Source organism: Prochlorococcus marinus CUG1433, assembly GCA_017644425.1.
Taxonomy (GTDB): domain Bacteria; phylum Cyanobacteriota; class Cyanobacteriia; order PCC-6307; family Cyanobiaceae; genus Prochlorococcus_A; species Prochlorococcus_A marinus_U.
Genome location: JAEPLN010000001.1, coordinates 972,251 through 1,087,593 on the forward strand (window position 1 = coordinate 972,251; position 115,343 = coordinate 1,087,593).

General features: G+C 32.3%; 113 protein-coding genes, 4 tRNA genes, 1 other RNA gene and 1 riboswitch (1 of these 119 cut by a window edge). Of the genes, 73 read left to right on the top strand and 45 right to left on the bottom strand.

Translation table 11 applies throughout. The features are described from left to right. The 3 genes from JJ842_05545 to JJ842_05555 all read left to right on the top strand — a co-directional run. Positions 1–107, top strand: the end of a protein-coding gene (locus JJ842_05545) for an AIR synthase (GenBank protein ID MBO6971375.1). Its footprint begins 280 nt before the window's first position; 107 of the gene's 387 nt are visible here — the last part of the coding sequence; its start codon lies beyond the left edge, outside the window; its stop codon occupies positions 105–107. Between the two features lie 96 nt (positions 108–203). Beyond that, positions 204–2,957 (top strand): valine--tRNA ligase, encoded by a 2,754-nt coding sequence (locus JJ842_05550; GenBank protein ID MBO6971376.1) that lies wholly within the window; start codon positions 204–206, stop codon positions 2,955–2,957. Between the two features lie 2 nt (positions 2,958–2,959). After that, positions 2,960–3,556 carry a TVP38/TMEM64 family protein gene (locus JJ842_05555; GenBank protein ID MBO6971377.1) on the top strand — a complete coding sequence of 199 codons (597 nt, stop codon included), beginning with the start codon at positions 2,960–2,962 and terminating at the stop codon, positions 3,554–3,556. 4 nt (positions 3,557–3,560) lie between these two features. Here JJ842_05555 and JJ842_05560 read toward each other — a convergent pair whose 3' ends face one another. The 3 genes from JJ842_05560 to JJ842_05570 form a co-directional block, all read right to left on the bottom strand. Beyond that, positions 3,561–3,713 carry a hypothetical protein gene (locus JJ842_05560; GenBank protein MBO6971378.1) on the bottom strand — a complete coding sequence of 51 codons (153 nt, stop codon included), beginning with the start codon at positions 3,711–3,713 and terminating at the stop codon, positions 3,561–3,563. Between the two features lie 116 nt (positions 3,714–3,829). Beyond that, positions 3,830–5,143, bottom strand: a complete 1,314-nt coding sequence (locus JJ842_05565) for an ATP-dependent DNA ligase (GenBank protein MBO6971379.1) — start codon at positions 5,141–5,143, stop codon at positions 3,830–3,832. Between the two features lie 24 nt (positions 5,144–5,167). Continuing rightward, a complete protein-coding gene (locus tag JJ842_05570) occupies positions 5,168–5,587 on the bottom strand; it encodes a hypothetical protein (protein ID MBO6971380.1) in 420 nt (139 codons plus the stop codon). A gap of 85 nt (positions 5,588–5,672) precedes the next feature. Here JJ842_05570 and JJ842_05575 point away from each other — a divergent pair, with 85 nt between their 5' ends. Together JJ842_05575 and JJ842_05580 are read left to right on the top strand one after the other, a co-directional pair. Further along, positions 5,673–6,200 carry a SprT family zinc-dependent metalloprotease gene (locus JJ842_05575; protein ID MBO6971381.1) on the top strand — a complete coding sequence of 176 codons (528 nt, stop codon included), beginning with the start codon at positions 5,673–5,675 and terminating at the stop codon, positions 6,198–6,200. Between the two features lie 84 nt (positions 6,201–6,284). Beyond that, on the top strand, positions 6,285–6,848 hold the full coding sequence (locus JJ842_05580) for an RNA helicase (protein MBO6971382.1): 564 nt from the start codon (positions 6,285–6,287) through the stop codon (positions 6,846–6,848). Here JJ842_05580 and JJ842_05585 read toward each other — a convergent pair. Genes JJ842_05585 through JJ842_05605 form a run of 5 tightly spaced genes read right to left on the bottom strand, consistent with a single transcriptional unit; the run spans position 6,828 to position 12,287 of the window. Next, positions 6,828–7,403 (bottom strand): chorismate lyase, encoded by a 576-nt coding sequence (locus tag JJ842_05585; protein MBO6971383.1) that lies wholly within the window; start codon positions 7,401–7,403, stop codon positions 6,828–6,830. The genes JJ842_05580 and JJ842_05585 overlap by 21 nt on opposite strands. Positions 7,404–7,451: 48 nt before the next feature. Further along, positions 7,452–9,419 (bottom strand): tRNA uridine-5-carboxymethylaminomethyl(34) synthesis enzyme MnmG, encoded by a 1,968-nt coding sequence (mnmG, locus tag JJ842_05590; GenBank protein MBO6971384.1) that lies wholly within the window; start codon positions 9,417–9,419, stop codon positions 7,452–7,454. Positions 9,420–9,431: 12 nt separating this feature from the next. Further along, a complete protein-coding gene (dnaB, locus tag JJ842_05595; protein ID MBO6971385.1) occupies positions 9,432–10,814 on the bottom strand; it encodes a replicative DNA helicase in 1,383 nt (460 codons plus the stop codon). A 58-nt stretch (positions 10,815–10,872) separates the two neighbouring features. After that, positions 10,873–11,328, bottom strand: a complete 456-nt coding sequence (gene rplI, locus JJ842_05600) for a 50S ribosomal protein L9 (GenBank protein ID MBO6971386.1) — start codon at positions 11,326–11,328, stop codon at positions 10,873–10,875. Positions 11,329–11,348: 20 nt separating this feature from the next. Further along, a complete protein-coding gene (locus JJ842_05605; GenBank protein MBO6971387.1) occupies positions 11,349–12,287 on the bottom strand; it encodes a fatty acid desaturase in 939 nt (312 codons plus the stop codon). A gap of 75 nt (positions 12,288–12,362) precedes the next feature. On the opposite strand from JJ842_05605, the gene JJ842_05610 reads away from it, so the two are divergent. The 5 genes from JJ842_05610 (at position 12,363) to JJ842_05630 (ending at position 18,097) form a co-directional block, all read left to right on the top strand. Continuing rightward, entirely contained in the window at positions 12,363–13,061 is a 699-nt protein-coding gene (locus tag JJ842_05610; protein ID MBO6971388.1) for a hypothetical protein, read from the top strand. 18 nt (positions 13,062–13,079) lie between these two features. Next, positions 13,080–14,372, top strand: coding sequence for an aminotransferase class I/II-fold pyridoxal phosphate-dependent enzyme (locus JJ842_05615; GenBank protein ID MBO6971389.1), 1,293 nt, complete (start codon positions 13,080–13,082; stop codon positions 14,370–14,372). Between the two features lie 2 nt (positions 14,373–14,374). Further along, positions 14,375–14,764, top strand: a complete 390-nt coding sequence (gene gcvH / locus JJ842_05620; GenBank protein ID MBO6971390.1) for a glycine cleavage system protein GcvH — start codon at positions 14,375–14,377, stop codon at positions 14,762–14,764. Positions 14,765–14,809: 45 nt separating this feature from the next. Next, positions 14,810–17,719, top strand: coding sequence for an aminomethyl-transferring glycine dehydrogenase (gcvP, locus tag JJ842_05625; GenBank protein MBO6971391.1), 2,910 nt, complete (start codon positions 14,810–14,812; stop codon positions 17,717–17,719). Between the two features lie 129 nt (positions 17,720–17,848). Then, complete coding sequence (locus JJ842_05630) at positions 17,849–18,097, top strand: hypothetical protein (GenBank protein MBO6971392.1); 249 nt, start codon at positions 17,849–17,851, stop codon at positions 18,095–18,097. Positions 18,098–18,102: 5 nt separating this feature from the next. Here JJ842_05630 and JJ842_05635 read toward each other — a convergent pair whose 3' ends face one another. From JJ842_05635 to rpmI, 6 genes are all read right to left on the bottom strand, one after another. Continuing rightward, on the bottom strand, positions 18,103–19,242 hold the full coding sequence (locus JJ842_05635; GenBank protein MBO6971393.1) for a glycosyltransferase family 1 protein: 1,140 nt from the start codon (positions 19,240–19,242) through the stop codon (positions 18,103–18,105). Positions 19,243–19,269: 27 nt separating this feature from the next. Next, on the bottom strand, positions 19,270–20,463 hold the full coding sequence (locus JJ842_05640; protein MBO6971394.1) for an NAD-dependent epimerase/dehydratase family protein: 1,194 nt from the start codon (positions 20,461–20,463) through the stop codon (positions 19,270–19,272). 171 nt (positions 20,464–20,634) lie between these two features. Next, on the bottom strand, positions 20,635–21,429 hold the full coding sequence (locus JJ842_05645; GenBank protein MBO6971395.1) for a thiazole synthase: 795 nt from the start codon (positions 21,427–21,429) through the stop codon (positions 20,635–20,637). Between the two features lie 2 nt (positions 21,430–21,431). After that, positions 21,432–21,989, bottom strand: a complete 558-nt coding sequence (locus JJ842_05650; GenBank protein ID MBO6971396.1) for a tetratricopeptide repeat protein — start codon at positions 21,987–21,989, stop codon at positions 21,432–21,434. Positions 21,990–22,025: 36 nt separating this feature from the next. Then, the gene (gene rplT / locus JJ842_05655; GenBank protein MBO6971397.1) at positions 22,026–22,373 is read right to left on the bottom strand and encodes a 50S ribosomal protein L20; all 348 of its coding nucleotides are present in this window, start codon (positions 22,371–22,373) and stop codon (positions 22,026–22,028) included. Between the two features lie 28 nt (positions 22,374–22,401). Further along, positions 22,402–22,599, bottom strand: coding sequence for a 50S ribosomal protein L35 (gene rpmI / locus JJ842_05660; GenBank protein MBO6971398.1), 198 nt, complete (start codon positions 22,597–22,599; stop codon positions 22,402–22,404). Between the two features lie 91 nt (positions 22,600–22,690). Here rpmI and JJ842_05665 point away from each other — a divergent pair, with 91 nt between their 5' ends. Together JJ842_05665 and JJ842_05670 are read left to right on the top strand one after the other, a co-directional pair. Continuing rightward, the gene (locus JJ842_05665) at positions 22,691–24,229 is read left to right on the top strand and encodes a SpoIID/LytB domain-containing protein (GenBank protein ID MBO6971399.1); all 1,539 of its coding nucleotides are present in this window, start codon (positions 22,691–22,693) and stop codon (positions 24,227–24,229) included. A gap of 27 nt (positions 24,230–24,256) precedes the next feature. Continuing rightward, positions 24,257–25,558 carry a glycosyltransferase family 2 protein gene (locus JJ842_05670; GenBank protein MBO6971400.1) on the top strand — a complete coding sequence of 434 codons (1,302 nt, stop codon included), beginning with the start codon at positions 24,257–24,259 and terminating at the stop codon, positions 25,556–25,558. A 1-nt stretch (position 25,559) separates the two neighbouring features. Here JJ842_05670 and JJ842_05675 read toward each other — a convergent pair whose 3' ends face one another. The 4 genes from JJ842_05675 to JJ842_05690 all read right to left on the bottom strand — a co-directional run bounded on the left by JJ842_05675 (position 25,560) and on the right by JJ842_05690 (position 30,996). Further along, positions 25,560–27,323 carry a DNA polymerase III subunit gamma/tau gene (locus tag JJ842_05675; GenBank protein MBO6971401.1) on the bottom strand — a complete coding sequence of 588 codons (1,764 nt, stop codon included), beginning with the start codon at positions 27,321–27,323 and terminating at the stop codon, positions 25,560–25,562. A gap of 57 nt (positions 27,324–27,380) precedes the next feature. After that, complete coding sequence (gene clpX / locus JJ842_05680; GenBank protein ID MBO6971402.1) at positions 27,381–28,748, bottom strand: ATP-dependent protease ATP-binding subunit ClpX; 1,368 nt, start codon at positions 28,746–28,748, stop codon at positions 27,381–27,383. A 104-nt stretch (positions 28,749–28,852) separates the two neighbouring features. Then, the gene (clpP, locus tag JJ842_05685; protein MBO6971403.1) at positions 28,853–29,500 is read right to left on the bottom strand and encodes an ATP-dependent Clp endopeptidase proteolytic subunit ClpP; all 648 of its coding nucleotides are present in this window, start codon (positions 29,498–29,500) and stop codon (positions 28,853–28,855) included. 62 nt (positions 29,501–29,562) lie between these two features. Further along, a complete protein-coding gene (locus tag JJ842_05690) occupies positions 29,563–30,996 on the bottom strand; it encodes a trigger factor (GenBank protein ID MBO6971404.1) in 1,434 nt (477 codons plus the stop codon). Between the two features lie 121 nt (positions 30,997–31,117). On the opposite strand from JJ842_05690, the gene JJ842_05695 reads away from it, so the two are divergent. The 3 genes from JJ842_05695 (at position 31,118) to JJ842_05705 (ending at position 35,114) form a co-directional block, all read left to right on the top strand. Continuing rightward, positions 31,118–32,149, top strand: a complete 1,032-nt coding sequence (locus tag JJ842_05695; GenBank protein ID MBO6971405.1) for an aspartate-semialdehyde dehydrogenase — start codon at positions 31,118–31,120, stop codon at positions 32,147–32,149. Further along, positions 32,146–33,051, top strand: a complete 906-nt coding sequence (dapA, locus tag JJ842_05700) for a 4-hydroxy-tetrahydrodipicolinate synthase (protein MBO6971406.1) — start codon at positions 32,146–32,148, stop codon at positions 33,049–33,051. Before JJ842_05695 ends, dapA begins: the two co-directional genes overlap by 4 nt. Positions 33,052–33,128: 77 nt before the next feature. Continuing rightward, entirely contained in the window at positions 33,129–35,114 is a 1,986-nt protein-coding gene (locus tag JJ842_05705) for a ribonuclease J (protein MBO6971407.1), read from the top strand. On the opposite strand, the gene tilS is transcribed toward JJ842_05705, so the two are convergent. Further along, on the bottom strand, positions 35,104–36,120 hold the full coding sequence (gene tilS, locus JJ842_05710) for a tRNA lysidine(34) synthetase TilS (GenBank protein ID MBO6971408.1): 1,017 nt from the start codon (positions 36,118–36,120) through the stop codon (positions 35,104–35,106). The genes JJ842_05705 and tilS overlap by 11 nt on opposite strands. Before the next feature lie 85 nt (positions 36,121–36,205). On the opposite strand from tilS, the gene JJ842_05715 reads away from it, so the two are divergent. Together JJ842_05715 and uvrB are read left to right on the top strand one after the other, a co-directional pair. Next, positions 36,206–36,982, top strand: coding sequence for a DUF561 domain-containing protein (locus JJ842_05715; protein ID MBO6971409.1), 777 nt, complete (start codon positions 36,206–36,208; stop codon positions 36,980–36,982). A 29-nt stretch (positions 36,983–37,011) separates the two neighbouring features. Next, entirely contained in the window at positions 37,012–39,051 is a 2,040-nt protein-coding gene (gene uvrB / locus JJ842_05720) for an excinuclease ABC subunit UvrB (GenBank protein ID MBO6971410.1), read from the top strand. 7 nt (positions 39,052–39,058) lie between these two features. Here the strand turns inward: uvrB and JJ842_05725 are convergent, their stop codons facing one another. Together JJ842_05725 and holA are read right to left on the bottom strand one after the other, a co-directional pair. Continuing rightward, a complete protein-coding gene (locus JJ842_05725; protein MBO6971411.1) occupies positions 39,059–40,819 on the bottom strand; it encodes an aspartate kinase in 1,761 nt (586 codons plus the stop codon). 39 nt (positions 40,820–40,858) lie between these two features. Continuing rightward, on the bottom strand, positions 40,859–41,860 hold the full coding sequence (gene holA / locus JJ842_05730) for a DNA polymerase III subunit delta (protein MBO6971412.1): 1,002 nt from the start codon (positions 41,858–41,860) through the stop codon (positions 40,859–40,861). Between the two features lie 58 nt (positions 41,861–41,918). On the opposite strand from holA, the gene JJ842_05735 reads away from it, so the two are divergent. Next, complete coding sequence (locus JJ842_05735; GenBank protein ID MBO6971413.1) at positions 41,919–42,542, top strand: precorrin-8X methylmutase; 624 nt, start codon at positions 41,919–41,921, stop codon at positions 42,540–42,542. Positions 42,543–42,573: 31 nt separating this feature from the next. On the opposite strand, the gene mutS is transcribed toward JJ842_05735, so the two are convergent. Continuing rightward, positions 42,574–45,315, bottom strand: a complete 2,742-nt coding sequence (gene mutS / locus JJ842_05740; GenBank protein ID MBO6971414.1) for a DNA mismatch repair protein MutS — start codon at positions 45,313–45,315, stop codon at positions 42,574–42,576. Positions 45,316–45,455: 140 nt separating this feature from the next. On the opposite strand from mutS, the gene psbZ reads away from it, so the two are divergent. From psbZ to JJ842_05760, 4 genes are all read left to right on the top strand, one after another. Further along, entirely contained in the window at positions 45,456–45,653 is a 198-nt protein-coding gene (gene psbZ / locus JJ842_05745; protein ID MBO6971415.1) for a photosystem II core protein PsbZ, read from the top strand. A gap of 49 nt (positions 45,654–45,702) precedes the next feature. Beyond that, entirely contained in the window at positions 45,703–46,179 is a 477-nt protein-coding gene (locus tag JJ842_05750) for a 6,7-dimethyl-8-ribityllumazine synthase (GenBank protein MBO6971416.1), read from the top strand. Positions 46,180–46,238: 59 nt separating this feature from the next. Next, a tRNA-Gly gene (locus tag JJ842_05755) sits at positions 46,239–46,310 on the top strand. A 45-nt stretch (positions 46,311–46,355) separates the two neighbouring features. After that, positions 46,356–46,787: a nuclear transport factor 2 family protein gene (locus JJ842_05760; GenBank protein ID MBO6971417.1), complete on the top strand. Its 432-nt coding sequence runs from the start codon at positions 46,356–46,358 to the stop codon at positions 46,785–46,787. Positions 46,788–46,814: 27 nt separating this feature from the next. On the opposite strand, the gene JJ842_05765 is transcribed toward JJ842_05760, so the two are convergent. Then, entirely contained in the window at positions 46,815–47,270 is a 456-nt protein-coding gene (locus tag JJ842_05765) for a GNAT family N-acetyltransferase (GenBank protein ID MBO6971418.1), read from the bottom strand. Positions 47,271–47,444: 174 nt separating this feature from the next. Here JJ842_05765 and secA point away from each other — a divergent pair, with 174 nt between their 5' ends. Continuing rightward, positions 47,445–50,276, top strand: a complete 2,832-nt coding sequence (secA, locus tag JJ842_05770) for a preprotein translocase subunit SecA (GenBank protein ID MBO6971419.1) — start codon at positions 47,445–47,447, stop codon at positions 50,274–50,276. 8 nt (positions 50,277–50,284) lie between these two features. On the opposite strand, the gene cysE is transcribed toward secA, so the two are convergent. The 4 genes from cysE to miaA all read right to left on the bottom strand — a co-directional run bounded on the left by cysE (position 50,285) and on the right by miaA (position 53,615). Continuing rightward, positions 50,285–51,019, bottom strand: a complete 735-nt coding sequence (gene cysE / locus JJ842_05775; GenBank protein MBO6971420.1) for a serine O-acetyltransferase — start codon at positions 51,017–51,019, stop codon at positions 50,285–50,287. After that, positions 51,019–52,011: a GntR family transcriptional regulator gene (locus JJ842_05780; protein MBO6971421.1), complete on the bottom strand. Its 993-nt coding sequence runs from the start codon at positions 52,009–52,011 to the stop codon at positions 51,019–51,021. The genes cysE and JJ842_05780 overlap by 1 nt, the downstream gene beginning before the upstream one ends. A 78-nt stretch (positions 52,012–52,089) precedes the next feature. Beyond that, positions 52,090–52,662 carry a translation initiation factor IF-3 gene (locus JJ842_05785; GenBank protein ID MBO6971422.1) on the bottom strand — a complete coding sequence of 191 codons (573 nt, stop codon included), beginning with the start codon at positions 52,660–52,662 and terminating at the stop codon, positions 52,090–52,092. A gap of 53 nt (positions 52,663–52,715) precedes the next feature. Further along, positions 52,716–53,615, bottom strand: a complete 900-nt coding sequence (gene miaA, locus JJ842_05790; protein ID MBO6971423.1) for a tRNA (adenosine(37)-N6)-dimethylallyltransferase MiaA — start codon at positions 53,613–53,615, stop codon at positions 52,716–52,718. A 152-nt stretch (positions 53,616–53,767) separates the two neighbouring features. Between miaA and gyrB the strand changes: the two genes are divergently transcribed. The 6 genes from gyrB (at position 53,768) to JJ842_05820 (ending at position 59,314) form a co-directional block, all read left to right on the top strand. Continuing rightward, positions 53,768–55,735 carry a DNA topoisomerase (ATP-hydrolyzing) subunit B gene (gyrB, locus tag JJ842_05795; protein MBO6971424.1) on the top strand — a complete coding sequence of 656 codons (1,968 nt, stop codon included), beginning with the start codon at positions 53,768–53,770 and terminating at the stop codon, positions 55,733–55,735. Continuing rightward, positions 55,732–56,061, top strand: a complete 330-nt coding sequence (locus JJ842_05800) for a hypothetical protein (protein ID MBO6971425.1) — start codon at positions 55,732–55,734, stop codon at positions 56,059–56,061. The genes gyrB and JJ842_05800 overlap by 4 nt, the downstream gene beginning before the upstream one ends. Before the next feature lie 3 nt (positions 56,062–56,064). Continuing rightward, on the top strand, positions 56,065–56,436 hold the full coding sequence (locus tag JJ842_05805; GenBank protein ID MBO6971426.1) for a CrcB family protein: 372 nt from the start codon (positions 56,065–56,067) through the stop codon (positions 56,434–56,436). Then, the gene (locus tag JJ842_05810) at positions 56,433–56,762 is read left to right on the top strand and encodes a CrcB family protein (GenBank protein MBO6971427.1); all 330 of its coding nucleotides are present in this window, start codon (positions 56,433–56,435) and stop codon (positions 56,760–56,762) included. The genes JJ842_05805 and JJ842_05810 overlap by 4 nt, the downstream gene beginning before the upstream one ends. Positions 56,763–56,805: 43 nt before the next feature. After that, complete coding sequence (mgtE, locus tag JJ842_05815; protein ID MBO6971428.1) at positions 56,806–58,212, top strand: magnesium transporter; 1,407 nt, start codon at positions 56,806–56,808, stop codon at positions 58,210–58,212. A gap of 100 nt (positions 58,213–58,312) precedes the next feature. After that, positions 58,313–59,314: an RpoD/SigA family RNA polymerase sigma factor gene (locus JJ842_05820; GenBank protein MBO6971429.1), complete on the top strand. Its 1,002-nt coding sequence runs from the start codon at positions 58,313–58,315 to the stop codon at positions 59,312–59,314. Here JJ842_05820 and JJ842_05825 read toward each other — a convergent pair. Next, a complete protein-coding gene (locus tag JJ842_05825) occupies positions 59,299–60,213 on the bottom strand; it encodes an alpha/beta fold hydrolase (protein MBO6971430.1) in 915 nt (304 codons plus the stop codon). The two genes, JJ842_05820 and JJ842_05825, sit on opposite strands and share 16 nt — an antisense overlap. Before the next feature lie 89 nt (positions 60,214–60,302). On the opposite strand from JJ842_05825, the gene JJ842_05830 reads away from it, so the two are divergent. Beyond that, on the top strand, positions 60,303–61,301 hold the full coding sequence (locus tag JJ842_05830) for a carbohydrate kinase (protein ID MBO6971431.1): 999 nt from the start codon (positions 60,303–60,305) through the stop codon (positions 61,299–61,301). Here the strand turns inward: JJ842_05830 and tsaE are convergent. Beyond that, positions 61,259–61,696: a tRNA (adenosine(37)-N6)-threonylcarbamoyltransferase complex ATPase subunit type 1 TsaE gene (gene tsaE, locus JJ842_05835; GenBank protein MBO6971432.1), complete on the bottom strand. Its 438-nt coding sequence runs from the start codon at positions 61,694–61,696 to the stop codon at positions 61,259–61,261. The two genes, JJ842_05830 and tsaE, sit on opposite strands and share 43 nt — an antisense overlap. A gap of 51 nt (positions 61,697–61,747) precedes the next feature. Between tsaE and JJ842_05840 the strand changes: the two genes are divergently transcribed. Together JJ842_05840 and JJ842_05845 are read left to right on the top strand one after the other, a co-directional pair. Continuing rightward, entirely contained in the window at positions 61,748–63,166 is a 1,419-nt protein-coding gene (locus JJ842_05840) for an adenosylhomocysteinase (protein MBO6971433.1), read from the top strand. A gap of 2 nt (positions 63,167–63,168) precedes the next feature. After that, positions 63,169–63,828: a DedA family protein gene (locus JJ842_05845; GenBank protein MBO6971434.1), complete on the top strand. Its 660-nt coding sequence runs from the start codon at positions 63,169–63,171 to the stop codon at positions 63,826–63,828. Here JJ842_05845 and JJ842_05850 read toward each other — a convergent pair. After that, complete coding sequence (locus tag JJ842_05850; protein MBO6971435.1) at positions 63,825–64,196, bottom strand: single-stranded DNA-binding protein; 372 nt, start codon at positions 64,194–64,196, stop codon at positions 63,825–63,827. The two genes, JJ842_05845 and JJ842_05850, sit on opposite strands and share 4 nt — an antisense overlap. A gap of 134 nt (positions 64,197–64,330) precedes the next feature. On the opposite strand from JJ842_05850, the gene JJ842_05855 reads away from it, so the two are divergent. The 6 genes from JJ842_05855 (at position 64,331) to JJ842_05880 (ending at position 69,442) form a co-directional block, all read left to right on the top strand. Beyond that, complete coding sequence (locus tag JJ842_05855; protein MBO6971436.1) at positions 64,331–65,380, top strand: rod shape-determining protein; 1,050 nt, start codon at positions 64,331–64,333, stop codon at positions 65,378–65,380. Positions 65,381–65,384: 4 nt separating this feature from the next. After that, the gene (gene mreC, locus JJ842_05860) at positions 65,385–66,134 is read left to right on the top strand and encodes a rod shape-determining protein MreC (protein ID MBO6971437.1); all 750 of its coding nucleotides are present in this window, start codon (positions 65,385–65,387) and stop codon (positions 66,132–66,134) included. Continuing rightward, positions 66,134–66,673, top strand: a complete 540-nt coding sequence (locus JJ842_05865; protein ID MBO6971438.1) for a hypothetical protein — start codon at positions 66,134–66,136, stop codon at positions 66,671–66,673. Before mreC ends, JJ842_05865 begins: the two co-directional genes overlap by 1 nt. Before the next feature lie 157 nt (positions 66,674–66,830). Next, positions 66,831–67,577, top strand: a complete 747-nt coding sequence (locus JJ842_05870; GenBank protein MBO6971439.1) for a response regulator — start codon at positions 66,831–66,833, stop codon at positions 67,575–67,577. A 49-nt stretch (positions 67,578–67,626) separates the two neighbouring features. After that, positions 67,627–69,138, top strand: coding sequence for a lysine--tRNA ligase (gene lysS / locus JJ842_05875; protein ID MBO6971440.1), 1,512 nt, complete (start codon positions 67,627–67,629; stop codon positions 69,136–69,138). 55 nt (positions 69,139–69,193) lie between these two features. Next, the gene (locus JJ842_05880) at positions 69,194–69,442 is read left to right on the top strand and encodes a hypothetical protein (GenBank protein MBO6971441.1); all 249 of its coding nucleotides are present in this window, start codon (positions 69,194–69,196) and stop codon (positions 69,440–69,442) included. Between the two features lie 23 nt (positions 69,443–69,465). Here JJ842_05880 and smpB read toward each other — a convergent pair whose 3' ends face one another. After that, positions 69,466–69,960, bottom strand: a complete 495-nt coding sequence (smpB, locus tag JJ842_05885) for an SsrA-binding protein SmpB (GenBank protein MBO6971442.1) — start codon at positions 69,958–69,960, stop codon at positions 69,466–69,468. Positions 69,961–70,012: 52 nt separating this feature from the next. On the opposite strand from smpB, the gene ruvB reads away from it, so the two are divergent. The 5 genes from ruvB (at position 70,013) to thiC (ending at position 74,809) form a co-directional block, all read left to right on the top strand. Further along, a complete protein-coding gene (gene ruvB / locus JJ842_05890; protein MBO6971443.1) occupies positions 70,013–71,071 on the top strand; it encodes a Holliday junction branch migration DNA helicase RuvB in 1,059 nt (352 codons plus the stop codon). Continuing rightward, complete coding sequence (locus JJ842_05895) at positions 71,058–71,846, top strand: tetratricopeptide repeat protein (GenBank protein MBO6971444.1); 789 nt, start codon at positions 71,058–71,060, stop codon at positions 71,844–71,846. Before ruvB ends, JJ842_05895 begins: the two co-directional genes overlap by 14 nt. A 3-nt stretch (positions 71,847–71,849) precedes the next feature. Further along, the gene (locus JJ842_05900) at positions 71,850–73,034 is read left to right on the top strand and encodes an amidohydrolase (protein MBO6971445.1); all 1,185 of its coding nucleotides are present in this window, start codon (positions 71,850–71,852) and stop codon (positions 73,032–73,034) included. Further along, entirely contained in the window at positions 73,031–73,246 is a 216-nt protein-coding gene (locus JJ842_05905) for a DUF3188 domain-containing protein (GenBank protein MBO6971446.1), read from the top strand. The genes JJ842_05900 and JJ842_05905 overlap by 4 nt, the downstream gene beginning before the upstream one ends. A 58-nt stretch (positions 73,247–73,304) precedes the next feature. Further along, a riboswitch (TPP riboswitch) is annotated at positions 73,305–73,403 on the top strand. A gap of 35 nt (positions 73,404–73,438) precedes the next feature. Continuing rightward, positions 73,439–74,809, top strand: coding sequence for a phosphomethylpyrimidine synthase ThiC (gene thiC / locus JJ842_05910; protein ID MBO6971447.1), 1,371 nt, complete (start codon positions 73,439–73,441; stop codon positions 74,807–74,809). Positions 74,810–74,823: 14 nt separating this feature from the next. Here thiC and tkt read toward each other — a convergent pair whose 3' ends face one another. From tkt to acpP, 3 genes are read right to left on the bottom strand one after another with little or no spacing between them, the layout of a single operon-like run. Beyond that, entirely contained in the window at positions 74,824–76,830 is a 2,007-nt protein-coding gene (gene tkt / locus JJ842_05915; GenBank protein ID MBO6971448.1) for a transketolase, read from the bottom strand. 43 nt (positions 76,831–76,873) lie between these two features. Beyond that, positions 76,874–78,118 carry a beta-ketoacyl-ACP synthase II gene (gene fabF / locus JJ842_05920; protein MBO6971449.1) on the bottom strand — a complete coding sequence of 415 codons (1,245 nt, stop codon included), beginning with the start codon at positions 78,116–78,118 and terminating at the stop codon, positions 76,874–76,876. Positions 78,119–78,124: 6 nt separating this feature from the next. Continuing rightward, on the bottom strand, positions 78,125–78,364 hold the full coding sequence (gene acpP, locus JJ842_05925) for an acyl carrier protein (protein MBO6971450.1): 240 nt from the start codon (positions 78,362–78,364) through the stop codon (positions 78,125–78,127). A 133-nt stretch (positions 78,365–78,497) separates the two neighbouring features. Here acpP and psaC point away from each other — a divergent pair, with 133 nt between their 5' ends. Next, positions 78,498–78,743: a photosystem I iron-sulfur center protein PsaC gene (psaC, locus tag JJ842_05930; GenBank protein MBO6971451.1), complete on the top strand. Its 246-nt coding sequence runs from the start codon at positions 78,498–78,500 to the stop codon at positions 78,741–78,743. 80 nt (positions 78,744–78,823) lie between these two features. Further along, on the top strand, positions 78,824–80,719 hold the full coding sequence (gene glmS, locus JJ842_05935; protein MBO6971452.1) for a glutamine--fructose-6-phosphate transaminase (isomerizing): 1,896 nt from the start codon (positions 78,824–78,826) through the stop codon (positions 80,717–80,719). Positions 80,720–80,743: 24 nt separating this feature from the next. Here the strand turns inward: glmS and rimM are convergent, their stop codons facing one another. Continuing rightward, positions 80,744–81,283, bottom strand: a complete 540-nt coding sequence (gene rimM, locus JJ842_05940; protein MBO6971453.1) for a ribosome maturation factor RimM — start codon at positions 81,281–81,283, stop codon at positions 80,744–80,746. A 24-nt stretch (positions 81,284–81,307) separates the two neighbouring features. Here rimM and JJ842_05945 point away from each other — a divergent pair, with 24 nt between their 5' ends. After that, on the top strand, positions 81,308–81,493 hold the full coding sequence (locus JJ842_05945) for a DUF3252 domain-containing protein (protein MBO6971454.1): 186 nt from the start codon (positions 81,308–81,310) through the stop codon (positions 81,491–81,493). A gap of 3 nt (positions 81,494–81,496) precedes the next feature. On the opposite strand, the gene rnc is transcribed toward JJ842_05945, so the two are convergent. Continuing rightward, positions 81,497–82,246, bottom strand: a complete 750-nt coding sequence (gene rnc / locus JJ842_05950) for a ribonuclease III (GenBank protein MBO6971455.1) — start codon at positions 82,244–82,246, stop codon at positions 81,497–81,499. A 20-nt stretch (positions 82,247–82,266) separates the two neighbouring features. Continuing rightward, positions 82,267–82,644: RNase P RNA component class A (gene rnpB, locus JJ842_05955), an RNA gene on the bottom strand. A 39-nt stretch (positions 82,645–82,683) separates the two neighbouring features. Between rnpB and JJ842_05960 the strand changes: the two genes are divergently transcribed. The 3 genes from JJ842_05960 (at position 82,684) to JJ842_05970 (ending at position 83,655) form a co-directional block, all read left to right on the top strand. Beyond that, positions 82,684–82,757: transfer RNA gene (locus tag JJ842_05960), tRNA-Arg, on the top strand. A 78-nt stretch (positions 82,758–82,835) separates the two neighbouring features. Beyond that, positions 82,836–83,168, top strand: a complete 333-nt coding sequence (locus JJ842_05965) for a hypothetical protein (GenBank protein ID MBO6971456.1) — start codon at positions 82,836–82,838, stop codon at positions 83,166–83,168. A gap of 31 nt (positions 83,169–83,199) precedes the next feature. Beyond that, positions 83,200–83,655 (top strand): hypothetical protein, encoded by a 456-nt coding sequence (locus JJ842_05970; protein ID MBO6971457.1) that lies wholly within the window; start codon positions 83,200–83,202, stop codon positions 83,653–83,655. On the opposite strand, the gene JJ842_05975 is transcribed toward JJ842_05970, so the two are convergent. Beyond that, positions 83,648–86,194, bottom strand: coding sequence for a glycogen/starch/alpha-glucan phosphorylase (locus JJ842_05975; GenBank protein ID MBO6971458.1), 2,547 nt, complete (start codon positions 86,192–86,194; stop codon positions 83,648–83,650). The two genes, JJ842_05970 and JJ842_05975, sit on opposite strands and share 8 nt — an antisense overlap. 154 nt (positions 86,195–86,348) lie before the next feature. Between JJ842_05975 and JJ842_05980 the strand changes: the two genes are divergently transcribed. The 4 genes from JJ842_05980 to JJ842_05995 are packed head-to-tail and all read left to right on the top strand — an operon-like array spanning position 86,349 to position 90,885. After that, complete coding sequence (locus JJ842_05980; protein ID MBO6971459.1) at positions 86,349–87,716, top strand: cation:proton antiporter; 1,368 nt, start codon at positions 86,349–86,351, stop codon at positions 87,714–87,716. Positions 87,717–87,758: 42 nt separating this feature from the next. Then, positions 87,759–88,658: an alpha/beta fold hydrolase gene (locus JJ842_05985; protein MBO6971460.1), complete on the top strand. Its 900-nt coding sequence runs from the start codon at positions 87,759–87,761 to the stop codon at positions 88,656–88,658. A 9-nt stretch (positions 88,659–88,667) separates the two neighbouring features. Next, positions 88,668–89,522 (top strand): galactose mutarotase, encoded by an 855-nt coding sequence (locus JJ842_05990; GenBank protein ID MBO6971461.1) that lies wholly within the window; start codon positions 88,668–88,670, stop codon positions 89,520–89,522. Between the two features lie 13 nt (positions 89,523–89,535). Further along, on the top strand, positions 89,536–90,885 hold the full coding sequence (locus tag JJ842_05995; protein ID MBO6971462.1) for a hypothetical protein: 1,350 nt from the start codon (positions 89,536–89,538) through the stop codon (positions 90,883–90,885). A 2-nt stretch (positions 90,886–90,887) separates the two neighbouring features. Here the strand turns inward: JJ842_05995 and JJ842_06000 are convergent, their stop codons facing one another. Further along, positions 90,888–92,312, bottom strand: a complete 1,425-nt coding sequence (locus JJ842_06000) for an NADP-dependent isocitrate dehydrogenase (GenBank protein ID MBO6971463.1) — start codon at positions 92,310–92,312, stop codon at positions 90,888–90,890. Positions 92,313–92,522: 210 nt separating this feature from the next. Between JJ842_06000 and JJ842_06005 the strand changes: the two genes are divergently transcribed. The 5 genes from JJ842_06005 to JJ842_06025 are packed head-to-tail and all read left to right on the top strand — an operon-like array spanning position 92,523 to position 95,706. Beyond that, positions 92,523–92,954, top strand: coding sequence for a hypothetical protein (locus JJ842_06005; GenBank protein ID MBO6971464.1), 432 nt, complete (start codon positions 92,523–92,525; stop codon positions 92,952–92,954). Between the two features lie 57 nt (positions 92,955–93,011). After that, complete coding sequence (locus JJ842_06010; GenBank protein MBO6971465.1) at positions 93,012–93,722, top strand: heme oxygenase (biliverdin-producing); 711 nt, start codon at positions 93,012–93,014, stop codon at positions 93,720–93,722. 5 nt (positions 93,723–93,727) lie between these two features. Beyond that, positions 93,728–94,438 carry a 15,16-dihydrobiliverdin:ferredoxin oxidoreductase gene (locus JJ842_06015; protein ID MBO6971466.1) on the top strand — a complete coding sequence of 237 codons (711 nt, stop codon included), beginning with the start codon at positions 93,728–93,730 and terminating at the stop codon, positions 94,436–94,438. Further along, positions 94,439–95,200 (top strand): phycoerythrobilin:ferredoxin oxidoreductase, encoded by a 762-nt coding sequence (locus JJ842_06020; protein ID MBO6971467.1) that lies wholly within the window; start codon positions 94,439–94,441, stop codon positions 95,198–95,200. 32 nt (positions 95,201–95,232) lie between these two features. After that, on the top strand, positions 95,233–95,706 hold the full coding sequence (locus JJ842_06025; protein ID MBO6971468.1) for a low molecular weight phosphotyrosine protein phosphatase: 474 nt from the start codon (positions 95,233–95,235) through the stop codon (positions 95,704–95,706). 2 nt (positions 95,707–95,708) lie between these two features. Here the strand turns inward: JJ842_06025 and JJ842_06030 are convergent, their stop codons facing one another. Further along, positions 95,709–97,241 (bottom strand): bifunctional pantoate--beta-alanine ligase/(d)CMP kinase, encoded by a 1,533-nt coding sequence (locus tag JJ842_06030; GenBank protein MBO6971469.1) that lies wholly within the window; start codon positions 97,239–97,241, stop codon positions 95,709–95,711. 98 nt (positions 97,242–97,339) lie between these two features. On the opposite strand from JJ842_06030, the gene JJ842_06035 reads away from it, so the two are divergent. The 4 genes from JJ842_06035 (at position 97,340) to JJ842_06050 (ending at position 99,880) form a co-directional block, all read left to right on the top strand. Continuing rightward, positions 97,340–98,383, top strand: coding sequence for a phosphoribosylformylglycinamidine cyclo-ligase (locus JJ842_06035; GenBank protein ID MBO6971470.1), 1,044 nt, complete (start codon positions 97,340–97,342; stop codon positions 98,381–98,383). 134 nt (positions 98,384–98,517) lie between these two features. Further along, positions 98,518–99,162: a histidine phosphotransferase gene (locus JJ842_06040; protein MBO6971471.1), complete on the top strand. Its 645-nt coding sequence runs from the start codon at positions 98,518–98,520 to the stop codon at positions 99,160–99,162. Further along, positions 99,149–99,316 (top strand): hypothetical protein, encoded by a 168-nt coding sequence (locus JJ842_06045; GenBank protein ID MBO6971472.1) that lies wholly within the window; start codon positions 99,149–99,151, stop codon positions 99,314–99,316. The genes JJ842_06040 and JJ842_06045 overlap by 14 nt, the downstream gene beginning before the upstream one ends. Positions 99,317–99,487: 171 nt before the next feature. Then, positions 99,488–99,880 (top strand): tetratricopeptide repeat protein, encoded by a 393-nt coding sequence (locus tag JJ842_06050; protein ID MBO6971473.1) that lies wholly within the window; start codon positions 99,488–99,490, stop codon positions 99,878–99,880. Between the two features lie 113 nt (positions 99,881–99,993). On the opposite strand, the gene JJ842_06055 is transcribed toward JJ842_06050, so the two are convergent. Both JJ842_06055 and JJ842_06060 read right to left on the bottom strand, forming a co-directional pair. Continuing rightward, positions 99,994–100,281, bottom strand: a complete 288-nt coding sequence (locus JJ842_06055) for a hypothetical protein (GenBank protein ID MBO6971474.1) — start codon at positions 100,279–100,281, stop codon at positions 99,994–99,996. Between the two features lie 298 nt (positions 100,282–100,579). After that, positions 100,580–100,650 (bottom strand) — tRNA-Cys (locus tag JJ842_06060). On the opposite strand from JJ842_06060, the gene JJ842_06065 reads away from it, so the two are divergent. Next, a complete protein-coding gene (locus JJ842_06065) occupies positions 100,615–101,922 on the top strand; it encodes a hypothetical protein (protein ID MBO6971475.1) in 1,308 nt (435 codons plus the stop codon). The two genes, JJ842_06060 and JJ842_06065, sit on opposite strands and share 36 nt — an antisense overlap. 35 nt (positions 101,923–101,957) lie before the next feature. Then, positions 101,958–102,224: a hypothetical protein gene (locus tag JJ842_06070; GenBank protein MBO6971476.1), complete on the top strand. Its 267-nt coding sequence runs from the start codon at positions 101,958–101,960 to the stop codon at positions 102,222–102,224. A 3-nt stretch (positions 102,225–102,227) separates the two neighbouring features. Here the strand turns inward: JJ842_06070 and JJ842_06075 are convergent, their stop codons facing one another. After that, positions 102,228–102,863, bottom strand: a complete 636-nt coding sequence (locus JJ842_06075) for a ribonuclease D (GenBank protein ID MBO6971477.1) — start codon at positions 102,861–102,863, stop codon at positions 102,228–102,230. A gap of 164 nt (positions 102,864–103,027) precedes the next feature. On the opposite strand from JJ842_06075, the gene JJ842_06080 reads away from it, so the two are divergent. Continuing rightward, complete coding sequence (locus JJ842_06080) at positions 103,028–103,585, top strand: cofactor assembly of complex C subunit B (GenBank protein ID MBO6971478.1); 558 nt, start codon at positions 103,028–103,030, stop codon at positions 103,583–103,585. A 28-nt stretch (positions 103,586–103,613) separates the two neighbouring features. Here JJ842_06080 and hemF read toward each other — a convergent pair whose 3' ends face one another. Next, the gene (gene hemF / locus JJ842_06085; GenBank protein ID MBO6971479.1) at positions 103,614–104,642 is read right to left on the bottom strand and encodes an oxygen-dependent coproporphyrinogen oxidase; all 1,029 of its coding nucleotides are present in this window, start codon (positions 104,640–104,642) and stop codon (positions 103,614–103,616) included. Between the two features lie 159 nt (positions 104,643–104,801). On the opposite strand from hemF, the gene JJ842_06090 reads away from it, so the two are divergent. The 8 genes from JJ842_06090 to JJ842_06125 all read left to right on the top strand — a co-directional run bounded on the left by JJ842_06090 (position 104,802) and on the right by JJ842_06125 (position 115,212). Beyond that, positions 104,802–105,872, top strand: a complete 1,071-nt coding sequence (locus JJ842_06090; protein MBO6971480.1) for an Mrp/NBP35 family ATP-binding protein — start codon at positions 104,802–104,804, stop codon at positions 105,870–105,872. Positions 105,873–105,875: 3 nt separating this feature from the next. Next, positions 105,876–107,144, top strand: a complete 1,269-nt coding sequence (rodA, locus tag JJ842_06095) for a rod shape-determining protein RodA (GenBank protein MBO6971481.1) — start codon at positions 105,876–105,878, stop codon at positions 107,142–107,144. Next, the gene (locus JJ842_06100) at positions 107,144–108,508 is read left to right on the top strand and encodes a HAMP domain-containing histidine kinase (GenBank protein ID MBO6971482.1); all 1,365 of its coding nucleotides are present in this window, start codon (positions 107,144–107,146) and stop codon (positions 108,506–108,508) included. Before rodA ends, JJ842_06100 begins: the two co-directional genes overlap by 1 nt. A gap of 109 nt (positions 108,509–108,617) precedes the next feature. Then, positions 108,618–109,040 (top strand): photosystem I reaction center subunit II, encoded by a 423-nt coding sequence (locus JJ842_06105; protein MBO6971483.1) that lies wholly within the window; start codon positions 108,618–108,620, stop codon positions 109,038–109,040. Between the two features lie 59 nt (positions 109,041–109,099). Next, positions 109,100–110,620: an anthranilate synthase component I family protein gene (locus tag JJ842_06110; protein MBO6971484.1), complete on the top strand. Its 1,521-nt coding sequence runs from the start codon at positions 109,100–109,102 to the stop codon at positions 110,618–110,620. Next, complete coding sequence (gene gshA / locus JJ842_06115) at positions 110,621–111,739, top strand: glutamate--cysteine ligase (protein MBO6971485.1); 1,119 nt, start codon at positions 110,621–110,623, stop codon at positions 111,737–111,739. It begins immediately after the preceding gene. A gap of 53 nt (positions 111,740–111,792) precedes the next feature. Continuing rightward, complete coding sequence (gene ppc, locus JJ842_06120) at positions 111,793–114,762, top strand: phosphoenolpyruvate carboxylase (protein MBO6971486.1); 2,970 nt, start codon at positions 111,793–111,795, stop codon at positions 114,760–114,762. 3 nt (positions 114,763–114,765) lie between these two features. Continuing rightward, positions 114,766–115,212, top strand: coding sequence for an N-acetyltransferase (locus JJ842_06125; protein MBO6971487.1), 447 nt, complete (start codon positions 114,766–114,768; stop codon positions 115,210–115,212). Positions 115,213–115,223: 11 nt separating this feature from the next. Here the strand turns inward: JJ842_06125 and JJ842_06130 are convergent. After that, a tRNA-Arg gene (locus JJ842_06130) sits at positions 115,224–115,297 on the bottom strand. Positions 115,298–115,343: the final 46 nt, after the last annotated feature.

The window sequence follows — 115,343 nt, forward strand, 5'->3', positions numbered from 1 at the left end:
ATTTAAAATTAGATTATTACGGTGATTTGAGTGGTGGTGGATTTCTTATTTCAACACCAAAAAATGCAAAACGTTGTTCTTGTGGTTCTGGTTTCAAACTTTTGTAGAATGGATGTGTCTTTTTTGCAAACTAATATTATTTTCAATAATTAGCTGCTCTCAAGATAAAATAAATAAAAAGTTTATTGAAATAAAATTTGCACATGACAGAGATGAATGATCAATTATCTTTAGAGAATTATTCACCTTTTGAAGTAGAGAAAAAGTGGCAAGAAAAATGGGAAAGTTTAAAGGCGTTTAGTCCTAACCCTGAGGATGATGGAGAGCCTTTTTGTGTTGTTATTCCGCCACCAAATGTAACTGGATCTTTGCACATGGGGCATGCATTTAATACGGCTTTGATAGATGTTGTAGTACGTTTTCAAAGACTTTTAGGTAAGAATGTTTTGTGTTTACCTGGAACTGATCATGCTTCAATAGCTGTTCAAACTATTCTCGAGAAACAATTAAAAAGTGAAGGCAAAACAAGCGAGGATATTGGAAGAGATGAATTTCTTAAAAGAGCATGGAACTGGAAAGAACAAAGTGGTGGAAGAATAGTTTCTCAATTAAAAAGGATAGGATATTCAGTTGACTGGACTAGAGAAAGATTTACTCTTGATCAAAAATTAAATGAAGCAGTTATTGAGGCTTTTAATATTCTCTATAAAAAGAATTTAATTTATAGAGGCGAATATTTGGTTAATTGGTGCCCTGAATCTCAATCTGCCGTAAGTGATCTTGAAGTTGAAATGCAAGAAGTAAATGGTCATTTATGGCATTTTAAATATCCTATACTTTCTGAAAGAGGTGAACAGTTAGATAAGTACTTAGAAGTTGCAACAACGAGACCTGAAACTCTTTTGGGTGATACTGCTGTGGCAGTAAATCCTGATGATGATAGATATAAAGAATTTATTGGTGTCAAAGTAAAAGTTCCTTTCGTTGATAGAGAAATACCTATTATCGCTGATTCACATGTTGATAAAGATTTTGGTACGGGTTGTGTGAAGGTTACTCCAGCCCATGATCCAAATGATTTTGCAATAGGAAAAAGGCATAATTTAAAACAGATTAATGTAATGAACAAAGATGGAACTTTAAATATTAATGCAGGTATTTTTCAAAATTTAGATAGATATGAGGCTAGAAAGAAAATTATCAAAGAATTGGATAACTTAGGCCTTTTGACAAAGATAGAGGATTATAAACATACTGTTCCTTTTTCTGATAGAGGTAAGGTGCCAATTGAACCTTTATTGTCAACACAATGGTTTTTGAAAATGGATGATATATCACAAGGATGTCTTAATGAAATTGATTCTAAAAAACCATCGTTTATTCCTCCACGCTGGGAGAAAGTTTATAAGGATTGGTTAGAGAATATTAATGATTGGTGTATCAGTCGGCAATTGTGGTGGGGGCACCAAATACCAGCCTGGTATGTTTTAGATGAATCTCAAGACTCAATAGAACAAAATACTCCATATATCGTTGCAAGAAATGAAGAGGATGCCTTAATCGAAGCCAATAAAAAATTTGGATTAAATATTAAATTGGTTCGTGATAAAGATGTTTTGGATACATGGTTTTCAAGTGGTTTATGGCCTTTCTCAACCCTTGGTTGGCCAAATACAAATAATCCGGATTTTAAAAAATGGTATCCAAATAGTGTTCTTGTTACTGGTTTCGATATTATTTTCTTTTGGGTGGCAAGAATGACAATGATGGGGAATACTTTTACAAATAATATTCCTTTTAAGGATGTTTATATTCATGGTCTAGTTCGAGATGAAAACAATAAAAAAATGAGTAAAAGTTCAGGTAATGGTATTGATCCAATATTATTAATTGATAAATATGGTTCTGATGCTCTACGATTTGCTTTAATTCGAGAAGTGGCAGGCGCTGGACAAGATATCCGGCTTGATTTTGATAGGAAAAAAGATACGTCTTCAACTGTTGAAGCATCAAGAAATTTTGCGAATAAATTATGGAATGCAACTAAATTTGTTTTAATTAATAAAACTTCTAATAATTATTCGCTTAATGAGAGTGACGAAACTTCTTTAGAGTTATGTGATAAGTGGATTTTATCTAAATTGAATCAGGTAAATATAAAAGTCGCTGAGTTGTTGAAAGAATATAAATTGGGAGAATCTGCGAAACTTCTATATGAATTTACGTGGAATGATTTTTGTGACTGGTATGTAGAATTTGCTAAACAAAGGTTTAATAATAAAGAGACTAAAAATAGACAAATATCTGAAAAAGTTTTAATAAAAGTGCTCAATGATATTTTGGTAATGATTCATCCTTTTATGCCGCACATTACCGAGGAACTTTGGCATGTGCTGCAACTAAAACCAGATAATTCATTATTATCTCTTCAAAAATGGCCAATTTACGAAAATAAATTTGTTGATAATAAGCTTGATAATTCCTTTCAGCAACTCTTTGAAATTATTAGGCTGATTAGAAATTTGAGAGCTGAATTAGGTCTTAAGCCATCAGAAAAAGGTCCCGTATATTTAATTTCAGATAATGATGAATTGATTGATTTTTTAAAAACTTTAGTTGATGATATTCAAACCTTAACTAAATCTTCTGAAGTATTTATTTTTAAAACTAATGCTGTTGATAAAAAAGAGTTTGCTAAATCTTTTTCCGGGATAATTAGTGATTTAGAGGTTTACTTGCCTTTCCAGGATTTTGTAAATATAGATGCATTAAAGGAAAGGTTAACCAAGGATTTAAAAAAGGTGAATATTGAATTAGAAAATTTAAATAAGAGATTATCTAATAAAAATTTCGTTGATAAGGCTCCAAAAGATATTGTTGATGAATGCAGATTTAAATTAAATGAGGGTTCGGGACAAAAGGAAAGAATTACTAAAAAACTCGAACTTTTGAATTGAGAATGAATATATTTTTTGAAAATATTTATAATTTGTCTTTTTTTTTTAATACTGGTTTTGGGATTCTTTCGTTTGTTTGTATTTATATTTTAATTGTTTTATTAATACTTCCAGCCTCTTGGTTATCTTTATTATCAGGTTTTTTATATGGCTCATATTTAGGATCAATTATCGTGTTCATTTCAGCTTCCATAGGAGCATCAGTTGCTTTTTTTGTATCAAAAAGTTTTTTTGCAAAAAAGCTAAAAAATCTTATTAGCCGTTATCCAAAATTAAGTGTCATGGAAAAAGTAGTAGAAAAAGGCGGACTTAAATTAATTTTTTTAGCGAGATTATCGCCGATATTTCCCTTCAGTATTCTTAATTATTTTTATGGTTTGAATAATGTTAAATTTAGAGATTTCGCTCTTGGTCTTCTTGGAATAATCCCAGGAACTTTTCTTTATTGCTCAATAGGTAGTTTGGCAAAAAGTATTCAGGAGTTAAAAAATGTGCAATCACCAAATAATTTATATATTACTTGCGTTGGAATTATTTCAACTTTTTTAATTGTATATTTCTCAGCTAAATACTCCAGAGAATATTTTGAAAAATCTTAAGAATTTACTCTTTAATATTCCAATCTCTAATTGATGCAATTAAGATAAACCACAAAAGCCTTAATTTACCTAGTAAAGTTTTGTTGGCTTCTAATTCGATATATTTTGCCTGTCCACAAGTTGTTTTTATGAAGCTGAAAACTGTTTTCTTCGTCATAAGTCTCTCAAAAAGTCCTGATAATTATTCTTATATTTTATAGCCATAATTTTTATTTTTTTTATTTTAAAACCACATTTTTCTTTGACTACTTTGTTGAATATTATTTTTAAAATTTAAACTTTTTCTCCATCTTTAAATCCTCTAAAGCATTTAAATCTAGGAAACCTAAGACTAAAAGCCACTGCATCCTTTGACTTAGTTTTTGCATCAGCTCTGATTTCTACAAGTTGACCAACGAGATGATTACGTTTAGACCAATATTCTTCACGTTGGATATCACTAAATCCGCTTCCGCAACTAAGACTGTATTCGTATCCATCATCTTCTCCTTCTACCAGGATTGCTCCCAGTCTCCCTTTGTTGCGACCTGTGCCTTCCTCAACCGATACAACTTTTAAAGTGACTTCAATGAAAGGTTTTGCTTTTAACCAACTGTGTGTTCTTTTGCATTCATAGAAAGCATCAGGATCTTTAATCATTACGCCTTCATACCCACCTTCAACAGCAGATTTATTCAGCTCTACAAATCTTTTTTGTCCTTCAATAGTGTCGAGATCAACATTTTCCCATTCAAGAGTTTGTATATGTTTTAAAAGCATAGAATGTTTTGCTACCCATTCTTTTACTAAAAAACTTCTTTTTGTTTGACTAGTGTTCCATCTCCCTTTTTGAAAGTTTTCAAGGGGACATAAGTCAAATAGGTGTAGAACTGCGTCTTTGGTTTGTTTGCCATCTTTTCTATGTACCTGTTTCATTAAATCTTGAAAGTTAGCGCTCATCACTTCACCATCGAGTACTAAGTCATAAGGTGCTGGGTCTTCTTTTAAGGCGTTTTCTATTTCTGAGATAATATGACCAAAATTATGGAATTGTTTCCCATTGCGAGAAAACATTTCTACTTTATTTTGTCTAATAATAGTTAAGACGCGTACACCATCTAATTTGATTTCAATTTGCTTTTTTCCTATCATTTTTTTTTCATGATTTGCACTGTCATGAGCTAAAGGACAAGAAAAAATAGGAATAGCATATTTGGGAAATTTCTTTGCTATCTTGTTGATTGTTTTTTCGGATACACCACATCTAAGATCTTTAATTAAAACTCGTCTATAAAATCCATTCCACTCTTCTTTTGTTGCAGATTCCATAGCCGTAAGAATTGCATCGCGAGCAGCGTGACCAGTAAGTTCTCTTTGAATAAGCTTATTGGCTAATTTTCTAAAATCTTCCCATAAAAATTTTTGACTTTTTTCAGTCTCTTTCTCAGGGACAATTTTTACACCAAAAGTTACCAATGGATCAAGTGCCATACGTATACCTTCAAAAAAATCATCTAGACCTTCTTCCATTGCTTCTGAGATGATTTTTTCTTTGTCTAATCTGCTTGGGTGAAATTCTAATTGATGTATTATTTCTTCTTTAAACAATTCTTTTTGCCTCACAAGAAATTATTAATTCACTTTAGCTATTCTGTCTATTTTCCAATCATTGTCAGTTTTTGCAAAAGTAAAATCTAATGGGAGCTCATCTTGTTTGTCTTCTGATTTTAAATTCAAAGTTATTATGATTTGATCTTCTTGGACTCTAGGTCTTCCTGATTTTAAATTTCTGTATTTATTAAGGTTTAAACTAGCTAAAAATTTTAGAAAGTCTTGTCGTTTTACATGAGTTTTATAAGTTTTTGTAGTCAAACCATAAGCTGCATCGATTCTGCCAGCAGCTATTTGATCGAAAAATTTTCTTACTAATGGATTAATTCCTCTAGCGCTTATAACTAATTTGACTGCATTAAAAGTCCAAAAAGAAACTAGTACAGCTCCGCCAACTAATAATGCTTTAATTCCGATATCTTTAACTAGTGTTGCGTCCATGTTAATTTGAGTTTTTTATTACTTTAAGAAAAGAAATCGTTTTTGATGGCTTTTTTTGTCAAAATAATACTAATTTTAATCCATAATGCCTGTAATTCCTCTTTTACCTTTATTTCATAGATTTAATAGCCAATATTTTGAAAATTCTTTAACGGTTAATAATCACCCTTTAGTAAAAGTTAGATGGAGTGATAATAGATTAAAAACTACTGCTGGTTTTTATAAAAGAAAACGTATTAATGGTTTTATAGATTCTGAAATTATCTTATCGAAACCTATCTTGAGTAAATTATCCACTAGTGAAATAAACAGTACTTTATGTCATGAAATGATTCATGCATGGGTAGATAGGATATTAAAGAAAAATGAGATACATGGTCCAAATTTCTTAGAAAAGATGCATGAAATTAATTCAAAAGAGAAGAATTTTCAAATTGCTGTAAGGCACTCATTTCCTATAGAAAGGAGAGAATTAAAATATATAGGAACTTGTCAACATTGTGGTGAGAAATTTTCTTATAGAAAAAGAATAAAGAATATAGCCTGTAAAAAATGTTGTGTAAATTTCTTTAATGGATCATGGCATAAAAAGTGTTTGATTTTGTTTGATTAAAAATAATTAGATGTGTTTTTGTTTCTATCTTTGGAATTATTTATTTTTTTAATGTAATTTATATTTTAAAAAGAAGAATAATTTATGGATTCAAGGAGAATTAGAAATCTTAGAAATAGTTTTGATAGAAATATTTTTGATAAACAAGTTGATAAAGTTTTTGAAACTGGAAGACAATTCGTTGATGGAGTATCTGGTGCTAGGCCAGGTAAAAGAAGGAACTCAGATTTTCAAGGAATAACAAGTAAGAGTGTTAAAAAAGTAGGAAAATGGGTATCTGAAAAAGTGGATTTATTTTTTGATGAAGAAAATGATGACTGGAATGATGAGAATTTTTACGATGATCAAAGCGATATCAAGACATTTTCCAGAGCATCAAATTCTTATGAATCTACTACACAGCATTCGAAAAGACCTTTAGAAGCAATATCTTTAAGGCAACCAAAAAATTTACAGACAACTGAGCAAAAAAAATTACCTTATGTGAAAGATAGTAAGGACGAAGATTGGCCAGATGAGATGGATTTCAAAGTTGAAAGATGGCAAAGAGCTTCAGAAAATGTGAATAATACTTCTAGAGATCAATCAATCCCACAAGTTCAATCAAAATCAAGAAATATTCCCCGATCAAGAAGAAGAAGAGTATAGTTTGGTAAATTCTTTAATTCCTGAATAACCCAGCAAAGTTTCTAAATTTGGATTGAAAACCTCCCTTATAATCGTTAAGGGTTTTTTTTCTCGAAAAAATCTGTAGTTTCTTGACCAGAATGGACCTTTAAAGCAAAATTGATCTTCTAACCATTTTGCATTGACAAGTGAAATACGATCAACCTCTCTAAATAATTCTGATCTGTCTTGTGTCAAATTCTTCCAAATTGGCTCTTCTTTGGCTTTTAAATTTTCACTCACTTGATCTGCATTCCACCAACTTTCTGCCCATGCTAGGTTTTTATTATTGCTTTTGATCCATACTTGTCTTCTAATTAACGGGCCATTTAACTGCTTCAATTCTGTAGGACCTTCTTGAGTGAATAGAGGATCTAATTGCATTGAAATTAATTTAATTTTTGTCTCTTGATTTGTTAAAAGCTGCAGATGTCTAGTTGGACTTCCATCCCCAAGCAGCATTAATTTCCATGGACCAGATATTTTTGGTAGTGAATTCTTCACTAAAAAATTAGAGGCTTTTTCTTCCCATAAAATTTTTGGAGAGTTAAAAAGTTTATTATTCAGTGCTCTGATGGAGTGCTTTTAAGATGATAACTTTTTTTCAGCAAAAATATTTGTCTTATCTTTTTTTATCTCTCTTATTTTTAGCCAAACAAGTAAAGCAGTTAAATCAGCTTTGCTAACCCCAGGAATTTTTGAAGCATCACCAAAATTTTTTGGCTTTATTTTATTCAAATTTTCTCTAGCTTCTAAAGATAATGTATCTATCTTTTCATAATTAATTTCTTGAGGCAGAGATTTACAGCTTTGACGATTTATTTGTTCAATGTTGTTTTGTTGTCTTTTTAGATAACCCTCGTATTTAATATCTATTTCAACACCTTCTTGTATTGAAGAAGCTATATTTTTTTCAGTTAAATTATATTTAATTAAATCTGAATAATGAAAGTTTGGTCTTTTTAAGAGTTCTTTTAAAGTTGTTGAGCCTTTGATTCTTGATCCTGTGGCTAATTCTAGTTTTTTTGATATTTCATCCGTGTTTTTTAAACGCGTGTTTTTTAATCTTAATTTCTCTTCTTCAAGGAGTTTCATTTTTTCTTGATAGACCGACCATCTTTTCTCATCAATTAGCCCTATTTCATAACCTAACGGGGTTAATCGCCTATCTGCATTATCTCCTCTCAAGGTCAACCTGTATTCACTCCTACTAGTAAGAACTCTGTATGGTTCTTTGAGATCTTTGGTAATTAAATCATTGATCATTGTTCCTATATAGCTGCTTTCTCTAGTGAAGATTATTGGATCTTTTTTGTTTAGTTTTCTTGTCGCATTGACTCCGGCCACTAATCCTTGTGCTGCTGCTTCTTCATAACCAGTAGTTCCATTAATTTGTCCAGCGCTAAATAAATATTCAATTTCTTTCGTTTCGAGTGATGTTTGAAGTTGTGTTGCAGGTATATAGTCATACTCGACAGCATAAGCTGGTCGCAACATTTTACATTCATTTAATCCAGGTAAGGTTCTTAGAAGTTCTAATTGAATATTTTCAGGTAAACCTGTAGAGAATCCTTGAACATATATTTCAGGGGTATTAATTCCTTCTGGTTCTAAGAAAATTTGATGCGATTCTTTATCAGCAAATTTAACGATTTTATCTTCAATTGATGGACAATATCTTGGCCCCTTACTATCAATAAAACCGCCGTAAATGGGAGTTAAATGTAAATTGTCTCGAATTAGTTGATGTGTTTTGGCAGTTGTTCTTGTGATGTGACAACTAACTTGGGGCATATTATTTTTGATATCTGGATCAAAAGAAAAATATTTATCCGCTGCAGTACTTGGTTGAATATCTAATTCATCAAAAATGATACTTCTTTTATCAACTCTTGCTGGAGTTCCTGTTTTTAAACGTTCTGTTTTGATACCAATTTCGTGTAAATTTTGAGTAAGACCTTTTGCTGCTTGTTCGCCCGATCTACCAGCTGACATTGATTTATTTCCTATCCATATTCTTCCTTCCAAGAACGTACCAGCTGTGATGATAACTGATCTTGCTGAAAAATAACTACCAAAGAAAGTTCTTACACCCTTTATTCTTTTTTTTACGATTTTTTTTGAGTTCAATCCAATTTCTTCAGTTTTTCCGATATCTAGTTCAGTAATCATTGCTTCTTTTAATGATAAATTATCTGTATTTTGTAGTATTTCAATCATCTTTTTTGAGTATTCTCTTTTATCTGTCTGAGCTCTTAATGCCCATACAGCTGGACCTCTACTTGCATTTAATATTCTTTTTTGTATAGCTGTCTCATCAGCTAATTTACCAATAATTCCACCTAATGCATCAACTTCATGTACCAACTGACTTTTTGCTGGGCCGCCAACAGCAGGGTTGCAAGGTTGCCAGGCAATCCTATCTAAATTGATTGTAAATAAGGCTGTAGAAAATCCTAATTTTGCTGTTGTTATAGCGGCTTCGCATCCTGCATGTCCTCCACCAATAACGATGACATCAAAAGATTCATTTGTTGATTGATGATCTTGCATTTTAGGATTGATTTAATTAGCTAAATTCCTAAATCTCGTAAATTGAGGTTCAAATAATAATTTAACAGTTCCTACGGGTCCATTTCTATGTTTAGTGACAATGATTTCTGTAATTCCCCTATCTTCAGTCTCTGGATTATAGTATTCGTCTCTATAAATCATTAATACTAAATCTGCGTCTTGTTCAATAGATCCTGATTCTCTTAAATCGCTTAACATTGGTCTTTTATTTGTTCTAGATTCTACCCCTCTACTAAGCTGAGATAAAGCAACTACTGGTACTTTTAATTCTCTGGCCATGCTTTTAAGACCTCTTGTTATTCGTGAAAGTTCTTGCACTCTATTATCAGGGGTTGATCCTTCCATCAACTGTAGGTAATCAATCACAATTAATCCAAGTTCTTTTTTTTGTTCAGCTATTAATCTTCTGCACAGAGATCTCATCTCTAAAACACTTAAGTTAGGCTTGTCATCTATAAATATTGGTAATTGACCTAATGAATTGATACCTTCTCCGAGTAATGGCCATTCATCTTGCTGTAATCTACCTGTTCTTAACCTGCCACTCTCGATTCCAACTTCCATAGAGAGCAATCTATATGTCAATTGTTCTTTACTCATTTCAAGACTAAATACACACACAGGTAAATCTTGCGATTGTGCAACATTTTTTGCCAGATTAAGAACTATTGAAGTTTTCCCCATTGAAGGTCTTCCAGCAACAATTATTAAATCACTTCTTTGAAAACCTTGAGTCATCGCATCAAGGTCGTAGAAATTTACTGGAATACCAGCTACTGAAGTACCTAATGATCTTGACTCTATTTCATTGAAAGTACTTGTAAGGATTTCAGCTGCTTGAGTCAGGCCTTTTGAAGGTTTTTCTTGGCTGATTTCAAATATTTTTTGCTCCGCTTTATCTAGAACTTCATTAGTATCTTGAGTTTGATCAAAACCTAGTTGAACCACTTCATTCCCAGATCTGATAAGTTGCCTTCTCATGAATTTGTCGTTAATTAAATTAGCAACTTGTTCTATGGAAGCTGTAGAGGAAACATTTTCAACTAGTTCTACCAGTTTGCTGTTTCCTCCAATTTTTTCTAGTGATCCATTATCTGCTAACCAAGCACTCATTGACGTTAAATCAGTTGGTTTACCCTGGGTATGCAACATTAATGCTGTTTTATAAATCTCTTGATGGGCATTTATATAAAAAGCTTCAGGTTTAATTAAGTCTGCAATTCTTCCGATCGCGTCTGGATCAAGAAGTATGCCCCCAAGAACAGCTTCCTCTGCTTGAACGTTTTGAGGAGGTACTAATCCAGAGTTTTCACTATTAAAATCCTTTTTAAAATTTTTATTTTGCCCATTATTTGGAAAAGGTACTGAAACCATATCTTTAATTGCTTAGATATATACTCTGGCTACTTTTCAAAATAATGCAACAAATTGATTAACTTGTTACTTCAATATTTACTTCTGCATTTACTTCTGGATGTAATTTTATTTTTGCAGTAAAAGAACCTAAATTATGAATATCAGGAACAGTAATGTTTCTTCTATCAATTTCTTTTTTAGTTGCTGCTTCTATCGCTTCGGCAACATCCCCATTGGTAACCGTTCCAAAAAGGACACCATCTTCCCCAACCTGTTTTTTGATAGCGAACCTACCTATTGTAGATAATGCAGTTTGGAAATCTAAAGCTTCTTGTTTTAATTTATCAGCAGCGATTTTTTCTTTTTCTTTCTTCCTCTCAATTTGTTTAAGGACTGCTGGTGTAACATTCATTGCCTTGCCATAAGGTAATAGAAAATTTCTTGCGTATCCTGGTGCTACTTCAACTAGATCTCCTTCTTGACCTAGAGATGCGATTGATTCAGTTAATGCGACTTGTACTCTTTTAGCCATGAAAATATTGAACAATATAATTAATAATAAGACCTAGAGGGTAACTTTACTTTTTTTGCAAGACCAAATTTTGCAAGAATCTTAATATGTTCCCATGTTATATCTATCTGACCCCTAAATAATCCTTGTTTTGCCGAATTAGGGAATGCATGATGATTATTATGCCAACCTTCTCCAAATGTTAATGCAGCAACCCACGCATTATTTTTAGATGAATCACCACTTTCAAATGGTGCTTTACCCCAACAATGCGTCGCGGAGTTTACTAGCCAAGTTACGTGATAAACAACTACAAGCCTCAATGGAATTCCCCAAAGGACTAAAGCCCATCCTCCAACTCCTAATTTTTGACCTATTGCGAACAAAGAAAGTCCAATAGGAATTTGTAAGAATAAAAAATATTTATTTAGAAATCTATAATATGGATCCTTGATTAAATCTGCACTTAGTTTTGGAACAGCTTTTAGTGCTTCAACGTCTTTAAACATCCAACCCATATGACTCCACCAAAACCCTTTTTTACTATTGTGATGGTCTACTTCAGTATCTGAAAAAGAGTGGTGATGCCTATGTAAACCTACCCAATCTATTGGTCCATGCTGGCAACTTATAGCTCCACAGGTAGCAAAAAATCTTTCTAACCACCTTGGAACAATGAACGATCTGTGAGATAACAATCTGTGATATCCAAGAGTGACTCCTAAACAAGCAGTTACCCAGTAAAGAAATAATAATGAAGTGACTGCAGGAAGACTCCAAAATTTTGGTTGTATAGCTAAAAGAGAAAGGATATGAATTGCAATCATGAAAACTATTGTTCCCCAAGTTTTATGTAATCTTGGAGGATATCTTTTTGAATGGCTGGAAGGTTCCAGTAATTTTTCTGAGAGTTCTATAACTTTTTCAGCTGGGACAGGTTTTTTTAATTTTGCTGTTTCTTGGAAAATTACTGAGTTCATGATATTGAAATACTATTTTCAAAATTACCGATATGTAATATTATCATACTATATTATTGATAAGTTTAATTATCTGTGAGTCTCGGATATCGCGATAAATTATCTAGAGGTCGAAGGGCTATGGCTCATTTGATACACCTCTGGCATGAGAGAAATGGATGGTCTCACAGAGTTTTGCCATTACTTTCTGAAGTTCTTGATTTAGGTAAAGTTCATAATTCGCAAATTTCTAATCTCAGGAATGGGAAATTATCTTCACCAGGTCCTGAAGTTTTTCTTGCTTTAGCCCAAGTTAATATGATTCTTGATCAAGGTATAGAAAAAATCAGGGATCGTTTTGAAAGTGATTACCCAGAGTTATGGAAATCTTTGGAAGAGTCTGCATTACCCCTAAAAAATGATTCTGGTAATCCATTATCGGCCGGGGAGTTATTCGAGATATTTTCAGGATTAAAATCTCTACCTTCATCTTTTGACTGGTACATAGAAGATGAAGAAGCTTCTGCTTTAAGTGATGCTCTTTCAGTGCATTTTTGTCAGAATAAGGCTTGGAGATCATGTAAAATTCAGGTAATGGAAGCCTATGCTGTCAATAAATCTGCCCGTAGAGAACGTTTTGCTGAGGTAATTGCAGGAATTAGAGATTATACGGCAGAAGAATTAGACGGAGAACTACTTGATTTATATGAGGCTTCAAAAAAACTTACTTATTTTCAGGGTAGGGGACCTAATGCTTTCCTAGCAGAATTAAGAAATTTAGCTTCTGAAAAATAACATGAATTTTCATAATAAATGACTCTTGACAATAACCTAAAACTGGCTGAAAACGCTATTCTTTCTGTCGAAGAGAGTTTAAGTAAAGTTTTCCAAGAAAGGTCCAATCAGGTTTTCAGGAAATTAGAAAATATTTTGACAATTTTTAAGGAAGAAAAAGTTTCTACTAGTCATTTCAACCAATCTTCTGGTAGTGGTCATGATGATATATCCAGGGAAAAAATTGATGCGGTTTTTGCAAGATTGTTTCTTGCTGAAAAGGCAGCTGTGAGGATGCAATTTGTAAGTGGAACCCATGCAATAAGTTCTGTCTTATTCGGAATTCTTAGGCCTGGAGATGTAATGTTATCTCTTACAGGACAACCATACGATACGTTAGAAGAAGTGATAGGAATAAGGGGAGGAGGTAAAGGCTCACTTAAAGATTTTGAGATTGAGTATAAGCAAATAAATATCTGTGAAAATTTTGATTCTTTTGAAGAAAAAATTTTTCATTCTTTTCAAGAAAATTCATACAAATTAGTATTTATCCAAAAAAGTTGTGGATACAGTTGGAGAAAATCTCTTACGAATCATCAGATAGAGAAAATTTGTAGTCTGATTCACTCTCTTGATCCTAATTGTATATGTTTTGTTGATAACTGTTATGGGGAGCTTGTTGAAGATAGTGAACCAATTTCTAAAGGGGCAAATATAATTGCTGGATCATTGATTAAAAATTTGGGAGGGACAATCGTTCCTACTGGTGGGTATGTTGCAGGAGATGCAGAGTTGGTTGAGATGGCATGTTCTAGATTAACCTCACCAGGTATTGGCTCATCTGCAGGAATAAATTTTGGACTAGGAAGATTAATTTTGCAGGGTTTGTTTTTAGCACCACAAATTGTTAGCGAATCACTTAAAGGTGCTGATTTGGTTGCAGCAGTTTTTAAAAATTTGGGATTTAAGGTTTTGCCAGAGCCAGCAACTTATAGATCTGATCTTATTCAGTCGGTAAGGTTGAATAATCCAGATTTGGTACAAAAAGTTTGTCAATCTTTTCAAAATTCTTCACCAGTAGATTCTTTTCTTAATGTTGTTCCTTCATCAATGGATGGATATGATTCAAAATTATTAATGGCAGGAGGTACCTTTATTGAAGGTAGTACAAGTGAATTTTCCGCCGATGCTCCTCTAAGAGATCCTTATAATATTTTTGTTCAAGGTGGTTCCCACATAGCTCACATCAAAATTGCACTAATTCAATTATTATCTGAACTATTAGAGGAAAAATTAATTTCAAAGGATTCTCTACTTTCTTTATCAACTTAATCATGTCTTACCAGTTTCCAGACAACTTAAACTATGCTGATACTCATGAGTATGTCTTGGAAGAAAATGGATTGTTAAAAATAGGAGTTAGTGAATTTGCTATAGATCAATTAGGTGATATCGTTTTTGTTGAGTTAGCTGATCAAGGGAAGACTTTAGAGAAAGGTGAGACTTTTGGAACAATAGAATCTGTTAAGGCCGTTGAGGAAGTCTACTTGCCTTTTTCAGGGGAAATAGTATCAGTAAATGAAAGTGTTATTGATAACCCTGAGCTTTTACAGAATGATCCGATTGGAGAAGGTTGGTTAGTTATTCTGAAACCAGAATCAGAAGTGTCAATCGCTGATTTGATGACTTCTGAGGAATATCAATCAAAGGTTGTACCAAAATAAGACAAACCTTTTAAAAAGAGCTATTTTAAAGAAAAATATTTTAATATGACATCCAAATTTGGGTCTGATTTTTTTATAGATAGGCATCTGGGGTTAGGAGATAATGATGAGAAAAGTATGCTTAATAAGCTTGGTTTTAGTAATATTGATCAATTTATAAACCAAGTTATTCCTAAAGATATTCAACTTAAAGATAAATCTTCAGCAATATTGCCCCAAGGTTGCTCAGAAATAGAGGCTTTAAATGAATTAGAAGAGATTGCGAAGAAAAATACTAAAATGAGATCACTAATAGGCCTTGGTTATTATGACAATCACATGCCTAAAGTAATCCAAAGACATGTTCTCGAAAATCCGAGGTGGTACACGTCTTATACTCCATATCAAGCAGAAATTGCACAAGGAAGATTAGAAGCTCTATTTAATTTTCAGACTATTGTTTGTGAACTAACAGGATTTCCTGTCGCTAATGCATCTTTATTAGATGAAGGCACTGCTGCTGCAGAAGCAATGGCAATGAGTTTTGCTGCAAGAAAAAATAAATCTTCAAAAGTGTACTTAGTGGAATCAAATGTTTTTGATCATACTTTTAATGTTCTACAAACCAGAGCAAAACCTTTGGGAATATCTTTGAGACGCTTTACTCAAAGCAATCTTCCTAATCATGATGATGTTTTTGGAATTTTGTTGCAATTACCCGGTAAAAATGGGCAATTATTTGATCCCACATTCTTAATATCCCAAGCACATAGATCAGAAATTATTGTAACTGCAGCTATTGATCCACTGGCTCAAGTTTTAATTAAACCAATTTCTGAATTTGGTGTTGATGTAGCAGTGGGTAGTATGCAAAGATTTGGCATTCCAATGGGTTTTGGTGGCCCCCATGCAGCATATTTTGCCTGTAGCGAAAAATATAAAAGGCTGATACCTGGAAGAATTGTTGGGCAAACTCTCTCTAAAAATGGTGAAAAGTCACTAAGACTAGCACTGCAAACAAGAGAGCAACATATTAGAAGGGAAAAGGCCACTAGTAATATTTGTACTGCTCAATCGTTGTTAGCCATAATTTCTTCTTTTTATGCTATATATCATGGACCCTCTGGTTTAATGCAAATTGCTAAGAGATTAGTGGGGTTGAGACTAAATTTAGAATCATGTTTAGCTGATTTAGGTTTTGATATTCCTAATGGTACTAGATTTGATAGTGTTGATGTTTATTCTGAGTACTCCCAGAGGATCCATCATGAAGCTTTAAAAAATGGGTATAACTTAAGAATTTTGCCTTTGGGATCAACTATTGAAAATTCAACTGGATTTGGGATCTCTTTAGATGAGCTCAGTAATGAAAAAGAAATCAAAGATATTTTGACTTTCATAGCAAACCTTATAGAAAAAAAGGAAGATTTAGAGCATATAAAATTTGATAAAAGTTTTCAGCTTGAAAGTATAGCTTTGAGATCCAGTGAATGGATGCAGCAAGATATATTCACAAATTACCAAAGTGAAACCGAATTAATGAGATATATATTCCGGCTTGCTGAAAAAGATTTTTCTCTAGTCGATGGAATGATGCCATTAGGAAGCTGTACTATGAAGTTGAATTCTGCAGCAGAGCTCAATCCAGTCTCTTGGGCTAATTTATCTTCTATTCATCCTTTTTCTCCACCAGATCAAACTAAGGGCTATTCAAAAATAATATCTGACCTAGAAAAATGGATAAGCGATATAGTTGGTTTAAAGTCAGTTTCTTTTCAACCAAATGCAGGTTCTCAGGGAGAGTTTGCAGGATTATTAGCAATAAATTCTTATTTTGAATCAAAAGGTGAATTTTCAAGAAAAAAATGTTTAATTCCTAAAAGTGCTCATGGAACAAATCCTGCTAGTGCAGTCATGGCAGGATTTGATGTTTTAACGGTTGAATGTGATGACGAAGGAAATATTGATTTTCAAGATTTATCGTTTAAGGTCAAGAAATTTGATAATCAAATAGGAGCCCTCATGTTGACGTACCCTTCTACTCATGGAGTTTTTGAATTGCAAATCAGAAAGATATGCGACTTAATTCACTCTGTTGGTGGATTTGTTTATTTAGACGGAGCAAATTTGAACGCTCAGGTTGGATTATGCAAACCCGGTCACTATGGTGTTGATGTTTGTCATTTGAATTTACATAAAACATTCTGCATTCCACATGGAGGAGGTGGCCCTGGAGTAGGGCCAGTTGCTGCATCAGAAACTTTAAGTCCATTTCTCCCTACTCATTCTTTAAAGGATAATAATTTATCTAATAGTTTCAATTATGTATCTTCTGCCAAGCATGGGAGTGCAAGTATTCTCCCAATAAGTTGGATGTATATAAAAATGGCTGGTCTTAGTGGTTTGAGGAAAGCAACTGCGCATGCAATTTTATCTGCAAATTATATTGCTCATTCTTTAAAGCATAAATTCAAGATTCTTTATAAAGGGAAAAATAATTTTGTCGCACATGAATGTATTTTAGATTTTAGAGATTTAAAATCCAAAACTGGTTTGAGTGTTAATGATTTAGCTAAACGATTAATAGATTATAGTTTTCACGCCCCAACTATAAGTTGGCCTGTTCAAGAGACAATAATGATAGAGCCTACTGAAAGTGAAAGTTTGGCTGAATTGAATAGATTTTGTGAGGCTATGCTTTTGATTGGGGAAGAAATCAGCGAAATAGAAAATAATATTGAATTAAATAATAATAATGTAATAAGTAATGCTCCCCATACGCTGAAAGAGTTAATTGCTGAAAATTGGAATTATCCTTATTCAAAAGAAAAAGCCTCTTTTCCTTATAAAACTCCAACAACTATTAAGTTTTGGTCTTCAGTTTCTAGAATTAATAATGCTTATGGCGATCGCAATTTAATTTGTTCTTGCAATGTAAATCAAGGAGAGACTCTAGAAGAAAAAAAATGTGCTTAAAGGACTAGCGTCCTTGTGTTTACTTGGTTATTATCAATGTGAATAAAAATTTAATATTTTCTTATAGAATTTATTTAAATTTTTTTATTAAAATATTCGAGCATCAAATTTTTTGGGGTATTTGAAGCTATGACCAAAGATTTTAAATCTGGTAATGTTACTCACCTGCCAGTTAAAAATGTAAATTTACCAAGTTTTGTCCATAATTCTTCAGGAGATAACTCAAACATTTGTTCCATTGAGGGAACTAATGTTATAAGAGTACCTTTTGGTAAAAAATTCTCAAAGAAAAAAAGGCCTGAAAAGAGTCAAAATATTGCTACTCTAATACTTCCTTTAACCTCGTGTAGTAATCCTACGCCTCCACACGTAGCATAACTAGATTATGTTTTATCTATTTCTTTGAGAGTATCTGAATAATATTTTTGTAGTTGTAAAGTTGCTTGATTCCAATCCCATTTTTCCGCTTCGTTTCGTGCCTCTTTCCTCATAATTTCCCTTTTATTTTCATTCTCTAGAATTTTTTTTGTTGCTTCAATCAAACTTTGTTTTCCATTATCTTTTTCATCAGGATCATATAAGCAACCATTTATCCCATCGCTTATTATGTCTGGAATTCCTCCCTTATTGGCTCCGATAACTGGACATCCAGCTGCCATTGCCTCTAGTAAAACTAACCCAAGTGTTTCTGTACTAGAGGGAAACAAAAATATATCTCCAGAGGCATAGGCGCTTGCGAGTTCATCGCCGGATAAATATCCTATGAAATTTGTTTTCGTATTTTCGAAGATTTTTTCAAGCTGGTTTCTATATGGTCCGTCACCTACAAGTGCTAGGCAAGCATTAGGAATACTTTCTAAGACTGGTTTAATTCTCTCAATTTGTTTTTCTGCTGATAATCTTCCTACATAAATCAATAGGTAATTAGCGTCGTTATATTCCCCAAATAATTTTTTTCTCATTTTCTCACTTCTCAAATCTGGTCTGAAACTGTAAGTATCAACTCCTCTTTGCCATAGGGCAGTCCTTAGAATACCTTTATCTTTTAACTCATTTACCATGGCGGTGGAAGTACATAAATTTAACAAGGCTTGATTATGTGCTGCTTTAAGTAATTCCCACAAAAGTGGCTCTAACATACCCATACCGTAATGTTCCAGATATTTCGGAAGGTGAGTATGGTAGCTGGCAATTAAAGGAATGTTATTAGTTTTCGCTAACCATATGCCCCCTAAGCCAAGTACAGCTGGATTAACAACATGTATCAAATCTGGGTTAAATTTTTCTAACTTATCTGAGACTGCAGGACCTGGTAAACCGAGCTTTAACTCTGGGTATAAGGGCAATGGCATTGCAGCAACGCCAACTACAGTTGCTCCCATATATGATTCTGGACACCCCTCTGGACAAAAAATTATAACTTCATCACCATTTTTTATTAAAAATTCAATCGTTTTAGTCAGTCTTGTGACTATGCCATCAACTTTAGGTAAAAAAGTTTCAGTAAACAATGCAATTTTCACTTTTTTAAGGTAGATATTTCAGAAATTTTAATTAGTCTTTATAGCCTCAGCTTGTTTTTTAGTCCAAGATGAAACACAAGGTATGCGCTTAAGATCGCATCTGTTGGAGTATTTTTTAGCAACTTCAACAACTTCTTCTAATAAGCCATTATCAAGAGTCGTTGGGTTTAAACCTAATTCTATAAAGCATTTATTATCAACAATTAGATCATTTTCTACTGCTTCATTCCTTGGATTTGGTAAATAATTGATATTAGCTCCCGTTAAAGAAGCAACTTTTTTAGCTAGTTCTCCAACTTGATGACTCTCAGTCATTTGATTAAAGATTTTGACTCTCTCTCCAGGTTTTGGAGGATTTTCAAGAGCAAGTTGTACACATTTTACAGAGTCTTTTATATGTATAAATGCTCTTGTTTGCCCTCCTGTCCCGTGAACACTTAATGGATACCCAATTGCAGCTTGCATAAGGAATCTGTTTAGAACAGTTCCATAGTCCCCGTCATAGTCAAATCGGTTTGTCAATCTCGGATCTTTTAAAGTTGCTTCTGTATTTGTTCCCCAAACAATGCCTTGATGAAGATCAGTAATCCTTACAAGATCATTTTTGTTGTAGTAAAGAAATAATAATTGATCTAAAGTTTTAGTCATATGGTAAACACTACCTGGACTTGCAGGGTGTAATATTTCTTCTTCAAAGCGGCTTCCATCTGGTTGTGGAACTTCAACTTTTAGATAACCTTCTGGAATTGTTGCACCTCTATGTGATCCATATCCGTAAACTCCCATTGTTCCTAAATGAACAACATGAATATCTAAATTACTCTCTACTATTGCAGCAAGAAGGTTGTGGGTGCCATTAACATTATTATCTACTGTATATCTTTTAGTAAAACTCGATTTCATTGAGTAAGGCGCTGCTCTTTGTTCTGCAAAATGGATCACGGAATCTGGTTTTTCATCAATGAGCAAATTGAGTAATTTTTGATATTGTTTAGATATATCCATATTAATAAATCTCATAGGCTTACCCCCAATCTCTTCCCATGCAGAAAGTCGTTCGGTTATAGAAGCAATTGGAGTTAAAGACTCTACCTCTAGATCAATATCAATTTTTCTACGACTTAAATTGTCGACAATAATTACATCATGATTTTGTTCTGCTAAATTCACCGCACAAGGCCAACCGCAAAAACCATCTCCACCTAAAACAATAACTTTCACTCAGAACTCCAGAATTAATAGATTCGTAATATATTTATTAAATTACTACAGTGTGCTTCCAATTTGCGAAAAAACATTGTAAATAGTTTCAAATCTTCTTTCTTAAATCAGATAAATCAAATCAAATAATAAATTTTCACTGAATTTTAAAACTTTGCTTAATTAAAATAACTATAAAGATATATTTTTTTCCGGTGAACTTGCTACCGCAAAGTCTTGTTTTTTAATTCTTCCTGCAAGAAAAGCTTGCCTGCCAGCTTTAACTCCATAATTTATCGCTTGAGCCATTAGAGGAGGATTTTCAGCTTGTGCTATTGCACTATTGATTAAGACACCATCAGCTCCAAGTTCCATAGCTTGAGAAGCTTCACTTGGAACCCCAATTCCTGCGTCAATTATTACTGGTACTTTTGCATTCTCAATAATTATACCTATATTTGATGAATTTAATAAACCTTGCCCAGAGCCAATTGGTGATCCTAAAGGCATTACAGTTGAACAACCTATTTCTTCTAGTCTTTTTGCAAGAATAGGATCTGCATTGATATAAGGAAGTACAGCAAAACCTTTTTTTATTAAAATTTCGGCTGCTTTAAGGGTTTCTATTGGATCTGGTAGCAAGTACTTTTTGTCAGGAATAACTTCTAACTTCACAAAATTATTTTCCTCTTGACCAGACAATTTTGCAAGTTCTCTGCCCAAAATTGCTATTCTGACTGCCTCATCGGAATTAACGCAACCAGCTGTGTTAGGAAGCATCCAGTATTTTTTCCAGTTTATCTTCTCGAGTAAATTTTCTCCGGTTTGATCATTTTGAATTCTTCTAACAGCGACGGTTATAATTTCAGTTTCAGAATTTGACAAACTTTCTACCATATCTTGAGTAGATTTGTATTTACCTGTACCCACCATTAATCTACTGGAAAATTGTTTTCCTCCAATTAGTAAAGATGAATAATTTTTCATATTTAGAATCCCTTATCTTTGATACCTTTATAAGGTTTGTAATTAATTCTTTTTTCTAACTCTTTACTTTTTTTTATTGCCGTTTTGTTTTTTGGATCTATCACTAAAACCTTCTGATATGTTGCATATGCTAAGTCATACTCAAGTAAACGCTGTTGTGCTGATGCGAGGTTATTTAGGGCTATAGGATATTCTGGAAGTGATTTGATTGCAGATTTATAGTATTTAATTGCTATTTTAAATTCATTTTGAGCAGCATAAGAAAATCCTAAAGCGTTATTTATTATCGCTTTAGCTTCATCAGGTTCATTTTCATAATGTTCAATTGCTTTTAAAAAAGTTTTAATTGCTTCAGGATATAATCTTTTTTTTATCTGAATAGACCCAAATTCATATAATTCTGTAGCTTTAGTGAGAGAATCTAAACCTATTTGCTCGAACTTTACTAAATTTAATTCTTCACTTCTTGTTTTTAGAAATTGCCTGAATACAAAAATGGAAATTATTATTAGTACAACAAAAAGAATTATTAAATAGGATTGAAAGGAAGAAATTTCCATTATTTATAATTACTTTTTAAATTATATTCTTTTTTTTTAATTACTAACTGAAGAAACAATTTTTTCAAAACACTTAGGGTCGTTCAATGCTAATTGAGCAAGCATTTTTCTGTTAATAATAATTTCTGAGTTTTTCATCCCATTTATTAACTTGCTGTAGTTTGTTCCATTTATTCTGGCAGATGCGTTAATTCTAGAAATCCAAAGTCTCCTAAAATCTCTTTTTCTTCTTCTTCTGTCTCTGTAAGCATTACAAAGAGCTTTCATCACTCTTTGATTTGCGGTTCTGAAAAGATTTTTGTTACCACCTCTGAAACCTTTTGCAAGATTTAAGATTTTGTTTCTTCTTTTTCTGGCTATGTTGCCTCTTTTTACGCGTGCCATGAATATCTAATAAAAATTGGTTAAAGATTTATGCGTATGGAATCATTAATCTTACATTATCAGCATCTCTTTCATCAACTACAGCTTTTGTTGATAGATGTCTTTTTAATTTTGAACTTTTATGATCAAGTAAATGATTATGGAAAGCTCTTCTTCTCATAAATTTACCCGTCGCAGTAGCTTTAAATCTTTTGGCAGCTGATTTACGAGTTTTTAGTTTAGACATTTAAGTCAAATATGTTTAATTAGGATAATCTAAACCTTAATACGCATTGGTGCAAATTAAAGTTTTTAATTGATAAGGAAATTTCTAACTTATGAAACTTAAATTTGCACTTTTAAACCTATTTTTAGCTTGTATTTCTCTTTGTATAACTAATATTAAATTTACTTCTAATTTAAAAGCAGAAGAATTACTAAAGGTTGAACTCAATAGAGAAATTAAAAAAGGAAAATTTTTAATTGGTTTAAAGCAATATTTAGGCGGGGAAAATGATAGTTTTTCAAAAAAAAGGAATATAACCTTTATAACGGATAAAGGTTTTTTAAATCTGATATCGTCTAACGGCATTAAACATAAATCAAAACAGATTAATATTTCCTGGGTGGATATACCCATCAAAAATCCAAAAAAAATTGAAAGAGTTGTTTTTGGTCCTTTTGCTAGCTATGAATCAGCAAAAAAACAGGCAAAAAAACTTCAAGATAAAGGATATGAGACGACTATTGCTTACCCTAAAAATTGGGAAGTATGGATTCCACTTGAAGATGATCTACCAGAGTTTGAATTAAAAAATAAGATTTTCAGAAAAATAAAAAACTTTCAAATTACTCCTGTTCTTAGAAGTGAACATAATGTTATTAAACTCGAAGGACCTGTATATATTTATGCTGAAGAAGAAATAAAAATAAATGGTGTCAATTTTGGCAAAAATTTTTATTTTTTAAAAGATTCTTATGGAACTTGGACATTAGTTCAAAAAATTGAGTTTGACGATTATTTGGCAGGTGTTTTGCCATACGAAATTGGACCGAATTCTCCTTTGGAAGCACTCAAGGCTCAAGCAGTTATAGCAAGAACTTGGGGAATTTTTAATTCTGATAGATTTAATATGGATAAATATCATTTATGTATAAGTACTCAGTGTCAAGTTTATAAACCTTCTAAAATTAAAAATAAAAAAGTACAAAAAGCAATAGAAGCAACTTCAAATTTAATTCTCACGTATAGAAATCAACCAGTAAATGCTTTTTACCATGGTTCTAATGGTGGCGTATCTGCTAGTGCAGGAGAGTCTTGGCAAATCCAAGATTATTCTTATTTCGAATCAATCATTGATGGTTCTAAATCAATCAATAAAAATTTTAAACTTCCAATTACAAATGAATCTGATTTAAATAATTTTTTAGATTTTGACATAGAACAGTTTTATGGGAGTAATCATTCTCTTTTTCGATGGAATAAGAAAATTTCTAGTCTTGAAATTAAAGAAAAGTTAATTAAAAACAAACTTATAAATATTAATGAAGATGTTTTGGATTTAAATTCTATTGAACGTGGGTCTAGTGGCAGAGTGACAAAATTGGAAATACAAACGGACAAAGGTAATAAATCTATTGTTCTTATTAAAGATGATATTCGACGGGTATTAAATTTTTTACCTAGTAATTTGTTTACTATTAATAAATTAAATGATGATTTATGGCATTTGAGAGGAGGAGGCTTCGGTCATGGTGTAGGTTTATCTCAGTCAGGAGCAATTGAAATGGCTAAATTAGGATTCTCTTATGAACAAATATTGAATCATTACTATCGAGATGTAAAACTGAAAAAATTTGAGATATTGTCTCAATGAAAGTTAAGTAATTAAAAATTTACTTTTATGAGCAAGGGTTTTTATAAAAATCGAAGACCGAAGTCGTTTATATTTCTTAGTGTTTGTTTTTTAGTAGCTTTTATTCCTCATGCTTACAACATCGAAAATTTCTTTAATATTATATTGATTCTTTCTTTTGTGATTGTTTTTTACGGTTTAATAATTATTTCTAGTAATTTCAAAAGGAACAACGTTTTAAATACTGTAAACAGCAGAATTAGCAATAAAGAGTTACCTGTGCTTGATATTTTAGTCGCGGCTAGAGATGAGGAGAATGTTATAGCAAGATTAGTTGAAAGATTATTTAGTTTAGATTATCCAACAAATAAATTAAATATTTATATAATCGATGATGGCAGTTCTGATAAGACGCCTTTAATTTTAGATCGATTATCTAGACAATATGACAAGTTAAAAGTCGTAAGTCGTTCTCCAAATGCAGGAGGAGGAAAGTCAGGAGCTTTGAATTATGCCTTGAAGTTTACTCATGGGGAATGGTTATTAGTTTTGGATGCTGATGCTGAATTAAAAAAAGATTCTTTGATAAGGTTATTTAGTTTTGTAGAAGAGGGTAATTGGTCTGCAGTTCAACTAAGAAAATCAGTAACAAATGTAAGTAAGAATTTTTTAACTTCCTGTCAGTCAATGGAAATGGCTATGGACGCAATCTTTCAATGTGGAAGATTATCAGTTGCTGGAGTTTCTGAATTAAGGGGAAATGGTCAATTAATTAAGAAAGAAACATTATTGGCATGTGGTTCATTTAATGAAGATACAGTTACAGATGATCTTGATTTGAGTTTAAGATTATTACTATCAAAATCTAGAATTGGAATCTTATGGGATCCTCCAGTCATGGAGGAAGCAGTTGAGAATTTAAATGCTTTGTTAGCGCAAAGACAAAGATGGGCAGAGGGGGGTTTGCAAAGATTCTTTGATTATGGAGATCAATTGTTTACTAAAAAAATTGATTATTTCCAGAAATTTGATTTAACTTACTTTTTTATATTGCAATATGCTCTACCAATCATTTCTATTTTTGATTTAGTTTTCAGTATTGCCTTATTAGATTCACCAATTTACTGGCCGATTTCATTAACAGCTTTTACGTTATCTGGAATTGCTTTTTGGTACGGGTCTTCTTGTAAAAGCGAAGTACCTGTATTGCAAAAAAGCAACTTTTTGATGGTATTTTTATCGCTTTTTTATTTATCACATTGGTTTTTAGTAATTCCTTGGGTAACACTAAAGATGTCTATTTTTCCCAAAAAGATACTCTGGCGAAAAACTCTTCATACTGGAGTTTAATTTATTCATCAAGATCTATAATTTCTCCATTAAAAAAATTTGCTAAGTTTTTTGAACTATCATCATAAGTTTCCTCATTAGATATTTTTGTTGAAGAATTACTTTTTGGTTCTATTTTTTTTATTGGTTGAAAATTATTTGTTTCATTTTGGTTTATTTTTGGAGTGATTGTTGGGTTACTTTTATTTAATTGCTTGGTTGAAAAATTTAGTATTATTCGATCTCCAAATATCTTTTTTACAGTATTTTCAATTATAACTTTTCTGCTTTTTATCATATTTTCCCAGTTCGGAGATAATGCAATTGTGATTTTTTCCGAATCAAAACTTTCAAGTTCAGCTTGTTGTGAAAGTAACATTCTTGTCGATGGTAACTCTACTTTAGAAAGAATTAATTCCCATTTATCTTTTAAATCATTTGATCCAGGATTATTTTGATTATTGTCAGAAATATTTTCTATACTTTCTTTTCCAAGAACTTCAAATTTTTCTAATTTTTCATCTTTTTTTTCTATTAATTCCTCGCGACTTATCTCTTTTTTGATACTTGGTTTTTCAATTTCATTAGAAATATTTGCTTTATTAAAAAATGCAATGTTTTTTCTACTCTCATGATTCTCCTCAGACGTATTATTTTTAATTTCTTGCTTATTTGCAAAACTTTTTATATCTTGACTACCTAGAAGGCCAGTTAAGTGTATTTCAAGCCAAAGCCTTGGATTATCGCTTGATTTGATTTGATATTCAATATTTCTCAGATTATTATGCCAATTAATTATTGTTGATTTATTTATTTTGTTTGAGATTTGATCTAATTCATCTCGAAATTCATCAGACGTATAATAAAGATCTGAATATTTATTATTTGTAGTGTGTAATAGTAGATCTCTTGTTATATTTAATAATCCGGTGATTATTTGAAGAGGTTCGTTTCCGGCATCATATAATTTGTTGCAGGTGATAATTAATGACTCTGGATTATTCTCAACCAATGATTTAATCAGATTTGTTAATTCACTTTCTGATACTTCTCCTAGAAGGTTTTGGATATTATTAATTGTTATCCCTTCTGGTAAAAGATTCAACTGTTCAAGGAGGCTTTGTGCATCTCTCATTCCTCCATTAGATCTTTTTGCAATCATTTTTAAGGCTTGAACTTCGTACTCAATGGATTCTTTTTCGGCGATTTCTGATAAATGTTGAAAAATATCACTGGGGCTTATTCTTCTAAAATCAAACTTTTGGCATCTACTTTGTATTGTATTTAATACTCGCTCAGGATTCGTTGTCGCAAGGATAAATACTACTCTTGAGGGCGGTTCTTCAATAGTTTTTAGTAAAGCATTTGAAGCTGCAGTTGAAAGCATATGACATTCATCAATTACATATACTTTCCATCTCGCTTGTGTAGGAGCAAATCTCGCTCTTTCTATAATTTCTCTTATATTTTCTACTCCTGTGTTTGATGCTGCATCAATCTCGATAATATCCAGAGCGCTCCCATCTGTAATTTGTCTACATAAGTCACATTTATCACAAGGAGTTATCGTAGGTTGGTCGAATGCCTGGCAATTTAGAGATTTTGCAAATATTCTTGCACTTGATGTTTTTCCAGTGCCTCTTGGGCCATTAAAAAGATATGCAGAAGCAATTTTTTTTGTTAATAGTGCTTGTTTGAGTGTAATGGATATAAATTTTTGCCCAACCAGTTCGTCTAAGTTGTTTGGTCTATATTTTTGATGAAAAGGCTTATGTATATTTTGCATTTATTTTTCATTAATTAGAAAAATTCGGGATTCAATTAAAAAAATTAAACTCTAATTTTATGCAGACTCTTTAATAATTCTTTTTGATCCTGAAGGTAGTTTAACAATTTTAGACGAGAACAAATTATCTACCATTTTTTTCGTAATTGTGAATTCTTTTATATTTTCTTCAGAAGGCAAAGTGTACATTATGTCTAGCATTAGCTCTTCAATTATTGATCTTAATGCTCTTGCACCTGTTTTTCTTTTATATGCTTCATTTGCTATCGCTTCAACAGAATCAGGCTCAAATGATAATTCAACATTATCCATACTGAGCAACGTTTTGAATTGCTTTACTAATGCATCTCTTGGTTGAGTCAAAATAGATTCTAAAGTTTCTTTAGTAAGACGATCTAGTACAGCACAAACCGGAATTCTTCCAATAAATTCTGGAATTAGGCCATATTTCACTAAGTCATCTAATTCTAAATTTTTTAGGGAATCTCTTGGATCTACTATTTTTTTTGTATCAACTTTGTTTTGATCTGAATTGGTGGTAAATCCTATAGAGTGTTTACCCATACGCTTTTGAACGATATCCTCTAAACCTATAAAAGCCCCCCCGCAAATAAATAATATTTGACTTGTATCAATTTGGATGCAGTCATGATAAGGATGTTTTCTTCCGCCTTGTGGTGGCACATTAGCAATTGTTCCTTCAAGCATTTTTAATAATGCTTGCTGAACTCCTTCACCAGAGACATCTCTAGTAATTGAAGGATTCTCGCTTTTTCTTGCAATTTTATCTATTTCATCAATATAAATAATTCCTTTTTGAGCTAGTTCTACATTCATTTCTGATTTCTGTAGAAGTCTTAAAAGTATGTTTTCAACATCCTCCCCAACATATCCAGCTTCTGTCAAAGTCGTAGCATCAGCTACTGCAAAAGGAACATCCAGAAACTCTGCTAAAGTTTGTGCCAATAATGTTTTTCCACTTCCAGTAGGGCCTATGAGTAAAATATTTGATTTTTGTAATTTAGTTGCTTGTGAATCTGTTACATTGTTTTTTTTACTATCTTCTTTAACTTTCCAAGCTAATCGCTTGTAGTGATTGTATACGGCTACTGATAATATTTTTTTTGCAGATTCCTGTCCAACAACTTGATTATCTAGAAAACTTTTAATTTCTAATGGCTTAGGTATTGAGGTTAATTCTAAAGGAACAGATTTTTTTGGATTATCAGTTGGTAATTTCTTTTTTACTTGCGCAGAGTTGTTTGTGATCACTTGATTATCAAGTAGTTCTTCATCGAGAATTTCATTACAAAGATCTATGCACTCATCACAGATATAAACCCCAGGACCAGCTATAAGCTTTCTTACTTGGTCTTGTGATTTCCCGCAAAATGAACATTTAAGATGGGCGTCGAATTTAGCCATCGATTACAATTTTTAAAGTGAAAGGTGTTAAATATTCCCTATTCCCTAGGATTGCTTATAAATATCGATTCGTCATCATATTCTTAAAAAATAAGTATCCCTTGTCACTTTTTGATAACTTTATCAATTAATCCATATTCAATTGCTTCCGAGGGAGATAAAAAGTAATCTCTTTCTGTATCTTCATTAATTTTTTCTAAAGGTTGACCAGTATGTTCTGCTAAAAGCGAATTTAATGTTTTCTTGAGAAAAAGTATTTCTTTAGCTTGTATCTCAATCTCTACTGCTTGACCTTGAGCACCTCCCAGAGGTTGATGAATCATAATCCGAGAATTAGGTAAAGCCAATCTTTTCCCCTTTGCTCCTCCAGAAAGTAGAAATGCCCCCATACTTGCCGCTACTCCAAAGCATATTGTTACTACATCAGGGGATATTTGTTGCATAGTATCGTATATGGCCATTCCTGCAGTTACTGAGCCACCAGGAGAATTAATATATATTTGTATGTCTTTTTCGGGATCTTCCGCTTCAAGAAATAATAATTGTGCAACAAGTGAGTCAGATACTTGATCATTAATTCCAGTACCTAAAAAAATTATTCTCTCCCTCAATAGTCTTGAATATATATCAAAAGCTCTTTCTCCTCTTCCTGATTGTTCAATAACTGTAGGAACTGCAGCAATAGTTTTGTTATTACTTTCATAAGAACTTATGGAGCTTTGGATTAAATGTTTTTTTTCTGAGTTCACAATTTAGTTTTCGTCTTATAAATAATTTAAGGGGTTTTTGTTTAATTAGTAGGAAATTTCATAAATTATTTTTTTTCTTTTTTATTTTGAGTGTTTGTAATTTTTGTAGTTTTTGGCGTTTTTGTCGCGGTTTTTTTGGCTTTTGTTGTTTTGGAGGTTTTGGTAGCTTTAGAAGTTTTTGTAGTTTTTTCTTTTACTTCAGAATTATCTTCAAGCCAAATTATTAATTTTTCTTTGAGTAAATCGTTACTTACTACTTCTGTTAATTTTTTAATATCTATTTGTTTTGACGATTGAGAGATTGCATTTTCATAATCTTTCATTTTTAAATCAATTTCATCTTTCTCAACTTTTATGTTTTCTGTTTCAGCTAATGCTTTTAAAGCTAAATTTCTTTGAACATTTTTTTCAGCCTGAGGCCTTGTGGACTCTGCTAATGACTTTACTAACTCCGGAGTGAAAGTAGATTTAACATCAAGACCTTGTTGAGCAAATCTTTGAGCGGTTTGTTCAATATTATTTCTGACTTCTATATCAATCATAGATTTTGGAATTTCAGCAACCAATTCGTTTGTTAAGGCATTTAGTAAAGCTTCAATTTTGATATCTTTTTGAGTTTTTTCAAAATTCTCTTTAAGTTGCTTTTCAATGTCTTTCTTTAACTCTTTTAATGATTCTTTGTTGCCAGACTGTTTTGCAAAATCGTCATTAAGTTCAGGTAATTCCTTTTCCTTAAGATCCTTAAGATTTACTTCAAAAATTGCCTCTTTGCCTCTTGAATCTTCATGAGAATAATCTTCAGGAAATTTAAGGTTAAGTGTTTTGGTTTCACCAATTTTCATCTTTACGATTCCCTCAACGAAACCGGGAATCATCTTGTTCTTTTCTAACTCAAGGTCCATTGATTCACTTGTTCCACCATCTATTTCTTTATCAGAATCTTTATATTTTCCTTTAAAACTAACTACAGCAATATCTCCTAATTTTGCTGCTCTATTGGTAACTGGAACAATATTTGCAAACTGACTTCTAGATTTTTCTAGCGCTTCATCTATTGACTTAGGATCAAACTTTGTTTTTGAGATTTCAACACTTAATCCTTTGGATTTTTTTAGTTTTAATTCAGGGGCAACATCAGTTTGAAGAGTGACCTTAAGTGGTTTTTCAGGACTAAACTTTGCAAGCAAAGATTCAAATCCATCTACCAATTCTGGTTCACTTAGTGGCTCTATAGATTTTATTTTTAATGCTTCTTGCCATGATTTATCAATAATTTTTTCTAGAGCAGAAGCATGTAATTGTGTGATTCCAATTCTTTGGATTAAGACTTGTTTAGGAATTTTACCAAGTCTAAATCCCGGAATTTTAGCCGAACGACTAATAGAACTGATTGTCTCATTAATACATGTTTTGCATGTCTCAGATGGTATTTCTAATTCAAATGAGATTCTACTTTGAGGCAGAGGAGTTGTTTTGACTATTAATGCTTCTTTAGCCATTTTTTTATTTATTACTAAAAGCCGAATCTTAATTATTTCACATTATGTGATTTCCTTGAAAGTTATTTTTTTGATAAAGTAAAAAAAATAGTCAATCTATTTATAAAAATCATTTTAAAGTGTGAGACAATCTCCGTTTTTGCCTAATAGGCCATTAAAAGTTGCTGTTTTAGGATCTTCAGGTGCTGTTGGATCTGAATTACTCAAAATTCTAGAGCAACGTGATTTCCCAATATCAGAATTGGTCTTGCTTTCATCAGAGCGTTCAGAAGGAAAAAAAATTATTTGGAAAGATGAAGAATTAGTTACAAAAAAAACAACTAAGGAAGCATTTCTGAATCTTGATTTAGTTTTAGCTTCAGCTGGTGGAAGTATTTCAAAAAAATGGTTGTCTACCATTATGGAACAGAATGCTTTATTGATAGATAATTCAAGTGCTTTCAGATTAGATAAGAATGTACCTCTTGTAGTTCCTGAAGTTAATGCTAGTGAAGTACTAAATCATAATGGGGTAATAGCTAATCCAAACTGCACTACAATTTTGTTGACATTAGTTTTAGCTCCATTAAATAAAATTTCGACTATTCAAAGAGTTGTTGTCTCAACATATCAATCTGTAAGTGGTGCAGGTCAATTAGCGATGGAGGAACTAAAACTTTTAACTGAAAAATATCTTCAGGGTAATGCTCAAAAAAGTGAAGTTTTGCCATATTCACTGGCTTTTAATTTGTTTTTACATAATTCACCCATGCTCGCAAATAATTACTGCGAAGAAGAGATGAAAATGGTTAATGAGACCAGGAAAATATTAAATATTGTTGATTTAAAGATTTCTGCTACATGTGTTCGAGTTCCAGTACTTAGAGCACATTCTGAATCGATCAATATTGAATTTGCTGGAGTAGTTGAGCCTAAAGATGCTCTTAAAGAATTAAAAAAATCTCCTGGAATTGAAATTATTGAGGATTACAAAAATAATAGATTTCCTATGCCAAATGACGTTATGGGAAGGGATAATGTTGCTGTTGGCAGGCTAAGAACTGATATAAGTCAGCCTAATGGATTAGAATTATGGTTATGTGGAGATCAAATAAGAAAAGGCGCAGCTCTTAATGCTGTTCAAATAGCTGAGTTATTAATTCCAAAAAAATGATTCCAGACAAAACTGAGAGTAATAAACCACTATTTGGAAAAATATTAACTGCAATGGTTACTCCATTTACTGAAAATGGAGATGTAGATTATGAGCTAGCCATAAAGCTCTCAAATTATCTTTTTGAGAACGGTTCTGATGGAATAGTGTTATGTGGTACTACTGGAGAATCTCCGACCCTTTCATGGATTGAACAGCATGATTTATTTATTGCGGTAAAAGGATCTTTAGACTCAAGCTGTAAAGTAATAGTTGGCACTGGTAGTAACTGTACAAGCGAGGCTGTGGAAGCTACAAAAAAAGCCTACAACTCAGGTGCCGATGGTGCTTTGGTTGTTGTTCCCTATTACAATAAGCCACCCCAAGAAGGTCTTTATAAACATTTCAGTTCTATTGCTAATTCTGCAAAGGATTTACCTCTAATGCTCTACAACATTCCAGGAAGGACAGGATGCAATTTATTACCTGATACTGTAAAGAAACTTATGGATTTCTCAAATATTCTCAGTATTAAAGCTGCAAGCGGTAGAATAGAAGAAGTAACAGAATTAAGAGCTATTTGTGGCTCCGAACTCTCTGTATATAGTGGCGACGATTCATTGTTGCTTCCAATGTTATCTGTAGGTGCTGTAGGAGTAGTAAGTGTTGCAAGTCATTTGGTTGGGTTGCAATTGAAAGAAATGATTCATTCCTTTCAAACTGGAGAGGTTTCCAATGCGCTTTCTATTCATGAAAAACTTCAGCCTCTTTTCAAAGCACTCTTTATGACTACTAACCCAATCCCAATTAAGGCTGCTTTGGAGCTATCTGGATGGAATGTAGGTAATCCTAGAAGTCCTTTGTCACCATTAAGCAATGACATGAGAAAGCAACTATCTTTCATCCTGAAATCCTTACAATAGGGATTATATTTAACTTGATAATTAAATTTAAATAAACCTTATTTGATTACAAGCAGGCCTTCATAAATTTCAAAATTATGCAATCAAGTACAAATTCAACTGTAAATAGATCGACTTACGATTCATCTAGATCCAAGGGTAATACGCCAGCTCTACGCGTAATACCTCTTGGAGGACTACATGAAATAGGGAAAAACACTTGTGTTTTTGAATATGGTGATGAATTGATGCTTGTTGATGCAGGCCTAGCTTTCCCATCTGATGGTATGCATGGCGTAAACGTTGTTATGCCAGATACAACTTTTTTAAAAGAAAATCAAAGAAGAATAAAAGGAATGATTGTCACTCACGGTCATGAAGATCATATTGGTGGTATTTCTCATCATCTAAAGCATTTTAATATTCCGATTATTTATGGCCCAAGACTAGCAATGTCAATGCTTAGAGGAAAAATGGAGGAAGCTGGGGTATCTGACAGAACAACTATACAGACAGTAAATCCGAGAGATGTTGTAAAAGTTGGACAACATTTTTCTGTTGAATTTATTCGAAATACCCATTCTATTTGTGATAGTTTTTCTTTAGCCGTTACAACACCTGTTGGCACAATTATTTTCACGGGAGATTTTAAGTTTGATCATATGCCAGTAGATGGAGAGCAATTCGATATTGAAAGGATGGTGCATTACGGAGAGAAGGGCGTTTTATGTATGTTTAGTGATTCGACTAATGCCGAAGTGCCAGGTTTTTGCCCTTCTGAGAAGACTATTTATCCTTCTTTAGAAAAACATATTGCGGAGGCAAAAGAACGAGTTATCCTTACCACTTTTGCTAGTTCTGTGCATAGAGTGACAATGATCTTAGAGTTGGCTATGAAACATGGAAGAAAGGTCGGTTTATTAGGTAGATCGATGATCAACGTTATTGCAAAGGCGCGAGATATTGGTTACATGAAATGTCCAGATGATTTGTTTGTTCCTATCAAGCAAATTAGAGATTTACCTGACAGAGAAACTTTATTATTGATGACTGGAAGTCAAGGAGAACCTTTAGCTGCTTTAAGTAGAATTTCTCGTGGGGAGCATCAACATGTACGTCTTAAGACAACTGATACTGTTATATTCTCTGCTAGCCCTATCCCAGGAAACACTATAGGTGTAGTCAATACGATAGATAGATTAATGAAATTGGGAGCGAAGGTTGTTTATGGAAAGGGTGAGAATATTCATGTTTCTGGTCATGGTTTCCAAGAAGATCAAAAATTAATGTTGGCGTTAGCCAAACCTAAGTTTTTTGTTCCGGTTCATGGTGAACATAGAATGCTTGTTTGTCATAGTAAAAGTGCGCAGATAATGGGAGTCCCAAAAGATAATATTTTAATTATTGAAAATGGAGACGTTGTTGAATTGACTTCTGATTCTATTAAAAAAGGAGATCCTGTAAAAGCTGGAGTAGAGTTGCTTGATAATTCTCGCAATGGAATTGTTGACGCTCGAGTATTAAAGGAAAGGCAGCAATTAGCTGGTGATGGTGTTGTAACTGTTTTAGCACCTATAAGTACTGATGGAAAAATGGTTGCTCCTCCAAGAGTTAATTTAAGAGGAGTAGTCACTACTGCAGAACCAAGAAAAATGTCTATGTGGACAGAACGAGAAATAAGCTGGGTTTTAGAAAATAGATGGAAACAATTATCTAGGCAGACTGGACCTAATAATTTTGAAGTAGATTGGATTGGTGTTCAAAGAGAAATTGAAAATGGTTTATCTAGAAGAATGAGAAGAGAATTACAAGTTGAACCACTTATTTTATGTTTAGTTCAACCTGCACCAAGCGGAACCCGTGCATATATTCCAAAGATTACAGAAGAGCACAATCATCCCAATAGGAATAGAAATAATAATAATTTCCTAAAGAAATCAAATAATAATCATCCGAATAGTTCAAATAATCCGCAAAATAATCAAAAAAGTCCCAAAGATTCACAGAATCCATCAGTTGATTCTGCAACTGAGGATTCATTTGAGGGCAGAACAAGAAGAAGAAGATCAGCTGTCACATCTTAATTTTTTCAAAATTTATATAGTTTTTATTCCAAACAATTCTCAAAAACTCTTGTAAGCTAACTTGCCCTTTGTTTTTTTCATAAATTGAAGTTGCTAACCTTACCAGATTTTTAGAACTATATTGTTTTTTAGATATTTCCCTTAAAAATATATTTAAGATTGTGCACCTTGCTTCAATACACATCTTATTTAAAAGATTTCTATTAATACCTTTTGCGTCTTTACAGTATAAATATGCTAGTTCACTAAGATCATCACGTTCATTATTGTAGTTGCTCATTTTTTGGGAAAAATTATTTATCCTTTTAGAACAACCTGGATAGATAACCTCCAATGTTGGAATAATTTTTTTTCTTACTAAATTTCTATTTAATTTAAGATCTGAATTTGTTGGATCTTCCCATATTGGAATATTCATTGTATTACAAAATTGTTTTGTATCTTCTCTACTAAAAATTAATATTGGCCTTATTAAAAAAATTTGATTTTCTAGTAACCTTTTGCTTTTAATATTACTGAGACCAGCAAAATTGCTCCCTCTAGATAAATTTAGGATAAATGTTTCAGCATTATCACTACTAGTGTGACCAGTTAACAAATAAATATTTTTTTTTTGCTGGTTCTTGTTTAATAAAAATTTGGCTCTTTCACATAATTTTTTATATCTCCATTCTCTCGCTTTTTCTTCTGAAATAATATTTTCTTTATTTGCTTCATCAAAATAGAATTGAATATTTTTACTTTCGCAATAACTTTTTAATTCAAGAGCATATAGTGAGGATTTTTCATGCCACTTATGATCACCATGCCAAACACTAATAGCCCAACTATAAATTTTTTTTAGATCATTAATTAAGGTCAACAAGGCCATTGAGTCTTGTCCCCCGGAAACACTTATTAAAATCATTGATTCTTTGGGAATTAATGCGTTTTTGCTAAGAAGTTCCTTATGAAGCAGATGATGCCATGATGACCAATTTTTTTGGTTTAAATTTTTATCAGACATTTTGTGTTGCTCAGATAATATTTTTTAAAAAATGCACTGTTTTACTAAAACAATGTCACAATCGGGTAATAAATTCATTAAGTAAATGAGTCTGATTAATCTTTTGCCACAAAAAACTAAAGAAGAGTTGAGGAGTAAATCTTTACTCAAAGTTATTTCAGGATTGAATAATTTTGATATTCAATCTGTGAAAACAATTGTTAAAGCTGCTTCATTAGGAGGCGCAGATCTTGTTGATATTGCTTGTAATCCTGAACTCGTTGATTTAGCGATTAAGAATTCTTCATTGCCAGTGTGTGTGAGTTCAGTAGTACCAAGATCATTTCTAGATTCTGTAAAAGCAGGGGCCTCATTAATTGAGATAGGAAATTACGATACTTTTTATGAAAAAGGCATTAAATTTTCAGATAAAAAAGTTTTAAAGATCACAAAAGAGACGAGGGATTTATTGCCTAATGTTCCTTTATCAGTAACTGTTCCTCATACTATACCTATTGATAAACAAGTTGATCTTGCTGTAAAGCTAGTGGAAGAAGGTGTTGATATTATTCAAACAGAAGGTGGCACCAGTTCTACTCCTTACTCTTCAGGAATTCAAGGCTTTTTTGAAAAATCAGTTCCCACTCTTGCAGCTACTTATGCTATTTATCAAGAATTTAAGAAACAATCACTAAATATACCAATCATGAGCGCCTCTGGATTAAGCCAAGTAACTTGTCCATTAGCAATATCCTCTGGAGCCTCAGCAGTTGGCGTTGGATCTGTAGTTAATAAATTAGATGATTTAATATCAATGATTGCGGTTGTTAGAGGCTTAAAAGAATCTTTGAAAAATTCAATAATCGGAGAAAAAATTTCTTAGTATAGCAATATCATTTAGCTATTAGTTTGATGAACAACTATAAGCTTCAAGCTCCTTACGAACCAAATGGAGATCAACCAGAAGCTATTAAAAAATTAGTTAAAGGCGTTAATAATGGTAAAGAGTTTCAGACTCTTTTAGGAGCTACTGGAACTGGTAAAACATTTACTATTGCGAATGTAATTCAACAAACAGGAAGACCAGCTCTGGTATTAGCTCATAACAAAACTTTAGCTGCACAATTATGTAATGAATTAAGGGAGTTTTTTCCAAAAAATGCCGTTGAGTACTTTATTTCTTACTATGATTATTATCAACCAGAAGCTTATGTCCCAGTAAGTGATACCTACATAGCGAAAACTGCTTCAATTAATGAAGAAATAGATATGCTTAGGCATTCTGCAACACGCTCATTATTTGAGAGAAAAGATGTAATTGTTGTTGCCTCAATAAGTTGTATTTATGGTCTTGGTATACCGAGTGAGTACTTAAAAGCTGCAGTTAAATTTGAAGTTGGAAAATCTATTAATCTACGTTCATCTTTAAGATCTCTCGTTGAAAATCAATATACTAGAAATGACATTGAAATTACTAGAGGTAGATTCAGAATTAAAGGTGATGTTTTAGAAATCGGTCCAGCTTACGAAGATAGATTAATAAGAATCGAATTATTTGGTGATGAGGTTGAGGCTATAAGATATATTGACCCTACTACCGGAGAAATACTTGAAAGTTTGGAACAAGTTAGCGTATACCCAGCGAAGCATTTTGTCACTCCGAAAGAAAGACTTGAGAGTGCAATAAGTGCAATTAGAAGTGAATTAAAAACTCAACTTGATAAGTTTACATACGAAGGAAAATTATTAGAGGCTCAACGTCTAGAACAACGTACAAAATATGATTTAGAAATGCTCAAAGAGGTTGGTTATTGTAATGGAGTTGAGAATTATGCTCGTCATTTATCAGGCAGGGAGGAAGGTTCACCGCCAGAATGCTTAATAGATTATTTTCCCAAAGATTGGTTGTTGGTAGTTGATGAGAGTCATGTGACATGTCCTCAACTTCATGCGATGTACAACGGTGATCAATCTAGAAAAAAGGTTTTAATAGATCATGGTTTTAGATTGCCAAGTGCTGCTGATAATAGACCTTTAAAATGTGAAGAGTTTTGGGAAAAATCAAAACAGACATTATTTATAAGTGCAACTCCTGGTCAATGGGAATTAGATCAATGTGATGGTGAATTTATTGAGCAAGTTATAAGACCAACTGGGGTATTAGATCCTGTAATTGATGTAAGGCCAAGTGAGGGACAAATAGAGGATCTCTTATCTGAAATAAGAATTAGAGCTGAAAAAAATCAAAGAGTGCTAGTGACAACACTTACTAAAAGAATGGCTGAAGATCTTACTGATTTTTTATCTGAAAATAAAGTAAGAGTTAGATATCTGCATTCAGAAATTCATTCGATTGAAAGAATTGAAATTATTCAAGACCTCAGAATGGGCGAATATGATGTTTTGGTAGGAGTTAATTTATTGAGGGAGGGACTAGATCTTCCTGAAGTATCTTTAGTCGCCATTTTAGATGCTGATAAAGAAGGTTTTCTGAGGGCAGAAAGGTCATTGATTCAAACAATAGGAAGAGCTGCAAGACATGTTGAAGGTGTTGCCTTGCTTTATGCAGATAACTTCACGGATTCAATGAAAAGAGCAATATCTGAAACTGAGAGAAGAAGAACTATTCAAAAAAAATATAACCAAGTCAATGGTATTACTCCAAAACCTGCAGGTAAAAAAATAGAAAATTCAATATTATCTTTTCTAGAACTTTCCAGAAAATTAGATGCCGGTGGTTTATCAAAAGATTTAATAAATATAGTTAATAACAAAACTGAAGTAATTTTAAATTCCAGCGATAATCAATGTTTGCTTGAAGAATTGCCTGACTTAATAGAAAAGTTAGAAATTAAAATGAAAGATGCTGCAAAAGAGTTAAATTTTGAAGAAGCAGCAAATTTGAGGGATAGAATCAAAAAATTAAGACAAAAATTGGCAAGAAATAACTAAAAAGAACTTATTTATCTAATTCGAAATGATTGTGAATCGCATTAACTGCTTTGTCACAATCTTTCTCTAAGACAATACATGAAGTCCTAATTTCACTAGTGGCAATCATTTCAATATTGATATTTTGGTCAGCCAGTGCTCTAAATATTTTTCCAGCTGTTCCAACCTTAAATGCCATTCCTGCTCCTACAGTACTTACTTTAGCTATCGCAGGGCCATCTTCAATGTATGAGCCGGGTAACTTCTTTGTTAAGGCCTCAAAAACTAAGTTAGCTTTTTCTCTATCTTGCTTATTCATCGTAAGACTAATATCCTTAGTTTTTAAAGAGGAAATTCTTTCAGATTGCACGATCGTATCGAAAAGTAAATTATTTTCAGCTAGTGCTAAACATATCGATGCTGCTACACCTGGACGATCGGGCAATTTTCGAAAACTTATTTGAACTTGGTTTTTATCTAATGCAATTCCTCTTACTTCAGGTTGATCTTGTTTTACCTTGATTGGATTAACAAATATTTGTGTGTCAGATAACTTAAATTTCTCAGCAACAAATCTAATTACTTTTGGAATATTATTAATTTCAATTACGCAGCTAACTTTAATTTCACTAGTAGCTATTAACCTCACATTTATATTCGCTTGAGATAAAGTATCAAATAAATCAGCTGAAACACTTGGTCTACCCATAATGCCTGCTCCTTGAATACTTAATTTAGTCATTTTTGTTTTTAGATTGTATTCTCCTCCTAATTGACTAGTTATAAGTTCACATTGTTCTGTAGTTTTTTTAACCTCTGATTCACTAACGGTAAATGTTATATCGTTATTATTTCCATCATTTGTTGCTTGTATGATTAAATCTACATTAATACTTGCTTCTGATAGTTTTTCAAATATTTGTGCAGCAATCCCAGGCCTATCAGGAATATTTGAGAGACTGAATACTGCTTGATTTTCTAATACTTCAAGACTATTGACTGTTTTTGTTAATTCTAAGCTTCCTCTTTTGAGCGGGAGAGGTTGGATTTGACTTTCTAGTAGAGTTCCACTTGAGTCACTTTGGCTTGATTTGACGCACAATTTAATTCCATAATTTCTAGCAATTTCTACTGCTCTTGGATGCAGAACTGAAGCACCTACGCTTGCGAGTTCAAGCATTTCCTCACAGCTAATTTCATCTAAGAGTTTTGCATTAGGAACAATTCTTGGATCAGTAGTAAGAACCCCTGGAACGTCTGTATAAATTTCGCAAGTCTCAGCTCCTAAAGCTGTTGATAAAGCTACTGCAGATGTATCTGAACCCCCTCTACCTAAAGTTGTAATTTCCATTGATCCAGTGTGGCTTAATGTTGTTCCTTGAAATCCAGCGACTACTACTACAAAACCTTGATTTATATAATTTTGGATTCTTTCTCTTTTAATATCTAGAATTCTTGCTTTCCCATGTATTGATTCAGTAATAATTCCTACCTGGCTCCCTGTCATTGAAATTGCAGGTATTCCGTATTCGTTTAATGCCATTGAGAGAAGAGCTATGGTTACTTGCTCTCCGGTTGAGAGCAGCATATCCAATTCTCTTCGATTAGGATTTTTACTAATTGATTCCGCTAAACAATTTAAATCATCTGTAGTTTTCCCCATTGCAGAGACAACTACGACAATTTCATTTCCTGCTTCTTTACTTTGACAAATACTACGTGCAATATTTTGTATTTTTTTTATATCACCGACAGATGTGCCGCCAAATTTTTTTACTAATAAAGCCATATTTAAATCATAATGTAAATTCGTAAACTTAAAATTTGGTTAACTTAAATTAATTAAATTCTCGGTAAAAACATTTACAGGATTATTACCTTGTTTTAGTAATAATTCAATGTCTAATAAGTTACTCAGTAGATTAATTAAATATTCTTGCGATATATTTTTTACTTTTTTTCGAATAAAGAAAATTCTTTTTGGATTAGAAATGCCTGCAAGATTACAAATCTTTTCTGAATTATCGTTTCCTGAATTAACTACTAACTTTATAATGGTGTGAATTCTTATTTGACTAATTAAACCTGCATTTAATCTTAAAGCAGGCTCTCCTTTCTGTAGGGAATAATTTATTTCAATAAGGCTTTCATTAATATTTTTTTGCAAAAGAAGATCAATGATTTTGAAAACGTTGGATTGATGATCACTAAATATTTTTTTTACATCATTACTTTTTAATAGAAGCAGTGAATTCGAATCACTTGATACTGCAGAAAGGTATGTTTTTGCTTTGGCTAGTTCATTTATTAGTTTAAAGCCATCATTACCAACTGAATCAATTATTAATTCAGCTGCATTTTTATCAATTTTGATATTCATTTCATTTGCTGCATCTTCTAAAAATCTTTTTTGTCCTTCATAGTCCCAGATTTCTGGTAAAGAAAATGACTTTTCTTTAGCTAAATTATTTTTGATAAGTTTTTGTAAAAATTTAGTACTCTTTAGTCTTGAGTCTGGTTTTTTTGTATTTTGTAAAATGAAATAAGTATTATGAGGTATGTTGTCATGAATTTTTTCAAATTTAGTTCTTAGATCCTCATTTTTGGCAGTAAAAATTGGATTATTTTTCAATGTAACTATTCTGTATCCGTTTCCAAAAGGAGGTGTAAGAACCTCATCTAAAGCTTTATTTACTTGCTCATCATCATCTCCATTTAAATTTGTTACGTTTATTTCTTTCCATTCTTTGGATACTTCCTTATCAATTAATTTTTGGATAAATGTATTTTGAGCATTTAAATCATTACCCCATAATATTTGTATTGGCATAATAGCTCAATAAAAACCATATATTAACTATGATTACTTCTAACACAAATTAAATTTAATGGTAATAGATCATCCAATTTTTTTGGAAAGCATCAGATTTATAAGATCTCATTTATTAGCAAATGATCTAGATTATTTAGAAAAAAAAGTGTTAGAGAGATTAGTCCATACTTCAGGAGATTTTTCAGTTCAAAATCTTTTACATTTCAGTGAAGGTGCTTGCGAAAAAGGGCTTCAGGCACTTAAAAGTGGTGCTCCGATTTTAACTGATACTGATATGGCAGCTGCAGCAATAAAATCCATGGCAGAAAATACCACTCGGAATAAAGTATTCACCGCTAGTATGTGGTTTGGAAAAAATAATCATACAAACTTAACTAAAACTGCATATGGCTTAAGTGAAGGTTGGAAGGAGTTATCCCCTATGAATTCTGGAAGCAAATCACCTATTGTAGTTATCGGCAGTTCGCCTACAGCGTTAACTTACTTAATTGATATTTTAGAGAATGCAAAAGATTTACCCAGTTTAATTATCGGAATGCCTGTTGGATTTATTGGAGTAGAGAAAAGCAAAAATAAATTAATTTCTAGCGATCTTCCTAGAATTGTTTTGAATTCAACTAGAGGAGGTGCTGCCATGGCAGCTGCTGCGGTTAACGCCTTATTGAGGGAAACTATTTAAAAAGTATTTATTTTATAAAAATGTCAAAAATCTACTTAATATCATAATTTAAGTTGTTATTTTCTTCTAAAGAATTTAAAACTGATTTTGCTTTTTCTATAACTTCTTTTGGAACTCCTGCTAATTTAGCTGCCTCTATGCCATAGCTTTTGTTTGAGCCCCCTTTAACAATCCTGTGGCTAAAGATTAGCTGATCGTTATTTTGTTCTACTAAAACTTGAAAATTTTGTATATTCGTATTTGAATTTTTTAAATAATTAAGCTCATGATAGTGGGTAGCAAAAATAGTATTACATTGAATTTTTTTTGCAAGATATTCACTTACTGACCAAGCTATTGAAAGTCCATCAAAAGTAGATGTCCCTCTACCTATCTCATCAAGTAAAACTAGTGAGTTAGAAGTTGCCTGATTTAGAATTGATGCAGTTTCAGACATTTCTACCATAAATGTTGATTGTCCAGATGATTGATCATCAACCGCTCCAATTCTTGTGAAAATCCTATCTGCAATTTTGATTTCAGCATTATTAGCAGGAACAAAGCTCCCAATTTGTGTGAGAATTTGTATTAAACCAATTTGTCTTATAAAGCAACTTTTTCCGCTTGCATTAGGACCGGTTAATATAATTAATTTTTGACTATCCTTGAAGGAGATATCGTTTGCTACAAACTTTTTATCACTCAACAATTGCTCAACAATTGGATTTCTTCCTGCGATAATTTTTGTACTATTTTTTGTCATTGAATCATTTATTGGTATTAATGAAGGTTTTATAAAATTGTTTTCTACTGAAGTAATTGATAAACCAAGAAGTGCATCAAGAGATGCTATGGATTTTGCGATTGATCTTATTTGTTTTGTTTTTTCAGCAACTAAATTTCTTAATTCGCAGAAAATTTCATATTCTTTTGATGAAGCTCTACTTTTTATTTGGAAAATCTTATTTTCTTTATTTTTAATTTCTGAAGTGATATACCTTTCTTCATTAGTAAGTGTTTGCCTTTTGATCCAATGTTGTGGAGCTAAATTAACTTTTGACTTACTTATAGAAATGTAATAACCAAAATTTTTATGAAATTGAATTTTTAGGTTTGAAATTTTGCTAATTTTCCTTTCTTTTAATTCCTCTTTATTTAGCCACTCAGAATAATCATCCATTAAATTGCGTAAACCATCTAATATATTGTCAACACCATCGTGGATCATTCCTCCTTCACTAATATTTAAAGGAGGATTTTCTATTAGTTTAAAACTTATAGTATCGGCTAATTCTAAGAGTCTTTCATCAATATTTTTTAATTGATCAGTCCAATCTGGGAGATCATATTTAAATAATTCAATTATGGATTTTAGTCTAGGCAATTTTTTTAAACCTTCAGCTATTGCAATTAAGTCTCTGGGACTTGCATGTCCTGCACATGCTCTACCTGCAAGTCTTTCTAAATCCCCCATTGCTCTAAGTAAATTTTGGGTATCTGTACGTAATTGTTTAGATTCAATAAAGTTTGTAATTATATTTTGTCTTTTATAAATTTCATTAACGTTTAATAGTGGTGAATCTATCCACCTTCTTAAACACCTTGCACCCATGCAAGTATAAGTTCTATCAATACTCCATAGTAGCGAACCTACATAATTGTTTTCTCGTTGTGTATTTTTGATTTCTAAGTTTTTTTGAGTTTGATAATCAATAATTAATTTGTTGTGACCATATTGGATTTGTGGGAAGTCTAAAGAGATTTTTAAAGACGAATCTTTATCTAAATTTGAAGGATTAATTTTTTCTAAATAATTTAATAACCCTCCAAGTGATCTAGTTGCATTGTTTAAATTTTTAAGTCCTATTCCCTCTAGGTTTGCAATTTGGAAATAATTTTTTATTAGATAATTTGCTTCATTAATTCCAAAATTAGTCTTTTGAGAAACAGTATATGTAATTTGACTATTTCCTTTAATCAATAAATTTCTTACTGCATTGCTTCCTACAATGATTTCTGAAGAATCTAATTTAATAATTTCATCAAATAGTTTTGACAGAGATTGGCCTTCTAAAGTTATTAATTCTCCTGTGCTTACATCAGCTTTTGATATACCCCATTCATAAGATTCATCTGAGTTTTCTTCAGATAAGTAAATAGCAGTAATCCAATTATTTTTCTTTGCTATCAACATCCCCTCTTCAATTACGGTTCCAGGAGTAATTATTCTTGTTATTCCTCTTTTAATTGGAGTCCCATAATTTCCAGAACTTTTTTCTAATTGATCGCATATAACCACAGAATAATTTTTTTTAATTAAATCAGCACAGTATCTCTCCATTGCATGATGGGGAACCCCTGCCATAGGGATCTTACCAATCTCTTTGCCAGCATCTTTACTGGTAAGCGTTATTTCTAAAAGGTTAGATATTAATACAGCGTCCTCAAAAAAACATTCAAAAAAATCTCCTAATCTATAAAGTAATAACCTATCTTTATTTTCTTCTTTTAGAGTTACATAATGCTTCATTACAGGAGTTAATTTAAGTTTTGAAACTGTTTTATAGCTATAAGATTCTTCATTGATGCAAACATTTTTGTTATTTGAAATTAAATCAGTTTTGAATTGATTTATTAAATTAGTTGAATTTTTTCTTTGTCTGGGTCTTTTTTGCGATTCTTTTTTTAAATCTTCTAAAGATAAATCCTCTGGTATTTTTGTTATTTCTTTTTGCTCATTATTATCATTACCAATCGCAAATAAATTCTTTTGAATTATTGTATCTTCTTGCATACTTTTTTAATTCCTAAATAGATATTAGGTAGAAAATTTTTTTTTGCATTTAAAGTGGCTAAAGTATGTAAATTTTCTCTAAAAATTATCATTTTCATGAGATTATAGTATTTATAATATTTGAAACCTAAGACTGAATTATGCAGGCTGTTAACTTTTTCTTCGTAAATGCTCTATTATTTGCTTCTTTAATCGCTGTAGTTGGAGTACCCGTTTTATATGTAACTCAACCTTCTACTGAGGAAGGACAGCGAGAAAGTAGGAGAAAAATTTATTCTATTGCGGCTGTTTGGGTTGTTTTAGTTTTTGTTACAGGGATAGTTTCTTCATTAGTTTGAACTTAATACCTTTTCGTGAGAGTCTATTAATATATCTAACTAAAATTTAATGGCTATTTTTGAGGGTTCTTTTACTAATGCCTCTACTTTAAAAGTTGGGATTGTAATAGCAAGATTTAATGATTTAATTACAAATAAAATTCTATCTGGATGTCTTGATTGTTTAAAAAGACATGGTTTAGATACTTCTGAATTAAGTAATCAAGTAGATATAGCTTGGGTTCCTGGTTCATTTGAATTACCAATCGCAGCTAAAACCCTCATGAAAAAAAAGAGTTATGACGTTGTAATTGCTCTTGGGGCTGTGATCCGTGGTGAAACTTCCCACTATGATGTAGTTATATCTGAGGCGAGCAAAGGTATTTCGCAAGTTTCAAATGAAAATAATGTTCCAATTATTTTTGGAGTTTTAACTACTGATACTATGCAGCAGGCTTTAGAAAGAGCAGGGATTAAAAATAATCTTGGTTGGAATTATGCTTTACAAGCAATTGAGATGGGATCCTTAATTAAAAATTTAAATTAATTGAAAAAATTTAATTATTTTTATCATTGATCCCTTCTTTGAGATAAAATAAGACTTATGCGGATGTAGCTCAGTGGTAGAGCATCTCCTTGCCAAGGAGAATGTCGAGAGTTCGAATCTCTTCATCCGCTTTTAATGTTTATATCTTTTAAAATATTTTCAATAAAAATTTCGTAATGACAAGAGTTATTTCTATTGAGGATTTAAAGGGATTATTTACTAAACCTTATGGCACAGATGCTCCAACAAAACAAAAATGGGCTGAATTTTATAATGAGAATGTTATTTTTACAGACCCAACTCAGGAAACAGAGGGCTTAGATTCTTATGTTAAAGCTCAAGAAAAGCTAGTTAAAAGATGTGATGATGTTTTTTTAGAAACTCATGCAATTTCCATAACTGGGGATTGTGGATTTGTTGAATGGACAATGGGTTTAAAAATTATGGGTAAAGAATTTATTTATCCTGGAACTACTCGTTTATTATTTGGTGAAAATGGATTAATAAAGGAGCACAGAGATTATTTTGATTTTTGTGGCCCAACTTTTGGACCAGTGCCTATTTTAGGACCTTTTATAAGATGGCTTTATAGTAAATTTGTATCTTGATTTTGTTTTTATTAGAAACAGAGTGCTTTATATTTCACGAATTAATAAATTTTGAGAATTAACTTCTATAAAATCAAATTGAGAATAAAACAATTTTTTATTTGTTGTCATTAAATATAATTTTTTTGTATTTTTAATTTTTTTTGAAGATAAAAGATTTTTTACAATTAATGTGCCAAAACCTTTGCCTTGGTGATTTTGATCTATGACAATATCCCAAAGCACTCCCCGATAAATCCCATCGGTTAAAGCTCTACCAAAACCAACTATTTCCTTACCAACCCAGAGACTTATTACGACATCACTGTTAGCGAGACATTTTTTTAGATCATTAATTGTTCTATTTTTTGCCCAGAAAGCATTGGTATCTAGTAATTTTTGTAGCTTAATTAATCCGTTTGTTGGTTTAAGATTAGGGCCTAATCCAAAAACCCTTAATCCTAAAGCTCCTTTAGAATGTTTGATTAGAGATATTTCTTTCATTTATTAAAAAGATTTTTGAAAAGTGATGTCAGCTAGGCTATTTTTATGACTTTAATCTAAATACCTTAATCGATCGTTTCTATTAAATAAAGAGATAATAGCTTTCTTCATTTTGTTGTAACGCACTAATTTATAATGTTTGTAATAAGATGAATTTTTTAAGGGCTTTGACTTATGCTAAAACTTTTGTTGGGAGATCCGAATACACGAAAGTTAAAGCGCTATCAACCAATAGTGGAAGAGATAAATTTCTTAGAAGACGAAATTTCGCAATTGACTGATGATGAGCTTAGAAAAGAAACTCAAAATCTTAAATCAAATATTTCAGCAGAATTAGATTTTAAAAAACAAAAAGAACTCCTGGAAGAATTTCTTCCTAAAGCCTTTGCAATCGTAAGAGAAGCAAGTAAACGTGTTCTTGATATGAGACACTTCGATGTTCAGTTAATAGGCGGAATGGTTTTGAATGAGTGTCAAATTGCTGAAATGAAGACTGGAGAGGGAAAAACTCTTGTAGCAACATTACCTTGTTATTTAAATGCTCTTACGGGGAAAGGTGTTCATGTTGTTACGGTAAATGATTATTTGGCTAGAAGGGATGCAGAGTGGATGGGACAAGTTCATCGCTTTTTAGGTTTATCTGTTGGTTTGATTCAGCAAGATATGAATCCAGTTGAGAGAAAGAAAAATTATGATTGTGATATAACTTATGCCACAAATTCAGAATTAGGATTTGATTATTTAAGAGATAATATGGCTACCGATATTAGTGAGGTAGTTCAAAGAAAATTTAATTACTGCGTAATTGATGAGGTTGATTCAATATTAATTGACGAAGCAAGAACGCCTCTGATCATTTCTGGCCAAGTTGAAAGACCACAAGAAAAATATCAAAAAGCTGCAGAATTATCTCTGGCATTAGTCAAAGCAAAAGAATTAAGTAAAGATGGTATTGATCCAGAAGGCGATTATGAAGTTGATGAAAAACAGAGAAGTTGTATCTTAACTGATCAGGGTTTCGCAAAATGTGAAGAGTATTTGGGAGTTAATGATTTATACAATCCTCAAGATCCTTGGGCGCATTACATAACTAATGCTTTAAAAGCTAAAGAATTATTTATAAAAGATGTGAATTATATTATTAAGAACGATGAGGCTGTCATAGTTGATGAATTTACTGGTAGGGTAATGCCAGGAAGACGTTGGAGTGATGGACAACATCAGGCAATAGAAGCGAAAGAGAGTCTTAAAATTCAGCCTGAGACTCAAACATTAGCATCAATAACTTATCAGAATTTTTTTCTTTTATATCCTGGTTTAGCAGGAATGACAGGAACTGCAAAAACTGAGGAGGTTGAATTTGAAAAAACTTATAAATTAGAATCAACAGTTATACCGACAAATCAAATAAGAAAGAGACAAGATTGGTCTGATCAAGTATTTAAGACAGAGATCGGTAAATGGAAAGCCGTTGCTAAAGAAACTGCACAAATTCATAGAGGGGGTAGACCTGTTTTAGTTGGTACAACAAGTGTTGAAAAAAGTGAATTATTAAGTTCACTTTTATCTGAAGAAAAAATTCCACATAATTTGTTAAATGCTAAGCCAGAGAACGTTGAACGTGAAGCAGAAATTGTTGCTCAGGCAGGAAGAGCGGGTGCTGTTACTATTGCAACTAATATGGCTGGAAGGGGAACAGATATTATTCTTGGCGGTAATAGTGACTATATGGCAAGGCTTAAATTAAAAGAAATTTTAATTCCTTTGTTAGTTAAGCCTGATAATGAGCATAAACCACCAATACCTAAACAAAGAAATTCAAAATCTAAGGGTGGTTTTTCTATAAAAGCTGGTTCAACTTTGAAAAAAAATATTTCAAATTCTTCAACAAGTCTTTTTCCTTGCAAATTAGATGAAGCAATCGAAAAGAAACTCTCTCTTTTATCTGATGAACTTGTTAAAAATTGGGGAGATAGACAACTTTCTGTCTTGGAGCTTGATGACAGGATAGCTACAGCTGCAGAAAAAGCACCAACTGAAGATAACTTGATAAAGCTTTTGAGAGAATCTTTGTCTGATGTAAAAAAAGAATATGAAAAAGTTTTGATTCATGAAGAAGAAAAAGTGAGAGAGGCTGGAGGTTTACATGTCATTGGTACTGAGAGACATGAATCAAGAAGAGTAGATAATCAACTTAGAGGAAGAGCAGGAAGACAAGGTGATCTTGGAAGTACAAGATTCTTTTTATCTTTAGATGATAATTTATTAAGGATTTTTGGAGGTGATAGAGTAGCAAATCTAATGAATGCTTTTAGGGTTGATGAAGACATGCCTATTGAGTCAGGAATGCTTACTAGGTCTCTAGAAAGTGCTCAAAAGAAAGTTGAAACATACTATTACGATATTAGAAAACAAGTTTTTGAATACGACGAGGTAATGAACAATCAAAGAAAAGCAGTTTATGGCGAAAGACTAAGAGTATTGAAAGGAATAGATTTAAAGAAACAAGTAATTGGATATGGAGAAAGAACCATGAGTGAAATTGTAGATGCTTATATTAACCCTGATCTTCCTCCTGAAGAATGGAATATTGATCAATTAATTTCTAAAGTCAAAGAATTTGTCTATTTATTAGATGATCTTAAATCTGATGATATTAATTTACTTTCAATAGAAGAATTAAAAAACTATCTTCAAGAGCAATTGCGAATAGCTTATGATTTAAAGGAATCACAAATAGAAAAGATTCGGCAAGGACTAATGAGAGAAGCTGAAAGGTTTTTTATTTTGCAGCAAATTGATAATTTATGGCGTGAACATCTTCAATCCATGGACTCCTTAAGAGAATCAGTTGGATTGAGAGGTTATGGACAGAAAGACCCTCTCATCGAATATAAAAATGAAGGATACGATATGTTTCTCGAGATGATGACAAATATGAGAAGAAATGTTATCTACTCAATGTTTATGTTTCAACCTAAAACTGGTATGGATAATAAAAATTAAATGAAGATTTAATCGTCACCAAGAAATTCTATAATTTCTTTGTCTTTAAGATTTTGTGCATTACCAAGTTTTGAAATATCAATAGATTCTGAGTTGGCTAGACACTGTAAAGTTTTTTGTAATTTGAGAATTTGATTTTCAAGAGAATCTATTCTATCCATTAAATTTTTGATCACATTAGCTTCCGCATCTGGTAATGCAGAATGCGCAAGTGGATTCACTTTGACCCCACTTTGATGAACAACTCTGCCTGGAATCCCTACCACGGTGCTGTTCCCTTCTACATTACGAACAACTACTGAACCTGCACCAATACGGGTATTAGATCCTACTGTTATGGATCCTAAAACTTTTGCACCTGCCCCAACAACAACATTCTCTCTCAAGGTTGGGTGTCTTTTCCCGTGACTTTTACCAGTCCCCCCTAATGTCACTCCCTGATAAAGTAGACAATTATTTCCAATCTCAGCTGTTTCTCCAATGACAACTCCCATACCATGATCTATAAAAACTCTTTTACCAATTTTGGCCCCAGGATGAATTTCAATTCCTGTCATTAGCCTATTGAGATGGCTTAAAAAACGAGGAATTAAAGGAATTTTTAATTTCCATAATTTATGAGTAAATCTATGAATAACTATTGATTGAAAGCCTGGATAGCATAGAAAAATTTCTAAAATTCCTCTAGCAGCTGGATCTCTTTCTTTGATAATTTCTATATCTGATTTAAAAGTTCTTAGTATCATTGTTTAATTGCAACCCCAATTTCTTTTTTTAATTGATTTATTGTTTCTACACTCAAATAATTTTTGGCGCATATTATTTGAGGTAACCTTATAAGTTGAGAACGATTTTTTAATAATGTGTTTTCTACAACTGATAAACTAGGTCCATCACACACTATGTGGTTGGAAGCTTTTAAAAGCGATAATAATCTGCTGCTGTTATCTGAGATCGCTGTCATAAGCATTAATTCACTACCTCGCATGCTGTGTATGATAACTTCTGCTGCTCGCAATAAACCAGGGCTAATGCTGACAATACCTACACAACTCCCAGCACTTAATTCTTTGAGTATTTTTAATTCTTTTTGAAAGTCGCTCAAATCAACTGCGACAGCACGAACTCCATATTGCTTAGCAACTTTTTCTAAAGGTTGTAAAAAATATCTGCTTGTAACAATAGTTCCATTATTTGAACTACTTAAAACTTTTTCTAATTCTTCCATAGGAATAACTTCTACGGGCACATTAATTTTTGGAGAAAGGTCTTCTGCTATTAACATAGAGGCGCCTATATCTTCTCTAGGAGTACTGACTATAATTTTTGATCCACATTTAATGCGCCAATCAATTTCATTAGTTAATATTTCCCTTATTTCTTGTAAGGTACAGCCAAGATTTATGAAGTTGTCAATAGCCTTTTTTGCTTCTTGATCTGGGGGTTTACTAATTTTGCCTTTTGAGTAGATTGATTTTTTTAAGTCTCTTTTTGTAAGATTATCTCTAACATAAATACCTGATCCAGCTATTGCTTCAACAACTCCATCAATTTCAAGTTGTCTATAAACTTTACTTATAGTATTCCTATGGAGCCCAGTTTGCATTGCAAGTTGTCTAGTGCTTGGAAGTCTATGACCTGGAGGATAATGTCTAGCTGCTATAGCAAAGCAAATTTGATTATATAGTTGCGTTGATGCTGGGATATCACTTTCTTGTTGAATATGAAATCTCACTTTAAAAAAATCCTTACTAATTCATTTTTATCAATAGTGACACTTTAACATTTGTCATAGTTTTTCGATAATAATTATTTACTCTGAATCTTTTTTAATTAGGGGAGTTTTCCTGGGGCTTAAAAACATAATCATGTTTCTACCCTCTCTTTTTGGCTTTTGTTGCACTTCTGATTGCTCTTCTAAATCATTAGCCATTTTTAAAAGAAGTGTTTCAGCTAAATTTGAGTGTTGAATTTCTCTGCCTCTAAAAATTACAGTGCATTTTACTTTGTCTCCCGATTTTAAAAATTTAGTAGCTTGACCAATTCGAACGTCATAATCATGCTTATCAATTTTGTACCTCATTTTAACTTCTTTAACTTCTGTTTGATGAGATTTTTTTCTTGCTTCTTTTGCTTTTTTTTCTTGTTCAAATTTATATTTTCCATAGTCCATTATTCTACAAACAGGAGGATTTGCTTTTTCACTAACTAAAACCAAATCAAGTTCTCTTTGTGATGCTATTTCTAATGCTTTCAATCTATCTATTACACCTAATTGTTTTCCGTCTGAATCAACAACTCTCAATTGAGGGTATTTTATCCTTTCATTAATATTTGGGAGCTCTCTAACTGGAGCGCGGCGGTCAAATCGTGGGCGTGGTGGCATTCAGTTTAGTTAATTAATTGATTGGATGATGAACAAATCTATTATTTATAAAGTTAGCCTAAAAAAGACTCTATTTTAATTATTGCATCTTTTAGCAGGTTTTTGTTATTAAGCCAAATAGGATTATTTTTATTACGAAACCATGTTTTTTGTCTTTTGGCAAATTGGATTGTTTTTATGGCAGTTTGCTCAATCGCCTCATCAATCGTTAAATGGTTATTTAAGAAATCCCTAGATTCACGGTAACCAATAGTTGCTAATGCTGGTAAATCTTTCCCATATTGAGAAATAAGGTCTCTAGTTTCTTCAACGATTCCCTCTAAAAACATATTTTTTGTTCTTTGTAAAATTCTCTCTTTTAAATTATCTCTATGTAATCCAAGCTCTAATATTTTCCATTCAGGCGGTTTTTGAATTTTTTGTTTGGATAAAGGTTTACCTGTTACGTAAAAGACTTCTAGAGCTCTTATTGTTCTAATGTGATCAGCATAATTAATTTTTTTTGTTGATATTGGATCACAATTCTTCAACATCGCCCAACATTCTTTCTGGCCCAGATCTTCTAATTGTCTTCTCAAATTATTTTGCGGAGGGACATTAGGGACAAAAAAACCTTTTGTGATTGAGTTCATGTATAAACCACTTCCTCCAACAAGAAAAGGTAAATTATTTTGTCTAATTTCTTTTGTTATTGATTTTTTGGCAATTTCTTGAAATTGTTTCACATTTATTGGATTAATAGGCTCTGCAATATCTATCAAATAATGCTTTATTCTGTTTTGTTGATTCTTAGATGGTTTGGCTGTTCCAATATCCATAAACTTATAAGTTTGTCTTGAATCGATATTATGTATGCTCGTTTTAAAATATTCTGCAATTTCAATTGCTAATTCTGTTTTGCCACTAGCTGTTGGTCCAATTAGAACTATTACATGAGGTAGATGAAAAGTCATATAAATTTCTGAAGAAAAATCTATTCGTTATATAATTAAAGTGATTAAATTTTTCATAGACTTCGAGCCTTTCTCTTATTGCAGTGGTAAGTTTAATGAAAGAACTTTTAAAAACTAAATTTTAAAAAGTTTAATGTTTTTTTTTATATTAAATGAGTGAGGACAAAAGATCTAATATAATCTCAAATGATTATGGTGCGGAGCAAATTCAGGTCTTAGAAGGTCTTGAACCAGTTCGTAAACGCCCCGGGATGTATATAGGTTCTACAGGTCCTAGGGGTTTGCATCATCTGGTATATGAAGTCGTTGATAATTCAGTTGATGAAGCACTCGCAGGACATTGTGATCATATAGAAATAGTTCTTCGAGCAGATGGCTCAGCTTTAATTTCTGATAATGGAAGAGGTATTCCAACTGATATTCATCCAAGGACTGGGAAAAGTGCCTTAGAAACTGTTTTAACTGTTCTGCATGCGGGGGGTAAATTCGGAAGCGGTGGCTATAAAGTTTCAGGCGGTTTGCACGGAGTAGGAATATCTGTAGTTAATGCTTTAAGCGAATGGGTAAATGTTACTGTTTTTAGAGATGGCTGTGAGTTTAAACAAAGATTTGAAAAAGGCTTATCTAAAGGTGAATTGCAAACCCAAAAGCAGTCTTTAAAGCCTTTGAAAACAGGAACAACTATTTGCTTTAAACCTGATAAAACGATTTTTGCTGGAGGAATTGAATTTGAATATAATGTACTCTCGTCTAGATTAAGAGAATTAGCTTATCTTAATGGTGGTGTAAAAATTGTTTTTAGAGATGAGAGGAATGAACTCTCAGATGGATCTTTCAAGGAAGAAATATATTTATATCAAGGAGGTATTAAAGAATATGTTCAATACATGAATTCAGAAAAGGAGTCTATTCATCCTGAAATAATTTATGTTGACTCTGAGAAAGAAAATGTCTACGTTGAGGCAGCTTTACAATGGTGTTCAGATGTATATTCAGATAATATTTTAGGCTTTGCAAATAACATTAGGACTATTGATGGAGGTACTCATATTGAAGGATTAAAAACAGTTTTGACAAGAACATTCAATAATCTTGCAAAGAAGAGGGGCAAAAGAAAAGATATTGAAAAAAATTTGGCTGGCGAAAATATTAGAGAGGGCTTAACTGTAGTTTTATCTGTTAAAGTTCCAGATCCAGAATTTGAAGGGCAAACAAAAACAAAATTAGGGAATACTGAAGTTAGAGGAATTGTAGATTCTCTTATTGGGGAGGCTCTTACAAAATACATGGAATTCAACCCTGGAATATTAGATTTAATTCTTGAAAAAGCAATTCAATCATTTAATGCAGCAGAAGCTGCTAGAAGGGCTAGGGAATTAGTCAGAAGAAAAAGTGTTTTAGAAAGTTCAACTTTGCCTGGAAAATTAGCAGATTGTAGTTCTAGAGATCCCTCAGAATCAGAAATTTATATTGTTGAGGGGGATTCTGCTGGAGGTTCTGCTAAACAAGGAAGAGATAGAAATTTTCAAGCTATTTTGCCTCTCAGGGGAAAAATTCTCAATATAGAAAAAACTGATGACACTAAAATATATAAAAATACTGAAATTCAGTCATTAATTACAGCTCTAGGGTTGGGCATAAAAGGAGAGGAGTTCGACTCCAGCTCCCTGAGATATCATAGAGTTGTCATAATGACAGATGCTGATGTTGACGGTGCCCATATAAGGACTTTATTGCTGACATTTTTCTATAGATATCAAAGAGAACTCGTTGAAAAAGGTTATATATATATTGCTTGCCCCCCTCTTTATAAAGTAGAAAGAGGTAAGAATCACAAATATTGTTATAACGAGAATCAACTAAAGGATACAATCTCAGATTTTGGAGAAAAAGCAAATTATAATATCCAAAGATTTAAGGGATTAGGTGAGATGATGCCAAAACAATTGTGGGACACTACCATGAATCCTCAAACTAGAATGATGAAAAGGGTTGAAATAGAAGACGCACTTGAAGCTGACAGAATATTTAACATACTAATGGGAGATAAAGTTGCCCCAAGAAGAGAATTTATTGAAACCCATAGTAGCAACTTAGATATGGCTACTTTAGATATATGATAAAAAATCTTCTAAAGAATTTTTGTTTAATTACTTTTGCATTAATTGGTCCAATCACCTTACCCGCTGGTGGGATTCAAAAAAGCTTAAATGAAAACAAGTTTCCTAATAATTCAAAAGAGATTACATTGAATTCCAATATTTCTCTCTATTCTTTTCCTGAAATTCATGCTAAAGAATTATTAGTTCTTGATGTAGGTGAAAATTTATCAGTTTTACGTAAATGGAAAGTTAGAGAAGGGGAAATTTGGCTAAGGGTTGAATTAGCTTCTAACAAATTATTAGATAACCCTAGCAAGGTTACAAAAGGTTGGATAAAAATGTAAATTTTGGATTTTCGTTCAATAGCTTTCATTTTATGTGGCAGTACATTTGGATTAATACTAAGACTTTTCATACAAAATAATTTAAAAATAAATTTAGGTTTTGATATTCAAAATACTTCAATAGTTAATTTTATAGCATCATTTTTTTTAGGGATTTTAGTGGCATTAAATTTTATTCACAACGACTTATTATTTTTATTTTACATTGGTTTTTTAGGATGTTTTAGTACATTTTCTTCCTTCATTTATCAACTATTTATCCTATTTAAGAAGAAGAAATTTCTAAGATTAGTTTTGCATTACATTGAAGTAATAGTTATTTCTTTCATTCTCTTTTATTTAGGTTACTTTCTTATTTCGGTTTTTATAAAGTGAAAATCAAAAGTTTTATTTATATTCTCTTAGCTTGTTACATAGGTACTTTATTAAGAATATTTATTGATAGCAATTTAATTATTTCAATAATCGGATCTTTTTTCGTTGGTATTATTGTAAGTAAAAAGTTAAGTTTCTCAAGCGAAAAAATTTTATTAAGCGGTTTTTTTTCTTGCTTCACATCGTATAGCGGATTTATATATTTTTTATACAAAATTGTTAATCAAGGAGATTGGATAAAATTTATAATTTTTTTTAATTTAATCCTTATCGTAAATTTATTCGCTATGTATTTAGGGTTCTGGATAAGTAGAAAAATTACTTAGATTTCATATAATGGTGTTGTTACTTTGACAAGGAATTATATTTATGGATGAAAATAATCTTGAAACGATTACAACCCTATCTTCAGATTTAAATACTCGAGAAAATATTACTATTCAACTTGAAGAATTGTTAGTTGCAGGAAATTATGACGAGGCAAAATTACTTCTAGAGCCTTCTCAACCTGTTGATATTGCAGATGCTATTGGAAGCCTTCCACTAATATTGCAGGCATTAGCATTTCGATTGTTAAAGAAAAATGAGGCAATTGAGGTTTATGAATATTTAGATCCAGTAGTTCAACAAACTTTATTAGACAGACTTCGTTCAGGCGAAGTTCTAGAAATTGTTGAAAAGATGTCTCCTGATGATAGGGTTCAACTTTTTGATGAATTACCTGCAAAAGTTGTAAGGAAATTTTTATCTGCACTTAGTCCTGGTGAAAGAAAAGTAACAGCTGAATTACTTGGATATGAGCCTGAGACTGCTGGAAGATTAATGACTACTGAATTCATAGATCTTAAAGAAATGCAAACAGCAGCAGAGGCACTTTCTTTGGTCAGAAAAAGAGCTCCATTTACAGAAACAATATACAGTTTGTATGTAACGGATAAAGAAAGGCACTTAACAGGTATCCTCTCTTTGAGAGACTTAGTAACTGCAGATCCTTCTAAGCCGATTGGAGATGTAATGACAAAAGATGTAGTTAATATAACTACTAATACAAATCAAGAAGAAGTCGCAAGAGCAATTCAAAGATATGATTTTTTGGCGCTCCCAGTAGTGGATAAAGAAAAAAGACTTGTCGGGATTGTAACTGTCGATGATTTGATTGATGTTATCGAGCAAGAAGCAACAAGAGATATTTATGCAGCGGGGGCAGTTCAACCCGGAGATGAGGATGACTATTTTCAAAGTAGTTTGTTTACGATAGCTCGAAGAAGAATTTTGTGGTTGTTAATTTTGGTTTTAGCAAATGGTTTGACGACAAAAGTAATTGCGATGAATGATCAAATATTAAAAGAAATAGTATTATTGGCTGCATTTATTCCGCTTCTCATAGGTACTGGTGGAAACGTTGGAGCTCAAAGTTCAACTGTTGTTATTAGAGGTTTAAGCACCCAGAAGTTGAAGTCTCTTGGTGCAATTAAGGCAGTTGCTAAAGAGGCAATAACAGGTGCTCTTTTAGGTATTTTGATGATGCTGGTAGTATTCCCCTTTGCTTGGTGGCAAGGAGAAGGTCCTTTAATAGCATCTGCTGTAGGGATAAGTTTAATATCAATAACAACTTTAGCTGCTACGACAGGAGCTATTCTTCCTTTGTTGTTTGACAGAATGAGATTGGATCCAGCCTTAATGTCTTCTCCTTTTATAACTACTGTTACTGATATTGCAGGTGTTTTTATTTATCTAAGTACTGCAAAATGGTTATTAAGCTCTTCATTCCTTTAAATCAACTAGGTATTTATTCTCATTTTTGTAAATTTGTGGATTTTTTTGTTTAACTTTACATTTCTTAATGGTATTGTTTACAAAACATCATTAAGTTTTCATGTCCTCTGAAACATTAAGTGAGAATAAATTAACTACAATCGCAAGCTTAAAAGCTAGTAACGATGTCGACCTTGTTAGATCTTATTTGAGAGATATTGGTAGAGTTCCTCTACTTTCTCATGAGCAAGAAATTACTTTAGGTAGGCAGGTTCAGGAATATATGCAAGTCGAAAGAGCAGAATTAGAAATTATTGAATTAACAGGAGATAAACCCAGCGTTGACGAATTATCAGAAAAATTAAATCTATCCTCTTCCATAATCAAGAAAAGATTAAGAGCTGGACAAAGAGCTAAAGAAAGAATGGTGGCCGCAAATTTGAGGTTAGTTGTAAGTGTTGCAAAAAAATATACTAAGAGAAATATGGAACTATTAGATTTAATTCAGGAGGGAACAATTGGGCTTGTAAGGGGAGTTGAGAAATTTGATCCAGCCAGAGGTTATAAGTTTTCTACATATGCATATTGGTGGATTAGGCAGGGTATTACTAGAGCAATTGCTGAAAAAAGTAGAGCAATAAGGCTACCAATTCACATTACTGAGATGTTGAATAAATTGAAAAAAGGTCAAAGAGAGCTGAGTCAAGAGATGTCTAGAACCCCAACAGTAAGTGAACTTGCAAAATACGTAGAGCTGCCAGAAGAAGATGTTAAAGATTTGATGTGTAAAGCTGGACAACCAGTTAGTCTTGAAACCAAGGTTGGTGATGGTGAAGACACAGTTTTATTAGATCTACTAGCAGGTGGTGAGGATTTGCCAGACGAACAAATAGAGATGGATTGTATGAGAGGCGATCTTCACTCCCTACTACATCAATTGCCTGATCTTCAATGTAGAGTTTTAAGAATGAGATACGGTATGGATGGAGACGAGCCAATGTCTCTTACAGGAATCGGGAGGGTATTAGGAATTAGTAGAGATCGAGTAAGAAATCTAGAACGAGATGGATTGAGAGGCTTAAGAAGACTTAGTGATAATGTAGAAGCTTATTTTGTTTCCTGAAGAAATTCATGTATTAAATTATTTGTTTTTTCAGGTTCTTCATCATGTGGGCAATGTCCGGCGCCCTCAATAATATCTAATCTTTTAATATTTTTAAACTTCTTCTTCCATTCTTTTGCTTCACCTAATGATTCCCAGGGATCTTTTTCTCCCCATATTAGTTGGATTGGTATGTCAACCTTATCAAAAAGATCTGTAGCAAGATAGTCATCAAATAAGTTAATAAATCCACGGAATGCTTCTTTAGAATTTTGCCTTTGAGAGGGTTGATAAAGTATTTTAATCAATTCTTCATCTACATTTTTTCCTGAAGGGTAAGCTTGTTCAAGTATTTTTTTTATAACTTTTGGATTAGCAGCTCTTGTAAAAAGTGTATTACTTATTACTCTTTGCCTGACTATTGTTTTAAGAACGGGTCTTAGTAGATTCATTATGATATTACTTTTTTTTAAACGTTTATCATCCATAGTTCTTTGTGCACAATCAATCAAAATAACGCCCTTGCAATTATCTTTAAGGTTTTCGGCTGCTTTCAATGCAATAACACCACCAATTGAATTTCCTACCAAGTAAACAGGAGATTTTATTACTTCTGCACAAAATGTTGATATTTGATTACCCCATAAGTCAAATGAATATTTAATTGAGTTTTCTTTTTCAGGTTCATAATTTAATAAAGCATTAGGCTGACTGCTTTTTCCAAATCCTAATAAGTCAATTGCGTAGCAGTTAGAAAAATTACCAAGAAAATCTTGATTATGTCTCCAGTGGTTTTTTGATGCCCCAAATCCATGAATTAATAAAACTTTAATATTTTTTTTAGACGTAGATTGTTTTGATAAAGACCAAGAAATTTCCCAATTTTTCCACTTCCAAGTTTCAGATTTTTTTAAAGACACTTTGAATTTGATTTTAATTAAACTTTAATTAAAAAAAAAATTATTCGTTTTTTAATAAATTATTCTTAGTTAAGAAAAACGTTCATTTTATGAAAAAGAGAAAGGTCATATGTGTTGGAGAGGCTTTAGTAGACAGAATTAGAAATGAGTCAAATCAAGGATTTACAGATTTTTTGGGTGGTGCACCGGCTAATGTTGCTTGTGCTCTAAGAAAATTAAAAATAGATTCAACATTTATAGGAAGTTTGGGTGGTGATGATTGTGGAAAAAAATTTATTACGCAATTTAATAAATTGGACGTTAACTTAGATTTCTTGCAATTAGATAATAATTCATCTACTCGCGTGGTTAATGTAGATAGAGATCAATTTGGAGATCGTTTTTTTTCAGGATTTGAGGAGAGTTCTCATTCATGCTTTGCAGACGAAGTTCTTAGAAAGAAATTAATCGAAAAAAAAATTTTAAAGTTGGAGAAATCTTTTCTAGAAACAAAATATTTGATTACAGGAACGATTTTATTATCATGTCCAATTTCAGCAGAAGCTATTGTTTTTCTTCTTGAACAGGCTAAAAAATTTGAAGTCAAAATAGTTATTGATTTGAATTGGAGAGAGGTCTTTTGGGATCATTCAAGTTTTTCTTCAGAAATTACTAAAGCCGCGAGAGTTAATTTAATCAAGAAATTTTTAAATAATGCAAATATTTTAAAACTTGCTAAGGAAGAAGCAAATTTGTTTTTTGATGATGATAATCCATTTCTAATTTCTCAAAAATTGTCTAATAGACCAGATGTAATAATAACTGATGGAAAAAATCCCGTTTCATGGTACATCAATGAATTGCAGGGAATTACCGAAACTCCCACTTCTCAAAAAATTGTTGATACAACTGGCGCAGGGGATGCTTTTCTCGCAGGCTTAATTTCAAAATTTATTTCTTCTGGCTATCCTTTAAATAAACAGAAGATAGAAGATTACATTAAGTTCGCCGGTGTTTGTGGATTTTTAACTTGTCTTGGTGAAGGAGCCATAGAGCAACAACCAGACTATGAGAAAGTTAATAAATTTTTGGGATCTCTTATTTCGTAGTGCCTTCCAAAATTTTTTGCGTAACTAATTTCTATTTTCCAGAAATTATCAACTACTGATTCTATTAATTCTGGCCATTCAATAACTAAAATAGCTTGTCTCTGTATTGCCTCTTCTTCTTCTGAAAAAAAAACTTCTTTTGCTGAAGAAACATTTTCTAACCTGTACAAATCAAGGTGAATGAGTGGAATTTTTCCGGAGTTATAGTGATGCGATAAAGCAAATGAAGGGCTTGTAATGTCATCAGAGATTGATAAGCCTTTGGCAATCCCTTGAACAAATGAAGTTTTCCCAGCCCCAATTGGACCCTGTAATAAAACAATTGATTGAGGATTTAATTTGTGTGAGAGTTTTTTCCCTAAATTTAAAGTCTCTTTTAAATTCTCAACAAACACAAAATTACACAAAAATCATATATAGTTTAATAGAAAAAGTATTTATTAGATATGGTTATCGCAGATTCAATTAAGACCTCTACACCTAATTACGTTATCGCTGATATCTCTTTATCAGATTTTGGTCGTAAAGAAATTAAAATTGCAGAAACGGAAATGCCTGGATTAATGGCACTTAGAGATAAATATCAATCTGAAAAGCCACTAAAAGGAGCAAAAATAGCTGGAAGTCTTCATATGACTATTCAAACAGCGGTCTTAATTGAAACTCTTGTTGATCTTGGTGCTGAAGTAAAATGGGCTTCATGTAATATTTTTTCAACTCAAGATCATGCTGCTGCAGCTATTGCAGATCAAGGAATTTCTGTATACGCAAAAAAAGGTGAGACGCTTGATGAATATTGGCAATACACTCACAATATCCTTGATTGGGGTTCAGACTCTCCAAATATGATTCTTGATGATGGGGGAGATGCAACTGGCTTATTGATACTCGGTAGTAAAGCAGAAAAAGATTTATCTGTTTTAGATAATCCTGGTAATGAAGAAGAAATTGCTTTATTCAATTCTATTAAGTCTAAGTTGGAAAATGACAGTGATTTCTATTCTAGAATTAAGAGTAATATCATCGGTGTCACTGAAGAAACTACAACGGGAGTTGCAAGACTTTATCAGCTGCAAAAGCAAAATGCTTTACCTTTCCCTGCTATCAACGTTAATGATTCAGTAACTAAGAGTAAATTTGATAATTTATATGGTTGTCGTGAATCTCTAGTTGACAGTATTAAGCGTGCTACTGACGTGATGATTGCTGGGAAGGTTGCTTTAGTTATGGGTTTTGGAGATGTAGGTAAAGGTTCAGCTCAGTCTCTAAGAGGACTTGGTGCAATTGTAAAAGTTGCTGAAGTCGATCCAATTTGTGCACTTCAAGCGGCTATGGAAGGTTTTAGCGTTGTTACATTAGACGATGTTGTGGAAGACATAGATATATTTGTTACAGCAACTGGGAACTATCAGGTGATAACAAACGAAAATCTTGTCAAGATGAAAGATGAGGCCATAGTCTGCAATATCGGCCATTTCGATAATGAAATTGATGTGGCTTCTTTGAAAGATTATCCATGGGAAAATATTAAGCCGCAAGTTGATCACATAACTTTACCGAGTGGCAATAAAATAATTCTTTTAGCTGAGGGTAGATTAGTTAACTTGGGTTGTGCTACTGGACATCCAAGTTTTGTTATGAGTAATTCTTTTACTAATCAAGTACTAGCTCAAATTGAACTTTTCAATAAGTCAGAAAAATATGCTAAGGAGGTTTATGTTTTACCAAAACACTTAGATGAAATGGTAGCTAGATTACATCTAGATAAAATTGGCGCAAAACTAACAAAATTGACTAAGGAACAAGCTGATTATATTAATGTTTCTGTTGAAGGTCCTTATAAACCAGATCTTTATAGATACTAAGTTTGAGTTTAATTTTTGTAAATTTTCTTACTTCAATCCCTGACTATATTAGTTTGGCTGTTGAAAAGAATTCAACAATTGCATACCTCACTATTTGTTTGGCTATGTTTTTAGAAAACATAATACCTCCAATCCCTTCGGAAATAATAATGCCATTGGGAGGGTTTTTTGTTTATCAACAAAAATTGAATTTTTATATTTTAGTTTTTTGGGGATTAATTGGAACTATTTTAGGATCATTGCCTTGGTATTATTTAGGTAGATTGGTAAATGAAAAAAGACTTTCAAATTTTCTAGATAAAAAAGGAAAATATTTAGGAATTTCGTCCAATGATTTAATTAAAAGTAAAAGGTGGTTTGATAAATACGGGGTTTCTTTAGTTTTTTGGGGCCGATTAGTACCAGGTATAAGAACTTTAATTTCTATTCCCGCAGGCATAGAACTTATGCCATTAAGAAAATTTTTGATTTGGACTACGTTTGGGAGCTTGATATGGGTAGCACTTCTTACTTATGCAGGGTATTTATTTGGTGAAAATTATCCAATTATTGAAACTTATTTAGATCAAGTTAAATATTTTGTTAAACCTATTTTAATTTTAATATTCTTATATTTTTTAATAAAGTTTTTTATTAGATTTTTTAAAAAAAATAAAGCTTAGAAGGGGATATCGTTAGAGTTACTATTGTTAGAATATTGGTTATTTTCAGATTCTTTTCTTGAGCTCAGTAAATTTAATCTATCCACTCTAACAACTGGTTTGTATCTATCTTCTCCAGAATTTTTATCTTTCCAACTATCAATTTTAAAGCTTCCTGTAATTCCAATTAAAGAACCTTTTTTTACGTAATCTGCTGCTATTTGTGCTTGTTTACCCCATATCTCTAAATTAAACCAGTCTGGCTCTTCATCTCTGCTTCTTCTATTAACTGCAAGAGTGAAATTAGCTACAATGCTGCCAGATTCAAAATATTTGACATCTGGTTCTCTACCAGCTCTGCCAACTAAGTTAATAGTGTTAATTTCCATAATTTTTTTTTTTATAATACTCACATTTTCAGTTTTTGCTCAAAGTTTTGCGTGCTATTCATAACTAAAATAGAGATTTGTGAGAGCTTAACAAAAAATAGATATATTATTTATAAAAAAGAATTCTTATCGTGATTTTTAACAGATTTAAATTTTCTAGAGACATTGGCATTGATTTAGGAACGGCCAATACTCTCATACATGTTTCAGGTAAGGGAGTTGTTTTGCAAGAGCCGTCTGTAGTGGCAATGGATTTAGAAGAAGGAGTTCCTTTGGCAGTTGGTAAGGAGGCAAAATTAATGCTTGGAAGAACCCCCGGTAATATAAGAGCTGTAAGACCACTAAGAGATGGGGTTATCGCAGATTTTGATGCGGCAGAGCAAATGATAAAAACATTTATTCAAAAATGTAACGAAGGTAAGGGCTTATTAGCTCCAAGAATAGTTATTGGTATTCCAAGCGGAGTTACAAGTGTTGAGCGCAGAGCAGTCAGAGAAGCTGGGTTAGCTGGAGCAAGAGAAGTCCACTTAATCGACGAACCTGTGGCAGCTGCAATAGGAGCTTCACTACCAGTAACTGAGCCAATTGGGACTATGATTGTCGATATTGGTGGTGGTACCACCGAGGTTGCAGTATTAAGTCTGGGTGGCACTGTATTAAGTGAATCAGTTCGAATCGCTGGCGATGAAATCAATGAATCAATTGCTCTATATCTTAAAAAAGTTCACAACTTAGTAGTTGGAGAAAGAACTTCAGAAGATATTAAGATCAAAATAGGATCTGCATTTCCAGACGATGACTTTGATAAAACTTCCTTGGAGGTTAGAGGTTTGCATCTGTTATCAGGTTTGCCAAGGTCAGTTACTTTGACATCTGGAGAAATTCGAGAAGCCATGGCTGATCCATTAAGTAAAATAGTTGAAGCTGTTAAAAGAACTTTAGAGAGAACACCCCCTGAACTCGCTGCAGATATTGTTGATAGAGGTATTATGCTTGCAGGGGGCGGGGCTTTAGTTAGAGGCATTAATGATTTGGTGAGCGATGAAACAGGGATATTTACTCACATAGCAGAGAACCCACTTCTCTGTGTAGTTAATGGTTGTGGAGAGGTCTTGGATGACTTTAAAAAACTAAAAAGAGTTGTTGATACACCTGACTTTATAAGGAACGCGATAAGAGATTAAAACCATGTTTGATATCCGACGAATTTCTAATAGTCGTTGGTGGCACAAAAAGAAAAATTGGACATTGTTAGTAATTTTTTTATTTTTGATGTTTATACGAATATCAAAAGGTTCACTTTATAAGGATTTTTATTATTTTATTTCAAAACCATTTTGGCCTGGTCCATATCAAAAAGAAATTATTCTTGAGAGCTTAGATCAAGAATCTCTAATACAATTAAATCTACTAAAAAAAGATAATTTAAGATTGCGGAAAATTTTATTTCTTCAAGAATCATCTAATAGCGATAATATTTCAGCGGCTGTTATTTCAAGAAAAACGGGTGGTTGGTGGAGACAAATAATATTAAACAAAGGTTCAAAAGATGGAGTTGAAATTGGAAGTGCTGTTATTGGCCCAGGTGGATTATTAGGAAGAATAAACAGTACTTCTTTTTTTACTTCGTCGGTTACCTTATTGACCTCTCCAGAAAGTAAAGTAGGGGTATGGCTGGATAGAATACAGATTAGTGGATTACTAATCGGTTCAGGAGATAATTACCCCAGCTTAATACTTTATTCAAAAGATGCTGATTTAAAGATCGGAGATCTTGTTTCATCTTCCCCTGCTAGTACTTTATTACCTCCAAATATCCCTATTGGTATTGTCCAATCTTTAGACGAGTCATTGAGATCTAGAAAAACGGCAAAAATATTTCTTTTGGCAAAACCTCAGGTAATAGATTGGGTGCAGATTTTAAAAGTGAAAAGTTAATGAATAAATTTTTCCATAAAAAATTATCAATAATTTTATTAATTTTTATCCCAATTGTTTTTTTATGGCATCCAAATTGGCTTGGATTTTTAGATATCCAGCCGTATTGGCCTTTATTTTGGTTATTGCCATGGTCAATGATAAATGGATCAATTAATGGACTAATTTTTGGGTTGTTTTTAGGACTAATTTTAGATTCTTTAACGTTGGATAGTAATTTTTCACAAATACCAGGTTTAGTTTTATGTGGAGTTTGGTTTGGAAGAATTAAAATACATAGTAATTTAATAGTAGGTCATTTTAGGTACGGTTTAATTTGTTCTATTGGAAGTTTTATATGTGGAACTTTATATTTTTTGCAGATTTTGTTTAAACATTTTTCAAGTAGTGCTTTTTTACTATTTTTTCCTAGTATGCAAAATATTCTAGCTGAAGTATTTCTGACAGGTTTTTTTGCTCCTTTAATTTGTTCACAACTTTTGAGAATATTTAAATCTTCTGAGGCTTTAAAAACAATAATAAATTTTGGAAAGAAGTAAAAGGTTTAAAAAATATATTTATTTTTTAACTATTAAAACTTTTTATAATCTTTTGAATATCCCTTAGAGGGTTCATAATGTTATATTTTTAATTGTTAGAATATAACTTCAATGCAATAGTTCTTTGCTTTGAAATATCGGGAAATCTTTTTTAACTATGTCAAAAGCAAGAATTTTAGTTGTTGATGATGAGCCAGCAGTTCTTAAGGTGTTAGTTACAAGACTTCAACTAGCAGGATATCAAGTTTTTTCTGCAACTAATGGTGAAGAAGCTCTTGAATCTTTTCACAGAGATTCTCCAGACTTGATAGTTCTTGATGTTATGCTCCCGAAAATGGATGGATTTGCAGTATGCCGCAGAATTAGGGCCGAGTCCGTAGTACCAATAATATTCCTAACTGCTTTAGAAGCGATTTCAGAAAGAGTCGCAGGATTGGACTTAGGAGCAGATGATTACTTATCAAAACCATTTAGCCCGAAAGAGTTAGAGGCTAGGATTGCTACTATTTTGAGAAGAATGGGCCCCACTGTATCTGTTACCGAAACGAAAGAGGTTCCATCTGGTAAAGGAGTGATGAAATTTGGAAGTTTAGTTGTTGATACTAATAGAAGACAAGTTTCTAGAGCCGGGGAAAGAATAAGCCTTACTTATACTGAATTTAGTCTTCTGGAGTTATTGTTTGACGAGCCAGGTAAAGTCGTTCCTAGAGCTGAAATTTTAGAACAGTTATGGGGTTATCCGCCTAGGAGAGCAGCAGATTTAAGAGTTGTGGATGTATATGTAGCGAGATTAAGAGGTAAATTAGAACCGGATCCAAGAAATCCAGAGTTAATATTAACTGTTAGAGGGATTGGTTATGCATCACAAAGAGTCGGAGAAACAGCAACATCTTTGGCAAGTTGATACTTAGTCTGATACTTTTATTAAATAAAACAAACATTTAGAGTAAATTTTGTCGGAAATCAGAGAAGCTCGCTTACAAAAAGCTAATTCACTAGTTAATAAAGGATTTGCTTCTTACGCAGAAAGTTTTAAAATTTCTCATACTACAAAATTCCTTATTCAAAAATTTGATTATTTAGAAAATGGTCAAGAGGAAAACTTTAGTGTTTCTCTTGCGGGTAGAGTAATGGCAAAAAGGGTAATGGGAAAAATTGCCTTTTTTACAATAAGAGACCAAGAAGGCCAGATTCAGCTTTATTTAGATAAAAAGATTCTTAATGTTAATTTAGAAAACCAAAAATTACTTTCTTTTGAAGATATTAAGGAGATAGTAGATATTGGAGACTGGATAGGTATCTATGGAACTATCAAAAAAACTAATAAAGGTGAGCTTTCAATTAAAGTAGAAAAATGGGAAATGTTATCTAAATCATTACAGCCTCTTCCAGATAAATGGCATGGATTGACCGATATTGAGAAAAGATATAGACAGAGATATTTAGATTTAATAGTTAACCCTCATTCGAAAAATGTATTTAAAACAAGAGCAAAATCTATAAGTTTTATTAGACAATGGTTAGATAAAAGAAATTTTCTAGAGATAGAAACTCCAATTCTTCAATCTGAAGCTGGAGGTGCTGAAGCAAGACCATTTATTACTCATCACAATGCATTAGATATTCCCCTTTATCTGAGAATAGCTACGGAATTACATTTAAAACGAATGGTTGTGGGAGGATTTGAGAAAGTTTATGAATTGGGAAGAATCTTCCGTAATGAAGGGACAAGTACAAGGCATAATCCAGAATTTACCTCAGTTGAAATTTATCAAGCTTTTTCTAATTATGTCGATATGATGGATTTAACAGAGGAATTGATCAAAGCAATCGTAGCTGATGCATGCGGTTCTTTGGTCATAAATTATCAAAATAAGGAACTTGATTTTGCTAAACCTTGGTTAAGAGTATCCATGAAAGATGTAGTCAAGCAATATACAGGAATTGATTTTGATTCTTTCAGTGGAGACTTGCAAGCAGCAAAACAAGCAGTTAAAAGTATAAATATTGAATTTTCTTCTAAAGTTAATACTATGGGAAGACTTTTAAATGAGGTCTTCGAGCAAAAAGTAGAGTCAGAGCTAATACAACCCACTTTTGTTATCGATTATCCTGTTGAAATTTCTCCTTTAGCTAGGCCTCATCTTGATAATAAAGATATGGTTCAGAGGTTCGAATTATTCATTTTTGGACGAGAGTTAGCAAATGCTTTTAGTGAATTGATAGATCCAGTAGATCAAAGAGAGAGAATGCAATTACAGCAATCCCTTAGAGATGAAGGAGATCTAGAAGCTCATTGTATTGATGATGATTTTTTAAATGCTTTAGAGATCGGGATGCCTCCTACCGGGGGATTAGGCATAGGTATTGATAGACTAATTATGCTAATTACTGATAGTCCCTCAATTAGAGATGTAATCCCCTTTCCATTGTTAAAACCAGAAATAACTCCTAATAAAAATTAAAAATTTACCTTGAATGAAGTAAAATAATTAGATTAACCCAATACGAAAATTTTAAATGAGTGGTGAACGTGTTGGTTTCCGTTTTAAACATGCGGATGCAGTAGTAAAAAGAAATCCTCAAGGCCGGTCAAGGAGAGGATGGGTTATTGAACCGGTAGAGCAAACTACGAGCAGGGGCACAAAAATGCCTGCCTATAAAATTCGCTGGAGAGATAGTGAGAGACCAGAGACTGTCTTGCAGCATATGTTAATTGCAGATCCCGATCCTTCCCCTCCCCCAAGTTCAGTTATTTTAGATTCATAGTCTCAACAAAGATTTAAAGTTTTTTATCGTTTTAGAGCAGAGTTTATTTCTTTTTTTAAGTCTTTTTGTTTTTCTGATTGTCTTTTGTCATGTATTTTTTTGCCTTTACCAACTCCAATAGTGAGCTTTATCCATGACCCTTTTAAATAGAGAGATAAAGGAACGATCGTCATTCCTTTTTTTTCAGTATTCGATCTAAGTTTTATTATTTCTTTTTTATGTAAAAGCAACTTTCTATTTCTTAATGGATCATGATTAAAAAAAGATCCCACATTTTTGTGTGGTGAAATGTGAACATTTAATAATAAAATCTCTCCATCTCTGAATGAACAGTACCCATCTCTCAAATTTGCTTTTCCGTTTCTAATAGACTTTACTTCAGTTCCTAAAAGTTCAATTCCAGCTTCGATTGTTTCAGATATTGTATATTGAAATTTTGCATATCTATTTTCAGCAAGACGTTTAAAATTATTTTCTTTTTTAGTATTTTTTTGAACTTTATTTGAATTTTTTGCCATTTTAGTTGTAAAAAATCTTTCTACTCAGAACAATTGCAATTAACCTTTCATTATGGCAATAATTTCTTCCAATATAGACGATAACGACTTTTCTCTTAGTAAAAAAGAAATTAGGCTAGTTGATTCAAAAATCATTCCTGAAGAAAAAAGAAATAATAATTTTAACTTAGCTAGGCCTACTTCTTTTAAAGATTTTATTGGGCAAGAACAACTCAAGTCTTCATTAAGAATCGCTATAGATGCTTCAATTTATAGAAAAGAACCTTTGGAACATACTCTTTTATATGGACAGCCAGGTTTAGGTAAGACGACCTTAGCTTTTTTGATAGCTCATGAAATGAATACAAGATGTAGGGTAGCTTCGGCACCCGCACTTGAAAGACCAAGGGATATTGTTGGACTTCTGCTTGGATTGAAGGAAGGTGAAGTTTTATTTATTGATGAAATTCATCGCTTGAATAGGTTAACTGAAGAGTTGTTATATTCTGCAATGGAAGATTTTAGACTAGATTTAACTATAGGAGCTAATAGAGGAGCACGGTGCAGAACAATTAATCTTCCCAGGTTTACTCTGATTGGTGCGACAACTAAATTAGCCGCAATTAGTGCTCCCCTAAGAGATAGATTTGGTATATCTCAGAAAATTGAATTTTATACATCTGATGAATTAAAACAAATTATTATTAATTTCTCTAAATTAATAAACCTTAATTTAGATGATGAAGCATCTTACAATTTAGCAAAGATATCCAGAGGGACTCCAAGAATCGCTTTGCGATTGTTAAAACGCGTTAGAGATTATGCTCAAGTTGTTAAAAAAACTAAAGTTATTTCTTTTAATTTAATCAAAAAGGCTTTATATTCCAACCAAATAGATGAAAAGGGATTAGATTCGTTTGATAGAAAATATTTATCTTTTCTAAATCAGAACAATAATATTCCTACTGGCCTTGATTCAATTGCAGCTGGACTGGGAGAAGATTCTTCAATGTTAGAATTTGTAGTTGAGCCATATTTAATCAAAATTGGCTTTCTCATTAGAACTCCTCGAGGAAGATTGCTTACTGGTTTAGGGAAAAAGTACATTGAATCAACAAATGAAAACTTTTAAAAATTTTAAGATTTGTTTTTTATTCATTTTTGTTTTTGTCAATATTTTTTATGTAGCACCATGCTTTTCATTATCTTTGAGGGAAGATTTATTCAAACATGCATTAGATTTAAGTTCAGTTGGAAAATTCAATCTCGCTTTAGAAGAATGGAATCACTATCTTGATTCTTATCCTGATGACGCTGCAGGTTTGAGTAATAGAGGTAATGTAAGACTTGTCATTGGAGATGCACAGGGATCAATAGATGACCAAAATAAGGCAATAAGTTTAAACCCAAATGAAATAGACCCTTACATAAATAGAGGTATAGCCGAGGAGGCATTGGGACTATGGTCTGAAGCGAAAAAAGATTATATGTTTGTTATTTCTCAAGATAGCAAAAATTTTTCTGCATTATATAATTTGGCTAATGTTGAAGGCTCTACATCACATTGGGAAAAAGCAAGAGATTTATTTTCAAAAGCTGCTTTATATAATCCAGGATTTGCCATGGCAAGATCAAGTATGGCTTTGGCAGATCTCCAGTTGGGAAATATTGATAAATCCGAAAAAGAATTAAAAAAACTAATTAGACGTTATCCGACCTTTGTCGATGCTCGGGCAGCTTTGACAGCTTTGAATTGGTCCAAAGGTGAATACGGTATAGCAGAAAGTAATTGGATATCAGTAACTGAATTAGATCCTAGGTATAGTGATGAGGAATGGTTAAAAAAAATTAGAAGATGGCCTCCTAAACCAGTTAAAGATTTAATGAACTTTGTCGATTTAAAATAAGTAATGCAGAGGGAACAGTTTTTAGAAAAAATTGATTCGTTTAATGATGAATTAATTAATATAAGAAGACATATTCATGCACATCCGGAGTTAAGTGGGCTTGAAAATCAAACAGCGATTTTGATAAGTGGTTTTTTAAAAAATATTGGTTGGAGTGTGAAAGAATCTATAGGCAGGACAGGAGTTGTAGCAGATTTTGGCCCCTTAGATAAAGGCATTATAGGTTTAAGGGTAGATATGGATGCTTTACCCATATTTGAGGAAACTAAATTAAGTTTTTCTTCAAAAGTAGATGGTGTGATGCATGCTTGTGGTCATGATTTGCATATATCGATTGGATTGGGTGTAGCAAAAATTGTTAAAGATTTAAAACTTAATTTTGGGACTAGGATTATTTTCCAGCCGGCTGAAGAAATTGCGAGCGGAGCTAGATGGATGATTAAAGATGGAGCAACTAATGGTTTAACCCATATTTTTGGTGTTCATGTGTATCCTGATTTATCTGTAGGTACTATTGGGATTAAAGAGGGAAGTTTAACTGCAGCCGCTGGAGAAATCAAAGTAGAAATCAAAGGCAAATCAGGGCATGGTGCTAGACCTCATGAAGGCGTTGATGCCATTTGGGTGGCCTCTAAAGTTATCTCGGGAATTCAAGAATTAATAACACGTAAGTTAGATCCTTTGGATCCTGTAGTAATCACTTTTGGTAAAATAAATGGTGGTAACGCATTCAATGTTCTTGCAGAAAAGGTTAATTTAGTTGGCACTGTTAGATGCACTAATCTTAAATTATTTAAGAATATCGGAAATTGGCTTAATGAAAATATTTCTTCTTTAGCTAATAGTTGCGGAGCTGATGCTAATGTGATTTTTCGAGAAATTACTCCACCAGTTAATAATAATTTCGAAATTAATAGGGTTTTAAGAGATTCGGGAATAAGCGTTGTTGGTCAACAAAATGTAATTGAATTGCAAAAACCATCATTAGGTGCTGAAGATTTCGCTGAATTCTTGAATGAGATTCCTGGGGCGATGTTTAGGCTTGGTGTCTCTAATTCAAATGGATGCTCTCCGCTACATAGCTCCAAATTTGATCCAGATGAAGGAGCTATTGCTATTGGAATTAAAGTGATTACAGAATCCATTGTAAGATTAAATTATGAATTAATTAATACCGTTGATAAATGAAAATTGATAAATTGTTTATTTTGTCTTTAGTAGCTCCTTTGATGGTGTTTGTATCAGCTATTGGCCTGATATCAAGAGACAATTCTAGGAAGATTTTTTATTTGCCTATTGGCTTAGTGGGGATTTCAATTATTTTGGAGAAAGATATAAAAAGAAGATTGGATAGGAAAAATATCTTAAATAAGTTAAAGACTTTTCAAAAAGTTAAATAAAAAAAATTATTTTTACGCAACATCTGATGACTATTTTTTAGAAAAGAGCTATTAATAATATTAATACTAGGGGTGCTAAGAAATTTAACTTAGCTGAGATCATACCCTTTGAACCTGAATTACTAATTCTGATCCAGGGAAGTGGAAACTTGATCAAACTTTAGTTATAACACTTTTAAAAATTTATAAATTATGAGAAGTTCTTGGATTAAGCCTCGTCTTGGAAAAGACAATGTAACTCAGATGAACTTTGCTAGGAACGGGCATATTACTGAGGAAATGGATTTTGTTGCTAAAAAAGAAAATCTACCTTCTTCTTTAATAATGGAAGAGGTGGCAAGAGGAAGATTAATAATTCCAGCTAATATTAATCACTTGAATCTTGAGCCTATGTCTATAGGTATTGCTTCTAGGTGTAAAGTTAATGCGAATATTGGTGCTTCTCCTAATGCGAGTGATATTAATGAAGAAGTAGAGAAGCTAAAGTTAGCAGTTAAATATGGGGCTGATACAGTTATGGATCTTTCTACAGGAGGAGTAAACTTAGATGAAGTTCGGCAAGCAATTATTAACGAATCTCCTGTTCCAATAGGAACAGTTCCTGTTTATCAAGCTTTAGAAAGTGTACATGGCTCAATAGATAGACTTACTGAGGATGATTTTCTTCATATTATTGAAAAACATTGCCAGCAGGGCGTGGATTATCAAACTATTCATGCTGGATTATTAATAGAGCATTTGCCAAAAGTTAAAGGAAGAATTACTGGAATTGTAAGTAGAGGTGGGGGTATTTTAGCGCAATGGATGTTACATCATTTTAAGCAAAACCCACTTTATACAAGGTTTGATGATATCTGTGAGATTTTCAAAAAATATGATTGTACCTTTTCTTTAGGTGATTCACTTAGACCTGGATGTTTGCATGATGCTTCTGATGATGCTCAGTTAGCTGAATTGAAGACCTTGGGGGAGCTGACTAGAAGAGCATGGAAACATAATGTTCAAGTAATGGTTGAGGGTCCTGGTCATGTGCCTATGGACCAAATTGAGTTTAATGTGAGAAAACAAATGGAAGAATGTTCAGAAGCTCCTTTTTATGTACTTGGTCCATTAGTAACAGATATTTCCCCTGGTTATGACCATATATCAAGCGCTATTGGAGCGGCTATGGCTGGTTGGTATGGAACTTCTATGTTATGTTACGTAACTCCAAAAGAACATTTAGGCCTCCCAAATGCAGAAGATGTGCGAGAAGGGTTAATTGCTTATAAAATTGCTGCTCATGCTGCTGATATAGCTAGACATAGAGCTGGAGCTCGTGACAGAGATGATGAACTGAGTCATGCAAGGTATAACTTTGATTGGAACAAGCAATTTGAACTTTCACTAGATCCAGAAAGAGCAAAGCAGTATCATGATGAAACATTACCTGAAGAAATTTATAAGAAGGCTGAATTTTGTTCAATGTGTGGACCTAAGCATTGTCCAATGAATTCTAAAATCTCTGATGAATCCCTAGACCAATTAAAAGATAAACTTGAGGGATGTAATACTTCTGCTTAATTATAAATTAATGCTTATAAAATTTCCTTTGTCTTATTTACTACGTTTTCAACTGTAAATCCAAAATTATTCATACATTCACCACCTGGTGCTGATGCCCCAAATCTGTCCATAGTGATACAAATCCCATCAAAACCTGTGTATTTATGCCAACCAAATGAGTGGGCAGCTTCTACAACGACCCTCTTTGTAACACTTCGAGGTAAAACACTTTCTTTGTAAGATTCTTCTTGTTCTTCAAATAGTTCTAGACAGGGCATGGAAACAACTCTAGTTTGTTTACCTAGATTTGAAATTTCCTTGCTTGCTTCTATGCAAAGATTTAGTTCACTTCCAGTGCCAATAAATATTACATCTGGTGTTCCTTTGCAATCAGAAACTATATATCCACCTAATGCAACTTTTTCAATTGATGTATTTTCTTGATTTGGCATACCTTGTCTGCTTAAACAGAGGGCAGAAGGTCTTTTTCGATTTTGAATAGCAAGCTTATAAGCCCCACTCGTCTCATTCCCATCTCCTGGCCTAAAAACTAGCATGTTGGGCATTGCACGAAGAGAAGGAATTGTCTCAATCGGTTGATGTGTTGGACCATCTTCACCTACACCAATTGAATCGTGGGTTAGTACATAGATGACTCCTAATTCGCTGAGTGCTGAAAGCCTCATTGAACCTCTCATATAATCTGCGAAAACAAGGAAGGTTCCACCATAAGGTATGAGACCACTATTGTGATAGGCAATACCATTAAGTACTGCTGCCATAGCATGTTCTCGTACACCAAAATGTAAATATCTTTTTTCAGGACTATAAGATTGGAAAGATCCAGTTTCACCCTTTATGTCAGTATAGTTTGAGTGTGTTAAGTCTGCTGATCCACCAATTAGTTCAGGTAGATTAGGACCTAAGGCACCTAAACATATTTGTGAATGCTTTCTGGTAGCTAAACCTTTATCATCAGGAGAATAGGAGGGGAGATCTGAGTCCCAATTATCAGGTAGTTGGCCATTTAACATTCTCTTTAACTCAGCTCCTTCGGAGGGATACTTTTTCTGATATTCTTCAAATTTAGAATCCCATTGTCTCTCTAAATTTTCACCTTTGTTTACTGATTTTCTAAAGTGTTTATAAACCTCATCTGGTATTTCAAATGGAGGATATTCCCAATTTAAGAACTTTCTTGTTAGTGAGGCTTCTTCTTCTCCTACGGCTGCCCCATGAATGCCAGCAGTATCTGATTTATTAGGCGAACCATAACCTATGGTTGTAGAAATTTTTATTATTGATGGTTTGTCAGTAATTAATTTTGCTTTTTCGATAGCTTCAGTTATTCCTTTTACATCATGATTTCCATCTTCTACATGTTGGACATGCCATCCATAAGCCTCGTATCTTTTTAAAACATCTTCAGTGAAAGAAACATCAGTGCGACCATCAATTGTGATTTGATTATCGTCGTAGAGTGCAATTAATTTTCCAAGTTTGAGATGACCTGCTAATGAGCAAGCCTCTGATGCAATACCCTCTTGATTACAGCCGTCACCCATTATTACGTAAGTAAAATGATCAACGATATTGCAATCAGGCTTATTGAATTTAGCCGCTAAATGAGTTTCAGCTATTGCTAAACCAACTGCATTAGAAATTCCCGCTCCAAGAGGCCCAGCTGTAACTTCAACTCCTTCAGTTTCGAATGTTTCTGGATGGCCAGGGGTTTTTGATCCCCATTGCCTAAATTCTTTAATATCTTCTATGGAGACTGATTTGTACCCTGTCAGATGTAGTAAAGAATATAACAACATACAGCCATGCCCAGCTGATAATACAAAACGATCTCTGTTAAACCATTTTGGATTATTGGGGTTGTGATTTAAGATGTTTTGCCATAATGCATAACCCATTGGCGCACATCCCATTGGCAACCCAGGATGTCCACTATTAGATTTATTTACTGCATCTACAGCAAGCATCCTTATACTATTTACACAAAGTGATTCTAATGAAACAGATGCAGCGACCATTGTTTTTAAATAAGATAAATTGGATATACAGAGTTGGTTGTCATCAATTCATTTTGCTGAAAGCAAGGCAAACGTTGTGACCACCAAAGCCGAAGGAATTAGAAAGAGCTACTCCTATTTGAGCTTCTCTAGCGTTATTTGGTACATAATCAAGATCACAATCAGGATCTGGATTAACGTAGTTAATTGTAGGAGGGATAAAATTATGTGTCAAAGAAAGTATACAAGCTACTGCTTCTATACCTCCTGAACCTCCTAGAAGATGACCAGTCATCGACTTAGTAGAGCTTACAGGAATAAGGTAAGATCTGTCTTTAAATATAGATTTAATTGCAGAAGTTTCATTTTTATCATTAGCTGATGTACTAGTTCCATGAGCATTAATGTAATCAACTTTTTCGAGGCTTAGAGAACCATCCTCAATTGCTAATTGAATGGCTTTTGCGCCTCCAACCCCGCCTGGAGAAGGAGCAGTGATGTGATGAGCATCACATGTTGTTCCATATCCAATAATTTCTGCATAGATTCTTGCATCTCTTTTTTGAGCATTTTCTAGGGTTTCTAAAACAAGGATTCCAGATCCCTCTCCAATGACAAATCCATCTCTTTCAGCATCAAAAGGTCTACTAGCTGTTTGAGGACTTTCATTTCTGAAAGAAAGAGCTTTAGCACTCGCAAAACCAGCCACTCCAAGAGGTGTAATACTAGCTTCAGCTCCTCCACAAATCATCGCATCCGCCTTTCCAAGTTGCAGTAATCTAAAAGAATCACCAATTGCATTTGAACCAGCAGCGCAAGCAGTGGAAACTGAGGAACTTGGTCCTTTTGCTCCTAAAGCAATGGCAGCTAGCCCAGTTGCCATATTTGGAATCATCATCGGAACCGTAAATGGACTTACTCTTTTTGGTCCTTTATGACTCAGTATTTGAGCCTGACTTTCCATAGTAAGTAATCCTCCAACTCCAGAGCCAATAATTACTCCAATTCTTGATGCATTGGATTCATTAATTTCAAGTCCAGAATCTATAAAGGCTTGTTTTGCTGCAATAACTCCAAATTGTGAGAAACGATCCCACCTTTTGGATTCTTTAGGTTCAATAAAATTTTCAGATTGAAGATTTTTAACTTCTGCTGCAAATTTGCAAGGATGTTGTTCAGGATCAAAAAGAGTAATCTGTGATACCCCGTTTAATCCTTTTTGAAGGCTGAGTAAATATTCATCAATGTTGTTTCCAATTGGAGTTACTGCTCCGATACCAGTAATAACTACTCGATGGAAATTTGGCATTCTAGTTTAACCTTTTTTTTCTTCGATGAATTTAACAGCATCGCCGACTGTTGCGATACCTTCCGCTGCTTCATCAGGGATTTCAATATCAAATGCTTCCTCTAGAGCCATCACCAATTCAACGGTATCTAGAGAATCAGCACCCAAATCATTTTGGAAATTTGAATCTGATTTTACTTCTCCTGCCTCAACGCTTAATTGCTCTGAAACAATAGAACAGACTTTTTCAAGGATTTCTTGTGACATAGTTTATGGAAATTACTAATTATCTATAAGATTTTATGCCCTAGAGTTAACAAGAGTGAAGCATATCTTAATTTTTTTAATTTCTTTGTAAGACAATAGTATTATAAAACGAGGTTCAAAAGACAATTTTTACATGTCACACGCAGTTAAAATTTATGACACATGCATTGGATGCACCCAATGTGTAAGGGCTTGCCCACTGGATGTTTTAGAGATGGTTCCATGGGACGGCTGCAAAGCTGGCCAAATTGCTTCATCTCCTAGGACTGAAGATTGTGTAGGTTGTAAAAGATGTGAAACAGCGTGTCCAACAGATTTCTTGAGTATACGTGTCTATCTTGGAGATGAAACTTCTAGGAGTATGGGCTTAGCTTACTAGTTATATAGTGCAGTTTTAAGAGAGTCCATGTTTTAATAAATACACATTTTTTTTCAATATAATTGAAAAAAAACTGACGTATGTGTGGAATAGTAGCTGTTACGGGTTATAAAAAAGCTCTACCATTATTGATGAATGGTTTAGAAAAACTCGAATATAGAGGTTATGATTCTGCGGGAATTGCAATAATAAATTCTGAGACTAAAACCATTACTTGTAACAAAGCAGAGGGAAAACTTCAGAATTTAATAAATCAACTTAATAATAAGAATATAACTGGGGCTGTTGGTATTGGACATACTCGTTGGGCAACCCATGGAAAACCTGAAGTTAAAAATGCTCATCCTCATATTGATAGTTCAGGAACCATCGCAGTTGTTCAAAATGGTATTATTGAGAATTTTCAAGAGTTAAAAAATAAATTAGAGGCAGAAGGTATTATTTTTAATTCTGATACTGATACTGAAGTTATTCCCCATTTAATACAAAGAGAGTTAAAAACATTAAGTCAACTTAATCTTGAGAATAATGGTTCAACATTATTAGTTGCAGTAAGAAATGTAATATCTGATTTAGAAGGGTCTTATGCGTTGGCAGTTTTATGGGCTGGTGCTCCAACCTCTTTGGTTGTCGCGAGAAGACAAGCACCTTTGATTATTGGTTTAGGTGAAGGAGAATTTATATGTGCTAGTGATACTCCAGCTATTGCAAACTTTACAAATATTATTCTTCCTATGGAGGATGAGGAAATAGCATTACTAACTCCGTTGGGAATTGAAATATATGACTCAAATAACGAGAGACAATATCGAAATCCAGTCTCTTTAAAAGTCTCTGAGCAAATAATGGATAAAATGAATTTCAAACACTATATGTTAAAAGAGATATATGATCAGCCTCTTACAGCAAAGAATTGGTTAGAAAATTATTTAGTTAAAAACATAGAAAATGGTAGATATCAAGTCAACTATTCCTTTGATACAAAGTTTTTTGAATCAATCGAAAGAATTGAAATTATTGCTTGTGGTACTAGTAAACATGCTGCAATGGTGGGTAGCTTTTTATTAGAACAATTCTCAGGAATCCCTACAAATGTCTTTTACGCAAGTGAATTTCGTTATTCACCGCCACCACTTTTACCAAATACATTAACTATTGGAGTCACTCAATCTGGAGAAACTGCTGACACAATCGCTGCTATTGATATGGAAATTAAAAGACGGTCAATAATTGAAGATAAAAAATATAAGCCTAATCTTATTGCAATAACAAATAGAAAAGAGAGCTCTATAGGCAGGCAAGTTGCAAATATAATTGATATTTGTGCAGGAATTGAAGTTGGAGTTGCTGCAACCAAAACTTTTTTTGCTCAACTACTTTCTTTTTATGGATTAGCTATAAAATTTGCCCAAATCAAAGGTAGCCAAAGTCCAGAAGAAATAGCCAAATTAATAACTGCCCTTACAAAACTGCCACCATTACTAGAAGATCTTTTGGAGAAACATAATAAATCCTCAGAAAAGTTAGCACATGATTTTTTTAATATAAAAGATGTAATCTTTTTGGGAAGAGGTATAAATTATCCTATAGCCCTTGAAGGAGCTTTAAAACTTAAAGAAATTAGTTACATACACGCTGCGGGATATCCAGCAGGTGAAATGAAACATGGGCCAATCGCTTTGTTAGATAAAAAAGTTCCAGTAATTTCAATTGCTTCTCCCGGTGAAGTGTTCGACAAAGTTATCAGTAATGCTCAAGAAGCAAAAGCTAGAGACTCATATTTGATCGGTATTGCTCCTGAATGTAATGGAACCGAAATTTTTGATTATTTAATGAAAATTCCTGTTTCTAATGAATGGATTACACCTTTACTTAACATAATACCGTTGCAATTATTGAGTTACCACATCGCAGCTCACAGGGGGCTTGATGTTGATCAACCAAGAAATTTGGCTAAAAGTGTAACTGTTGAATAATTAATCTCCTTTAGTTTTTGAAATTTACAGCTCTAGCAGTCCTTTTGGAGGATTAATGACGAGAAAATTATTTTTTAAATCAACAAGCGGGACAATTTCTTTTACAAAGGGTATTAAAACCTTTTTTTTATTTTTGATAAGTTCGATAACAAGTAAATTATTTTTCTCATTTTCTAAATTAATAACTTTCCCAATTACTTTTAATTCTTTTTTCTCTAATGTTTTTACATGCAAATTTATTAGTTCCAGTAAATGAAATTCTTCTTCGTTTAATTTAGGAAGCTTATTTGTTTTTACAAGAATTTTATATTTTTTAATTTCCTCAGCATGATTTCTATTATTTATCCCTTTAAATTTAATGATGTAGGTTTCTTTTCCAGGCTGTTTATAACCAGCAGTAAGTTCCATTTTTATAGGGGATTCATCTTCTTTTTGCAACCATCTTGTGCCTGGTTTTATAAATCTTTCTTCAAAATCACTTAGAGACCGAACCTTCACTTGTCCATTAATTCCATGACATGATGTTATTAATCCAACAACTAACCATTTATTTTTATTTATCATAGATTGTAGTAAGTTCAGTTTTTTATGGAATTATCGAGTAAACCAATACTCCCAGGTTCTTTAGTTGTTGTAAAAGATACTAACTCCATATACAGAGGATATAAAGGATTTGTACAGAGGGTTACAAAAAATAGAGCAGCTGTTCTTTTTGAAGGGGGTAATTGGGATAAACTCATCACTTTCCAACTAAAAAGTCTAGAAATAGTTTAAAAATTAGAACCTTTCTGATGTCATGAACTTTTCTATTAAATTTCTTGCTGCATTTTTTTCTGCTTCTTTATGGGATTTGCCAAATGCAGAAGACTCTTTTAATCCTCCGATCAAAATATCGCAATAAAATCTTTTTGGATCCCCATTTTTTTTTGATTTTTCAATTATTTTATATATTGGTAAATTTAAGCCTTTACTTTGACACCATTCTTGCAATATTGATTTAGCTTTGTATTTATAAGGCGCTTTTAATAATACTTCTGAGTCTTTTGTCCAAGTATCATCTAGCCATAGATTAACTTCTTGAATCGAATTAAAACTTTTGTAAAGAGCACCTATTAAAGCTTCTGTAGCTTCACCAATAATGGTGTTTCTTGAATTTTCATCGCCAAGAGCTTTGGGCCCTTTTATGATTACTTTCTCAATACCAATTTTACATCCTAATTTAGTTAACCATTCATCACTAACAATTTGTGCTCTTAGCTCTGATCGTTCACCTACACTCATTTGAGGATATGTTTTTTCAATAAATGTCGATGCAGCTAGTCTGAGAACTGCATCTCCAAAAAATTCCAATTTCTCATAATTTATTATTTTGTCATTTGAGGAATGAGTTAATGCTTGGTTAAAATATTGAATTACTGCAATGTTTTTTGTTTTAAGAATTTCAGAAAATCTTTTTGATTTGATTTTTAGAGAATATAAAAAAGAAATTATTTCGTTAATTCTTGTTTGGTTAATTTTATTCATAATTATTTAAATAATCACAAAAATTAAAAAGCAGGTCATAAGCCGGGTTCTGTTCATCTTAAATAAGATGGGCAATCATCTATCTAGGACTGGAATTACTTCACAGTCTCAAGCGGCGCTTCAAAGTAGATTGTTTAATGGTCATAAATCTACTAAGCCTTGCTCCCAGCCGGGGTTTACCTAGCCAACACTTCTCAATGTTGCTGGTGCGCTCTTACCGCACCCTTGCACCCTTGCCGTACAAAAAGTATTAGGCGGTATGTTTCTGTGGCACTATCCTCACGGTTACCCGCACTGGGAGTTACCCAGCAAGCCTGACCATATGGGAGCCCGGACTTTCCTCAAAAAAGTTTTATTTTGAAAACAAAATAAAACTTTTTTGCGATTGCCTCTCCTGCTTTCATTTAGCATAGTGCTTATTACTCCAAAAATCATCTATTGGGGCTGTAGCTCAGCAGGATAGAGCAACGGTTTCCTAAACCGTAGGTCGTGGGTTCGACTCCCGCCAGTCCCGTATAAGTAATAAACTATATGTAGTATGTGTGCAAACTTGCTACTCTCTAGCTAGCGTATAGTTAGTAATAAATCTTTTATGGCTAAGTTACATGATATGCGTTTAAAACTTTTAATCCAACAAGAACAGGAACGTATTTCTAAATCCCAACCTAATGATTTAGATCTTTCGATAGTTCAAGCAAGATGCTTATGCTGGCTTGCTTTATTGGCAGAAGCACATGAAGACCAAGCTAATGATGCTGAAAAAAGAGGTGATGCAGAACAAGCGATGGGATGGTTTGCTGATTCTATGCGATTAAGAGATGTTATTAACTTAGTTACTAGTATTGAGATTCCTTTGCCTGATAGTCCAGATTCTCTCGATGAAAATGACGAATTATTGGATGGTCCTACAATTATGCCCAAATAGTGAGATGATATAGATAGAGTTATTTTTTCTTTTGACTGAAGAACCGTGTCAATGCTCTGATTGTCAGAGATTTTATAAAGAGCATGATCGTCTTATTAGAGAATTTCCTACTTTTAAGGAGCAACAAGAATTAAATTGGGCATCAATTCAAGCTTTCAGAACGCTTTGTAGCAAGGTTACTAATGATTTGCAGAGACAATTATCTGAAAGAGAATCTAATAAAGAGACAGCTCCAAAAGAAACACATATTTCCGACACAGAAATTACTGAAGCTTTAGATGAAATTGAAAGTGTAAATGCTTACTTATTTTCGATTGAAGCATTAATGGAAAGAATTTTTGATACAAAAATTTCAAATGGTATTGAAGTGAAATTTAGAGAAATTGCAAATGAATTAGCACCAGATCCATTAAATATAGATAGATTAATTTTAAATAGACTATTTCATCAAACTCCAGATTTCCCTGATAAGAAAAATATTAATTAGTTAATTCTTCAACATCGCACGTAATTTCTACAGGCATTGGAGAAACTTTCCAAATTGATTTGCAGTACTCTCTTATAGATCTATCTGAAGAAAAATATCCTGATCTCGCAGTATTTAGTAATGCCATTTTATTCCAAGATTTCTTATTGTTCCAGCATTCACTTACTTCGTCTTGTTTATTCAAATATTCTTCGAAGTCTGCCATTACAAAAAATGGGTCATGTCCAGTCAGGCTATTTAAAAGCGGTTTAAATAATTCTTTATCCCCATTACTAAAATGTCCAATTTCAATTAACCGTATTACTTCTTTTAGTTCTGGACATTGATCAATAAAAGTTTTGGGCGAATAATTATTATCTTTTAAATCCATAATTTCACTTTCTGTTTTTCCGAACAAGAAGAAATTCTCTTTTTTCACAAGATCTCTTAATTCCACATTTGCTCCATCTAAGGTTCCAATTGTTAAGGCTCCATTCATGGCAAACTTCATGTTTCCTGTCCCAGATGCTTCTTTTCCAGCAGTTGAGATTTGTTCTGAAAGATCCGTTGCAGGGTATACTATTTCACCAAGTTTAACGTTATAGTCTGGTAGAAAAACAACTCTTAATAAGCCATCCATATCTGGATCAGAATTAACTACATCTGCAATACCATTAATGAATCTAATCATCAATTTTGCCATAAAGTAACCTGGTGCAGCTTTACCACCGAATATTATTGTTCTTGGGACTTCAAATTTGTTTGTACCATTTTTGATTCTTAAATATTGAGCGATAATTTGAAGAGCGTTTAAATGTTGCCTTTTATATTGATGTATTCTTTTGACTTGAACATCAAATAAACTTGATGGGTCTACAAGTATTCCAGTTTTTGCATGGATAAAACTAGCTAATTTTCTTTTGCCATTTAGTTTAGTTTCTTCAAATTTTGCTAAAAAATTGTTGTCATCTTTTTTTTCTTCTAACTTTTTAAGAAGTTCCATATTTGTTATCCAATTAGGACCAACTTCTTTTTCGAGAAGGTTAGATAATGATGGATTAGATAGAGCGACCCATCTCCTTGGAGTAACTCCATTAGTTACATTTGTAAATTTTTCAGGCCATAATTCTGCAAATTCAGGCAGAAGTTGTCTTTTTATTAGATCTGAGTGAAGAGCTGCAACACCATTTATATGATGGGCTCCAATTGTAGCCAAGTGGGCCATCCGAACTGATTTAGAGCCTTCTTCATCAATTATTGAAAGTTTTTGAAGGATCTTGTCATCACCAGGATAACGTAGTCTTAATTGTTGTAGAAATCTCCAATTAATTTCATAAATAATTTCTAGATGACGAGGAAGAAGATCGTTAAATAAACCTAGATCCCATTTTTCTAAAGCTTCTGGTAGCAATGTGTGGTTCGTATAAGCAACTGAAGAGGTTGTTATGTTCCAAGCTTTATCCCAACCTATTTGATATTGGTCAATAAGAAGTCGCATTAATTCAGCAACTGCAATGGCAGGGTGGGTATCATTTAATTGGACTGTCCAATGCTTAGAGAATTCCGTTATTGGTATTGATCTTTTTTCAAGGCTTCTCAACATATCTTGAAGAGAACAACTTACAAAAAAGTGTTGTTGTTTTAGTCTTAATCTTCTGCCTTCGTCAGTTCCATCATTTGGGTATAGAACTTTTGAAAGTGTTTCAGATGCAACTTTTTCTTCAACTGCACCATAATAATCACCAATATTGAAAGCATAAAAGTCAAAACTTTCTGTTGCATCAGCTCTCCATAATCTTAATCTGTCACATGTATTTACTCTGTATCCTAAAACTGGAACATCGTGAGGAACTCCAATAGCATGTTCAGAAGGAATCCATCTTGATCTGTAGTTACCTTTATCATCTCTGTAACTTTCAGTTCTGCCTCCAAAACCAACGAAACAAGATTCGTCTGGTTGTGGAAGTTCCCATGGCCATCCACCTTTTAACCACTTGTCAGTTACTTCAACTTGCCAACCATCTCTAATTAACTGATTGAATATTCCAAATTCATATCTAATACCATAACCAACTGCCGGAACTTGTAGAGATGCTAATGATTCCATATAACAAGCTGCAAGCCTGCCAAGTCCACCATTTCCTAATCCAGGCTCCTCTTCAACTTCAAGAATTGTTGACAATGATTCAATGCCAAATCTTTTTAAAGCATCTTCTGCCTCTTGAGTTATTCCAAGATTAAGAAGATTATTACTTAATTGAGGGCCAATTAAAAATTCTGCTGATAGGTATGCTACTGTTTTTTGTGGTTTTTTTCTTATGACTTCTTGGCTGGCTAAATATCTTGTCATCAGCCTATCTTTAACTGCATAACTTAAAGCCATGTACAAGTCGTGATGACTTGCAGAAGTAGCCAACTTTCCAAGGGTATAAAATAAATGTGCTGTCATTCCTTGAAAAACAGCATCAGAATCCATGCCAGCTTTCTCAGGATCTAAGTAGCAGCCTGGAGTAGGCAAGCGTAGATCGAAGGGTTCGTTGGAATTCATTAGATTAGCCATATAACAGACAATAGCCATTTTTTTGAAAATTTCTTTGTTGTAACTTCAGATCCACACTTGTTGAGTATTTTTGCTTTTTTCTTACATATTTCTTAAAGTGGGCCCTCAATAAACTATCTTCCAATTAGGTAGTTTATTTTTTCTCTCATTTCATATGTATTGTTTACTTGCTGAATTAAGTGCACATGATTTAGAAGTTGCTGAAACGCTGATAGGAGTTATAAGGTTTCTATTGATATTTTTAGCTGCAAGAGCATTAGCAGAAGTATTAGTAAGACTAAGTTTACCAACGATAGTGGGCGAGCTTCTTGCAGGGGTTGTAATAGGGGCATCAGGATTCCATTTGTTGATACCTCCCTCGGCTGGAACCGAATTAAATGAAGGACTTGTAAATGTTATTAGCTCGTTGGCTTCAATCCCCCCAGAAGCAGTACCTGATGTTTATTTCGAAAGTTTTCCATCACTCCAAGCAGTAGCAACTCTTGGCTTATATGCTCTTTTATTTTTAACAGGATTAGAAAGTGAGTTAGAGGAATTAGTAGCTGTAGGAGCTCAGGCTTTTACAGTTGCTATGGCTGGTGTAATTTTACCCTTTGCCTTTGGAACGCTTGGATTAATGTTTATTTTCCAGGTAGATCTAATTCCAGCAGTTTTTGCTGGAGCATCTATGACAGCGACAAGTATAGGAATTACTGCTAGTGTTTTTGGTGAGTTGGGATATTTAAAAACTAGAGAAGGACAGATTGTTATTGGTGCAGCAGTGCTAGACGATATTTTGGGAATTGTAATTCTTGCTGTTGTTGTGGCTCTTGCTGCAGGAGGTACATTAGAAATTGCTCCTATTGTTAAATTAGTTGCTGCAGCTGTAGTATTTGTTATTGCTGCTATCGCATTAAGCAGAACAGCAGCCCCAGGGTTTGATTGGTTATTAGATAGATTAAAGGCTCCTGGAGCCGTAGTGGTAGCTTCCTTTGTGATACTTGTGCTCTGTTGTTTTGTCGCAACAGCCATTGGATTGGAAGCAGCTTTAGGTGCTTTTGCAGCTGGACTAATTCTTAGTAGTTCTAAAAATAATCACGCAATTCAACAATCCGTTTTACCTTTAGTATCCTTATTCGCAACTATATTCTTCGTATTAGTAGGAGCTGGAATGGATTTATCAGTTATCAATCCATTTGATCCAACAAGTAGGTCAGCTCTTGTAGTTGCAGGATTTTTATTAGTTGTAGCAATCATTGGAAAAATTGCCGCCGGATGGGTATTTTCGAGTGATAAACCTACAAATAGGTTAGTTGTAGGTTTGGGCATGATGCCTAGAGGAGAGGTTGGTTTAATTTTCCTTGGGCTGGGAACAAGCGCTAAGTTGTTAACTCCTTCTCTTGAAGCAGCTATTTTATTAATGGTTATAGGAACTACATTTCTTGCACCTGTACTCTTGAGAATTGTTCTAAAAGATAAGCCACCAAATGATGGCAATAAAATTTCAGATGATGTTGCAGCTGATCCTGTAGGTCTTCTTTAGGAAATAATTTTATTAGTATTGATTAATATAGTATTTTCATAAATGGAAAAAACAGCTCTGATAGATAGTGATGTAAATTTTGACTGGAATTTTTTAAATTATCCAATACATACTGTTTCTGCTAAGCCAGAGAAAACAGTAAAAGAATACGCAATTTTATTAATTCATGGTTTTGGTGCTTCTACGGATCATTGGAGATTTAATATTCCTGTTTTGAGTACTAAATACGAAGTTCATGCAATAGATTTACTTGGTTTTGGAAAAAGTCCTAAGCCTCAAGACGTCGAATACTCAGGATCTTTATGGAAAGATCAGGTTGTCGCTTATGTAAAAGAGAAAATAAAAAAACCTACAATTATTGTTGGGAATTCATTAGGTGGTTATGCAGCATTAGCAGCTGGTGCAGAATTAAATGAGCTAAACGCTGGAGTGATCTTACTTAATGCTGCTGGATATTTTAGTGAAGAAAAAACTATCAAAAAGAATATGTTGCAAACTTCCATTGAAACAGTTGCCGGCATATTTTTGAAAAATATTGTTCTTCAACGTTTGATTTTTGAGAATATGAGAAATCCAAAAAATATTAAAAAAACTTTGAATCAAGTTTATGTTGATAAAAAAAATGTTGATGATTTTTTAGTTGAGTCAATAAGGAAGCCTTCTCTAGATTTCGGAGCTTTTAATGTTTTTAGAAGTGTATTTAACCCATCAGGTCCTCAGGGATTGCCATTAGATAAGCTATTCGCAAAACTAAATGCACCATTATTACTTCTTTGGGGAGGCAAAGATCCATGGATGAACACTCCAAAAAAAAGAAATCTATATAAAAAATTTACACCAAATAATACAAAAGAAATTATTCTTGATGCAGGACATTGTCCTCATGATGAGATACCTGAATTAGTTAATCAGCATATTTTGGATTGGGTTGATTCTCTTTAAGTAATAATCGTGAAACTTGAATCATCTAATAAGGACAAAGGAATTTTTGTCTTTCAATTAGATAAAAATAACTACTTCAAATTTTGTCCTGAAAGAGGAGGCGTAATAACAAATTGGGTTTCGGATGGTAATGAAATTCTTTATTTCGATGAAAAAAGATTTATGGAAAAGAAAAAAAGTATTAGGGGAGGCATTCCAATCTTGTTTCCAATATGCGGAAATCTAAATACTTCTAGTTCAGTATTTGGAAATGATTATTTGCAATTACCACAACATGGTTTCGCTAGGGATTTGCAATGGCAATACTCCTTCAATAAAAATGAAAAACTTTTATGCTTATTCTTCAATTCATCTAAAAAAACCAAAAAATATTATCCTTTCGATTTCGAACTAAAAATAGAAGTTACCTTAAAAATTAACTCTTTAGAATTTGAAATTACAATCCATAACAAAACAGACCTTGCTATGCCTATAAATTTTGGCTTGCATCCTTATTTTAATATTTCAGATTTCAAAAATATAGAGTTTGTTGATAATCCACTTAATTGTCAGGATCAAGAAAGAAATACTATAAGTAATACTTTGGATGAATTAAACAAAATTAATTTAGGAGTTGATTTACTTATGTATACTTCCGGTAGAAGCTCTTTTCGAGATAAAATTTTTAAAAGAGAGGTAACTTTAAATCATCCATATCCTTTTGATTTAGGGGTTATTTGGAGTGATCCTCCAAGAAGAATGATATGTCTCGAACCTTGGACTAGTCCACGAAATTCTTTTGTTGATGGATTTAGAAACATTATGATTCCTTCAAATGATAGTAAAAGGTTAAATGCCTCAATACAAATAAAATCTCTTAAGTAATTTTGCAATACTTATGAAATTTGTCGTTATAGATGATGATCCCACAGGCTCTCAAACTGTGCACGATTGCTTATTACTGCTTAAGTGGGACTGCTCAACTTTAGTCAAAGGTTTTGAATCTAAATCTAATTTATTTTTTATTTTGGCTAACACAAGGTCACTATCGGAAAGTGATGCGAAATTAACAATAGAGGAAATTTGCAAAAATCTTAAGACTGTAATTACTTCTCAAGCCTATGAAGAAGAAATTATTTTTATTAGTAGAGGAGATTCTACTCTTCGAGGACATAACTATTTAGAGCCAATTGCTCTAAATAGTTGTTTAGGTCCTTTTGATGCTACTTTTCACATTCCAGCTTTCATAGAGGGTAAAAGATTAACAATTAATGGATCTCATTTTGTTGATAAAACTCCTATTAGTCAAACTATTTTTGCAACAGATAAAATTTTTGGATTTGAGACAAGTAATGTCAAGAATCTTTTATTTCAGCAGAGTAAATCGCAAATAAATTTTGAAGATATTCAAAATCTTTTATTGTCAGATATCGAAATGCTAAATGATGAAGAAAATAATATTGTTTTTAAAAAACTAAAGAACTTGAAGAATAATAAACATGTAGTTGTAGATGTAGAAAATTATTCTCAACTAAAAAAATTTTCTTTAGTAATTAAAAAATTAATTAAACAAAAAAAATTCCTTTTTCGAACTGCAGCAAGTTTTATAAGTTCAATTTCTGAGAAAAAAAGTGTCTCTCAGAGTGAAATATTTTTCTCTAATTTAAGAATAAGAAATAAAGAAAAGAGTTTTCTTCCTGGACTGATAATTGTTGGATCTTATGTAGAACTTTCAACAATTCAATTGAATAATTTATTAGAAATAAGTAATTGCAATCCAGTTGAATTAGATGTTTTTGAATTCTTTAAAATAACTTCATCAGATAATAATCAGAAGCGATGGAATTTGTTTAAAAATAAATTTTTAAAAGAAATTAGATTCTCTTTTGAGAAAGGAAAAACTCCTGTTTTTTTTACTTCAAGAAAATTTATGTCTTTAGATTCTTCTGAACTATTTAATTTTTATAATTTACTTGCTAGTTTTATTGCTGAATTAGTCGCAGATTTGAAGTATGAAATAGGATATTTGATTTCAAAAGGTGGAATAACAACAAATTTGATTCTTAGTAAAGGACTTAATGCAGATTATGTTTATCTTGAAGGACAGATTTTAACTGGCATTTCAGTGGTGACTTACGACCTAAAAAATGGCGAAAAACTTCCTATTGTTACTCATCCTGGAAATATTGGCACTAAAGATTCACTGGTTAATATTTGGAAAGTTTTTGAAAATAAAAATAATTTTTAAAATTAGAAATTTGAGATAATTTCTTCAGCAAAACTGCTGCAAGATAAGGGTTCTACTTTTGGTTCCATTAAACGTGCTAGATCATAGGTGACTTTTTTTTGCTCTATTGCCTTACTTAAACCATTAGTAATTAAGTTAGCTGCCTCATCCCAACCAAAATATTCAAGCATCATTACACCACTAAGAATTACTGAGCCTGGATTAATCTTATTTAAACCTGCGTGTTTTGGCGCAGTACCGTGCGTAGCTTCGAAAATTGCTGCATTATCTCCAATATTTGCACCAGGAGCCATACCTAGACCACCAACAATTGCTGCAGCTGCATCAGAAACATAGTCTCCATTGAGATTTAAGGTTGCAAGAATTGAATATTCTTGAGGTCTAGTTTGAATTTGTTGAAATATACTATCAGCTATCCGATCATCAACAAGAATAAGTTCTCTCCATTTTTCATCTCCGTGAGAATGTGATATTGATGCAATAACTTCTTTAATTTCTTCGCAAATGAATGCTTTTTTGTTATTTGTAAGCTTGTCAAAACCTGGTTCAATTTTTCGAGCATTATTTTCAATTGTAATTTCTGGATTTTTCTGAATATTATCTAAAATCCAGCTTTCTCTTTCTGTAATGCAATCTTCTCTAAATTCATTTACTGCTAATTCATATCCCCAATCTCTAAATGCACCCTCTGTATATTTCATAATATTCCCTTTATGTACAAGAGTCACATGCCTTTTATCTCCTGATAATCTTTTGGCATGTTCAATAGCTTTTCTAATATGCCTTTGGCTACCAGATTTACTCACCGGTTTTATTCCAATACCTGACCCTTCTGGTATGAATCTATTTTTTAAATTTTTACTTTTTGGTATGACAATGTTATTTAAGTGATTAATTAATTCAAGACAATTATTATCCTCCGCTTCCCATTCAATTCCCATGTAGATATCTTCAGTATTTTCTCTGTAAACAATAACGTCTAAATTTTGGGGATTTTTGTGAGGGCTTGGAGTTCCTGAATAATATTTGCATGGTCTAACACAGCTATATAAATCAAATATTTGCCTTAATGCAACATTAAGAGATCTAATACCTCCACCGATAGGAGTCGTTAAAGGACCTTTGATGGCTACACCAAAGTGTTTGATGGCTTCAATAGTATCTTGAGGGAGGTAGTTATAAGTTCCATAAAGTTCACAAGCTTCATCGCCTGCATAGACTTTAAACCAATTAATTTTTCTTTCATCTCCATAGCTTTTTTTAATAGCTGAATCAAGAACGATTTGAGTTGCAGGCCAAATATCAACTCCAGTTCCATCACCCCTAATAAATGGGACAATTGGATTATTAGGAACATTAGGTTTGCCTTGGTTAAAAGTTATTATCTCGCCTTCATTAGGTAAAGTTAATTTTTCAAATTTTGGCATAGCATTGAATTAATAAAAGATAACTCATTGAAGTTCCTCGTATTGTAATTTGCGATGAGTTATTTTCTTTAAAACCTAGAAATTTATTATTCAAATGTGAATAGAGAATAGTTTATTGATCAGCATTTCAACATCTTTATTAAAAGAAAAAGTAGTTAATAAGCAAGTTAAAGCAAATTATGTCATTTTCAAAAAAATACTCAGCTACTTATGAATGCGAGTTCAAATGTAAGTAATGTTGAAATAGCTAATAAAATTGCTTCCACTGCAGCTTTGTTTCGGAAATATTTTCCAGATGCAAGCGTAAACTTTAGTCCCTGGGATAATTTAAATAATGAATCCATGCAAGATACTATTGATTTTGCTTTTCATTTCCCTGGTTGGAGTCCTCTTATTGAATGTAGAGCAATACTCTTACAATTAAGAATTGAAAATGATAATAATGGCAGAGTTCCGAAATTGTTGGGAATAATAATGCGAGGTATGATTGTTCCTTCCGAGAGATGGAGAGTGGCTACCATCGGTGATTGGGAAATGACTGGTACTCATTTACCGCAAAAGGAACAAAAAGATAACCTTTTTTTGGTTTGTAAAGAACTTTATAAGTTATTCTCTACAACATCTGCTGGTAACAAAAATTAGCTGTTTTATGTATTTTCCTAGTAGATTAAATACACTTACAAAAATAATTCAAAATATATGGCAGTTGCTCTTGCAGGACAATTAAGAGAAGGGACAAAAAAATCCCATACTATGGCTGAAAATACTGGCTTTGTGGCTTGTTTTTTAAAAGGAGTTGTTGAAAAAAAATCTTATAGAAAATTAATTAGTGATTTATATTTTGTTTATGAAGCTATGGAAGAAGAAATTGAAAGACTGGTAAATGAAGAACATCCCGTAATAAAACCTATAGGTTTTAAATCGTTATACAGGAAAGAAACTCTTGTAAATGATCTTAAATTTTATTTTGGTGAAAACTGGAAGAATGAAATTAATATTTCTCACTCAGCAAAAGAATATGTTGAAAGAATACGAGAGGTCGCAAAAAATTCACCAGAGCTATTAGTTGGTCACCACTATACTCGCTATATAGGAGATTTATCTGGAGGGCAAATCTTGAAAAGGATCGCTAAAAAAGCATTAAATTTGCAGGGAAATGATGGTTTAAATTTTTATGAGTTTGAATTAATTGCTGATGAAAAGAAATTCAAGGAAGAATATTCCCTTACTTTGAATCAACTTCCAATAAATCAAAAGACTGCTGATCAAATTATTGATGAAGCTAATCAAGCTTTTACTTACAATATGAAAATGTTTAAGGAGCTTGAAGGTAACTTGATTGCTGTTTTAGGCAAGATTGTATTCAATTACATTACAAAAAAAGTCAGGAAAGGAAGTACCGAGACCTAATATTTATGTTTGATTCATTAGTTGATTTCCTGAAAACCAATATTGATGAATTAAATGGTCATGAAGTACAAATATCTAGCGAATTTAAAGAACATCATAATGATGACTCAAAATATATTATTAAGAATTGGCTTTTTTCATCTCCCCAATATAGAAAGTGGCGAATAACAAGATTAGATGGTGGCAAAAAACTGCAAGTGTTTAATACGGTTGCATATCCTAATTTTGATAGTGAAATGCCTATTTTAGGAGCTGATATTTTATGGTTTGGAACTTCTCAAAAGTTATTAGCAATACTTGATTATCAACCTTTAATTCAAGAAGGCAAATATCTCGAAAAATATTGTTCAAGTTTAGGTATTATTAAAAAAAAATATTCTGCATTTGATAATAATAAAATGAAAAATATATATGATTCAAAAAAGTATTTTTCGCCATGGGTAATTATATGTAGAGGAAATAAATTAAATCTTGATAGAGATTTAAATAATATATTCCATTCATTTGTAAATAATTATTTGAACGTTCACAAATCGAATACTGTTAATCAATTCTTAAATGCAGAAGAAATAAAGATTAATCAAATTAAATATGATAAGTATAGTTTTGAAAAAGATCCTGCAGATAAATTGTTTAAATCTTTTTTTGGAGAAAAATGGACAAAAAAATTTGTCAATAAATTCCTTTTTACATTAAATAATGAGATTATTTATTGAATGTTAATACAAGATACTATTTTTTACAGGCCAGATTGGAGATGGCATAATTTTTTAAAATATTTAACAAATAATTTAAGTAAATATAACTGTTTAGAAAAAATAATACCCTCCGAATATTCTTATAAAGATTCAACTTATGGTTCAAAAAAATCAAAAAAAAATGTGAATCTCTCTACTTGGGGTGTAACGCATAAAAAAAGAATTCAATTCGCAAGAGCAGTGTGTATAAATAGTCCAAACTATTCTGTTTTAAATTTTTTAATTATTCCCAATACTATTTATAACGTCCCATTTTTTGGAGTAGATTTTGTTTCTCTACCTAATAGTTATTTATTAGTGTTAGATTTTCAGCCCTCATTAAAAATACAAACTCAATATAATAATCAGCTATTAGAAAAACTTATCAAACTCAAAAATAATTGTCATTCATCACTCCCATTAGCTGAAGAAATGTCTGCGGATGTAGCTAGATTTTTTTCTCCAGGAGCAATATGGTCAAAATTACCTAAAGAAGAAAGAAGTGATTTTTTAATTGCTAATCAGCTTTATACGTCATTTAAGGAATATCTTGATTTGTATTTGGAAATTCTTTTCGAAAGCAAAGAAGTGAATATTGAACTGCAAAAAGAATTAATAAACGGTCAAAATAATTATTTGAATTATAGAAGAGATAACGATCCAGCCAGGCCAATGCTGTCGAGTTTGTTTGGTAAAGAATTTACTGAATCTTTAATTAAAGAAGTTTTATTTACTACTTAAAAGTCTTATAATTTATTGAAATTTGAAATCATATGAAAAAAATTTCTGTTCTTTTTGTATGTTTGGGAAATATTTGTAGGTCTCCTGCAGCAGAAGCTATTTTTATAAGTCTAATTGAAAAGAAGGGATTAAAAGATGGCTTTATTGTAGATTCTGCTGGAACTGGGAGTTGGCATATTGGAAAAAAAGCTGACTCTAGGATGAGAATTGCGGCAGAAAGAAGAGATATAAATATCTTAAGCAGGGCTCGTCAAATTACCAAAAAAGATTTTGACAAATTTAACTACATTCTTGCGATGGACGATTCAAATTTTAGAAATATTCAAGATCTTAAAAATAGAACAGCTTCAGCTAGTTTTGCATCAATTAAAAAAATACAAGATTTTAGATCAGTTTTTAATGAGCAAGAAGTTCCTGACCCATATTTTGGAGGTGATGAGGGCTTCGATTATGTCCTTGATATTTTAGAAGACTCTGTATACGGTTTTTTGGAAAGTATTTCTTGAATTTATTTGATCTCAGTCTCTTTAGGAATCTTGTCATTATAAAAATCAATAATTTTATCCGCCACCTCATTAATTGTGTATTCATCCGTAATAATTTCTATTGCGTCATTCGCTTTTATTAGAGGTGAAATTTCCCTATTGGAATCTTCAAAATCTCTTTTCTTTATAAGTTCTTTTAAAGCATTCAGGTCTATTTCTTGTAAGTCTTTACTATTTTTATCAGATTTTCTTCTTTTTGCTCTTTCATCAATGCTAGCAGTTAAAAATATTTTAAGTTCTGCATGAGGAAAAACAGTAGTTCCTATATCTCTTCCCTCAGCTACAAGTCCGCCTGATTCTCCAATTTTTCTTTGTTCTTCTACTAAGAATTTTCTTACTTCTTTTATTGAGGAAATTTTAGAAACTATGGAGCTTATCTTTTGCGACCTAATTTCTTCAGTAACACAGTAGTTATTAACATAAACATCCTGATGTGAATTTGTATTTGACTTGAAAACAATAGATATATTTTTTAAAAAAGTCTGTAATTTTTTTTCTTTTTTATAATCAATATTTTCTTTAAGTATAAGCCAACTCAATGCCCTATACATTGCTCCAGTATCTAAATATAGAAGTTTAAGTTTCTTCGCTATTAACTTTGTTACAGTACTTTTACCTGACCCTGCAGGACCATCAATTGCAATAATCGGCCTTTTTTTCATTAGGAAAACGTGATCAATTAATCTTGTCTCTCCACATCTTATCGCACCAGCCAGTAACGAAATATTATCCTCAAGTCTCGCTTTTTGGAGGGTATAGGGGTGTAAGTGTTCTAAATATTCGATTGAAATTTTTTTTGCTGATAACTTTTTAATTATTTCGTTTAAATTGATATTTTTTTCTTGTTGAAAATTTTTTTTTGCTTCTAATAACTCACTTGAAAAAAACCTAATCAATTTCCTTTCGTCTTTTGATAAATGTACATTACGTGAACTTAAAGGAATTCCATCAAAATCTCTTTGTGTAGGAATAGATTTAATAGCAATATTTAATTGCTCTTTTAGAACAAGATTTTTTAAAATTAAAAGTTGTTGCCAATCTTTTTCTCCTAGGTAAAGATTTTTAGGCTTGATGAGATTAAGTAATCTATAAACTACTGTACAAACGCCATCAAAATGTCCAATTCGATTTAATCCACATAATGCAGAAGACAATTCTATTGGAGCTTTTAGGAATTTAATATTTTTATTATTTGGTGGATATATATCTTCATTACTTGGGATGAAGATGGCATCTGCGCCATTTGAAAAGGAGATTTTTATATCATTATCAATTGTTTTAGGGTAATTCTCTAAATCTAACTTGTTATCAAATTGAAGTGGATTAATAAAAATACTTACTAAATTAATATTAGAATTGTCATTTTTTGCTGTTGATATTAGTTTTATATGTCCATTATGAAGATTACCCATTGTTGGAATGAAGTTAATTTCACTATTAATATTTCTCCTCCAATTTTCTATTTCTTCAGTGTTCCTTATGATTACTTTCTTCACGTTGTTTTTAAAAAATAAATCTATTTGATAAATAATTACTGGACAAAAGCAATCTTCAGAGGAATATCTATATAGTGAAAGTCTATCATTTTTATTTCATGGATTACAAAACATCAGGTGTTGATATAGAAGCTGGGCGAGAATTTGTTTCCGAAATTAAACAGGCAGTTGAAGGAACTCATACATCTAATGTCATTGAAGGTATTGGCGGGTTTGGAGGTTTATTTAGAATTCCTATCGATAGTTTTAAAAAACCAGTGCTTGTTTCAGGTACTGATGGTGTTGGAACAAAATTAGAATTAGCCCAAATCAAAAACTTTCATTTTGAAGTTGGTATTGATTTGGTTGCTATGTGTATGAATGATATTATTACTAGCGGTGCAAAACCTTTATTTTTTCTTGATTATATTGCTACTGGCAAGCTTGATAAGGAACAATTATTGCAAGTTGTTCGAGGCATATCATATGGCTGCGGAGAAAATGACTGTTCATTACTAGGTGGCGAAACTGCTGAAATGCCAGGATTTTATTCAAAAAATAAGTATGATTTGGCAGGATTTTGTGTGGGAATAGTTGATGAGGACAAGCTTATAAATGGTAAAAAAGTATCAGAAAATGATTTAATAATTGCTTTTAAAAGTAATGGAGTGCATAGCAACGGCTTCAGTTTAGTAAGAAAAATAATTCAAAACAATTTTCAAATTGATAAAGAATTTGAAAAAATTTATCAATTAAATTTTTATGATGAGTTATTGAAACCTACAAAAATCTATAATAATGTTATTCACCAAATACTATCTGAAAATATAGAAATTAAAGCAATGTCTCATATTACAGGTGGTGGCATTCCAGAGAATTTACCCAGATGTATACCTTCTGATTTTGTACCTTATATAGATACAAATTCTTGGGAAATACCAATTTTATTTAAATTTTTGAGAGAAAAAGGAACGATTCCTGAAAAAGATTATTGGAATACTTTCAATCTTGGAGTAGGATTTTGCTTAATTGTTGATAAACAATTTAAAGATGCAATTTTAAATATATGTAAAAATCATGATATTGATAGTTGGGAGATTGGAAAGATAGTTCGAAAAAAAGATTCAACAGTTAGTAAATTTTTGCCTGAAATTTTAACTTGAATTTTTGCCCACTCAATTTCAATGAGTTTTAAAAATTCTTTTTTGTACACAAAAGAAAAAGTTAGGTGTAATATAATAAAACTATTACCGAATAATATCGGAAGTTTAAGTATTAAGATCTAACCTTTAATTCAATGCCTTTTGCAAATAATCAAAGAATTACACGTAGACGTAGTTCAGCAGGTCCTACTCCTCCAAAAAGGCCATCAGGTAATAATTCTGAATTAAGTGGTAGACAGGCTCAAGGCCCAAGACCAACTTTTTTGACGCTTAGAGATCATGGGAAGGTTTTTGTTGCTGATTTACCTAATTTGTCTGATGGTCAATTAGCTCATATAAGTAAAGAAGCTAATGAAGTATTAAATAGTTTGGAAAAAAGGCTTATTGATCTTGAAAATGAGCCTAATATTAGCAATCCTGAAAACGACACACTCATAAAGGCTTCTACTAAAAGAGATGTCACACTAAGGTTTATTAAATCCATAGAAGAAGAACAAGAACATAGGAAGAATAATCCTGCCTTGAGAGATGCTGCTTCTGAGTCTTTACCCAGAACTTTTCTTGAGGTTGCTAGACATAGATTGCCAGGTGCAACTTTTGATTCATTACTTCGAGAGGCTCTTGAAGCTTGTGCAGTTGATGAGAGTGCTAAAGAAAATGAAATTATTGATGAGCCCAAAGAAACTGTAAAAATAATGGATCTACCCTCTCCTAACACAAATGCATCACTTGTTGTTAGTATCGATCCAAGTGATAATTCAAAGGATGGCTCTAATTGATTCAAAAAAAGAGTTAATAAATTTAAAGGTTCAAAATAATTCAGATATTAATCTTACTTCTAAGGAAGATTTAATTTTATGTAATCATTGCAAAAGGACTGCATCAAATGGTGTTAGATGTTTAGGAATGTGTGTAGCCGATAATGATTACTAAAATAATTAAACTTATATTGAAAATAATCTGATGCAAATAATTACGTGATTAAAATAATCTCACACATACTATTCCTTTATTTCTAAGGTAGGAAATAAAATTGATTTGAAAATAACTTTCATAAAAAACTCATTAGAATAAATTAATCTTAAGTCAATTAATAATTTTACTTTGAATAAGTTTTTTCAATTTAATTATTTTTTTGAATTAGGACAGATATTTCATGACTGTACTGCTTATCAGATATCAATAGAATATTTGGATAAAGCAATTGAATTAAGTACTTATTTGCCGATAAATGAAAAACGTCTTGTGAATATATATGAATTAAGAGGTAATTCAAAGATTAGGGTGGGTAATTATTGGGACTCAATAAGTGATTTTTCTAAAGCGATTAAAATTAACCCTAATGATTCTTTTTTATATTTTTGGAGAGGTTTTGCTTATGAATCTCTTGAGGAATATCCTAAAGCCGTGAATGATCTTAAAATTGCTCAGCATTTAGATCCAGACTTTGGATTAACAAAAAGTCTTTTGGATTATTTGGAGGAAAAAGATTTTTAAATAACATTTCAATTAAATTAATCTTTAGGTGAAGTTCATTTAATTGCTTCCTAGTCGGCAAGTTAAAAGTAAATATTTCATGAAAAATATCGATTTGAAAAATAAAATATTTTTTAATCTAATTTAAAAGATGCTAAACAAATATTCTTTTTATTTTTTTCTAAGCATTTAGTTAATTTTGCTTTACGCACTTTCTCTACTTCCTCATCAATGCATACTCTTAAATAATTTTTTGCACTTTGAGGAAAACCTATTTTATTATATTTAACCCAATTTGATTTTTTTCCTGTACACTTTTTTGCTATTTGATTGTATGTCAAGGGTTTATCTTTAACTCCAAGGGCATAAGCGTTAGTAGGTATTGCAAAAACAAAAAATAATGGAATTAATAACTTTCGCATTTCGTAATATCAAATTATTCTAAATTATACATTTACAAATGTTCTTTAGACCGATTTGATTTCTAAAAATTTGATATATCATTTAAGTAACGAAAAATTTTCGTATTTAATGAGTTAAATATTTCCCTAATAGTCTGCAAGTGAGATAATGAAATAATTACAAATATTCTGGAATCAAAATTTGGTTAAATTGCCGACTAGAAATTCCACTAATTTTTCCTTAAAAAAATGTATAGTAGACATACAAAATTGAAGGTTTTAGAGGGTTTTATAAGGAATTTAGTATCAAAATTAAAGAAGGCGGCACCCAGATTCGAACTGGGGATAAAGGATTTGCAATCCTCTGCCTTACCACTTGGCCATGCCGCCGAAAAAGATTCCAATGAATCTTTTTATGATCTTAACAGTAAGAAGTCTCATTCTCTATTATTTATATGTAATGGTCATGGAGAAGATGTAATCGCATCAGAAATAATAAAAAGATTACTAAAAAAAATAAAAAATAAAAATATTGAAGTTTTGCCTTTAGTAGGAAATGGAGATGTATTTAATTCCATAAAATCAAAGAATTTTCGTAAAATAGGATATTTAAAAGATCTGCCTAGTGGAGGTTTTAGTAATCAAAGTCTGAAGGGATTTGTGCTTGATTTGTTTGCAGGATTTTTAATCGATAATTTAAGAAATTATCTACTTGTAAAACAGAAGTTAAAACATAACTGCAAAATTATCGCCGTAGGCGATTTCTTGCCATTACTTTTCGCTTGGAGTTCAGAATGCGAATTTAGTTTCATTGGAACTCCCAAAAGTGATCATACTTGGAGTAATGGGCCAGGTTGGGATTTAAGCGATTTTTATCATAAGTTGAAAGGTTCTGAATGGGACCCATGGGAAATATTTTTAATGAAATCTCCAAGATGTAAAAATTTAATTATGAGAGATACAATTACAGCTAATAATTTGAATAGAAAAAATATTGATGCAAAATACTTTGGTAATCCTATGATGGATTTTGTTAATGCAAAAAACGAGAAGATATCAAATATTATTTCTTTTAAGAGGATTATTTTATTAGTTGGAAGTAGATACCCTGAAGCTCTTAAAAATCTTGATAATTTTCTTGATTGTTTGCAGGATTTTGATTTATCGAAGGATTTGGTAATACTTTTGCCTTTAAGCATTAACGCGCATGTGATTCAAATTCACAGTTATTTAAATAAATATGGTTTTATAAAACAGAGTAAAGTTAAATTTCTAATTGATGAAGATTCAGTATGGAAAAAGAAAGATCAATATGTAGTGATTGGAAAAGGTAAATTCAATTCATGGGCCAGTATGGCAGAAGTTGGCTTGTCTAATGCAGGAACTGCTACAGAGCAAATTACTGGCCTTGGAATTCCATCTCTTTCTTTACCTGGAAGTGGTCCACAATTTACAAAATCATTTGCAAAAAGGCAATCAAGATTATTGGGAGGCAGCGTTTTAGTTTGCAAGAACAAAAAAATTCTTTTAAAACGTTTAAGTTTACTTTTGAAAAGAAAAGTTGATAGGCTAGAACAAGCAAAAATTGGAAAAAAAAGAATGGGAGAATCCGGAGCAAGTAAGAAAATCGTAGATGCCATTAACCTTCATTTGTTATCTTAGTAAATGGCAATAGCATATTAATTTTTAATTCTTTTATGTATCCAATAAATGATCGGCAATATCTAAAAATTTGTGCAGAAATTGCAAAACTTATGAGTATAAGCTTATCTTCTGCTAAGAAGAAAGTAGAAATTCAAATTGCAAAAGAAGGTTCGAAAACTATTCAAGAGAAAATACAAGTTGCTCAAAATGTCTTAAAAATTTGTGTAAAAAATGATGGAGATAAATTAAGTTCTTCAAGAATACTAGATAAGCTTATGGAAACTCTTGATGGTGAAGATAATTTTTTAACTGAAGATTGATTCTTAATGTTCAAATATATTTGAGAATTTTAGTATATCTAAATCAGCATGTACAGATACTGTTTCAAAACATTTTTGAGCTAATTCATATCTATTTTCTCTTTCCAAGATAACTTTTAATTTATGCATCGCTTCAATTAAATATCTAACATCATTTGCTGCATAATCTAATTGATCTTTTGTTAAATCTTCGTTGCTACCCCAATCACTACTTTGAGAGCTTTTATCCATTTCTATGCCTAGTAATTCATTTATTAAATCTTTTAAACCGTGTTTATTTGTATATGTTCTTGCCAACTTACTGGCAATCTTTGTACAAAAAATATTTTTTGTATTAATTTCAAGATTGCATTTTAGAGCTGCTACATCAAATCTTGCGTAGTGAAATATTTTTGTAATTTTGTCATTTTCAAGAAGTGATTTTAAATGAGGTGAAGAAGAGGTATTAAGTTCTATTTTTATACAGGATGTTTTGCCAGATTCATTACAGATTTGTACTAAACACAGTCTATCTCTTCCATGAATTAACCCCATTGCTTCAGTGTCAATAGCTAGGTACGATGATTTTTTATAAAGATTGTATAAATCCGTAGTTAAATCGCTATAAAGAAAATCAATATTTTTATTTTCAATAGTCATTTTTGATAAGTATTTAAAGTAATTTAAGATTTAGAATATTACTTAAGATTTGATTTAATTAAGAATTTTTATCTAATAAGGATATTTTACAGAATAATTCAAAAAAATTATAATATGAAGTAACTTTAATTTTTATTTTCGAGTTAGAAGAAAAAATTTATTTGATGTCCTATTCCTTAAATTCAACATTATTGCTAACAATTCTCTTGGCCATAGGATTATTTTTTTTTCTTAGGGCTTCTAGTAAAGATAGAACTACAATCGTTGAGATTTCATCTTCTCAACAGCCAGTTAAGGTTTTAAACGGTTTATGTGAATGGCTTAATTTGAGGGGATGGAAGCAAACAGGAGGAGATTATGAACAAAGAATTTTAATATTCAAGGGTCAAGTTGTTTCTAGTAAATTTTTAGCAATTTTTTTAGGTTTTCTTGGCGGTTTTGGTTCTTGTGCCTTGGGATTAGTAATTATTCAAATATATCCTGAATTAGGTTGGTGGCCTATTCTTTTGGGATTAATTGGGGGTCCTTTGTCTGGAATTGTTTATTTTAAAAAATCAGCAAGAGAGGAGAAATTTGAATTAAGGTTGATGAACGAAAATGAAAATGATTCAACTTTCATGAGACTAAGAGCGCATAGGGATGAATTAATCTCTTTAGAAAATGAACTTGGAGAAAAACTTCAATTAAAAAGTGACGGTTCTTTATTTAAAACACCTATTTAAGATACATTAAAATTTTATTCGATAAAATCTAATCAAAAATATTATTCTCCATACAGAATTTCTCTAACTCTTTATCATTTAACCAATCTTGGGGTTTTGTAAAAATTGATGTGAGCAATTCCTCTCGAGAATCTTTTTTAGCTTTATATCCATATTCCCATCTAGCTAAAGGCGGTAAGGACATTAATATAGATTCAGTTCTGCCATTTGTTTGTAGTCCAAAAATCGTACCTCTATCCCAAACTAAATTGAATTCGACATATCTACCTCTTCGATAAAGCTGGAATTCTCTTTCCTTCGATGAAAATGTTTGAGAAGCTCTTTTTTCAATAATGGGCAAATATGAAGGGAGAAACGCTTGCCCACAGTTTTCTGCTAAAGAAAATAAATTATCCCAATTTAAATTAGATCTGCCAATATTTTGTGAAGCTTTTGATGCCTCTCCATTTTGATTATTTCCTCTATAAATATTGCCTGAGCCATCTTGATAATCATAAAAAATGCCTCCTATCCCTCTAGATTCATTTCTATGCTTCAAGAAGAAATATTCATCACACCATGGTTTGAAAACTTTATGTAAATCTTGATGAACTTTTTCACAAGCTTTTTTATGCTCGTTATGAAAATTCCTTACATCAGAAAGATAAGGATAATATGGGGTTAAGTCTGCACCTCCCCCAAACCACCAAACAGGACCAGCCTCGAAATATCGATAATTCAGATGAACTGTAGGAATATAGGGATTCCTTGGATGCAAAACCATAGAGGTTCCCGTAGCAAACCATTCATGACCTTTTGCTTCGGGCCTTTGAGAGATTATAGATTGAGGTAATTCTTTTCCCTGTACTTCAGAGAAATTAACGCCTGCCTGCTCAAAAATAGAACCATTTTTCAATACTCTTGATCTTCCACCGCCACCTTCGTCTCTTAGCCAGGATTCCTCTGTAAATTTCCCTTTGCCATCTACATTTTCAAGTCCCGAACAAATTTTGTCTTGGAGATTTAATAAGAGATTTTTAGTTTTTTCTCTCGAGTTTTTAGAAGGTTCTTTCAACATGTATTTAGTAAATCTTGAAGAAAAAAATTTTTTGGGTTAATTATAAGTTTCTCTTTATAATTTCTCTTAGGGGGACCTTATTGCCTATTATTTGATAGTTCGACATAGTTCTTAATCTTTTAAACAGTCGACTACCTTGTCAAAATATTAAAAAATTTAATGACCACAATAGAAGATGCGAATTTTGCTTTACAAAAAGTTCTAGATGCTGGATCACAGAAAAATGTAATTGAATTAGCTTGGATTAAAAATGTAAGAGTAAATATACCGAGAGTAATCGTAACATTATCATTACCATCATTTGCAAATTCTCAGAGAGATAGAATTGTACAAGAGGTTAGAGGGGTATTACTGGATTTTGAAGATATTGATGATGTCCAAATAGAGATAGATAATAATTCTTCCAAAACTGAATCTCAAAATCAGAGTAATGCTCCTGAGTTGCAGAAGATTGATGGTATTCGAAATATCATAGCTGTTAGCAGTGGTAAAGGTGGAGTTGGAAAAAGTACAATTGCAGTTAATCTCGCTTGTTCTCTAGCTAAATTAGGCTTGAAAACTGGTTTGCTGGATGCGGATATATATGGACCTAATACTCCCTCAATGATGGGAGTTGCCGAACAGAATCCAAAGGTTACCGAAGGAAGTGGCAGTGATCAAAGGTTAATACCGATAAATAAATATGGAATTTCAATGGTATCAATGGGTTTCCTCATAGAGGAAGGCCAGCCAGTTATATGGAGAGGACCAATGCTTAATAGTATTATCAGACAATTTTTGTACCAAGTTGAATGGAATAATCTTGATTTTTTGGTTATTGATTTGCCTCCAGGAACAGGAGACGCTCAAATATCCCTTTCTCAATCTGTTCCTATCTCTGGAGCTATAATTGTCACTACTCCTCAACAAGTATCTTTGCAAGATGCAAGGAGGGGATTAGCGATGTTTAAACAACTTGGAGTACCTTTACTGGGAATTGTAGAAAATATGTCAGTATTTATTCCGCCAGATATGCCAGGTAAAAAATATGAAATTTTTGGTAAAGGTGGTGGACAAACATTAGCTAACGAAAATGACTTACCATTATTAGCTCAAATTCCCATCGAAATTCCTCTCGTTGATGATAGTAATAAAGGTGTACCAATCTCAATAAGCCAGCCCAATAAAGAAAGTTCTGTCGTATTTGGTAATTTAGCTAAATTAATTAAGAATCAATTTATTAATGCTTAATTGATGTTTAAGAGAATTTCTTTATTAAATAACAGAGGATTTTTACAAAAAAAAGACAACTTTAATAGAGGTTTTTTATTTTCTCCGCTACTTATTATTCCTCTGTTTTTAGTTATTATTTCGGGTTTTTTGATAAAAAGTATTCAGGGTGATTTTTTAGTATCAAACTATTTAGGTCATATCGTTACTGGTTTTTTAGGTTATTTCTTAGCATTTTTTATTTCTTATATACCGTTAGAGAGACTTAGAAAGTATTTGGTTCCATTTTATTTTTCTACTTTAATATCTTTATTACTTATTTATTTTTTTGGGATTTCAGTTTCTGGAGCTCAAAGATGGCTCAACTTGGGCATCTTTTCTTTTCAGCCTTCAGAGGTAGCTAAACTTAGTACTGTATTAACTCTTGCTTTAGTACTCGACAAAAAAATAATCCTAACAATAAGAGATTTAGTATTGCCCTTACTAGTAGTAGTTATTCCTTGGTTATTAATTTTTTTTCAACCGGACTTAGGTACCTCTTTAGTTTTAATTGTTTTGACAGGTGTAATGCTCTATTGGTCTCAAATGCCCATAGAGTGGATTTTGATATTAGTGTTTTGTATTATCACATCAATACTATATCTAACCTTACCAACTCTTCTTATTTTCTGGATTCCAGTTATAGGATATCTTGCTTATAGATCTTCAAAAAAGAAAATTATTTTTTCTGCTCTCGCTATTTCGTTTCATTTATTAGTGGCAAAATTTACACCAATTTTGTGGCAATATGGCTTAAAAAATTATCAAAAAGATAGATTAGTTTTATTTTTAGATCCAAGTAGAGATCCATTAGGTGGCGGATATCATTTGATACAGAGTAAAATTGCAATTGGTTCTGGAGGATTATTTGGGACTGGTTTGCTACAAGGTAAGCTGACTAATTTGCAATTTATACCAGAACAACATACTGATTTTATATTCAGTGCCCTAGGCGAAGAATTAGGTTTTTTGGGATGCACTATAGTATTATTTTTGTTCTTTTTTCTGATCCAAAAGCTTATAAATATTGCAAAAAATGCTAGAAGCGACTTTGAATCTCTAATTGTTATTGGAATAGCCGCAACTTTTTTATTCCAGATAATTATTAACTTATTTATGACTATTGGACTAGGACCAGTGACTGGGATACCTCTTCCCTTTATGAGTTATGGAAGAACAGCCTTGGTAATAAATTTCATATCTATTGGATTTGTCTTATCTATACTAAAACGCACAAGATCATTAAGAAGTTGATGAAATCACAAGTTACCATAAAAAAAATTCAAGAGCTCCTGATTCAAGGGTCGCAGACTATACATGTGGATGATGATACTTCTAGGAGAATGTGGTGGGCGTCTTTAGAAGTAATTCAAAAAGATTTCCTTTCTCAGAATTGCAAACAGGGAGGGATTTGGGTTGCTTCTCCTTTGCCAGCTCTAAAGGAGAAAAAAATTTTTAATCAACTTCATGGTTGGTTGTGGTCCCCAGAAGGGTTCCCATACTTTCAAAAAGATAATGCTGGCTTTTTGCCAGCAAATCATTCAGCTAAGGTAACAAAAGATTTTGACTTTATAAGTAACTATAAGGTCTTAAATCTTAGTCAGAAAGATGGTTATGAACCTTTTTTGATGATAGTTACCCCAAATTTTCAATGTATATTATCAATTGTAGGAGAGAAAGACAAGAAAATCTTATTGATGAAATGTGATGAAGAAAGCTTAAAAATATCAATTGAATTAATTCATGCAAAATTAAATCAAGAAAATTACGAAGAAGGAGTCAAATTTCGTAAGGTAATCAATAGTTTGGGTAATCTTAATATTAATAATCAATTTGAGAAAAATTTTTGGCCAACATTATCAGCAAAATTGGCAAAATTGGGACCACATCACAACATACAGAATTCTTTGAGAAATGATAATAAAAATGTACAAATAACTGAAGCAAAATTGTTAAGTGCAATTTCTCATGAAGTAAGAACTCCCTTAACTACTATAAAAACTTTAATAAGTTCAACTTTAAAAAAATATAAGATGGATGATTCAATTAGAAATCGTTTAATTCAAATTGATAATGAATGTAATGAACAAATTGATCGATTTGGTTTAATTTTTAATGCTGCAGAATTGGTAAATAATGAAGTGCCTAAATTAAATAACTTAGCAAAAATCAATTTATCCGAAATTTTTAAAAAACTTGCTCCTATATGGAATAAACAATTAAATAGACGTGGAATTTCTTTAAAGATTGATATCCCAAGCCAACTGCCGCAAATTTTGAGTGATTCTGAAAAATTAGAATTAATGTTAAGCGGATTAATTGATAAAAATACTAGAGGCCTAAAAGAAGGTAGTACATTAATCTTAGAATTAAGACTAGCTGGCCAAAAACTTAAACTCCAATTAAAAATACAAAAATTAGATAGTAAGAAAAAAGAAATACTCAATAGTGACAATGGTTCTGATTTGGGACCTGTTCTAAATTGGAACCCTCAAACGGGAAGTTTACAACTAAGCCAAAATGCCACCCAAAAGTTGTTAGCTAGTTTAGGAGGACATGTTACAAAAAGGCGAGATGCAGGGTTGACAGTATTTTTCCCGATTTCAGATTCAAATTAAAACATGAAATAAGTTTTCATATATTAATTAATGTAGAAACTTTCCTTTAAATTTGAATTTTGTAAAATTAGAATGCTAATTTCTTATTATAAATAACTCAAAATCTAGAATGACGGAATCTTTAGTCGGTCAATTTCCAAAGCATATAGGTAGTACTGGGGGGTTGTTAAACTCAGCAGAAACCGAAGAAAAATATGCAATTGTATGGAATAGTTCAAAAGAGCAAGCATTTGAATTACCCACCGGTGGTGCCGCTATTATGCATGAAGGTGATAATTTAATGTATTTTGCAAGAAAAGAACAATGCCTCGCACTAGGGACACAATTAAGAGCTTTTAAGCCAAGAATTGAGGACTTTAAAATCTATAGGATTTTTCCAGGTGGTGATATTGAATTCTTACATCCAAAAGATGGTGTTTTTCCTGAAAAAGTTAATGAAGGTAGAGAAAAAGTTGGACATAACCCAAGGAGAATAGGTGAGAATCCTAATCCAGCTGGGTTGAAATTTACAAGTAAGAATACTTTTGATTAACTCCCTAAAAGTTGATATAAAAGAAATATATAATTATAATTTGGGTTGACATTATTAGTATGATCAGCTCACAAAAAGATACTTTTTTTAAGGCTTTTAAAGAAGGTAAAAATTTTATACCTATCACTCAAACTTGGCCAGCAGATTTAGAGACTCCATTATCTACTTGGTTGAAATTATCCGAAAAAGACTCTAATGGTGTTTTTCTTGAGTCAGTTGAAGGTGGAGAAAATTTGGGGAGATGGAGTGTAATTGCAACTAAACCTTTATGGGAAGCTGTTTGTTATGGAGAAGAAATAATTAAAACTTGGAATAATGGAAATATTGAAAAATACAAAGCTGACCCATTTAGCATTTTAAAAACTTGGACAAAAGAATATAAGTCATCCATCCTTGAAGATTTACCATCAATTGGACAATTATACGGTTCTTGGGGTTATGAATTGATTAATAGAATAGAACCAAGTGTTCCAATAAATAAAAGAGAAGAAAGTAATATACCTCATGGTGCTTGGATGTTTTTTGATCAGTTAGTCGTTTTTGATCAAATCAAAAGATGTATAACCTCCGTAGTTTATGCAGATACAACTTCATCAAATGATTCTTGTATTGAAGAAGTTTATCTAAATTCAATTTCTAAAATTAAGAAAACAAGACAATTAATGAAAGTTCCTCTGCAAGAAAACGATTTTTTAGAGTGGAATGATAATGAGAATTCTCATTTAAATATTCAAAGTAATTGGAAGAGAAAAGATTTTGAGGATGCAGTTCTCTCTGCAAAAGAATATATAAGAAAAGGAGATATTTTCCAGATAGTTATAAGTCAGAAATTTAGTACTCAAGTTAATCATGAACCTTTTAACTTATATAGAAGTTTAAGAATGGTAAATCCATCTCCTTATATGTCTTTCTTTGATTTTGGTTCATGGTATTTGATAGGTTCAAGTCCTGAAGTTATGGTAAAAGCTGAGAAAAATAAAAAAAACCAGATTGTTGCTAGCCTTAGACCAATAGCAGGTACAAGACCTAGAGGTAGTGACCCACAAAAAGATTTGGAATTAGAGCAGGATTTATTAAAAGATCCAAAAGAGATAGCTGAGCATGTAATGCTTATAGATCTAGGAAGAAATGATCTTGGAAGAGTTTGTGAGGTTGGTACTGTTGAGGTAAAAGATTTAATGGTAATTGAAAAATATTCACATGTTATGCATATAGTTAGTGAAGTTGAAGGGACCTTAAAAAACAATACTGATGTATGGGATTTGTTAAAGGCTTGCTTTCCAGCTGGTACAGTAACTGGCGCACCAAAAATAAGAGCTATGCAATTGATTAAAGATTTTGAAAATGATGCTAGAGGACCTTACGCTGGTGTTTACGGATCTATTGATATTAATGGAGCATTAAATACAGCAATCACAATAAGAACTATGATAGTAAAGCCCTTAAAAAATGGAAAATTTGATGTTTCAGTTCAGGCAGGGGCTGGAATAGTCGCTGACTCTTCTCCAGAAAATGAATATCAAGAAACAATAAATAAAGCTAAAGGGATACTAAAATCATTAGCTTGTTTGGATAAATAGATGACTAATAATTATCTTTACAAAGGTTTTGAAGTGGAACTTTTTACAGGCTCTCTAAATTCGCATGTTGGTGTTTCAGCTGATATCGAAAAAAATTTTTCTAATTTTGTTAAAGAGCCAGATAACAGGAATGTTGAATACATAACAACACCTGAAAAAGATTATAAGTTGTTATACGAAAAATTATTAACACCAAGGAAAAAATTAAGGAAATGGCTTAAAAATAAGGGGTTAACCATCATTCCTTCATCTACTCTTTGTTTTCAACATGATACCCAATTTCAAAGATCTGATATTGACAATATTTATCATCAATTTATACAAGATAATTATGGAATCTCTATCGCAACTTCAAGTGTTCATATAAATATAGGAATTGATGATTTAGATAAGCTGTTTGCTGCTATTAGATTGATAAGATCTGAGGCTTCTTTATATCTATCGATAAGTGCCAGCTCACCTTTTTTAAATAATAAAATTACTGATAATCACTCCCAGAGATGGGTCCAGTTTCCTAAAACACCAAGAAAAGTACCCTTCTTTGAACATCATAATTCCTATATCAATTGGATTGAGAAGAATATAGCTAATGAAAATATGCAAAATATCAGACATTTTTGGTCCTCAATCCGACCAAATGGTCCTCAAAGACCTCGAATTCTTGATCGATTGGAATTAAGAATTTGTGATTTCGTTCCAGATATTAATTTGTTAATGGGGATAACGGCTATGTTAGAGCTTAGGATTTTACATCTTTTTGAAAATATAAAAACTTTAGATCCTTTGAATGCAAGTATTTTTTCTCTTGATCAATTAGCAGAAATATGTGATCTTAATGAGATTAATAGTGCTAAAGATAGTTTGAATTCAGAATTGACTCATTGGAAAGATGGTAAAAAAGTTATTTGTAGAGATTGGGTGCAAAACTTACTTTCAGATTTATCACCAACTGCTGAAAAATTTAATATGACACATCTTTTGAAACCTATCCATATGGTGCTTGAAGAAGGAAATCAATCTATGAAATGGATAAAGCAATATGAAAAAGGGCTTTCGATTGAGCAAATTATGAAAATTTCTATCGATGATATGATCAAGAATGAACAGGAGGGTATTTGATTATTTAGATAAACATTTGAACTTAATATTTTTACTTATGACATAATGATTATATGGAATCTTTTCAGCAGATAAAAAAAAATAATGTGGATCTTATAAGTAACAATGATTCACTTGATAAAAATCGTCTATTAATAGAGGATTTATGGGAATCTGTTCTCAGAGAAGAATGCCCAGAAGATCAAGCAGTGAGATTAATTCAGCTTAAAGAATTAAGTTATTCAAAACAAATTGATGGTGATAGTTCTAAAACCTTTAAAAATGAGATCGTTAATATTGTAAATTCTATGGATTTGGCAGAATCCATTGCCGCAGCAAGAGCGTTTTCATTATATTTTCAACTAGTGAATATTTTGGAACAAAGAGTTGAGGAGGATAGATATATTCATAGCTTTACTAATAAGAATGTTCAAAAATCGCCCGATAATCTTGATCCTTTTGCTCCAGCATTAGCCAGGCAAAATGCTCCAGTAACTTTTAGAGAATTATTTTATAGGCTAAGGAAATTAAATGTACCTCCAGGGAAATTAGAAGAATTATTGCAGGAAATGGATATTAGATTAGTATTTACTGCACATCCAACTGAGATAGTAAGACATACTATTAGGCATAAGCAAACTAGAGTCGCAAACTTGTTAAAAAAAATACAAGTAGAGCAATTTTTAACAAAAGAAGAAAAAAATTCTCTAAAAACTCAATTAAAAGAGGAAGTAAGACTTTGGTGGAGAACAGATGAATTGCATCAATTTAAACCTTCAGTTTTAGATGAAGTAGATTATGCTTTGCATTATTTTCAGCAAGTTTTGTTTAATGCAATGCCTCAATTGAGAGGCAGAATTTCTGAAGCACTTTCTGAAAACTATCCAGACGTTCAGATGCCTTCTGAATCTTTCTGCAACTTTGGTTCTTGGGTCGGTTCAGATAGGGATGGCAATCCATCAGTTACTCCTGATATTACTTGGAGAACTGCTTGCTATCAAAGGCAGTTGATGTTGGAGAGGTATATTATTGCAACATCTAATCTGAGAGATCAATTAAGTGTCTCTATGCAATGGAGTCAAGTAAGTTCTTCTTTATTAGAGTCATTAGAAACAGATAGGGTTAAGTTCCCAGAGATCTATGAAGCTAGGGCGACAAGATATAGATCAGAACCTTATAGATTAAAATTAAGTTATATCTTAGAAAAATTAAGATTAACTCAAGAAAGGAATAATTTGTTAGCCGATAGCGGGTGGAAATCTGACTTAGAAGGCGAAATGGAAACTAAGAATATAGATAGAGTTGAAAACTTATATTACAAATCGGTAAACGAATTTACGTATGATCTCGAACTTATTAAAAATAGCCTTATTAGCACAGACTTAACTTGCGAGGCTGTAGATACACTACTTACTCAGGTTCATATTTTTGGATTTTCTTTAGCAAGTTTAGATATTCGTCAAGAAAGTACAAGGCATAGTGACGCTATCAATGAACTTACTAAATATCTAGATTTATCTCTTCTATATGATCAAATGTCGGAGGAAGAAAAAATTAAATGGCTCATAGAGGAATTAAATACAAAAAGGCCTTTAATTCCCTCTGACGTTAACTGGACAAAAACTACAGAAGAAACCTTTTCAGTTTTTAAAATGGTCAAAAGACTGCAGCAAGAATTTGGAAGTCGTATTTGTCATTCTTATGTAATTTCAATGAGCCATAGTGCATCTGATTTGCTTGAAGTTCTATTGCTTGCAAAAGAAATGGGACTTCTTGATCAAAATTCACAAAAGTCAAAATTATTAGTTGTTCCTCTTTTTGAGACTGTTGAAGACCTTAAAAGAGCTCCAGAAGTAATGGAAAAGTTGTTTAAATTAGATTTTTATAGATCATTATTGCCAAAAGTTGGAGAATCCTTTAAGCCTCTGCAAGAATTAATGCTTGGATATTCTGATAGCAATAAGGATTCAGGTTTTGTTTCTAGTAATTGGGAAATTCATAGAGCCCAAATTGCTCTTCAAAATCTTGCAAGTAGAAATAATATATTGTTAAGACTTTTTCATGGAAGAGGTGGTTCTGTAGGTAGAGGTGGAGGACCAGCTTATCAGGCAATATTAGCTCAACCAAGCGGAACCTTAAAAGGGCGAATTAAAATAACAGAACAAGGTGAAGTTTTAGCTTCAAAATATAGTCTTCCAGAACTGGCTTTGTATAACCTAGAAACTGTTACTACAGCTGTTATTCAAAATAGTTTGGTAAATAATAGACTTGATGCTACTCCAGAATGGAATCAATTAATGTCAAGACTGGCAGAAACATCAAGGCACCACTATAGAAAATTAGTGCATGAGAATCCTGATTTGTTAAATTTCTTTCAAGAAGTCACACCAATTGAAGAAATAAGTAAATTACAAATATCTAGCAGGCCTGCGAGAAGAAAAAAAGGTGCAAAAGATTTGTCAAGTTTAAGAGCAATTCCATGGGTGTTTGGTTGGACACAAAGTAGATTTCTTTTGCCAAGCTGGTTTGGAGTTGGCACTGCATTATCATCTGAATTAAATGCTGACCCAAAACAAATTGAATTATTGAGAGTTCTACATCAAAGATGGCCATTTTTTAGAATGCTTATTTCCAAGGTAGAAATGACGTTATCTAAGGTGGATTTGGAAGTTGCAAAATATTATGTTGATACTCTTGGTAGCAAAGAAAATAAAGATTCTTTTAATCTCATTTTTGAAGTAATTTCTAAAGAATATAATCTTACAAAATCTTTAATACTTGAAATTACGGGTAAAAATAAGCTCCTTGAATCAGATAGAGACTTAAAATCATCAGTAAGCTTGCGAAATAAAACTATAATTCCACTGGGATTTTTGCAGGTTTCCCTTTTAAGAAGACTTAGAGACCAAACAAGACAACCTCCAATAAGTGAGTTTCTTATTGATAAAGATGAATCTAGAAGATCTTATAGCAGAAGTGAACTATTGAGAGGGGCACTTTTGACTATTAATGGGATAGCAGCTGGCATGAGAAATACAGGTTGATAATTGCAATATTATTCTAAAAAAAAACTTATTCTTCCAGAAGGTTATTTTGTTGACTCTTCTCATATTCCACATGCCAGAGATGTTAATAAACTTTTAGCGAGTTGTGGTTGTGATTTGTTCCCAATAAAATCCCTTTCTGAGGCTATCAAGAAAAGTAATTTCTTTTTAACAATACAAAATAAATTAAAAAATAGATTATATGGCTTTGTAAGGGTTACATCAGACAGGGGATTAAATGCGAACTTATGGAATTTAAGTGCTGCTCCAGGTAATAATCAAGAACTTTTTTATTCAATTTTGCTTCAAGTAACTCTTGAGAAAATCAATAGAGAAATGCCTGGATGTAGTATCTCTGTACAAGCTCCAGTATCTTCATTTCAAAGTTTAGAGGCATGTGGATTCATACTAGATCCAAACGGAATAAGAGTAATGGGATATAAACTTTAAGAATCATCTTACGAGCATGGAGGGATTCGAACCCCCGACTCTCAGAACCGGAATCTGATGCTCTATCCAACTGAGCTACATGCCCTTTAATTTTTCAATTTCTTTAAAGAAAATATATACATACTAAACTT

Coding starts and splice junctions, on each gene's coding strand:
- JJ842_05550 (MBO6971376.1), top strand. CDS start 204: ATGACAGAGATGAATGATCAATTATCTTTAGAGAATTATTCACCTTTT.
- JJ842_05555 (MBO6971377.1), top strand. CDS start 2,960: ATGAATATATTTTTTGAAAATATTTATAATTTGTCTTTTTTTTTTAAT.
- JJ842_05560 (MBO6971378.1), bottom strand. CDS start 3,713: ATGACGAAGAAAACAGTTTTCAGCTTCATAAAAACAACTTGTGGACAG.
- JJ842_05570 (MBO6971380.1), bottom strand. CDS start 5,587: ATGGACGCAACACTAGTTAAAGATATCGGAATTAAAGCATTATTAGTT.
- JJ842_05575 (MBO6971381.1), top strand. CDS start 5,673: ATGCCTGTAATTCCTCTTTTACCTTTATTTCATAGATTTAATAGCCAA.
- JJ842_05580 (MBO6971382.1), top strand. CDS start 6,285: ATGGATTCAAGGAGAATTAGAAATCTTAGAAATAGTTTTGATAGAAAT.
- mnmG (MBO6971384.1), bottom strand. CDS start 9,419: ATGCAAGATCATCAATCAACAAATGAATCTTTTGATGTCATCGTTATT.
- dnaB (MBO6971385.1), bottom strand. CDS start 10,814: ATGGTTTCAGTACCTTTTCCAAATAATGGGCAAAATAAAAATTTTAAA.
- rplI (MBO6971386.1), bottom strand. CDS start 11,328: ATGGCTAAAAGAGTACAAGTCGCATTAACTGAATCAATCGCATCTCTA.
- JJ842_05605 (MBO6971387.1), bottom strand. CDS start 12,287: ATGAACTCAGTAATTTTCCAAGAAACAGCAAAATTAAAAAAACCTGTC.
- JJ842_05615 (MBO6971389.1), top strand. CDS start 13,080: ATGACTCTTGACAATAACCTAAAACTGGCTGAAAACGCTATTCTTTCT.
- gcvH (MBO6971390.1), top strand. CDS start 14,375: ATGTCTTACCAGTTTCCAGACAACTTAAACTATGCTGATACTCATGAG.
- gcvP (MBO6971391.1), top strand. CDS start 14,810: ATGACATCCAAATTTGGGTCTGATTTTTTTATAGATAGGCATCTGGGG.
- JJ842_05630 (MBO6971392.1), top strand. CDS start 17,849: ATGACCAAAGATTTTAAATCTGGTAATGTTACTCACCTGCCAGTTAAA.
- JJ842_05645 (MBO6971395.1), bottom strand. CDS start 21,429: ATGAAAAATTATTCATCTTTACTAATTGGAGGAAAACAATTTTCCAGT.
- JJ842_05650 (MBO6971396.1), bottom strand. CDS start 21,989: ATGGAAATTTCTTCCTTTCAATCCTATTTAATAATTCTTTTTGTTGTA.
- rplT (MBO6971397.1), bottom strand. CDS start 22,373: ATGGCACGCGTAAAAAGAGGCAACATAGCCAGAAAAAGAAGAAACAAA.
- rpmI (MBO6971398.1), bottom strand. CDS start 22,599: ATGTCTAAACTAAAAACTCGTAAATCAGCTGCCAAAAGATTTAAAGCT.
- JJ842_05665 (MBO6971399.1), top strand. CDS start 22,691: ATGAAACTTAAATTTGCACTTTTAAACCTATTTTTAGCTTGTATTTCT.
- JJ842_05670 (MBO6971400.1), top strand. CDS start 24,257: ATGAGCAAGGGTTTTTATAAAAATCGAAGACCGAAGTCGTTTATATTT.
- JJ842_05675 (MBO6971401.1), bottom strand. CDS start 27,323: ATGCAAAATATACATAAGCCTTTTCATCAAAAATATAGACCAAACAAC.
- clpX (MBO6971402.1), bottom strand. CDS start 28,748: ATGGCTAAATTCGACGCCCATCTTAAATGTTCATTTTGCGGGAAATCA.
- JJ842_05690 (MBO6971404.1), bottom strand. CDS start 30,996: ATGGCTAAAGAAGCATTAATAGTCAAAACAACTCCTCTGCCTCAAAGT.
- dapA (MBO6971406.1), top strand. CDS start 32,146: ATGATTCCAGACAAAACTGAGAGTAATAAACCACTATTTGGAAAAATA.
- JJ842_05705 (MBO6971407.1), top strand. CDS start 33,129: ATGCAATCAAGTACAAATTCAACTGTAAATAGATCGACTTACGATTCA.
- tilS (MBO6971408.1), bottom strand. CDS start 36,120: ATGTCTGATAAAAATTTAAACCAAAAAAATTGGTCATCATGGCATCAT.
- JJ842_05715 (MBO6971409.1), top strand. CDS start 36,206: ATGAGTCTGATTAATCTTTTGCCACAAAAAACTAAAGAAGAGTTGAGG.
- uvrB (MBO6971410.1), top strand. CDS start 37,012: ATGAACAACTATAAGCTTCAAGCTCCTTACGAACCAAATGGAGATCAA.
- JJ842_05725 (MBO6971411.1), bottom strand. CDS start 40,819: ATGGCTTTATTAGTAAAAAAATTTGGCGGCACATCTGTCGGTGATATA.
- holA (MBO6971412.1), bottom strand. CDS start 41,860: ATGCCAATACAAATATTATGGGGTAATGATTTAAATGCTCAAAATACA.
- JJ842_05735 (MBO6971413.1), top strand. CDS start 41,919: ATGGTAATAGATCATCCAATTTTTTTGGAAAGCATCAGATTTATAAGA.
- mutS (MBO6971414.1), bottom strand. CDS start 45,315: ATGCAAGAAGATACAATAATTCAAAAGAATTTATTTGCGATTGGTAAT.
- psbZ (MBO6971415.1), top strand. CDS start 45,456: ATGCAGGCTGTTAACTTTTTCTTCGTAAATGCTCTATTATTTGCTTCT.
- JJ842_05750 (MBO6971416.1), top strand. CDS start 45,703: ATGGCTATTTTTGAGGGTTCTTTTACTAATGCCTCTACTTTAAAAGTT.
- JJ842_05760 (MBO6971417.1), top strand. CDS start 46,356: ATGACAAGAGTTATTTCTATTGAGGATTTAAAGGGATTATTTACTAAA.
- JJ842_05765 (MBO6971418.1), bottom strand. CDS start 47,270: ATGAAAGAAATATCTCTAATCAAACATTCTAAAGGAGCTTTAGGATTA.
- secA (MBO6971419.1), top strand. CDS start 47,445: ATGCTAAAACTTTTGTTGGGAGATCCGAATACACGAAAGTTAAAGCGC.
- JJ842_05785 (MBO6971422.1), bottom strand. CDS start 52,662: ATGCCACCACGCCCACGATTTGACCGCCGCGCTCCAGTTAGAGAGCTC.
- miaA (MBO6971423.1), bottom strand. CDS start 53,615: ATGACTTTTCATCTACCTCATGTAATAGTTCTAATTGGACCAACAGCT.
- gyrB (MBO6971424.1), top strand. CDS start 53,768: ATGAGTGAGGACAAAAGATCTAATATAATCTCAAATGATTATGGTGCG.
- JJ842_05800 (MBO6971425.1), top strand. CDS start 55,732: ATGATAAAAAATCTTCTAAAGAATTTTTGTTTAATTACTTTTGCATTA.
- mgtE (MBO6971428.1), top strand. CDS start 56,806: ATGGATGAAAATAATCTTGAAACGATTACAACCCTATCTTCAGATTTA.
- JJ842_05820 (MBO6971429.1), top strand. CDS start 58,313: ATGTCCTCTGAAACATTAAGTGAGAATAAATTAACTACAATCGCAAGC.
- JJ842_05830 (MBO6971431.1), top strand. CDS start 60,303: ATGAAAAAGAGAAAGGTCATATGTGTTGGAGAGGCTTTAGTAGACAGA.
- JJ842_05840 (MBO6971433.1), top strand. CDS start 61,748: ATGGTTATCGCAGATTCAATTAAGACCTCTACACCTAATTACGTTATC.
- JJ842_05850 (MBO6971435.1), bottom strand. CDS start 64,196: ATGGAAATTAACACTATTAACTTAGTTGGCAGAGCTGGTAGAGAACCA.
- mreC (MBO6971437.1), top strand. CDS start 65,385: ATGTTTGATATCCGACGAATTTCTAATAGTCGTTGGTGGCACAAAAAG.
- JJ842_05865 (MBO6971438.1), top strand. CDS start 66,134: ATGAATAAATTTTTCCATAAAAAATTATCAATAATTTTATTAATTTTT.
- JJ842_05870 (MBO6971439.1), top strand. CDS start 66,831: ATGTCAAAAGCAAGAATTTTAGTTGTTGATGATGAGCCAGCAGTTCTT.
- JJ842_05880 (MBO6971441.1), top strand. CDS start 69,194: ATGAGTGGTGAACGTGTTGGTTTCCGTTTTAAACATGCGGATGCAGTA.
- smpB (MBO6971442.1), bottom strand. CDS start 69,960: ATGGCAAAAAATTCAAATAAAGTTCAAAAAAATACTAAAAAAGAAAAT.
- ruvB (MBO6971443.1), top strand. CDS start 70,013: ATGGCAATAATTTCTTCCAATATAGACGATAACGACTTTTCTCTTAGT.
- JJ842_05895 (MBO6971444.1), top strand. CDS start 71,058: ATGAAAACTTTTAAAAATTTTAAGATTTGTTTTTTATTCATTTTTGTT.
- JJ842_05900 (MBO6971445.1), top strand. CDS start 71,850: ATGCAGAGGGAACAGTTTTTAGAAAAAATTGATTCGTTTAATGATGAA.
- JJ842_05905 (MBO6971446.1), top strand. CDS start 73,031: ATGAAAATTGATAAATTGTTTATTTTGTCTTTAGTAGCTCCTTTGATG.
- thiC (MBO6971447.1), top strand. CDS start 73,439: ATGAGAAGTTCTTGGATTAAGCCTCGTCTTGGAAAAGACAATGTAACT.
- tkt (MBO6971448.1), bottom strand. CDS start 76,830: ATGGTCGCTGCATCTGTTTCATTAGAATCACTTTGTGTAAATAGTATA.
- fabF (MBO6971449.1), bottom strand. CDS start 78,118: ATGCCAAATTTCCATCGAGTAGTTATTACTGGTATCGGAGCAGTAACT.
- acpP (MBO6971450.1), bottom strand. CDS start 78,364: ATGTCACAAGAAATCCTTGAAAAAGTCTGTTCTATTGTTTCAGAGCAA.
- psaC (MBO6971451.1), top strand. CDS start 78,498: ATGTCACACGCAGTTAAAATTTATGACACATGCATTGGATGCACCCAA.
- glmS (MBO6971452.1), top strand. CDS start 78,824: ATGTGTGGAATAGTAGCTGTTACGGGTTATAAAAAAGCTCTACCATTA.
- rimM (MBO6971453.1), bottom strand. CDS start 81,283: ATGATAAATAAAAATAAATGGTTAGTTGTTGGATTAATAACATCATGT.
- JJ842_05945 (MBO6971454.1), top strand. CDS start 81,308: ATGGAATTATCGAGTAAACCAATACTCCCAGGTTCTTTAGTTGTTGTA.
- JJ842_05965 (MBO6971456.1), top strand. CDS start 82,836: ATGGCTAAGTTACATGATATGCGTTTAAAACTTTTAATCCAACAAGAA.
- JJ842_05975 (MBO6971458.1), bottom strand. CDS start 86,194: ATGGCTAATCTAATGAATTCCAACGAACCCTTCGATCTACGCTTGCCT.
- JJ842_05980 (MBO6971459.1), top strand. CDS start 86,349: ATGTATTGTTTACTTGCTGAATTAAGTGCACATGATTTAGAAGTTGCT.
- JJ842_05985 (MBO6971460.1), top strand. CDS start 87,759: ATGGAAAAAACAGCTCTGATAGATAGTGATGTAAATTTTGACTGGAAT.
- JJ842_05995 (MBO6971462.1), top strand. CDS start 89,536: ATGAAATTTGTCGTTATAGATGATGATCCCACAGGCTCTCAAACTGTG.
- JJ842_06000 (MBO6971463.1), bottom strand. CDS start 92,312: ATGCCAAAATTTGAAAAATTAACTTTACCTAATGAAGGCGAGATAATA.
- JJ842_06005 (MBO6971464.1), top strand. CDS start 92,523: ATGAATGCGAGTTCAAATGTAAGTAATGTTGAAATAGCTAATAAAATT.
- JJ842_06010 (MBO6971465.1), top strand. CDS start 93,012: ATGGCAGTTGCTCTTGCAGGACAATTAAGAGAAGGGACAAAAAAATCC.
- JJ842_06015 (MBO6971466.1), top strand. CDS start 93,728: ATGTTTGATTCATTAGTTGATTTCCTGAAAACCAATATTGATGAATTA.
- JJ842_06020 (MBO6971467.1), top strand. CDS start 94,439: ATGTTAATACAAGATACTATTTTTTACAGGCCAGATTGGAGATGGCAT.
- JJ842_06025 (MBO6971468.1), top strand. CDS start 95,233: ATGAAAAAAATTTCTGTTCTTTTTGTATGTTTGGGAAATATTTGTAGG.
- JJ842_06035 (MBO6971470.1), top strand. CDS start 97,340: ATGGATTACAAAACATCAGGTGTTGATATAGAAGCTGGGCGAGAATTT.
- JJ842_06040 (MBO6971471.1), top strand. CDS start 98,518: ATGCCTTTTGCAAATAATCAAAGAATTACACGTAGACGTAGTTCAGCA.
- JJ842_06045 (MBO6971472.1), top strand. CDS start 99,149: ATGGCTCTAATTGATTCAAAAAAAGAGTTAATAAATTTAAAGGTTCAA.
- JJ842_06055 (MBO6971474.1), bottom strand. CDS start 100,281: ATGCGAAAGTTATTAATTCCATTATTTTTTGTTTTTGCAATACCTACT.
- JJ842_06070 (MBO6971476.1), top strand. CDS start 101,958: ATGTATCCAATAAATGATCGGCAATATCTAAAAATTTGTGCAGAAATT.
- JJ842_06075 (MBO6971477.1), bottom strand. CDS start 102,863: ATGACTATTGAAAATAAAAATATTGATTTTCTTTATAGCGATTTAACT.
- JJ842_06080 (MBO6971478.1), top strand. CDS start 103,028: ATGTCCTATTCCTTAAATTCAACATTATTGCTAACAATTCTCTTGGCC.
- hemF (MBO6971479.1), bottom strand. CDS start 104,642: ATGTTGAAAGAACCTTCTAAAAACTCGAGAGAAAAAACTAAAAATCTC.
- JJ842_06090 (MBO6971480.1), top strand. CDS start 104,802: ATGACCACAATAGAAGATGCGAATTTTGCTTTACAAAAAGTTCTAGAT.
- rodA (MBO6971481.1), top strand. CDS start 105,876: ATGTTTAAGAGAATTTCTTTATTAAATAACAGAGGATTTTTACAAAAA.
- JJ842_06100 (MBO6971482.1), top strand. CDS start 107,144: ATGAAATCACAAGTTACCATAAAAAAAATTCAAGAGCTCCTGATTCAA.
- JJ842_06105 (MBO6971483.1), top strand. CDS start 108,618: ATGACGGAATCTTTAGTCGGTCAATTTCCAAAGCATATAGGTAGTACT.
- JJ842_06110 (MBO6971484.1), top strand. CDS start 109,100: ATGATCAGCTCACAAAAAGATACTTTTTTTAAGGCTTTTAAAGAAGGT.
- gshA (MBO6971485.1), top strand. CDS start 110,621: ATGACTAATAATTATCTTTACAAAGGTTTTGAAGTGGAACTTTTTACA.
- ppc (MBO6971486.1), top strand. CDS start 111,793: ATGGAATCTTTTCAGCAGATAAAAAAAAATAATGTGGATCTTATAAGT.